Below are 113,865 nucleotides of genomic sequence, written 5' to 3' on the forward strand. Positions count from 1 at the left end.
CCAAGTGGCTGACACCGGTGAAAAGCAATTATGACTTCCCGAACCTTGGGGAAGGTGATGGGCGGAACCAAACCCTGTTCAACTACATACTGACGCTTCAAAGCGATGATTTCACCAAGGAAGAAGCCCGTGAGTGTATCAGGCTGATCAACCGGTATGTGCTGAAGAAGCCCCTTTCGGATAAAGAACTTGATGTGATTCTTCGGGATGATGCCTTCAAGAAAACATCTTTCTTCCGGGATAAAACCTTCCTGTTCGATAAGTTCGCCACCTACCTGAAGAACAACAACCATATTGTGAAGATCAATAACCAGCTTCACATTTACAAGGATGGTATCTATGTTTCCGGGGCCGGTGAGATTGAAGGGGCCATGATCAAGCTGATCAGCAATTTGAAACGGGCGTGGCGTTCGGAAGTGCTGTCCTATCTGGAAATTATGATTGAGGAAAACACAAAGGCCACAAACCCCAACATCATTGCTTTCAGCAACGGCCTTTACAACATTCGGGATGGTTCCTTCAAAGAGTTCACCCCGGATGTGGTGATTACCAATAAAATTCCGTGGCCGTACAATCCCGCCGCCCATGATGATCTGTTGGATCACACCCTGAACCGGCTGGCCTGTGATGATCCTGAAGTTCGGGCCTTGCTGGAAGAAATGGTGGGTTACTGTATGTACCGCCGCAATGAACTTGGTAAAGCCTTCATCCTGATTGGCGATAAGAGCAACGGCAAATCCACCTTCCTTCATGTGGTGAAAAACCTTCTTGGGGATCAGAACATTGCTTCCCTTGACCTGAAGGAATTGGGTGATAGGTTCAAAACCGCTGAACTTTTCGGCAAGCTGGCAAACATCGGTGATGATATTGGTGATGAATTTATTGCCAACGCTTCCGTGTTCAAAAAGCTGGTGACGGGTGATCGGGTGAATGTGGAGCGCAAAGGCCAAGATCCCTTTGAGTTCAACAATTATTCCAAATTCCTGTTCAGCGCCAACAACATTCCCCGTATCAAGGACAAGACCGGAGCCGTTCAACGGCGTTTGGTGATTGTTCCCTTTGATGCCAAGTTTACCCCCAATGATGCTAACTTCCGCCCGTTCATCAAGGATGAACTGTGTGAACAAAGCAGTATGGAATATCTGGCCTTGCTTGGCCTTCAGGGGTTGAAGCGAGTGTTGGGCAATGCACAGTTCACCACTTCCAGCCGGGTTCAGGGGCAGTTGGACGAATATGAGGAAAACAACAATCCCATTATTGGCTTTATCAAAGAAATTGGCTTGGATTCCATCGTGAATGAAGCCACAAAGACGGTTTACCGGAAGTACAAGGAATATTGCATTGCAAATAACTTCCAAGCACTTTCAAATATTGAATTTTCCCGGCAAATCACAAAACGCTGTGGACTGGTGATTGTGGACAAATGGATCAGCCGCCTTGGGAAATGCCGGGTATTTGTGGAAGGTGGTGAAGATGAATGATACAAACTTTTGAAACTATGACAGAACTGTTAGATAGCGTTCCAAAGGAAAATATGACCTTTGAAATGTGTAATGCGTTTGTCAAGGCGTGGGGGAAAATTCATGGATACGGTGGAGGAAAGTCCGAAATTCAGCCATTCACCAAGTATCCTAAAATAATGGTCAGCGTTAGTGGTGGGGCCGATTCCGATATTATGATTGATCTGATTGAAAGGATCGGCCACCCATTAAGTGAAGTTCACTATGTGTTCTTTGATACTGGTATTGAGTTCACAGCAACTAAACGCCACCTTGATTATCTGGAAAACAAGTATGGAATCCAGATAGAACGGTATCGGGCCAAAATACCAGTTCCTCTTGGGTGTCGAAAATACGGTGTTCCATTTTTAAGCAAACAGGTTTCCCAATATATATCCCGCCTTCAAAAACACGGGTTCAAATGGGAAGATAAACCATTTGAAGTGTTATATGCCGAATATCCCCGATGCAAGGCGGCTTTACGCTGGTGGTGTAATCGTTGGGGAGATCACAGCAAAATGAACATTTCAAATAACCCGTGGCTTAAAGAGTTCATGGTACAAAACCCACCACAGTTTCTCATTTCAGATGGATGTTGTTCAGGGGCCAAGAAAAAAACTTCAGCCATGATTGAAAAAATAATCAACCCTGATCTGAATTGTCAGGGTGTGAGGAAAGCTGAAGGCGGGGCAAGATCAACCGCTTATACTTCTTGTTTTGATGAAGTCTTTGGTGGATGTGATAAATTCAGGCCCATTTTCTGGTTCAAGAAGGAAGATAAAGCCGCTTATGAAGCGGCCTTTGAAATAGTTCATTCTGACTGTTATACCGTTTACGGGTTTCAAAGAACTGGATGTGCCTGTTGCCCCTTTGGGCGGCATTGGGAAGATGAACTATGCGCCGCTGAAAAATATGAGCCTAATTTATATAGGGCGGCGGTAAATATTTTTGGAAAATCTTATGAATATACCAAAAAATACCGGGAATTTCAGAAGAAAATGAAAGGATGATGAATGATGGCAGACACAAAAGTTGCAAAACACGCCCTGATCTGTGAGGAAATCAATGATCTGTATGCCCGGAAGAATCAGGACTACGGCGATTCCTTCCACCAGACCTTCACGGAGGAAGGAATGGCAATGGCCCGGATCAGGCTTGGGGATAAGCTGGCCCGGTTCAAGAGCCTGACCAAATCCGGGGTTCAGCAGGTGAAGGATGAATCCATCCGTGATACCCTGATTGACCTTGCCAACTACGCCATTATGACGGTGTTGGAACTGGATGCTATGGAAGAAGGTGATTCTGATGAACGCTAACCGGTATATGCGGGATGCTTTGCGAACCGCTGACCGTTCCAGCGCCGACCGCCTGAAGCTGGAATGTGCCTTGGGCCTTTGCGGTGAAGCTGGTGAAGTGGCCGAACAGGTGAAGAAGCATTTCTTCCACGGCCATGAACTGGACAAGCGCCACATGATTGAAGAACTTGGGGATGTGGCTTGGTATCTGGCCGTTCTGTGCAACGCCATTGGTTCTGACCTTGATACCGTTATGGAAGAAAACCTGAAGAAGCTGGAAAAGCGTTATCCTGAAGGCTTTGATCCTTACCGTTCACAGCACAGGAATGATTTTGGAGGTGTACTATGAAGATTATCAAACCCGATGTGCAGTTCATTACCCCGGTTGATGGGGCAATTATCCTGAAGCGGCTGGAAGAATGTGGCCGTGTCTGCTATAAGTCCGAGGACAAAATCACGGACGGTTCCGCTGAAAAGTTCGTTGCCGGAATCATCAAGCGTGGGCATGAAGCGGTTTTGGAACATTGTTCCTTCACGGTGAAGTTTATCTGTGATCGTGGGGTTTCGCATGAAATTGTACGCCACAGAATGGCTTCCTATTGTCAGGAATCCACCCGCTATTGCAACTACGGCAAGGGAAAGTTCGGTGAGGAAATCACGGTGATTGAACCTTGTTTTTTCAATGATGGTCATTCGGATCAGGATAATGAAAATTACCTGAAATGGGAAGCCGCCATGAAGGATGCTGAAGCGTGGTATATGGAACTACTTCAGAATGGTGCAACCCCGCAGGAAGCCCGTTCCGTGTTGCCCAACAGCCTGAAAACGGAAGTGGTTATGACGGCCAACATTCGGGAGTGGCGGCACTTCCTGAAGTTGCGTTGTTCCCCCGCCGCACATCCGCAGATGCGGGAAGTGGCCTTGATCCTGTTGGACAAGGTTCACGCCCTGATTCCGGTTTGCTTCGATGATATTTGGAGTGAATACCATGCCGATCTTTAAGAAGTCAGGCGGGAAAATCTTTGGGGTGCAGTTCAACAAAGCTGAACAACGGGCCTTGGATCACGCAATCAATGAACAGATTGTGAAAAATGATCTGGCCTTCGATATGGACAAGGAATCTTCCATTCTGTGGATGCTTCACACCCAGTTTGGCTTTGGCCCCAAGCGCCTGAAAAAAGCATGGGATTTGTTCTATGCCGAAACCCGGAAGCTACGGGAATACTACCTGATGGATCAGGCGGATGAAGGGTGGTTGGCCCGTCAAAAGCTGAAGGAAATTGGGTGTGATATTGAAGAATGGTACAGAGAAGAAGGAGGGAAAACCGATGCCTAAACCTTGGGAAAATGCTGAAGGGTATCACGATCCGACAGCCTACCACGGCACAAAGAACATCATCCGGGATGAAGATGAACAGCAGAAGCGGGTGAACACCCTGATCTTCGTTCTGAAGTACATTACCCGGTTGGCGGGGTTTGAACTTCTGAACCGCATTGAAATCAAAGACCGAAAGACCGGGAGGGAATACCGATGAAGAATAAACCCTGTCCGTTTTGTCAGGCGGAATTGGTTCAGGAAAACCGATTGAACCCCCTTGCAAAAAAGTACGGGGATCTTCCGTTCAGGACTTTCTATGTTCATCCGAAAAACGGTTGCTTCTTGGAAGCGTTGGCCTTGCGGGGTGAACAGTTGGAGAAGTGGAACACCCGGAGCGGCTGACCAGTATTTCTTCAGTAGGGGTTGGAACAGCGGCCTTCAATATATGTGGAATGATGTTGAAGGCCCTGAAACCCTTGCAATTACTGACTTTTTCACGAAATCCTTCAACATTCAACATTCAACAGATTACTTCAATTATTTAAGAGAAAAAATATATAGTATATGAAGAATGTAATAATAGTGAAGAAGGCGGTTTTGATCTTGAATGTTGAAGGAATTTCCCAAAACCCTTGATATGACAACGTTTGAAGCCCTTCAACATCTATTCCAGAAAGGATGTGTTACATAGTGAATGACAAAGACCTTGCCCAGCAAGCCAAGGATTTTCTGAATCAGATCAGCCGCCTTGATGCTTTGATCAACCGGCTTTTGAGTACGGTTGAAACGGAGCGTTCCCGGTTGACTTCCATCGGGTGTGAACTGAAACCGGACAAGGTTCAGACTTCAGGCCCAAAGAACAGCCTTGAAATCACGATCTGTAAAATTGATGAACTTGAACGCACCATCAATGACCGGATTGATGAACTTGTTGACCTGAAGAACACTACCATGAAGGCGATTCAGAGCCTTGCAGACTTCGATCAGCAAAATATCCTGATTGCCCGGTACATTGACGGGAAAAAATGGCTTGATATTGCCTTTGACCTTAACTTTTCAATTTCACAGGTTTACAAGATTCACGGGAAGGCCCTGATTGCCTTTGCTGAAAAGAACCCTAACCTTTTATCTTAGCTTGAATTGTAGTGTAAAATCGTATCTTTGAGAAAACAGGATAGGATTTTACAGTATCAAGTGTGAGAAAATAATACTGTAAAAATGCACCCCCTTATAGGGGTGCATTTCACTTTTTCAGGAAAGGCGGTGAATACCTTGACACCAAGACAGCGGAAGTTCTGTGATGAATACTTGATCAGCGGCAATGCTACCGATGCGGCGATTAAGGCCGGGTATTCACCTAAGACAGCAAAACAGACGGGTTCGGAAAACCTTGCAAAACCTGACTTGAAAGCCTACATCGAAACCGAACTTGAAAAACTTCATTCGGCCAAGATCGCTGATGCTGAAGAAGTGATGAAGTATCTTACTTCGGTGATGCGGGGTGAACATACTGAAGAAATCCCGATTCTTTGCGGTGACGGTTGCCAAGAGTTGACACAGAAAGAGGTTGGAGCCAAAGAACGGCTGAAGGCCGCTGAACTGATTGGCAAGCGTTACGGTATGTTCACAGATAAAGTTGGTGTGGAAGGGGCCGTTCCGGTGATTATCACGGGGGATGATCAACTTGAAGATTAGCCCCAATGCCAAGCGGGTTCACCTTCCTGAAGTAGTTGGGAAGGGTTACGGAACCTTCTGGAACTTCAAAGGCCGTTACCGGGTGTGCAAAGGTTCCCGTGCTTCCAAGAAGTCAAAGACCACGGCCCTGAACATCATCAAACGGATGATGCAATACCCGGAAGCCAATACCCTTGTGGTTCGCAAGGTGTTCAGAACCTTGAAGGATTCCTGTTTCACCGAACTGAAATGGGCAATCAACCGCCTTGGCGTTTCGGCCTATTGGGAAATCAAGGAAAGCCCCCTTGAAATGACCTATCTTCCCACCGGTCAGAAGATTTACTTCAGGGGCCTTGATGATCCCCTGAAAGTCACATCAATTACCGTTGAAATCGGTTATCTGTGCTGGTGCTGGATTGAAGAAGCATACGAAATTATGAATGAATCTGATTTCGATATGCTGGATGAATCCATCCGTGGTGCTATCCCGGAAGAAACGGGCCTGTTCAAGCAAATCACGCTGACCTTCAACCCGTGGAACGAAAAGCATTGGATCAGGAAGCGATTCTTCGGAGAAATCACCGGCAAGGATGCCCAAGGGAACCCCACATACAAATTCCATGATAGCTGGATCAGCCCGGATGGGCAGATTTACGCCACAACCACCAATTACCTGTGTAATGAATGGCTGGATGCGGCGGATTTGAAGGTTTTCAACAGCATGAAGGAAAATAACCCCCGCCGTTACAAAGTGGCTGGCCTTGGGGGTTGGGGCATTGTGGATGGCCTGATTTTTGATAATTGGCGGGAAGAAGCCTTTGACATTCAGGCTATTTCCAAAAAGGCTGGTGTGAAAAGCGCCTTCGGCCTTGACTTCGGTTATACCAACGATCCCACGGCCCTGTTCTGTGGGCTGGTGAGCCAAACAGAAAAGACCATTTGGGTTTTCGATGAACTGTATGAAAAGGCCCTGACCAACCGGGTAATCTGTGAACGGATTACCGCCATGGGTTACGCCAAGGAACGGATCAAGGCCGATTGTGCAGAACCCAAAAGCATTGACGAATTGCGGGAAGCTGGCCTTCATCGTATCAGACCGGCCCGGAAGGGTAAGGACAGTATCAACAACGGAATCCAGTACATTCAGGGTTACACCATCATTGTTCATCCCCGGTGTGTGAATTTCATTACCGAAATTTCAAACTACACTTGGGCTGAAGATAAGTTTGGGGCCAAGATCAACACCCCCATTGATGATTTCAACCACTTGATGGATGCCATGCGTTATGGGCTGGAAGATATGCTGGTTGGCCCCGCCTTCAGCTTCGATTAACAACATGATAGTAACAAATTGCCCCGGAAACCTTGTGTTTCCGGGCGCTTGTATTTATTAAGCAATAGAAAGGCGGTGAAGCCCGATGTTTGAGCAACAGCACATTCTGAACAAGATTGAACAATGGGCTGAACGCCTACCTTATAAAACCCTGAAGATTGAAGTGGAACTTCCCAATCAGTCATTTGTTTTGGAGAAGTCAAAGAACAGGCCGGTGGGATTTGCCCCCCCCCCGATGGAGAAAAGAAAGGGTGATTGACTATGTTTCTGAATAACGCTATGGATCGGATCAATCGCCTGATTATTCAGGGTGGGCGAACCGGCATGACAGAACTTCAGTTTTACGCCGCTGAAATCCGTGAATGGAAGAACAGCCCAAAGCGCATGGATCAAATTAAAGGCGCTGATTACTATGAAGGCCGCCATGACATTCTGAACCGGAAGCGCACGATCATTGGCGCTGATGGCAAACTTCAGGAAGTGGACAACCTTCCGAACAACCGCCTGATTGATAACCAATATGCCCTGATGGTGGATCAGAAAACCAACTACCTTGTGGGTAAGCCTTTCACGGTGAACTGTCAAAACAAGGCGTATGCTGATGCCCTGAATGATGTGTTCAATAAGCGTTTTCACCGCCTTCTGAAGTATGTGTGTGAAGATGCCCTGAACGGTGGGCTTGGCTGGTTGTTTCCCTTCTATGACAAAAAGGGAAATTTGGCCTTCAAGCATTTCCCCGCCTATGAAGTCCTTCCGTTTTGGGCGGACGATGATCACACCGTCCTTGATTCTGCTATCCGCCTTTATCCACAGGAAGTATGGGATGGATATACCAAAAGAATCATTGAACGGGTTGAACTGTTCAAGGTGGATGGGCTTTATCGCTATGTTTATGACGGAAGCGAACTGAAGCCTGATACCGAAAACGGGGAACATGAAAATTACTTCACCATTGAAGAAGGTTCTGAATCCACGGAATTGAATTGGGAACGGATTCCGCTGATCCCGTTCAAGTACAACAAACAGGAAATCCCCCTGATCCGCCGTGTGAAAACCCTTCAGGACGGTATCAACACCATGATTTCCGACTTTGAAAATAATATGCAAGAGGACGCACGGAACACCATTTTGATCCTGAAGAACTATGATGGTGAAAACCTTGGTGAGTTCCGCCGCAATCTTGCGACCTTCGGAGCCGTGAAAGTTCGTGATGATGGTGATGTTACCACCCTGACGGTAACAGTCAATTCCGAGAACTACAAGGCCATTTTGGATGTGTTCAAAAAATCCCTGATTGAAAACGCCCGTGGCTATGATGCCAAGGATGATCGGTTGTCCGGCAACCCCAATCAGATGAACATTCAATCCATGTATTCTGACATTGACCTTGATGCAAACGGCATGGAAACCGAGTTCCAAGCGGCCTTTGAAGAACTTCTGTGGTTCGTCAACAGCCACTTCAGCAATACCGGCATTGGGGATTTTTCGGATGATGTAGCGATTGTGTTCAACCGTGACATTCTGATCAATGAATCTGAATCCATTGATAACTGTTCCAAATCGGTTGGTATTCTGTCCAATGAAACCATTGTGGAACAGCACCCGTGGGTTACGGATGTTGAAGCAGAAATGGCCCGGTTGCAGAAAGAGAAGGAAGAAGCCATGGAACAGGCGCAGGAATACGCCGGGGCCTTCCAGACCGGCAACCAGAACAGCGGTGATGATGGTGGGGGCGAATAACCCCCGCCATTTCACAATATATGCCGGGGCAGATATTGAGTGTGGCGGGGTGCTATTACTCCTACCCGCCAAAGGGTGAAATTCCCTTCCCCGGCCCATTATGGCCCGTTGGTCAAGCGGTCAAGACACCGCCCTTTCACGGCGGTAACGCCGGTTCAACTCCGGCACGGGCTACCAGAATAGCGGTTGTATTCTTCGGAGTACAAGCGGGATGAAAACCCCCGCTTTTATGCTGAAGTGATGGAACAGGCAGACAAGGCGGATTCAAAATCCGTTGCCGCAAGGCGTGTGGGTTCAAATCCCACCTTCAGCACCATTATTCAGGATTGGAGGATCAGCCCATGAACAATGCGGATTATTGGCGGGGCCGGTTCTCCATCTTGGAGGACAGCGCCCACAGAGAAGCCCAGCAAACCATTCAGGCCATGGAAGAAATGTATCTGGATGCCCAGCGTTCAGTTCAGAAGGAAATTGAAAGCTGGTATGCCCGGTTTGCGGACAACAACCAAATCAGCCTGACCGATGCCCGGAAATGGCTGACCGCTGGACAGCTTGAAGAATTTCATTGGACAGTTGAACAGTATATCAAGATCGGTGAACAGGCCGGGTTGGATGCGGCGTGGCTGAAGAAGCTGGAAAACGCTTCCGCCCGGTTCCATATTTCCCGCCTTGAATCTGTTCAGATGGGTATTCAGCAACAGCTTGAATTGCTTTACGGCAATCAGGTTGACAGTCTGGATGCCCTGTTGAAGAAGGTTGTGGGCAACGGGTACACCCACACGGCCTTTGAAGTTCAGAAAGGCGTGGGACTTGGGTGGGATATTACCGCCCTGAATCAGAAGAAACTTGAAACCTTGCTTTCAAAACCGTGGACAACTGACGGGCGAACCTTCCGGGATCGCTGTTGGCTGAACAAGAATGATCTGGTGGGTTCCGTCAGCAAGAGCCTAACCCAAGGGCTTCTTCGGGGCGATTCCCCGGCCAAGATTACCACGGCCATTCAGAAGCAGTTTGGGGTTCACCGTTACAAGGCTGGACGGCTGGTGAATACGGAAACCACCTATTTCAACGCCGTTGCCACCAAAGAGAGTTACAAAGATTTGGGCGTGGAAATGGTGGAAATCATTGAAACGCTTGATTCCCATACCTGTTCCATTTGTGGTGGCCTTGATGGGAAGGTGATTCCCATTGCCCAATATGAACCCGGCGTAACTGTGCCGCCCTTCCACCCGAATTGCAGAGGAACAACCGCCCCGGCCATTGATCCCAAGTATGCCGGTGAGAGAGCCGCCCGGAATGAGGATGGCAAGGTTTACTATGTACCCGCCAACATGAAATATGCTGATTGGGTTCAGACCTTCGTGAATGGTGGTTCCAAGGGTGGCTTGACCGCCGCAACCGGGGCCGCTATAATGAAGGCGAAACGGGCGCTTGAAATCCTGAAGCCTGAAATGTTCCCGGAATATTTGACCGATAAGAAGGAACTGAAGAACACCAAAACCCTGATGGATTATATCAATGGGTGTGAAAATGCTGATCCTGATGTAGTGGCCCTTTATGCCAAGATGGGGGATATGGAGAATATCAAGGCAAACGGAATCCCCATGAAGGTTTCCCACGGAAAAGATCATGCTGTCAGTTATCGGTATAGGTTGTCGAATGATCATATCATTGATGCCGAATTGACCATTCCCAAGCTGTCCGGTGAAGATTTGACCGGGCAAGTGGTTACAACGCTCCATGAAGAAATGCACCTGATGGATATGTTCAATCGGGCAGATGCCGCCAAATATTCCAACTGGTTCAGTTCCAGTAATGCAAAATTGAGCGCTTTTTTTCAAAAAACGGATACGGATATTGCTGATGATATTGATGCGCTATTTGAAGCCTTCGATAAAGAGTGTACCTGCATTTCAAGGGAAATCAATTCTGAATTGCGGAAAACAACAGATGCCTTGTATGATCAATACCTTGCGGGTGGCATATCCTACACAGACTATAAAAAAGGGTTCAATAAGCTGAAACGGGAAGCAAGTGAACAAATTGATTATCAATGCCGAAACGCTATGGGCGGCGGTGTCAGTTCACTTGAAGATATTTATGATGCCCTTTCCGGTGGTTCGGCCCGTGATGCTGGCCTTGTGAGATACGGCCATGGAACGCAATACTACCGGAATATTGGGAAGCGTTCTGAAGAAACCCTTGCCAATTACGGAGCCTTGGCGATTGTCCGCCCTGATTTGGTGGATATGCTACGCAAGGATAAACCTGAATTGGTGGATGCCTTGGATGAAGTCATTCAAGAAATGCTGAAGAAAGCTGGTGGTTAAGTGAATCGGGAAGAAAAGCTGATGAAGGTTCATCAACTTCTTACTGAAGTTGATGATGTGCTGGTAGATCGCTTTTTCGATACGGACAGCGAAAAACTTCTTGATGAAAAAATTGAAGTGCTGACCGCCTTGAAGAATGGAAAGAAACCTGAAGAAATTTCCAAGTATTATTCCGTTCTTGAAAAGTTCACACCTGATCAGCATTGGGATTAAAACCTATATTGATGATTTGACCACCCCGGCCCTTGGCCGGTGGTGGTTTTTTCATACCATCGCCGTTTTGGATTTGTGGGCGGTAAACAGAAATCTAAATAAAATCGTGGTTCCTAACCCACGGTAAAAAAGGATTTTGGAGGTTATCACTATGACAAAGGAAAAATTGCTGGAATGGGGTTTGACCGAGGAACAGGCCAACAAGGTTATGGAAGGCTTGAACGGTTCTTTTGTCACCAAAAGCCGTTTCAATGAGGTCAACACCGAACTGACCAACGCAAAGAACACGATCAAAGAGCGTGACACCCAGCTTGAAACGCTGAAGAAGTCCACGGGTGACACCAAGGCGCTTCAGGATCAGATTACCCAGCTTCAGGCCGACAACGCCAATCAGAAAAAGGCCCATGACGCTGAAATGAAGGCGTTGAAGATCGGCAATGCTGTTGATATGGCATTGACCGGAGCCAAAGCAAAGAACAACACCGCAGTTAAAGCGCTGATGGCTGATTTTCTTGCCAAGGCTGAACTGGCCGATGATGGCACGGTGAAGGGCTTGGGTGACGAGATCAAGAAGCTGGTGGAAGGTCAGGACACGGCTTTCCTGTTTGACAGCAAGGCCCCCGATAAGAAGTTCAAGGGAGCCAAACCCGGTGAAAAGAGTGATACGCCCCCAGCTGGTGATGATGTTTCCAAAATGACCTATGATGAACTGTGTCAGTATTTGGAAGCCCACCCTGACGCAAAGTTGGATTAACCGACACCCCTACAAATCTTATTTTTAGAAAGGAAGTTTTGAACTATGCCTAACACTAAGTTTGATTCCAAGAGTTTCAACGCTGAAGCGTTCAAGTACATGGTTGGCCGTGTTCCCAACCTGAACATGAACGAAATCAAGAAATCCCGTGCGCTGGCCGCAAACCCTGACATTCGTGAAGTGTTCAGCGGTCAGAACGGTACCGCCTACGCCCGTATTGCCATGCGTGGCCTGATTGACGGTGATGCTGTGAACTATGACGGTTCTACTGACATTACCGCCACTTCCACCAAGACCTTTGAACAGGGTGTTGTGGTGGTTGGCCGTGCCAAGGCGTGGAAAGAGCGTGATTTTTCTTATGATGTGACCGGTGGCGTTGATTTCATGGCGAATATCAGCGAACAGGTTGCACAGTACAAGGATGAACTGGATGAAGCCACCATCCTTTCCATCCTGAAGGGCATTTTCGCTATGTCCACCGCCGATGCCAAGAACAAGGAATTTGTGGAGAAGCACACCACCATCGTTCCCGGTGCTATGACCGCCACCACCCTGAACACGGCGGCAAACAAGGCTTGTGGTGCGAACAAGAAGAAGTTCACTTTGGTTTTCTGCCATAGTGATGTTTCCACCGGCCTTGAAAACCTGAACCTGATCGAACGCCTGAAGTACACCGACAAGGACGGGATTCAGCGTGATTTGGAACTTGGCACTTGGAACGGCAAGTTGGTGATTGTCACCGATCAGATGCCCGTTACTGAGGGTTACTTTGACGCTGAATCCGGTGGTGAAGGCGCTTTGAAGATTGTTGCTTCCGGTACGCCCGCCGCTGGTGAAATTCTTCTGTCTAAGGTTACGCCGTATTTCGGCACCAAGACGCTTGCGGCGGGTGACTATGTGGCCGCTGGTGTTCAGTACACCACCTATGCCATGGGCAATGGCGCTTTCTCTTATGAGGATATTGGCGTCAAGGTTCCCTATGAAATGGCCCGTGATCCCAAGACCAACGGCGGTGAAGATTTGCTGTATATGCGTCAGCGTAAGGTTTTCGCCCCCTTCGGCCTGTCTTATGAGAAGAAAACGCAGGCAAGCACCAGCCCCACGGCGGCTGAACTGGAAAATGGCGGCAACTGGACGCTGGTTCATTCCGGTGAAGGCACCGCAAGTCAGCGTTCTTACATCAACCACAAGGCCATTCCCATTGCCCGGATTCTTTCCCGTGGCTAAAGGCGGTGAACCCCGTTGCGTGATAAAGCGGTTGCAATGCTGACGGCCCTTGGCGTGGCGGGGGCCGCTGATGATCCGCTGTTGGATATTGTGTTGAACAATGTTCAATGGCGGATCAAAAACCTTTCCAACCTTTCCGAAATCCCGGAAGGGTTGGAAAGTTTGGCCGTTTCTATGGCCGTGGGCGAATACCTGAACATGAAGAAGTGTTCTGGACAGCTTGAAGGGTTTGATCTGGATGCGGCGGCGGTGAAGTCCATTCAGGAAGGCGATACCAATATTACCTTTGCCCTTGGTGAAGGGAGTTCAACCCCTGAACAAAGGTTGAACAGCCTGATTGATTATCTGATCAACGGGCGTATTAGTGAAATCTACCGTTATAGGCGGCTGGTATGGTAAACAAAGCCGTAAGAACCGCCTTGGAACGGTTGTGGCAGGATCGGTGTTCTATCTTCATTCGTGAGGAAGTCACCGATCCTGATACCCACCTGACTGATTTTCAGGATTCGCCGCTTCTGGAAAATCAGCCGTGCAAGCTGTCTTTTGAAACATTAACTTCAACGGGCGGGGATGAAGTGGCAACCATCCAACAGGTGGTGAAGCTGTTCATTTCCCCGGATGTGAAAATCCCCGCTGGTTGCAAAATCATTGTTACCCGGCCAAACGAAACAGAACGAACCTTCACCTATACCCGATCCGGTGAACCGGGGGTATTTTCCAACCATCAAGAAATCATGCTTGAACCCTTCCGGGGGTGGGCCTGATGGGAAGATGGGGCCGGTGTGATTACCGGGAATTGAAGGAATTGGACGAACGCCTTCAACAGCTTTCGGAAGCTGACATGGATCAGCTTTGCAGACAAGCCGCCAATCAGGTTGCCCAAATCCTTCTGAACAAGGTGAAGAAAAGAACCCCGGTTGGCGTAAAGCCTACCTTTGACGAACCCAAGACCGTGAAGGTGAAGGGCGCAAGCGGGAAAAGCAAATCTTTCCTTACCCGTTCCGGTGCCATTCTGGATCGGTATTGGGCCGGTTATCGGGGTGGTTCGTTGCGGGATGCGTGGATGATCCTTCCGGTTGAAAAACACGGTGATGTGTATGAAATCACCGTGGTCAACAACTTGGATTATGCGTCCTATGTGGAGTACGGCCACCGGCAAACGCCGGGGCGATATGTTCCCGCTTTGGGCAAGAGCCTGAAGGTCAGTTGGGTAAAGGGCCGGTTTATGCTGACCATTTCCGAACAGGAAGTGAAGGTGCTGGCCCCGGAAGTTCTGAATGATATGTTGTATAACGCTTTGAAGGGGGTGTTCGGTTGATCAATGAAATCATCAAAGGTGTTTCAATCAAACTGAACACCGCCTTTGAAGGGAAGTACAAAATCTATCAGAACGATGTGGAACAAGGGTTTACCATCCCTTGTTTTTTCATTTCCGCCCTGAAGCCTGACATTTCCCCTTTGCTGAAAAACCGGTATATGAACCGGAACCCGTTGGATGTTCATTATTTCTCCACCAGCGGACGGAACAACGCCGAAATGTTCACAATGGCCGGGGATTTGATGGAATGTTTGGAGTTCATCACCCTTCCCAATGGGGATGTGCTTCACGGAACTTCCATGAGTTATGAAGTGGAAGATGGGGTTCTTCATTTCTTCGTGAACTACAATCTGACACTTCGCAGAGAAACCGAGGAAACCGCAATGGAAACCTTGGAAACTACTGTGGAGCCAAAGAAAGGGTGATTGAATGGCTACCAGAAAGAAAACCACCACGCAGGAACCGACCATCACGGCCCCGGTGGTATTCCCCAAAGAACGGGTGTTGACCTTCAAGCGTTACGCCGAAAGGCGTGATCTTCTGTCTGTCCTGTTGGAAGATGGGAAGGAATACACCTTTGATCAGATTGATGGCCTGATCAATGACTTTATGAAAGGTAAGGTGAACTAATATGGCCCTTGGCGGCGGCACCTTCTTGGTGCAGAACAAGGTTCTGCCCGGTGCGTATATCAACTTCATTTCCGTGGCGCAGGCAAGCGCCACCCTTTCTGACCGTGGCATTGTCACCATCCCCCTTGCCATGAATTGGGGGCCTGAAGGCAAGATTTTCACGGTGGAACAGGCTGACTTCATCAAGAACAGTCAGAAAATCTTCGGCTATGCGTACACGGCGGATGAACTGAAGCCGATGCGTGAAATTTTCCTTCACGCCAAAACGGTTCATTTCTTCCGCCTTGGCACCAGCGGCGTGAAAGCGTCCAACACCTTTGCAACGGCCAAATACCCCGGCACCCGTGGTAATGACCTTCGTACCGTTATCACGGCCAATGAGAACACCACCGAACTGAAGCCCCTGTTCGATGTGGCAACCTTCTTGGGAACCGTTCAGGTTGACCTTCAGGAAGGCGTGGCCGCAATCACCGACCTGAAGGCCAATGATTATGTGGATTGGAAGTCCAGCGGAACCCTTTCCCTGACCGCTTCCTTGCCCCTGACCAACGGCACCAATGGCACGGTGGCGGATTCTGATTACCAGACCTATCTGGATCAGGCGGAAGCCTATACCTTCAACGCTATGGGTTGCACGGAAAGCAAGGCCACCGTTACGGCCCTGTTCGCCGCTTTCGCAAAGCGTATGCGTGATGATGTGGGCAAGAAGTTTCAGGTGGTGCTTTTCCGCAAGCTGGCCGACTATGAAGGCGTTGTGAGCGTGAAGAACGGCCTGACTTCCGACAAGACTTCCACCGCCCTGATCCCTTGGGTTACGGGTGTGATCGGCGGAACGGCGGTCAATAAGAGCGCCACCAACATGACCTATGATGGTGAATACGATGTGGACACCGATTTCACGCAAACCCAGCTTGAAGCCGGTATCAAGGAAGGTTCCTTCATGTTCCATCGTGTGGATGAAGCGGTTTGTGTCCTGACGGATATTAACAGCTTCATTTCCATCACGGATGAAAAGTCCAGCGATTTTTCCAGCAACCAGACCATCCGAGTTCTGGATCAGATTGCCAATGATATTGCCGTCCTGTTCGGCAAGAAGTATCTTGGCAAGGTTCCCAATGATGCCGCTGGCCGGATTTCCCTTTGGAACGATATTGTGAAGCACCACACGGAACTTCAGGATATTCGGGCCATTGAGAACTTCAGCGGCGAAAATGTGACGGTTGAAAAGGGCGATACCAAGAAATCCGTGGTGGTTACGGACTATGTAACCCCCGTGAACGCTATGGAACAGCTTTATATGACCGTCTATGTGCAGTAAGGAGGTAACACAGCATGGATAGAACCATTATGAACGCCAAGGATGCTGTTTCCGCTTCCTTGGCTGAATGTTTCGTGACCATTGAGGACAACCGTTATAACTTCATGCAGGCTATCAACCTTGAAGCCAATTTTGAGAAGAACAAAACGGAAGTTCCCATTTTGGGCAAGACCGGCAAGGGCAATAAGGCCACCGGCTGGAAGGGTACGGGTTCCGCAACCTTCCACTATAACACTTCCATCTTCCGTGAACTGATGAAGCGTTATAAGGACACCGGCGAGGATGTCTATTTTGACATTCAGGTGACAAATGAAGATCCCACTTCTTCTGTGGGCCGTCAGACCGTGATCCTGAAGGATTGCAACATGGATGGTGGCTTGCTTGCCAAGTTTGATGCTGATGCGGAATACTTGGATGAAGATATGGATTTCACCTTTGAAGATTTCGAGTTGCCCGAAACCTTCAGCCTTCTGGCCGGTATGCAGTAAGCACAAGCCCCGGCCTTACTTCGGTATGGGCCGGGGCCTTTTTTCTTATCAAAAATATAGGAGGAAATTTATATGAGCCTGTCCGCTTTTCTGGCTGAAAACGCCATTCCCGTTGAGAACATCAAGTTTGTTGTTTCCAAGCGTTTCTTGGGTGAGGATGGGAACCCCATTCCTTGGGAGATCAAGACCATCACCGGCACCGAGGATGAAGCCCTTCGGAAGTCCTGTGCAAAGCGTGTTCCCGTTCCCGGCAAGAAGAATCAGTATCAGAAGGAAACTGATTATGATCTTTACCTTGGCAAGCTGGCCGTGGCTTGTACCGTGTTCCCCAATCTGAATGATAAGGAACTTCAGGACAGCTACAAGGTCATGGGCGCTGATGCCCTTCTGAAAACCATGCTGACCCCCGGCGAATATGCCGAATACCTGACCAAGATTCAGGAAGTGTGTGGTTTTGATACCACCATGCAGGATGAGGTTGATGAAGCAAAAAACTAATCTGTGAAGGTGATGGTGAAGCGAACATTGCTTACTATTGCCTTCACGAACTTCATTTGACACCTTCCGCCTTTTATGCTTTGCCCCGCCGTGAACGGGCCTTCATCATTGCGGCCATTGATGTTCGGGTGGAAGCTGAAAAGAAGAAGCAGAAGGAAATTGAACGCAAACAGCGCCGGGGCCGACACCATTAAGGCCCCGGCCATTCTCCAAGAAAGGTGGTGATCCCTGTGGGAACTATCCGAACCGCTATTGCCCTTTATGATGGTGTTACCAGCCCCCTTCAGAGTATGCACAAGGCTATGGGTGTTGTGCTGAACACCTTTGAATCCATGCAACAGGCTTCCGGTAGAGCCGTTGACACGGCGGCAATCCGGGAAGCCCGTGAAGAATGGGCGAAAGCGGGAACCGCCTTTGATGCCATTGAAGAAAATATCAGGAACGCCAATAATGAACAGCAAAAGTTCAATAATTCCATTCGTGGGGGTAACAATTCCGCCAATGGACTTCTGTCCACCATCAAGAAAATTGCCGTTGCCGCTGGTGGTATCGTCGGGATCAATAAGGTGCAGAACATTTCGGATAAATTGGCAAGCACCAAGGCCCGGTTGAATCTGCTGGTGGATGATGGCGGTTCCGTGGAAGAACTGGAAAAGAAGATTATGGCTTCCGCCCAGCGTTCCCGATCCGCTTACTTTGATACCGCTTCCGCCGTTGCCAAACTTGGCCTGAACGCCGGTAACGCCTTCGGTGGCAATATGGATCAGGTCATTGCCTTCATGGAACAGGTGAACAAACAGTTCGTTATTGGCGGTGCTACGGCCCAAGAGCAAAGCAACGCCATGATCCAGTTGACACAGGCAATGGCGGCGGGTGCGCTTCGTGGTGAAGAACTAAATTCCATTCTGGACGGTGCGCCGGGTATCGCAAGAGCCATTGAAAAATATATGGGCATTGCGGAAGGTTCCATCAAGTCTGTTGCACAGGAAGGCAAGGTAACGGCTGAAGTGGTGAAGAACGCCATGTTTGCTATGGCGGACGAAACCAACGCAAAGTTCGATTCCATGCCCAAGACTTGGGCGCAGATTTGGGCCGGGATGAAGAATCAGGCCCTTTCCATGTTCGCCCCGATCCTGACTAAAATCAATCAGATTGCCAACAGTTCCAAGTTCCAGCAAGTGACCACGGCCCTGATCAATGGCCTTGCCGGGGTTGCCAATATCGCTTCTTCGGTGCTGGATATTCTGATTTCCATTGCTTCCGTGGTGGTGGATAATTGGAGTTGGATTCAGCCTATTATCATGGGCATTGTGGCTGCTATGCTGATCTATAACGGTGTGGCGCTGGCAACGAATATCATCATGGGTATTCAGGCAACCGCCAAGGCCGTTCATGCGGCGGCAACCGCTATGGAAGCGGGAGCCACTTTCACGGCTACTGTGGCCCAGCAGGGCCTAAATGCGGCGCTTTTGGCTTGCCCCCTTACATGGATCATCCTTCTGATTATCGCCGTGATTGCGGCTATCTATGCGGCTTGTGCGGCGGTTGCAAAGTTCACCGGTGTTGCCAATAGCGGCTTCGGCGTGATTTGCGGCGGAATCATGGTGGTGATCGCCTTCTTCCAAAATCTTGGCCTGTCCGTGGCGAATATCGCCTTGGGTATCTGGAACGCTTTGGGGGCCTGTGCTTCCAACATCGGAACGGCCTTCCACAATGTCATTTCCAATGTTCAGGGATGGTTTTACAACCTTCTTTCCACCGCCCTTACCGTTGTGGCCGGTATCTGTGAAGCCCTGAACAAGTTGCCCTTTGTCGAGTTTGATTATTCCGGTATCACCAGCAAAGCAAGCGAATATGCGGCTAAATCCGCTGAAGCCTATGGCAATGTGGAGGAATACAAGAGTGTTGCCGATGCCTTCAATGAAGGAATGTCCACCTTCGACACCTTCAAGGATGGTTGGGCCGCTGATGCTTTTGCTTCTGGTTCGGCTTGGGGTGATGGCGTGGCGGACAAGGTTTCCGGGATGTTCGATTTTTCCGCCTTGGATTCTATGGGCGCTGATGCCATGGATGCTTTCAACCTTGGCAACAGCCTTGATGATATTTACGGGAACACCGGTGATATTGCAAACAACACAGCGGCCACCGCTGATGCTTTGGATGTTACGGAAGAAGATTTGAAGTATCTTCGTGACATTGCGGAGCGGGAAGCAATCAACCGGTTCACCACCGCTGAAGTTAAGGTTGAACAGACCAACAACAACTATATTTCCGGTGACACCGATCTTGATGGAATCATGGATGCTTGGGCCAATGATTTTGCTGAAAAGCTGGATGTTTCCGAGGAAGGGGTGCATGAGTAATGGCGTACAAGATGTATATTTCCGGTGTGCTTATGCCCATCACCCCTTCCAAGGTGACGGTCAAGATCAACAACCAGAATAAGACCATGACCTTGATCAACGGGGAAGAAATCAACATTCTGAAGGCCGCTGGCCTGTCTGATGTGTCCTTTGAACTGTTGCTTCCCCAAGTGTCCTATCCCTTTACCAATGGCGGAGCGCAGACCGCCGCCTATTACCTTTCCCTGTTTGAAAGGCTGAAGGTGAGCAAATCCCCGTTCCAATTTATCCTGAACCGGCAGAAGCCCGGTGGCGGAATGTATCACTTCACCAACCTGACCGTGGGCCTTGAAACTTACGAAATTGTTGATGATGTGGATGAAGGCTTTGATGTAAAGGTGAAAGTGAACCTGAAGCAGTACAGAGCCTATGGAACAAAAACCGTTACCATCAAACCCGCCGCCACTTCCGGGGCCACTTCCACGGCTACGGTTCAGGCGGCACCGAGGGCAACCACCAGCGCCCCGAAAGCGGCCACCTACACGGTGAAGGCGGGGGATTGCCTTTGGAACATTGCCAAAAAGCAGTTGGGCAACGGAGCCGATTACACGAAAATCTATAATCTGAACAAAGACAAGATCAAGAACCCGAACCTGATTTATCCCGGTCAGGTTCTTACCTTGCCTTCCTGAAAGGGGTGATTCCGTTTGGCAGTTGAATTGTTCATCCAGCATAACAGCACCATTCAATTCCCCGTTGTCGAGGAAGGCGCACGGCTGACCTTGGAACGCAAGGGAACCCCCGGAAAGCTGGAATTTACCGTGGTGAAGGGGCCGGGGCTGAACTTTGCTGAAGGTGATCCGGTGAAGCTGACTGTGAACGGAACCGCCATGTTCTATGGCTTTGTGTTCAAGAAAAAGCGTGACAAAGGCGGCACAATCAGCGTGACCGCCTATGATCAGCTTCGTTACCTGAAGAATAAGGACACCATCACAGAAGAAGGGCTGAAGGCTTCCGACCTTCTGAAGCGGCTTGCAACCGATTTCCGGTTGAACCTTGGCACGGTGGAAGATACCGGATATACCCTTGAAACCATCGTGGAAGAAAACCAAACTCTGTTTGATATGATTCAGAACGCCCTTGATGAAACCCTGATGAATACCAAACAGCTTTATGTTTTGTACGATGATGCCGGGAAGCTGACCTTGAAGAACATCAATTCTATGAAGCTGAACCTTCTGATTGATGAAGAAACCGGTGAAAACTTCAGCTATGAATCCAGTATTGATGAACAGACCTACAACAAAATCAAACTGGCCTATAACAATGAAAAAACCGGCAAGCGGGAATTGTTCATTGCACAGGACGGGGAGAAAATGAACCAATGGGGTGTTCTTCAGTATTTTGAGGAAGTGCAGACACAAACCGGCGCTTCCGCCAAGGCGGATGCCCTGTTGAAACTGTATGATCAGAAAACCCGCAAGCTGACCATTCAGAACGCCTTTGGAGATGTGCGGGTTCGTGCTGGAAGCGCCGTGGTGGTTGCCCTGAACCTTGGCGATATTGTCACCAACAATTACATGGTGGTGAACAAAGTCACCCATACATTCAAGGGTGATGAACACATGATGGAACTTGACCTGATCGGGGGTGAATTTATTGCCTAATCCTGTTGAAGTGGTGAAACGGGCGGCGGTGGAAGCGGTGGAAGCCGGGAAACCGGTGAACATTCTGTTTGGAACCGTCCTTTCCGCTTCACCCCTGAAAATTCAGGTGGATCAGAAATCCATCTACACTTCCAAAATGCTGATCCTGACACGGAATGTGACTGATTTTGAAGTTGATATGACGGTGAACCACAGCACGGAAGAAAAAGGCGGTGGTTCCGGTGCGGCGGCTTATGAAGCCCACAAACACGCCTATGTTGGCAGAAAGACCTTCAAGGTTCACAACGCTTTGAAGGCCGGTGAAAAGGTGCTTCTGGTTCGGGTTCAGCAAGGCAAAAAATTTGTGGTCATTGACCGGGTAAAGGGGGATTGATGATGATTCCACAAGTGCAGGACGATATTAAACAGGATTTCACCATTGAAACCCTTCCAAGCCGAACATTCAGGATGAACCACAACACCCTGACCATCATTGGCACCATTGATGAAATCCAAGCTGTGGAACAGGCGGTGTTCCTGATTCTGAACACAGAACGCTATGAATGGCTGATTCATTCTTGGGATTATGGGGTTGAACTTCATAACCTGATCGGGAAGGATGTGGAATACTGTATTCCCGAAATTGAACGCCGGGTTCGTGAAGCCTTGCTTCAGGATGATAGAATCACGGCAGTTCAAAACTTTGAATTTACGGTGAACAAAAAACAAGTGCTGACTACCTTCACGGTGGTCAGCATTTTTGGTGAAATCAATGCAGAATTGGGGGTTGAAATCTGATGTATGAAGCACAGACCTATGAAGCAATCCTTTCCCGGATGCTTCAGAAGGCGCTTTCCATCAATGGCAATTTGGACACCCGTGAAGGTTCGCTGGTTTGGTGCGGTGATGCCCCCGCCGCCGTGGAATTGCAGAACCTTTATATTGCCCTTGATACGGTGCTGAATGAAACCTTTGCGGACACCGCAACCCGCCCTTATTTGATTTTGAGGGCGGCAGAAAGGGGCCTGACACCGCAACCGGCAAGCCCCGCCGTGTTGCAGTTGTCGATTACGCCAACCAGCTTGCACCTTCCCATGAATACCCGCTTTTCTATCGGGGAACTGAACTATTATGTTTCGGCTGATCGTGGAAGCGGCAACTATGAAATCACCTGTGAAACCGATGGTGAAGCCGGGAACGATTACACCGGAACGGTGATCCCCATTGAGTATGTGGAAGGGCTGGAAACCTGTACCATTTCCGCTGTGGTGATCCCCGGTGAAGATGAAGAAGATACCGAGGTTTTCAGACAGCGGTATATGGACAGCCTGAACGCCCAAGCCTTCGGCGGCAACCGTGCGGACTATCTGGAAAAGGTGAACGCCATTCCCGGCGTTGGCGGCGTGAAGGTTTATCGGGTTTGGAACAGCGATTTGAACCCGTCCAAGCTGATTCCGCCCACGGGAACCGACACTTGGATCAGCGGCCTTTCCGGTGTGTCCGAGGAAATCAAGGCGTGGTTGGATTCCGTGTATGCGGCGGGAGCCAACAACAAACTGACCGTGGGCGGAACCGTCAAGCTGGTTATCATCAACAGTTCCTTCAAGAAGCCTTCGGAAACCCTTGTGGATCAGGTGCAGACCGCAGTTGATCCCCTTCAGAACGCCGGTGAAGGTGTGGGCATTGCGCCCATCGGCCATGTGGTGAGGGTGGAAGGCGTTGGAGAAGATACCATCAACCTTTCCTTCGATTTGTACTATCAGCGGGATTGGAGTTGGGATGATGTTTCCGCCTATGTTACGGAAGCAATCAATGGGTATTTCTTGGAACTGGCCGAAAGTTGGGCGGATCAGGATGAAGCCCTTGTGGTGCGTATCAGTCAGGTTGAAAGTCGCCTGTTGGGTATCACCGGTATTCTGGATATTGCCAATACCAAAATCAACGGTGAAGCGGCCAACTGTACCCTGACGCTGGATCACATTCCGGTTCTTGGCACCCTTGAACCCGGAACCATTGTGATTGGCGGATAAGGGGGCCGGGAGCATGGAACGAAAACTGATTGATTATCTTCCCTATGTGATCCGGGATTACGCAGAATTTCAGGGGATTATGGGAAGTGAACAACCTGAAGTGGAAAAGGCGTGGGATTCCGCTGATGATCTTCTGGATAATCAGTTCATTCCCACCGCTGGAAACATGGGCCTTTCCCGTTGGGAAAAAATTCTGGATATTACCCCCAAGGGAACAGACACCCTTGAAGATCGCCGGTTCCGTATTCTAACCCGTATCAATGAAGAACTTCCGTACACCTTGCCCCAGCTTCGGAACATCCTTGAAACGCTGTGCGGCAAGGACAACTATTCCGCTGATGTGGAGGAAGGCACCTATCAGCTTCTTGTGAAGATCGGGCTGGCCGCAAAGAATAATTTCACCGATGTTGAAGCATTGTTGAACAGAGTGGTTCCCCAAAACATGGTTGTGACTTTGCTTCAGCTTTATAACACCCACGGTGAACTTGGCCGGTTTACCCATGCCCAGCTTGCCGCCTACACCCACGATCAGTTGAGAAATGAGGTTTTGAAGAATGGCGAATAAAACACCCAATTACAATTTGGTCAAACCCCTTGAATCTGAATTTTATGATGTAGGGGTACAGAACGAAAACATGAACAAGATTGATGCCCAAATGAAGGCCAATGCGGATGCAATCAAAGACCTTCAGGACAGTCAATCCGGGAAAGCTGATTTGGTGGGTGGCAAAGTTCCCACCGCCCAGCTTCCCGAAATGGACTATGATCCTTCCGGTACGGCGGAAAGCAAAGTAAGCGCCCACAATCTGGATGAAGCCGCCCACCCCTATCTGTTGGAGCAGATTGGAACCTGTGTGGAAGCGGCACAGAACGCACAGGAAGCCGCAGATGCGGCCTTGGAAGCTGTGTCCGGGATCGTCTATACCATCAACGCCGTTCCTACGCAGAACGGAACCCTGACCTATAACGGACAGGCCCAAAGTCCTTCTTGGAACGCCTATAACCCCGATGCGTTGACCTTGGATGGCACAACCACCGGCACCAATGCGGGAACCTATACGGCCACTTTCACACCCAAGGGGAAATACAAATGGGCTGATGGAACGCAGACCGCCAAGGAGGTGACTTGGACGATCAGCGCCGCCACCATGACGGTTCCCACGCAGAAGAACAGCCTGACCTATACCGGATCGGCACAATCCCCCACATGGAACAACTATGACAGCGGGAAAATGACGCTTGGCGGAACTACCAGCGCCACAGGTGCCGGTTCTTATTCCGCCACCTTCACCCCGAAAACGAACTACAAATGGGCAGACGGAAGCACCGGGGCCAAGTCCGTTGCGTGGAGCATTGCCAAGGCCGCTGGTAGTTTGAGCCTGAACAAGACTTCTATCAAGCTGACCGCCGCAAAGACCACGGACACCATCACGGTAACAAGAGCCGGTGACGGCACGATCAAAGCCGTTTCCAGCGCCCCTTCCGTGGCTTCTGTGACCGTTTCTAATGGGGTGGTAACTGTTACCGCCAAGGCCAAAGGAACCGCCACAATCACCGTCAGCGTGGCCGCTGGCACCAACTACACAGCGCCTTCCAATAAGACCTGTGCCGTTGAAGTGACTTTGCCCACCAATGTTCTGAATGATAACAGTTGGGCAACCATCCGGGAAGTCAGTTCCGCAGGATTGGGGGCCAACTATTGGGCCGTGGGTGATGTGAAGGCCATTGTTCTGAACGGTACGGCTATCAACTGTACCTTCAACAATCTGACCGTGAACGCCTTCATTTTGGGGTTCAATCACAATTCCGCCAAAGAGGGAGCGAACAAGATTCACTTCCAGATCGGAAAGATCGGTTCCACGGCGGTTGCCCTGTGTGATAGCTATTACAACAATACTGGTGGCGGTTTCCGCATGAACACCAGCAACACGAACAGCGGTGGTTGGAACGCTTCGTATATGCGGAAAACCGTGTTGGGCAACACCAACACCCCCACAAGCCCCTTGGCAAATAGCTTGATGGCGGTTCTTCCGTCTGATCTTCGTGCTGTTATGCAACCCGTGACCAAGTACACCGATAACACCGGCAATTCCAGCAATAGTTCCGGTGCTGTTACGGCAACCACCGATTACCTGTTCTTGCTGGCTGAATTTGAAGTGTTTGGTTCCCGTTCTGGTGCAAACCAGTATGAACAAAATTCGCAGGCACAATATGACTACTATAAGGCTGGCAATAGTAGAGTAGCCTATAATCATTCCGCCGTGTCCACGGCGGTGTGGTGGTGGCTTCGTTCCCCTAATTACACCGGCCACAATTCCTTCCGTATTGTCTATACGGACGGCAACACCGGTAACAATTACGCCTATTCCTCTGCTGGTGTGCGGCCCGGCTTTGCCGCCTAATCCCCCGCAGGATTATCCCGGCCCCCATCCCGCCGCCGAAAGGCGGCGGTTCCGGGAGGAACCCCAAAACAAAAATAATAATGGCGGCGTAAGCCGCCCGACGATTTTTGAAAAATGGGGTTTTTCCGGTAAAGTGCTATCATTTGACTGTCTTTTGAGGGCAGACGCAAGGCGATACAAGCCATACAATATCTATGAGCCTGTTTGAAGGGGGTATTGTATGGCAACAAACAAGCGTGTTTTCACCTTGCGTCTGTCCGATGAAGTCTTTGACAAGATCGGAGCGCTTGCAACCCGTGAACACCGATCCATTACCAATTACATTGAATTTGTCCTTCTGAAGCACTTGGAAGAAGTGGAAAAGGCAGAAGGTTCAATCAATGTCGATAATTCACCCAAAGGGGTATAACTGAAAATGTCTGTCCTGAAGCAAAAGAGAACCACAAGCAAGGCCGAGTTCATCAACACGGCCAATCAGATTTATGTGGAAACCCTGAATTTCCTAACCCGTCTTTCGGCCCGGTATTCCCGGCTGATTGCTGAACCGGTTGCAAAGCTGGCCGGTGAAATCATCGACCATGCGGAAAAGGCCAACAGTATCTTTCCTTCGGACAACCAGCGTATTGAATTGCGGAAGGCCCATCTTCTTGAAGCACGGGCTTCCCTGATGGCGCTGGATGTTCGCTTAACCCATGTTTACCTGATTCTGAACCAGAACCCGGAAGGGGCCTTTACCACTTCCAAGGGAAATGCGGTGAAGTCACAGGATGCCATGGAAAAGCTGGATAAGATGGCCCAAAACTTGGGTGAACTGATCGACAAAGAAAATGAACTTCTGAAGGGAGCAATCAAAAATGTAACAGCAAAACAGAAATGATTTTTCATTAGGTGTGCAACTGATAATGAGCCTGTTGGCGGTGTGGTGGTGGCTTCGTTCCCCTAATTACAACAACAACAATAACTTCCGTAATGTCAATACGGACGGCAACAACAATAACAATAACGCCAATTACTCTGCTGGTGTGCGGCCCGGATTTTGCAAATATACACGGTCAAATGTAGTAACAGAAGGCGAACGGCTTTTCAGGTGAAAGACGACCGATGTAAAAGGAGTTGTACTTCCTTGGGTTTCAATCCCTAAAACTGCCCTTTGATGCCCTTACACGGACGCTTCTTGCATGGTGGGTGAATGTGCCTTATCCCATTTCATGTGTGAGGGCAAAGCAATTTAGACGGCACCCTACAAGATATTTGTACGAGGGGCGAATACTTTTATTATGACAAGCCAAGAACGGCATGAAGCAAGGTTCCAGCGCCGCAAAGCAAAGCGGTTGGAACGGAAACAGGCCCGGTGTAATAGCCTTGGGCCGATGAATAAAGTCTTTTCCTACCGGAAGATGTTCTTCTATGGGAAAAAGTGCTGTAACGGGGTACGGTGGAAGCAAAGCGTTCAGAACTTTGAAGGCCACCTGTTTTCCGGTACGGCAACACGGCGGCGAACGGTATTGGAACAGCAATGGAAACCCAAAGCCTGTTCCCATTTCACCCTTCGGGAACGGGGTAAAATCCGCCCGATAGATGCCCCGCACATTACGGATCGACAAATCCACAAAACCCTTTGCAATGAAGTTCTGATCCCGCTATATTCCCCGTCCATGATTTATGACAACGGGGCAAGCCAAAAGGGAAAAGGCCTTCATTGGCAGTTCAAGCGGATCAAACAACAGCTTGGATGGCATTACCGGCGCTATGGCCGGGAAGGTGCCGTGTTGCTGTTGGATTTGAAAGGGTTCTTCCCAAATGCTTCCCACGCCCTGTTATATCAGCGGCACCGGGAATTGATTTTGAATCCTGAACTTCAAAACTTGGCTGATACCATCATCCGGTTTTCCCCATGCCCGACACCGGGCCGGGGCTTGCCTTTGGGTGTGGAGCCTTCCCAACAGGAAATGGTTGCTTTGCCCAGCAAGATTGACCAATGGATCAAGTGTCAGGCCCGTGTTCATTGCGCCGGTCATTACATGGATGATTACTATGCGTTCTTCCCCACGGTGGATGAAGCAAAGCTGATGGGCCATGAAATTGTACGGCGTTTTGAAGCCGCTGGAATCAGAGTGAACAAGCGCAAATGTAAGGTGATCCCGCTTACAAAGCCATTCCGGTTCTGTAAAGCACGGTTCACCCTTACCGAAACCGGCAAGATCAAGGTGAACGGAAGCCGGGATGGAGTGAAACGGGCAAGGCGAAAGCTGAAGCTGTTTCACAAAGAGTTCAAAGAGGGAAAACGATCCTTCTTTGACATAGAACAATACATGGAGTGCCAAAGCGCCTATTACCGGAACTTCAACGATCATGGACGGTTGTTAAGGTTGCGGCGGCTTTACCATGCAATCTTTTTCGGAGGTGGACAATGTTTAGAATCATCAAAGCCGGGGCCGGTATCGGCCTGACCGAGAACCTGAACTACATCAAAAAAGCCGAAAATGGTTGCTATGTCCTTTGCCCGGAGCCTGACGCTTCGGGCATTGTTTTTGAGGGTGTAGCTTACCATTTGTTGGGCCGTGCCGCCATGGACGAACTGGAAACGGTGAGTTTGGAACAGACGGACGCAGGAAGCGAGATCACCAAGGCCACAGAAGCCGGTGGGATCGTCTTTGTAACCTTGGCGGAAGCCGGGAGCATTGACGCTGAAACGGCGGCGGAACACGCTGATTTGTTCGCTGAATGGGCTTTCCCTGTGGCCTACACGGTGGGGCAGATTCGCCGGTATAACGGCACCCTTTACAAGTGTGTTCAGGCCCATACTTCCCAAGAGGGTTGGACACCGGACACGGCTTCCAGCCTGTGGAGCAAAACGAGTGATCCCGCTGAAGAATGGCCCAAATGGAGCCAACCGGTGGGAGCGCATGACGCTTATTCCAAGGGGGCAAAGGTGAGCCATAACGAAAAGCATTGGATTTCCACGGTGGATTCCAATGTGTGGGAACCCGGTGTGTACGGGTGGGAGGAAAGCACGGATGGAGTATAAAACCTATGTTTGCCGCAAACGGGCAAGGTTCAAGGCGATTTGTGGACAAGTGAACATTCCGTATGGAACCACCCTGAACGGTCAGGGTGGTTTTTTGATCCTGAATGATCTTCCGGTGTGTTCGGCCACCAGCCAAAACGCCTATGACTTCTTCACACAGAATGATGATGGCATGGGGCAGGAGCGGGGCGAACTGTTGAACCGGATCATTCCCAAGCTGGAAAAGCGAGATACCGGGTATCAGGCCCGGTGGGGGAAGATTTGGGAAGATGCCCTTTGTCAGAAGTACAAGCGCCCGGATCAGGAAGAACATTGGATTTGGAACTTCGACTTCTACAACGGCCCCGTTGAAGATTTGCGCCACATTGCCGCCCTGATTGGGGCCTGACGGGAGGGAAAAGCCATGACGATTTATCAGGTGTTGTGCTTGATTGGTGTTCCCACCTTGATTTTGGCGGTATTCAAATACCTGTGGAGCCAAATCAAGCATAACACCGAGGATTCCAAGGCTTTGAAGGCCGGTATTCAGGCCCTTCTTCGGGCGCAGATGATCAGCGATTTCAATAAGTATTCCGAAAAAGGCTATGCCCCGATCTATGCACGGGATAATTTTGAAAATTGCTGGAAGCAGTATCATTCTTTGGGGGTGAATGGGGTGATGGACGATCTTCACAGAAAATTCTTGGAGTTGCCCACCGATCCCCCGGAAGAATGAGCAGACGAACCAAAAAGCCAAAGCGTGAGTTTTCCAAACTGATCTTGTATGTGGTGGGGGCCGTGACCGTTGGGGTTACGGCCTTCACCCTTATTATGATTTGGCGCACGGAAAACCTTGAACCGCTGGCCTATCTGATCCCCGCCGTATTCGCAGAATTGGCAACCGCCACCGGGTTTTACTATTCCAAAGCCAAGGCCGAAAACCGGATTAAACTTCGGAAACTGTACGGCCCTGAAATTTATAACGATGCAAAGGAGATTTGAACCATGCTGAACGCTGTTTTGAACAACCTGATCAATATTGGGTGGGCTATGCTGATCTTCCTGTGTGCGTACCTGTCCAATGTGGCTTTTTCCCTTTACTACAACATCAAGGTTTTGCTTCAGCCTTTCGACAAACAGAAGATGATCAATTCCGGGCTGAAGGTTGCCACCTTCGTTGTGGGCCTGACCTTGCTGTGTGTGGCAATCACCACCCTTCCCATTTACGCTGATCAGCTTGGATGGGCAATCCCGGAGGAATACACAGAAATTTTTGCAGACTTGGTTATTGTGGGCGCTGTCCTTATGGTTTCTTGCAAATACATTGCTGAAGCCTTCACCAAGTTCAAAGCCATTCTTCAGGTGAAAGGAGATACCGAAAATGAGTAATTCCAGCCTTGCAACCTATACCCGGATCACGAAAAACAAAACCAGCCCCCGGAACCATGCCATTGACACCATCACGATTCATTGTATCGTTGGGCAATGGACGGCAAAACAGGGGTGTGATTATTTCGCAACCACAGACCGGCAATGTTCCGCCAACTATGTTGTTGGCAAGGATGGTTCCATTGGCCTTTCCGTGGATGAAAAGGATCGTTCTTGGTGTTCCAGCAACGGCACCAATGACAACCGGGCAATCACCATTGAAGTTGCTTCCGACACTTCCCACCCCTACGCCGTGACCGCCAAGGCTTATGCCGCCCTGTTGGATTTGGTAACGGATATTTGCAAGCGCAACGGGATCAAGAAGCTGGTGTGGAGTACGAATAAAGAAGATCGTGTGAATCACCGGAACGGATGCAACCTGACGGTTCATCGTGACTTTGCAAACAAGGCTTGCCCCGGTGAATACCTTTATTCCAGACACGGGGAGATTGCCGCAGAGGTCAACAGGCGGCTTCAGAACGCTTCTTCCGGGGCGGGTGGTGAACTACACCCCCAGCCACAGAAAAGCCCACAGGCGGCACCACAGGGGCCACCGTAGCCCCTTATCTTGTGCGGGTGAAGATTTCCAATCTGAATATCCGCAAAGGCCCCGGCACAAACTATGGTTCCACCGGTTTCATCAAACCCGGCGTTTATACCATCGTGGCCGAAAGCACCGGCACGGGTGCCACCAAATGGGGCAAGCTGAAAAGCGGCGCTGGTTGGATTTCCCTTGACTACGCCGCCAAAACCTAACCATGACAAAGGCCCTTCCGGTTCAAGCTGGAAGGGCCTTTTTTTCGTGTTTCTACTATGTTACTAATAACCCAGATTTCAGGGGATTTCAACGGGTTGAAATGTTCAGTTTTCAGGCGTTGTTGAGCGTTGCAGAGTAGAAATATTTATGCTACACTAAAAAAACTAAGGTCCGGACGGGATACCGGGCAGCGGGTCGGAACTGGCGTGACGGTCCCGATATCAAGAGGAGGATCACGAGATGGAGAGACACTGGATCCATGTGCTGTGCGCGGGCGCGGTGGCGCTGGGCTGTGCCGGGTGCGGCCAGACGGCCGGGACTGCCAGTCCTGCCAAGATCACCGAGATCACCGTGTGGACCTACTACAACGACGACCAGCTGGAGAGCTTCAACCAGATAGTGGACACCTTCAACGAGACGGTGGGGAAGGAGAAGGGCATCCATGTCTCCAGCTACAGTCAGGGCAGCGTCAACGACCTGGAGATCAACGTGGTCAACTCCGCCGAGGGCAAGGTGGGGGCGGATCCCCTGCCCAACATCTTCTCCGGCTATGCCGACACCGCCTATACGCTGGAGCGGATGGGGCTGGTGGTGGACCTGTCCCCCTATTTCACCCAAGAAGAGCGGGACGCCTATTTCGAGAGCTATCTCACAGAGGGCGACTTCGACGGCGACGGGAGCATCAAGATCTTCCCCACCGCCAAGTCTACGGAGGTCCTGTTCCTGAACGACACCGACTGGCAGCCCTTCGCGCAGGCCAACGGCGCGTCCTATGAGGATCTGGCCACCATCGAGGGCGTGGTGGAGACCGCCCAGCGCTACTATGACTGGACCGACGCCCAGACCGATGCCCCCGACGACGGCAAGGCCCTCTTCGGCCGGGACGCCATGGCCAACTATATGCTGATCGGCGCCCGGGAGCTGGGCTGTACCATCTTCGACGTGCGGGACGGGGCCATGACCCTCCACTTCGACGAGGATGTGGCGCGCGCGCTGTGGGACAACTACTATGTGCCCTTCGTCAAGGGCTGGTTCAGCGCGGTGGGCCATTACCGCAGTGACGACGTCAAGACCGGCAATATCCTGGCCTATGTCGGCTCCAGCTCCAGCGGCTCGTTTTTCCCCGACCAAGTCATGACCAGCGACACCGAGAGCCACGACATCGAGCTGAAGGCCCTGCCCTGCCCGGACTTCCGGGACGGGAAGAAGGTGGCCGTCCAGCAGGGCGCGGGCATGGTGGTGACGAAGGGCACCGACGATCAGATCGCCGCCAGCGTGGAGTTCCTCAAGTGGTCCACCGCCCCGGAGAACAACATCTCCTTCTCGGTGAGCTCCGGCTATCTGCCCGTGACCCACGAGGCCGCGGACATGGAGACCATCCGGGCCTCTGCTCCGGAGCTGTCGCCAAAGATCGAGCAGGTCCTGAGCCAGGCCGTCCAGGAGGTGGAGAGCGATGAACTCTATACCACACGGGCCTTTGCCGGCGGCAAGGAGGCCCGCGCGGTGCTGGAGTACGCCATGAGCGATCAGGCCGAGGCGGACCGGGCCGTGGTGACGGAGCGGCTGGCCCAGGGCCAGAGCCTGGACGAGGCCGCGGCGGAGTTCCTCACCGACGCGCATTTCCAGAGCTGGTATCAGGACCTCAAGAGCCGGCTGGAGGCGTATCAGGGATAACTGGCCCATGGGGGCAATGGAAGCGGGGTGGGTCATCATGAAGCGAACGGCGGAACGGAAAGAGCGGCGGAGACCGGAGCGGTCCGTCTTTTCGACCATACTCCTCTCCCTGCTGGCGGTGCTGGTGGTGGAGGTCCTGATGCTGACGGTGTCCATCGTGGTCAGCCAGGTGCCCCAGCAGCTGGACCAGAACGCGGAGGACATCCTGGCCAAGCAGGTGGAGAACCGCTCCGGCTATTTGGAGGACCGACTGGTGGAGTCCGCCAGACTGGGGGATCTGGCCAAGGCCATCGACGGGGAGACCCAGCGGCTCCTCCAGGCTGGGACGATCCACCTCGACAGCCTGGACCGGGACAGCGAGAAGGCCGCTCCGCTCTTCGAGGCGGTCGCGGAGGACCTGATCGCCACCCTGCGGAGCAAGTCCGTCACCGGCATCTTCGTGGCGCTGGATACCCATGACATCGCGGACTGGACGCCGGGCGTGCCTGTCCCGGGCGTGTATCTTCGGGACCTGGACCCAAACGCCCCGCCCTCCCAGCGGAACGAGGACCTGTCCTTCGAGCGGGCTCCGGCGGCCCTGCTCAAGAATATGCGGATCGCCACGTCCACCACCTGGAGGCCCGCTATGAACACGGATCCGCGGAACGACCAGAGCCCCATCATGGAGCCCCTCCGGGCGGCCTGGGAGGATGGGGCCAGCCTGCCCGCCGCCGAGTATGGCCGCTGGACCACCGTGCCCTACCATCTGGCGTGGGATCCCCGCACGGCGGTGGCGTACTCCCAGCCGCTGATCCTGCCGGACGGCACGATCTACGGTGTGGTGGGCATCGAGTTGCTGACCAGCTATCTGGAGACGTTGATGCCCTATCAGGAGCTCCAAAACGATGGGAGCGGCACCTATCTCCTGGCCTCCACCACCACAGACCCGGGGAGCGGGACGTTGGAGCTGACCACAGCGGTGAGCGCCGGACCGGATGGGTCCCTGTCCGCGGACGGGACCGCCGCGCTGCTCTGCCAGACAGATGACGCCGGGCAGGGAGTCATCGAGGCGGATGGCCGGACCTGGCAGGTCAGTCTGGAGAGCCTGACCCTCTATGACCGGAACGCGCCCTTCTCCGGGGAGCGGTGGATGCTGGTGGGAGCGGTGCCCTCCACAAAGCTGTTCGAGTTCTCCAGCATAGTCCAGCGGCTCATGATGGTCACGATCCTGCTGACGCTGGCAGTAGGCTTGGGGTGCAGTCTGCTGGTGAGCAGACAGCTGGCCCGACCGATCGCCCGGCTCTCCGCCGAGGTGGCGGCGGCCCAGAAGGAACACGACTCGATCCCGCGCCTGTCCCACACCGGCGTCCGGGAGCTGGACCGGTTCGCGGGGGCCATCACCCGGCTCAGCCGGGACGTGGTGAACACCTCGACGAAGTTCCTGCGGATCATGGATATGGCCAGCGTAGAGCTGGGCGGCTATGAGCTGAGGATGGACGAGGAGAGCGTCTATGTGACGGCCAACTTCTTCTCCATGCTGGGGATGCCGGAGGTGGACCCGAAGGGGCTGGACCTGACCGGGTTCCGTGCCCGGATGGCGGCGCTGGCCGGGCGGGGCCAGACCGTGATGCTGGCCGAGGGCGGATGCCTTCTCCAGATCGCCCAGCCTGAGGGGGGCGTCCGATACGTCCAGCTCCGGATCACCACGGACGGTGACGCGGAGGTAGGGCTGATCGAGGACGTGACGGCCGCCACGCTGGAGCGGATGCGGATCGAGCATGAGCGGGACTACGATGTGCTCACCGACCTCTACGGCCGGCAGGCGTTCCAGCGGGAGTGCGAGGAGCTCTTCCGCGCGCCGGAGAAGCTGCGCCACGCGGCGGTGCTGATGATGGATCTGGACGGACTGAAACACGTGAACGATTTCTACGGCCATGACTGGGGCGACCGGTACATCCGGCAGACCGGCCGGTGCCTGGCGGAGAACACGCCGGAGCGGACCATCTGCGCCCGCCAGTCCGGCGACGAGTTCCTAGCGTTCTTCTACGGCTATCCGGACCGGGCGTCCCTGCGGAAGGCGCTGGACGAGCTGACCACCGCCTTCCGGGAGAGCGCCGTGGTCCTGCCCGATGGGCAGCGGATGCCGATCAGCGTCTCCGGCGGCATCGCCTGGTACCCGGAGAACGGCTCTGATCTGGCCACACTGAAGCGGTATGCCGACTTCGCCATGTATCAGGTGAAGCGGACCCAGAAGGGCCGGATTGAGGAGTTCGACATCAAGGCCTATGACCAGGAGGCCTATGAGCTCCAGATCCGCCAGGAGTTCCGGCAGATGCTGGAGGAGGAGGCCCTGACCTACCACTTCCAGCCGATCTTCACGGCGGCGGACGGCCGGGTGGCGGCCTATGAGGCCCTCATGCGGCCCACTCTGCCCACGCTTCGGTCCCCGGCGACGGTGATGCGGATCGCACGGGAGCTGGACCGGCTCTATGAGATCGAACACATCACGCTCTTCCATGCGACAAAACGCTTCCATGACCTGCTGGCGCAGGGGATGCTGGAGCCGGAGGCCAAGCTGTTCGTCAACTCCATCGCCAGCGTCAGCCTGAACGATGAGGATGCGGCCGAATACACCGGGCGCTGGCCGGAGCTGATGCGCCATCTGGTGGTGGAGATCACCGAAGAGGAGAAGTGCGACTCGGCGGCGCTGGCGCGCAAGCGGGAGGCCATCCAGGCCGTCGGCGGCGTCTTCGCTCTGGACGACTATGGGAGCGGATACGGCAACAGCGGCAGTCTGCTGGAGCTCTCGCCCCAGTATGTCAAGGCGGATCAGCTGCTTATCCGGAATATCGACCGCGACCCGGACAAGCAGCAGATCGTCTCCAGCCTGGTGGCCTATGCCCATCCCCGCGGGATGAAGATCGTGGCGGAGGGCATCGAGACGGCCGCCGAGCTCCGCAAGGTGATCGAGCTGGGGGTGGATCTGCTCCAGGGCTACTACCTGGCCCGTCCCCGGGAGATCCCGGATCCCATCTCACCAGAGGCGCGGGAGGAGATCCGGAAGATCGCGGAGGAGCGCTGACATCCCATACCGCGGATGATGGCCCCGGGAGGCATTTGCCTCTCGGGGCGTTCGCTTTGGCGGACCGGATCCTCGACGATCCGTCGGCCGGATGGTATGATGATAAAAGAGGAGCCTCCGGCGGAGGCCCCAGACCATATCGACGAGAGGAAACAGACCATGCACTATAACGGACCCATCGTACGGCCTCAGACCGACGCGGACAGCGTGTTCATCGAAGTCACGGTCGGCTGTACCCACAACAGCTGCACCTTCTGCAATTTCTACCAGGACTATCCCTTCCGGGTGGCGCCGCTGGCGCAGGTGGAGGAGGATCTGAAGGAGGCGGCACTGCTGGAGCCCCATGCCAAAAAGGTGTGGGCCTCCGGGGGGAACCCCTACGCCCTGCCCACGGAGCATCTGGCCAAGCTGGCGGCGCTGTTCAAGCGCTATCTGCCCGAGGGGCGGATCTCCACCTACGCCCGGGTGGACGACCTGCTCCGCAAGAGCGTGGAGGAGATGCGCCGCCTGAAGGAACTGGGCTTCGAGGACATCGTGGTGGGCATGGAGAGCGGCGACGACGCGGTCCTGTCCCACACGAAGAAGGGCTATACAGCGGCGGATATCCTGGCGGGCTGCAAAAAACTGGAGGAGGCCGGGGTGGACTACCGGGTGATCTATCTGGGCGGTCTGGCCGGGCGGGGGAAGGTCCACGACAGCGCGCTCAAGACGGCGGCGGTGCTGGACCAGATCCACCCGTACATGATGATCCTGACGACCCTGGCCCTGCTTCCGGGCACGGAGCTCTGGGACGAGTGGCAGACGGGAAAATTCCAGGAGGTCACCGAGCGGGAGCGGCTGGATGAGTTCCGCACGCTCCTGGGGCACATGGAGAACGAGATCTATGTGTTCTCCGCGACCTCCACCAACTCCATGCCCTTCGCGGTCCAGCTCCCGGCCCAGCGGGAGGAGATCGTGGCGGCCCTGACGGCGGAGATCGATGGCATGACGGACGAGTGGGAGGCACAGATGGCCCGGATGCGCCATGCCATGCACAGCGTGTGAGCCGCAAAGGAAATTGCCTGGACGATGCTGTGATCGAAAATTCCTTTGGCCGGCTCAAAAGCGAACGGCTGTATTTGCGGGGCTCTCGATCCATGGAACACTTCGAGCAGGCGCTCTTGGGGTATCTGGATCGTTGCAACGACCGAAAGGGCTTGCCGCCTGTGCTTCACAGACAGCAAGCCCTTTCGGCTGCTCGAACGATTTGTGTTCAAAATAGTTGTCTGACTTTTTGGGGCCACTTCATTTTTGCCGGATGGATCAGTCCTTCTTCTGATACTTGCCGATCTTCTGATCGATGGACAGGATATCCTGGTCGGGACAGCAGACCACCTTGATGTAGGCGGACACCTTCTTGGCGCCGGCCCGGATGGCCACGTGCTGGCACTCCTTGGCGATGTCCATGAGCTGGTCATAGTCATCGCCCTCGATGGTGGTCTCGAAGGGGCCCACCACATAGTGGAGACCGGTGCCGGCGATGTAGGCGATGACCTCGTCCACCATGCGGCAGAGCTCCTGATCGTCCGGGGCGTCGGGAAGGACCTGGATCGCGATGCTTGCTTTCATGAGAAAAGACCTCCTAAAAATAGCACGTTCGATGTGCGGTGGATATCGGGGATGTTCGGGACAGGGGCCCGGCCCGGTCAGGGCCGGCCAAAGACTCGGCGGGCCAGGGCCAGCAGGTCGGCGGTGGCCCGGCCGGGGTCGGGCTGGGCGAAGATAGCGGAGACCACCGCCGCGCCGTCGGCCCCGCCGCCCTCCAGATGGAGGATCGTGCGGGCGTTGATCCCGCCGATGGCCACCACCGGGATCGACACCGCGTCACAGATGGACCGGAGCTCCTCCAGGGACAGGGTCCGCTGGATGGCCTTGGTGCTGGTGTCGAACATGGCGCCTACGCCGATGTAGTCCGCGCCGGAGCGCTCGGCGGCCACAGCCTCCTCCACCGTCCCGGCGGAGATGCCCAGGATCCGGTCGGGACCGATCATGGCTCGCACGTCCTTGCCGGCGATGTCGCTCTGGCCCACATGGACGCCGTCCGCGTCCAGCTCCAGAGCGATGTCGATGGCGTCGTTGACCACGAAGGGCACATGGTGCCGCTTGGCGGCGGCCTGGAGCGCCCGGGCCTCCGCAAGGAAGGCGTCATGGTCCATCTCCTTCTCCCGGATCTGGAGGAAGGTGGCCCCGTTGGCCAGGACGGCCTCCGTCACCTGAGGGAGGGTCTCCCCGGGCTTGAGCCAGCTGCTGTCGGTGACGGCGTAGAGCAGCATGGACTGCCGGATCTCATCCTTCGTAAATCTCATAGCGGACGTTCGCCTCCATCTCTTCTTCCGTCAAATTGAACACAGCGTCGATCAGATCGGTGCGGAAAGTGGCGTTGCCGGTGCCGTTGGCCAGCCGGCGGGCCTCGGCCTTCTCGCCGGCGATGCCCATGGCCGCCACGGCGGCGCAGGCGGCCTCCAGCGGCCGGTCGGGCTGAGCGCCGCAGAAGGCCCCCAGCAGGGCGGTCAGCATACAGCCGCTGCCAGTGATCCGGGACATGGTGGCACAGCCGTTGCGCAGGAGCACCGTCTCATCGGCGGTAGTCACGATGTCGATCGGGCCGGAGACCGCCACTACGGAGCCGGTCCGCTTGGCCAGCGTCCGGGCGATGGAGACCGCCAAAGGCAGGCTCTGCTCGGTGATCTTATCGGACTCGCTCACGTCCACGCCGCTCCCGGCGGCCTGGCCCAGCGCCAGGGCGCGGATCTCGGAAGCGTTGCCCCGGATGACCGTGAAGCGGACCGCATCCAGCAGAGCGGCGGCGGCCCGGCGGCGGAGGGCGGTGTCTCCGGCGGCCACCGGGTCCAGGATCACCGGACGTCCCGCCTTCCCGGCGGCCTGGCCGCCCACGATCATGGAGTCCACCAGATCCACCGCGCCCAGGTTGCACACCAGCGCGGCGGAGGCGGCGGCCGTCTCGCCGATCTCGCGGATGTCGGCGGCCATGGAGGGGGACCCTCCGGCGGCCAGGATGATGTTGGCACAGTCGTTGACCGTGACGAAATTGGTGATGCAGTCCACCAGCGGCGTGTTCTCGCGCACGAGTCTCAAAGAAGCTCCAAAGTCCATATGTTCTTCCTCCTTATCATCCTGCGAGCTGGGCGGTCATCCGCTTCAGCAGGCCGGACCGCTGAAGGATCAGCAGGACGGCCACGCCCATAGCCGCGCCGACGGCGGCGGAGGGCACATAGAAGGGGATGAAATAAAACGGGGACTGAGCGTCCAGCCCGTAGAACATACGGAACAGGGGATAGGAGGCCATGGCCCCTAGCACGCCGGTGCCAAAGACCTCGCCGATATAGACGGACCACCAGGTGCCGAACTTCCGGTAGAGCAGGCCGCCCACGATCGGGCCGATCATGGCGCCGGTGACGGAACCAACGTCCCGGCCGCAGGCCATCCGCATCACGCCGGTCAGGAACCCAGCGGCACTGCCGTACCAGGGCCCCACGAACACGGCGGCCAGCACATTGACGAAGTGCTGGAAGGGGGCCATGGCGGGGAAGTAGACGAAGGTGTTCAGCACGAAGGCCAGGCAGGTGAACATGGCCGTCAGCGCCAGCTTCCGGGTGGCGGAGCGGTGCGTTCGTTCGATCGTATCCATCGATAAAAAACTCCTTTGCAAGTCAGAGGAAACGGGCATCCACAGCGGCGCTTCCCTGCAATGATGCAGTCCTGTCCCCGCTCGTTCGAGGGGACGGAAGGTCGGTCGAGGCTCACTGGCCTCCTCTCACGCCGGAACACGGCTTCCCATCGCTGTGTATGAGCGGATCCAGGGCGCTCCCCCTCGGTCCGCCGCGGCTGTGCCGCGCGCCCGTCTCCACCATCCTTTCAAAGAAGAAGTAGACGAAAAACAGGGGACGCCCATCTGCGGCGCCCCCTGGAAACGGTCATACGAGATGACTTCCTACGGCGGCATTATCCGCATCAGGTAGAGGGTCGAAGGCCACACCTTCCTCTCAGCCTGCTGGCGCAAGCTCCCCTGTTTTTCCGTTCCCGACCATCATACACCCATCCGGGCGGAAGCACAAGCCCCTTTCCATAAAAAGTCCCGTAGGGGCGCTCCAGATCCGGAACGCCCCCACGGGGGAGGGAGTGGGACGGAGATCAGCCGAAATAGGCCTGGATCTCCCTCATGCGGGCGGACTGCGCCACATGGAAGGGACAGCGGCGGTCGCAGTGGCCGCAGCCGATGCACTGGTCCGCCTTCACGGACAGGGTGCGGTAGTGGTCCGCCGCCAGAGCGTCCCCGGCCTTGGACAGGTCGTAGTATTTGTTGATCATGCCCACATCCAGACCGGCGGGGCAGGGCTGGCAGTGGTTGCAGTAGACACAGGCCCCCTCCGCGTCCTTGGGAGTGAGGGTGCTGATGATGGAGTAGTCCTTCTCCTCGGGAGCGGCCTGGAAAAAGCCGAGGACCCGCACCAGATCGGCTCGGTCCCGCACGCCGGGCAGGACGGTCAGCACGCCGGGCTTGTCCAGCGCGTACTGGATGCACTGGTACTCGGTGAGCGCTTTGCCGAAGGGAGAGGTCTTGGCATCCAGGAGCTGGCTGCCGGCGAAGGCCTTCATGACCGAGATGCCAACGCCATCGGCCTCACAGCGGCGGTAGAGGGCCATGCGCTCCGCGGCGGAGCCGTTGGCGTAGTCGCCGTGCTGATAGTCATAGCTGGCGTTGATGCTGAACATCAGAGTATCGATCAGACCGGTGTCCAGCACCATATTGGCCAGGACCGGGCTGTGAGTGGACAGGCCAAGATGCCGGACGATGCCCTTGGACTTCTGCTCCTCCAGATAGGCCAGCACGCCGTCGGCCTGATAGCGCTGCCAGTCCCCGGCCTCATCCAGACAGTGGATGAAGCCGTAGTCGATATAGTCGGTCCGGAGCTGTTCCAGCTGCCAGCCGACCGACCGCCGGATAGTCTCCGGGTCGGTGGTCCAGCTGTAGCTCTTGCCGGGGCCGTAGTTGGCGCCGAAGTGGACCTGATAATAGACCTGATTTCGGACCCCGGCGAACGCCGTGCCGAACAGAGGGAAGCTGGCAGACTCAGCGGTGGCCAGGTCGAAGTAGTCGATGCCGTTCTGAAGGGCCATCTCCAGCGTGGCGATGCCCTCCTTCTCCCCGGCGGAGGCGATGGAGCTGGTGCCGAAGCCCAGGACGCTGATCTTATCGCCGGTACGGCGGTGGATGCGGTATTCCATGGTGTGTGTCCTCCTTCTCCAAACGGATGACGGATGAGGCGGCCTTACAGGCCCAGTCCCTGGGCCCAGGATCGGAGTTCGTCGGCGGACAGGCAGCCGTTGAGGACGCGGCCCTCCACCAGCTTGGTATCGGCGGCCACACTGGGCTTCAGGCGGGCCGCGGTCTGGCCGAAGCGGCTCCCGCCGGAGGTGGCGAAGAGCACGACGGTCTTGCCGCGGAAGTCATAGCGCTCCAGGAAGGTGTTGATGATGGTGGGGGCTACATACCACCAGATGGGGAAGCCCAGGAAGATGGTATCGTAGTCGGCCACGGGGGCGTCTCCGTCCGCCAGAGCGGGGCGGGAGGAGGGATCCGCCATCTCCACCGAGGAACGGGACTTCTTGTCCATCCAGTTCAGGTCGGCGGAGGTGTAGGGGACGGCGGGGCGGATCTCATAGAGATCGCCGCCGATGGCCTGGGCAAGAGCCTCAGCGGCCCTGGCGGTGACGCCGGAGGCGGAGAAATAGGTGACGAGTGCTTTTTTCATGATGGGTATCCTCCTGAAAGATGAGATGGGTCAAGGGAGAGAGCGGATCAGGCCAGGGGCTTGCCGCTGAACACGGGGAACACGTCGAAGTCGCCGTAGCTCTTGATGCGCTCCATGTGGGTCAGGACCTCCATGTCGGCATCGGAGATGACGAAGTCGACAGCGGCGTCATTCTTCATGTGGGCGGGATCGGCGGTCTTGGGCAGGGCCACAGCGCCCAGCTGGATAGCGTAGCGGATGCAGAGCTGAGCGGCGGACACGCCGTATTTCCCGGCCATGTCGGCGATGGCGTCGTTCTTCAGGGCCTCGCCGTGAGCGATGGGGGAATAGGCCTCCACCAGGATGCCGTTGGCCTTGCAGAACTCCACCAGAGGCAGATCGGTGTTGGTGATGTGGAGCAGGATCTGATCCACAGCGGGCTTCACCCGGCAGTCGGAGAGCAGGCTCTCCAGGTCGTCCCGCAGGAAGTTGGAGACGCCGATGGTGCGGACCTTCCCGGCGGACTGGGCGTCCTCCAGAGCCCTCCAGACCGCCTTGTTCTCCTCGAAGCAGCGCTTCTCCAGCCGGAACTCGGTCCAGGGCTGGGGGCTGTGGATGATCATCTGGTCCAGATAGTCCAGGCCCATCTTCTCCAGCGTCTCGTCGATGGAGTGGGCGGCCGCCTCATACGTTTTATGCTCGGCGGCCACTTTGCTGGCCACGAAGAGGGACTCCCGGGGCAGGCCGCAGGTACGGACGCCCTCGCCCACGCCCCGCTCATTGCCGTAGGCCTGGGCGGTATCGATCAGGCGGTAGCCCAGCGCGACCGCGTTCCGGACGGCTTCCGCCGCCTTGTCGTCATCGATGGACCAGGTGCCGAGGCCAAGCTTGGGGATCTGACGGCCGTCGGACAGAGGATATGTCTCGTTAAGGATCATGATAGCTTCCTCCTTGGATGTGTGATCGGAATATAAAAAGTAGAAATGTGAGATGAGAGCATTAGGACTGGGGCTTCCGTTCCCCATAGAAAGAGGCGGACGCGGCACCGCCGTCCTTGACGGCAGGCCGGAGCGCGCGGTATACTGTCCTTAGATTACAAGTCCATCATACAAGTTGAAGTCGAGTTCAAGTCAAGGCTTTTTCACAAAAGCTCGAAAGATGTTTCGGGAGGGTGTTCCATATGGTCTATACGGTAGGCGAGATGGCGAAGCGGCTGGGGATCCCGGCCTCCACACTGCGCTATTACGATAAGGAGGGCCTCCTGCCCTTCGTGGAGCGCTCCTCCGGCGGGATCCGGATGTTCCGGGAAAAGGACTACGGGTGGCTGAAGGTGATCGGCTGTCTGAAGAAGGCAGGGATGTCCCTGAAGGACATCCGGTCCTACATCGCCCTCACCATGCAGGGGGACGAGACGATCGGCCAGCGCCTGGAGCTGTTCCGGAACCAGCGGGAGGTACTTTTGGCCCAGATGGCAGAGCTGGAGCAGACGCTGGAGACCCTGGACTACAAGTGCTGGTACTATGAGACGGCAAAGGCCGCCGGGAGCACCGATGTTCCGGAAAATATGACCATGGAGGAGCTGCCGGAGCGGTTCCGGGCCGTACGTCAGCACCTGCGGGACAGCGAACAGGCCCGGGAGGAGCGCTTCCTGGGAGAAGCGCGGAAGCGGGCGTGACCGCAAAAAAGAACGGACCTGAGACGGCAATGTCATTAAGTTAATCTAAAAGCCCAGCCGTTGAGGGGGGGGAGATGCTTTCCTCTTCTTAACGGCTGGGTGCTTTTTGGGCTGTTGCATTTAATTAACCGCAAATTTTAACAAAATGTAAAGAATTACCCAATCCGCTTGCTTTTTCCGTCGCATGGAGATAGAGTAAACTAAACGCCGTGGTGAACGGTGTTCGCAAGCAGAATTTGAGACAGCCAAAATGTGAGAGTTTAGCCAAAATTGATTGAGTCTTAGAAGTTTTTGATTGCTTTTATTTGAGAGTTAGCCAAAATTAGCGAGAAGAGCCACCATAGCCAAAGTAAAAGTAGCGAGCGTTTTGAACATCAAGCGTACACGCCCTGTTATGGGGGTGCGTTTGGTGTTTTCTTCTTTCATCCGGCGAATTTTCGTTCGGAGGCTAACTCTCATGTCAATACAATCCATTCGCGTGGTACTCAACGCCGCAATTCAAACTGCCGCACGGAGCATCGGTGGCAAGGACTTCTCCCGCAAGAGCGCCCTGACCGCCGAAACCGTCATACGCCTTTTGATTGGCGCGGAGGGCGGTAGTTTAGCTAAGATTTTGCACGACGCGGGCATTCAAGCTACCGCGTCGGCGCTCAGTCAGCGCCGCGCTCAAATCCCGCCTGCTGTGTTCCGCGCGGTATTTGACCAGTCCAATTCCACTTGTACGGATAGCGAATTGTTTCGCGGCTATCGCTTACTTGCAGTAGACGGAACAACTGTCAATCTGCCGCGTAACCCAAATCGCCCTCCTTCGTTCAGAATGACGGTATTCCAAACGGCGTAAATCAACTTCATGTCACGCCGCTCTACAACATTCTAAGCCGCACCTTTGACGATTTGGTTATACAGCCAGAGCCAAAGAAAGATGAAATCGGCGCGTTAGTCACCATGTTGCAACGCAACGACTTCGAAGAAAAGGCGCTGATTATAGCTGACCGAGGTTTTGAAAGCTATAATCTTATAGCGCATATCCTTGAAAAACCCAATGCGGATTTTCTCATTCGCGTCAAGCAAAGCTGCTCCGCCATGCGAGAGGTGGCGAAGCTGCCCTTGTGCGAGCTGGACTGCAACATCAGTTTTACCATCACCACCACGCAGACCAATGAGGACAAGCAAAACGGCTACATTCATCTGCAAGTGCCGAAGAAAAGCAAGGCAAATTCCAAAACGCGGCGCGGACGCTGGGACTTCCCATCGCCCTATCCGATGAAACTCCGCGTTTGCCGTTTTCTGCTGGACAACGGCGAGTTTGAAACGGTTGCCACTTCTCTGCCCCCGTCCTTTACGCTTGCGGATATTCGGGAACTGTATCATCTCCGTTGGGGCGTGGAAACGGCCTTCTGTGACTGGAAATATACGCTTGGCCTTGTCGATCTGCACGGCAAATCGGACGCGTTCGCGGAGCAGGAAATTTACGCCAGCCTGACCGCGTTTAACTTCGCAAGCCGCGTTTGCCGCGAGGTTGTTGTCCGTCAGCCGAAAAACGGCGTTTACGCCTACAAGGTCAATTTCAAAATGGCGGTCATGCTCTGCAAGGAGTTCTTACGGACACCCAATGCGGACGGCGAAACGCTGTTAAAAGAAATCGCGCGGCATACAGTTCCCATTCGTCCCGACCGGCAGGACGAACGCAATTTGAAAGTGAAAGGTTTTGCGGGATTTGTCTACCGCGTAGCCGCGTAAAAAAGAGGGGGTGGTGTTTGCGGACACCGCCCCCTCAACGCGTTTTTTTCAAAAAGCCTGTTTTCCCCCCTCAAAAACGGCGTTTTTCAAAAAAGAAATGCCGCCTTAACTTAACAGCTGTGGCGGAAAGGCTTTCGAGCGACGCATAGGGGCATATCAGAAGAAAAGCTGACCGACAACACAACAAGTCCGCGCAAAGATAGAAAAGTCAGCAGAAACCACCGCGAACCGTGAGAGCAAAATTATTCAAAGAAAATCTCAACAAGTCCCGCCCATGTATCAAAAGTCAGCGGACGGTGTTTTGATGGGGTAGGCATTTTTTGAGAAAAACATGCCCAAAACAGCCGTTAAGTTAAGAAATCGTCAGCATTTCAACAAGTCTGTAAAGCGTTCCCAAAATCAGCTAAAATCCGCAGAAAGCGCGATAGTCCCTAAAATCTCAACATTCGTGCGGAATGTATCAGAAATCAGCCGATTTTCACAAAAAGCGAAATAGTGTTATTTTTGACCGCGCTTAACTTAACAACTTGTGACGGAAAGACTTGTGAGCGACGCATCGGGGCATATCGGAAGAAAAACCGCCCAAGCATACAACAAGTCCGCGCATAGATACCGAAATCAGCGAAAACTACCGCAAACCAGCAGAGCGAAATCATTCCAAGGAAATCTCAACAAGTCCTGCCAATGCTCTGAAAATTCCATCACGGATTTTCTGCGGTCCATCTTTTTTATTGCTCTGTATGGAAACGCATGATATGATGGATTTGGCAACGGTGAAAGAAACCGGCAAATCGGAACTTGAGGAGGGAATTAAGATGAAAGACGGAAAACATCCAAATCCCAATACGATCCATCCAATTGCAGGGTATGACAAAGAAATATATGTGAAGCCGACAATTACAAATCCGAACATTATTGTTGGAGACTTTACATATATTGCCGATTCGGATTTTGAAAGTCATGTTTCACATTTGTACGAGTGGAATGATGATAAACTCATCATCGGGAAGTTCTGTCAAATCGCCGCCGGGGTTGAGTTTGTGATGAACGGCGCAAACCATCAGATGAACGCTGTCTCTACATTTCCGTTCTATACCTTGGAGGGGTGGGAAATGTTACCGCCTGCAAAGACGGATATGCCATTAAAAGGAGATACTGTTATCGAAAATGATGTTTGGATCGGGCAAAATGCGGTGATTCTCCCCGGCGTTTACATTGGAAACGGAGCGATCATTGGTGCAAACAGCGTAGTGGGCAGTGATGTTGCACCATATACAAAGGTCGTTGGAAACCCCGCAAGAGCGATTCAAAAGCGCTTTGATGATGAACTGATTGAATTGCTGCTTAAATTCAAGTGGTGGGATAGGAGCGTTGATGAAATCAACCGGCTAATTCCAATCTTGACTTGCAGTGATTTGGATAAAGTGAAAGCTGAAATCAAGAAGCAATTAGGCTGACAAATTCCAGTTTGATGAAGTACAAGGCCATCTTCGAGCGCAACGCCGACCGTTTTGTGAACGCCAACACCATTTACGAGGGACAGGTCATTGTCCTGCCCGCGAAGTAAGCACAAGCAATCCACATAACGAAAGCATAAAAAATGCCCACCTCGAAAAGTCGAGGTGGGCTTTTTTTCGTGTGCGCGGATTTGCTTAACTTAATGACATTGCCTGAGACGGAGGAGCGATTTTCGTCTCAGGTCCGTTTTTATTTTTAGAACGTCGTCGGATCGGTCAGGGAGCGAGGTCCTGGGGCCCAGTGTCCATCCGCCTGACGGACCATGGGCACGCCGTCCAGGACTGCGCCGGTCAAGGACTCGCCCTCATAGCAGACCTTCAGGGAGAAGAAGGGGACCTCCTGTTCCATGAGCGCCAGAAAGATCCGGTCGCCTTCCCAGTGGGGGAGCGCGAGGAGTTGGTCCTTGGGCACCCACTCCAATACGCCCTCGTCGCAGTCCTGGAGGGGCCCGGTGAAGCGGTCGGCCTGGTAGAGATGCATATATTCGGTGGGCCAGCGGTCGGACACAAAGGTGACGATGCCGCGGTAGCGCCACCGTTCCAGCGTCAGGCCGGTCTCCTCCCGGACCTCCCGCAGGAGGCAGTCCTCGGGACTCTCCTTGTCCTGGAATTTTCCGCCGATGCCGATCCATTTGTCCTGATTGGCGTCATGTTCCTTTTTGACCCGGTGGAGCATCAGATAGCAGTCGTCCCGCCGGAGATAGCAGAGCGTAGTCTGGAGCATGGTGGGGCCTCCTTATGGTGGTGATGACCGGCTCAGTATACCACGGTGGAGAGGGGGGAGACAAGGGAGAAGGTCAGAAAAATAAAAAGGAACACCACGATCCTTCGTTTCGGTGCTCCCGTCCCCGCTTTTTTGCAGATTTGGGGACTGATAAAGAGATGAAAAAATTCACAAAAGACGAAGCCATTAAAATCGTTGTCCAATGCGCGCAGGCATATCAAAAAGAACTGGACGGAAAGAGTTTGCTGTTCCTTTGCACAGACAAACATAAAAGAGTCTTTCACTTTGAATTTTCGTTCTATGGGAATAATTATTTGCATCTGACCGGTTTGAAAGCACCGAAAGGCGCGGATGGTGAGAGTGCTGGACTGTTTGCAAATGACTTCTATCAAAAATGTTTGGACCATAAGCTGAGTCCAGCAGATTTTGAGTTTTTCGAAGATGGTACGACACACATGAAACTTGAAGTGCTGCCGACCGTGATTTCCAAAAATCTGCAAGCAAAAATGATTGGCGATTATAATTCAAGCAAACCTCGCCTTTACACAGAAAAGGTTGCAGGCAGCACCAATGCCTGCGTTGGATTTATTCTGGATCAGACGACGCAGAAGTATGTACCGAATACTGTTTTACAGGAAGATGTCTGGGATATGACGAAAAGTGCACTACGCGTAATTGCGGTCTATCGGAAAGCAATTACAGCGCTGCAATACGAAGAACTGACCTATACGGCAAAAAAATTTGATTTTTCCGAAGTTGAATTTCCAGAGAAATTCAAATATTTAATGCCTGAAACTACACAAAAATATCAAGCGAGAGCATATTCAAGTGGATATGCTCTCATTTTTTCTGTTCACCGCAGATTTTAGTTTCCCTATTGACAAGGTATGTTTCTATCTGTTACACTTCTCGCAATACATTGCACGATTGGAGGTTTTCCCCATGGAGCGAAAATGGCTTTTGACTGGAACAGCGCTCATGCTTGCGGCGGCGCTGACCGGATGCGGTAATGCGCCTGTGGCAGATCAGGCGGCGAAGATCAGCATGGAACAGGCGCAGACAGCGGCGCTGGACGCCGCCAACATCGACGCGGCAGACGCGGATATTTCATCCGCAACGCTCAGCGAGGTGGCGGGCGTGACCTGCTACAAGGTGGAGTTCACCTCTGGCGATCATACCTACGCTTACTCCATCAATGCCGAGAACGGCGAGGTGCTGGAGGCGAGCTACCGGGATAAGAACGCCGCGCCCGCGGACAGCACTCAGTCGGATACCACTGCATCCGGCGCGACCACCACTCCGGCGCAGACCACGCCCAGCACGAACACCAACACCTCTACCGGCGCAGTGGACGAAGCCAAGGCGCAGGAGATCGCCTTGACTCACGCCGGGGTCAAGGCGGCGGATGCCACCATCACCAAATCCAAGCTGGACTATGACGATGGCCGTCAGGTCTATGAGATCGAATGGTATGCGAACGGCGCGAAGTACGACTATGAGATCGCTGTGGCTACCGGCGAGATCGTCAACTCCGGCTACGAGGCAAAGACAGTGGTCGGCACCGGCAACAGCGCCACCGTCACCGAGGCGACAGCAAAGCAGACCGCCCTTGCCCGCGTGTCCGGCGCGACGGAAAAGGACATCTACGAATGGAAGCTGGACTACGACGATGGCCGCCCGGAGTATGAAGGCAAGATCATCTACGGCGGCACGGAGTACGAATTCACCATCGACGCAACCTCTGGCACTGTCACCGAATGGGATGCCGAGAGCCTGGACCGCTAAGGAGGAACCGAACATGAAAAAGAACCGACTCATCCAAACGACTGCCTGCGCGATGGCGCTGTCCGCCGCATTGACGGTGAGCGCCTTTGCCGCCACCAATGTGACCGCGACCCTGCGCCCGGATGTGACCGTCCGCATCGACGGCGTTACCTGTGACTTTTATAATGCGCAAGGAAAGGAAGTCCATCCCATTATCTACAACGGCACGACTTACATTCCGCTCCGCGCCGTGGGCGAGCTGATGGGCAAGAATGTGAACTGGGACGGCACCACCGGAACCGCCTCTCTCAGCGGGACGCGCACCACCGGCAATGTGGCTGGGACGCCGGACACGGCGGCGAAGCGCACGGATGTGACCTTCACCCTGCGCCCGGAGTACCACATCGTCATCGACGGCACCGAGCGCACCTTTGTGAACGCCAACGGCACGAAGGTCGATCCGGCGATCTACAACGGCTCCATCTATCTGCCCCTCCGCGCCATTGGCGAGATCATGGGCAAGAGCGTGAGCTGGGACGGCGCCACCCAGACCGTCCGTCTGGACAGCACGACTTCCGGCGGCGATGTCACCGACTTTGACACCAACGAGCCTTCCCAGTCTACGCCCACCGGCGGCGTGACGCTGGAGCAGGCGAAGCAGACCGCGCTCAAGCACGCGGGCAAGACCGCTTCGCAGGTGCAGTTCGTCAAGACGCAGCAGGACTGGGAGAATGGCCGTCAGGTCTACGAGATCGAGTTCATCGTCAGCGGCGGCACCGGCTATACCGAGTACGACTATGAGATCGACGTGGCCACCGGCAAGATCGTCAGCTACGACTACGATGCCGAGAATTACACTCCGACCCAGAACACGAACACCAACGCCAATGTGAAGATCAGCGAGGCTACGGCAAAGCAGACCGCCCTGTCCCGTGTCCCCGGCGCGACGGCTGCGAATATCTACAAGTTCAAGCTGGACTTTGACGATGGCCGCTGGGAGTACGAAGGCGAGATCCGCTATGGCACGATGGAGTACGACTTCACCATCGACGCGGCTTCCGGCAATATCATCGAATGGGACATGGGATCCATCTACGACTAAACAAAAAACGAACCAACGGCACACGCCCTATGGACGATTTCCCGTCCATAGGGCGTTTTTTCTTTTTCTCCACAAATTCCGGGTAAATTCACTCCGCTGGAGTAAACTGTTGATACCACATCCAGGAGGTATCAACATGGACAACATCATCACGAAGGAACGCATCGACGCCTACTGCCTGTCCCTTTTGGCGGACGAGCGCTCGGCGGGGACGATAGAGAAATACCGCCGCGACCTTGCGGCGTTTGCCCGCTGGATCGGCGGCGCGGAGATCACGAAAGAGGCTGCTGTACACTGGAGATCGCACCTGCTGGAGCGCGGCTGCAAGCCGGAAACCGTCAATTCCAAGCTGTCGGCGATCAACGGCTTTTTCGCCTATATGAACTGGGCTATCCGCGTGAAATTCCTGAAGATCCAGCGGCAGCTGTTCCGCGACCCGGCGCGGGAGCTGTCCCGGCAGGAGTACGACCGTCTGCTGACCACCGCGCGGGAGACCGGGCAGGAACGCCTCGCCCTCATCATGGAGACCCTGTGCGCGACGGGTATCCGCATCAGCGAGCTGCGCTATATCACCGTGGAAGCGGCGAAAGACGGGCGCGCCACCATCGCCCTGAAAGGCAAGATCCGCACCATCTTATTGCCGACCAAGCTGTGCCGCAAGCTGAGCAAATACGCGAAAAAACAAAAAATCGCTTCCGGCGCGATCTTTCGCACCAAAAGCGGAAAAAGTATTACACGGCGGCAGGTCTGGTATGAATTGAAACGGCTGTGTCAAGCGGCGGGGGTGGAGCCGACCAAGGTGTTCCCGCATAACTTCCGGCACCTGTTCGCCACGACCTTTTACAAGGCTTGCCGGGACATTGCACGGCTTGCGGATGTGCTGGGACACAGCAACATCGAAACGACCCGCATCTACCTTGCCGTGAGCGGCGAGGAGCAGACGAAGCAGCTTGACAAGCTGGGATTGGTGTCGTAGGCGAAATCTGCATTTCGCCGGTAAAGCAAAAACGCCGGGAATTCCGACAATTCGCGAAATCTGCATTTCGTGCGTTGATGCCGCAATCGCCTCGACGATAATCTACATATTTTCATCGAAATCATACCATGCAACGCGAAAAAATGCAATACCTGCCATGCGAATAGGCATGAGTTTTAGCCCCACAATAGTAACGAATTTTGTGGGGCTGGTTTTCTGTGCCTTTGTGCAAGACTTTAATTGCTTGAAAAATGCTTTTTTAGAAAAATTTCGGCAGACGGCATATAGGTACGCCGCATCCAAACAACGAAATGCAGATTTCGTTGATTACAGCTATGCAGAATGACACTGACCGTCATAACGCTAACGGCGAATATCTAACATTAAATGCAAAGAGGGAGGGAAAATGTTTGCTATGGCGTGATTCACGGCGGGACTTCACCCGCTGGATGCGATGAGATCCCGTGAGGATCGATCAAGAAAATAGTACAAGGAGAAGAACAGTATGATAAAAAGACTATTATCGATGCTCTTGTCGTTTGCTGTTGTCCTGTCGATCGCGCCGCCGATCACGGCGGCCGCGGCAGACGATGGCATCATGACAGCGGGCAGTCCGCTTGTAATTTCTGAGGACGAGGCATTCCTGTGGGAGTCCAGTTCGGATAGAAAGACGCTTTTCGGTGTCAACCCAGAGTGGTATAAAACGCATGTTACGGATGCCAGTATCCAGAGCATTTCCATCAAGATCCCGGCTTCCACAGAAACGATCCAGAAGGACTTCGGTGGATCGTATGCTACCATCGAAGGCTACTCTACGGCTGGAACGAAATTGGTTCCCCAAAGACTTAACTGTCAACAGGTGCTCATTGATTTTTCTGAGGCGACCAACCTGAAAACGATCGGGCTTCAGGCATTCTTTCAGGTCTCCGGTTTGACCGGCGTCATTGACCTTTCCAATACGCAGGTGGAAGTGATCGAGGGCAATGCATTCAAACAGACAGCCATCACCGGTGTGATCCTGCCGACTACCCTGAAAAGAGTAGGCAATTATGATCCCGGTACAACAGGCTCACACGCGCCGGTATTCATGGATTGCTCTAAGCTGGAGTTTATCCGTGTGGCGGGCGGCAGTTCGACTGCCGTGTTTGAACTGCCTCCGAATCTGGAGGTGATCGGAAATTCCGGTTTCCAGCTTGAAGGGACAAAAATCGAGCAGACGATGAAAACTAGTCCGTTTGTCATCAAAATTCCGAAGTCGCTCAAGGAAATGCAGCATACGGCAATTGGGTTTGATGACCGTACGGCAATGCGGAATGCACAGTATCTCTTTGAAGAAACGGATTTTACCGGCACGAACTTCCAGAACGACTGCTTGTTTGCCCTTCCCTACACGAACAACTGGGGTGTCGCGAGATTTGCCACCAAAGATGCCTATGATAGCTTTGTCACGAAATATCCTGGCAGCAGCAAGTTTTACGGCTATCCCACCTATGAGTTTGACCTGACCTTTAAGGATAAGGAAACGCAGACGAAGCTCTGGGGCCAGAGCATCCAGTATGAGAAAGACAGCGATAACTACTGGAAGCTGAACACAGGCTACGCGCTCCCCGGCAAGCCGGACAGCGCGGCTGAGCCCGCTGCCGGTCAGGTGGGCTATTGGGACCTGAACGGCGATGAGCTGAAAGCAGATTCCAAGCTCCCCGCAACGTCTGCGGCAGCGGAGCTGACTGCTGTGTGGACGGTTGTGGACAAGCTTGCTGAGCCGACGATTTCTTACACGGTCAATGGTGTGGATGTCGGTGAAGTCTATGAAGTCTTTAAGGTGCCCTATGTGAATGGGCAACCGGGCAAAATCGGCGTAAAAGCCAGCCATCCGCTACTGAAATCCGAAAACGGAACGGATGACAACTATGTATATTTCAAATACAGATGGCTGGATTCTAATTATCCCCAGCTTGGTGCTCGCTCTCGAACTATCGAAGACGGATCGGGATTTTACAACAACGCAACACAAACGCCTCCAAGCGAAGATTTTAATGAGATCACGATCCGGAATAGCGATGATGATAGAACGTCTGGATATAACTTCTATAACTGTGAAATCTACGGGTATCATGTGAAGGACGGCGTAGAAAAGCTGTTCTATGCATCCAATCAATTTGCTCCGTATTTGCGGGTATATGTAGATAGCAAATTAGCGAATACAGCAAACGACTACTATTACATCCAAGCAAAATTCGTAGATGTCTGGACGATCACCTTCGAGCTGAACGGCGGCACCGCACCCGCAGGTGTGGATTTAAGTCCTGTGCAGGTCGAGAAAAACAGGGATAAAGGAGTCACGCTGGCGGATGACCTAAAAAAAGAAGGTTACTGGTTCTGTGGCTGGAAGGAAGAAGGCGGAACGAGGCTATATTATCCGACAGAGTATTATGTACCCACTAAGGATGTTACGCTGGTCGCCCAGTATGAGCCCATCGAGTATACCATCAAGTATGAACCGGACCTGACGGGCGCCGCCGGCACGGTCGGTCCCCAGACCTACGAATACGACACGACCGGTACACTGACCACAGATACCTTCACCAGCGCCACCAAGGACTTCCTCGGTTGGAGCCTGACGGCGGGCGCCGCCACGGCGGACTATGTTCCGGGCGCGGCCATCGACGATGCGCTGAAGGCGGCAATGGTGGCTTCGGCAGACGGAACCGTCACGCTCCACGCAGTCTGGAAGGACAAGACGACGCACACGGTCACCTTCAACGCCGGAACGAACGGAAGCTTCACCAACGCGAGCGATCCTCTGATCGGCCAGACGGTCGTTGGAGGCCTCTCTGTCACCGGCGTGCCTGCGGTCACCGCAAGCGGCAGATACCGCTTCGACGGCTGGAAGCTCGACGGCGACACCTCGGGCAAGGTATACACCAATGACGAAGTGAAGACCATGGTCATCAACGGCAATATGACCTTTACCGCCAGCTATACCTATGTCGGAGGCTCTTCCGGCGGCGGAAGTGGAAGCGTCAGCAGCTACATCATCAAAGCAACGGCCGGAGCAAACGGTTCGATCAGTCCCAATGGTACGATCTCGGTGTCCAGAGGCGCGGACAAGACCTTCTCGATCAAGGCTGACGCGGGATATGAGATCGCGGATGTCCGCGTGGATGGCGTGAGCGTTGGAGCGGTACGGACATATGAGTTCAAGAATGTGACAAAGGCGCATGAGATCTATGCCACGTTCCAAAAGGCCGAGCCCGAACACAGACCTGAGCAGGAGGTCGCCGATCCAGAGGAGACCGGCGTCGCGGGCCTGCTGGAAACGGTAGACCATAATGCCTACCTGCACGGCTACGATAATGGGGAATTCGGCCCGAACAATAATATGACCAGAGCAGAAGCCGCGCAGATGTTCTATAACTTGCTGCGGCAGAAAAATGTTGCCGTGACGGTGCGGTTCACGGATGTCCCGGATGACACATGGTATGCGACCGCTGTAAATACGTTAGCATCTCTCGGCATCCTGAAGGGCGTCGGAGAAGATAAGTATGCTCCGACTCGCGCCATTTCCAGAGCAGAGTTTGCCGTGATCGCAACGCGCTTTGCAAAGGTAAATCTTGAAGGAAGCACCTCCTTTGATGATGTGTCGGATGCAGATTGGTATTATGATGCCGTTCTGACGGCGGTCAATTATGGTTGGATCAACGGTTACGTGGATAACACGTTCCGTCCGCACAATACGGTCACCCGCGCAGAGGTGACGGTCATCGTGAACAAGATGCTCGCAAGACGCGCGGACAAGGATTTTGTGGCCGATCATATCCACAACATGAGAACATTCAACGATGTGGACAGCTCCTTCTGGGCATATCATTACATCATGGAAGCCACCAATGGGCACGACTATGACAGGGTCGAACACACAGAGATATGGAAAAGCCATACGGCACAGGAAAGTAAGAACTAACGGTATCGTCCCTCTTACGATAACGCTCTGTAAACGATCGACCCATCGAGCAAGGAGAGAGGGGCCGGAAACGGCCCCTTTCTTCTCTAAGCGCCTATCCCTCCGGGATGGGCATTTAGAGAAGGAGATCATGGATATGGATATTCACAACATATTGGATCAGATCGATGAGATCATCTATATCGCTGATCTGGCGAGCTGTGAATTGCTCTATCTGAACCGGATCGGGCGGGAGCGCTTTGGAACACCTGCACCGGGCGTGAAGTGCTACGAATTTTTGCAGGGCGAAGAAAACCCCTGCGAATTCTGCACGAACGGAGTGCTGCCGCATTTGCGGGACAAGCGCGTCACATGGGTCCGTCAGCACTCCGCGGTGGGCAATATGCTGCTGCATGACAGCGTGATCGACTATGAGGGCAGACCCTGCCGCATGGAGGTGGCCATCGACATAGACCGCTATGTCACCGAGCTGGATACCGTGCAGAGCGATCTGGCGGCGGAGAAAAAGCTGGTCGCCTGCATCGAAGATCTGATCACGAACTCAGATTTTTCATCGGCGATCGATTCCATGCTCAACACCATCATCGAGCACTATCATGCGGACCGCGCCTATATCTTTGAATTCGATTGGGAGAAAAACCTCACCCGTAATACCTATGAAATTTGTAGGGATGGGGTGGCTCCGCAGAAGGAGAATCTGCAAGCGGTCCCCATCGAGGTCGTCGCCCTTTGGGTAGATATCTTCAAAAATCAGGAAAAGAAGATCACCATCATCGAGGATGTGGACGCGCTCAAGGACGATCCCGCCCGCCGCATCGAGTATGACTGCCTGCATCCGCAGGGCATCAAGAGCCTCATCACCGTCCCCATCCTCACCGATGGCAAGCTGCACGGCTTTCTGGGCGTGGATGATCCTCACGCTCACATGGACGCCCCGGAGCTGCTGACGCAGGTAACCTACATTGCCGCGAACGAGCTGCAAAAGCGGCTGCTCACAGAAGCGCTGATGAAAAAAAGCTATCAGGACCCGCTGAGCGGTCTGAACAACCGTCTTGCCTATGCTGAGACGTTGGAGCAGCTGCGCGGGAAGGAGTTTCCGGTCGGCGTAGGATTCTTGGACATCAATGGACTGAAATGGATCAATGATACGCTCGGTCACGATATGGGCGACAAAGTGATTCAAAAGATCTGCGGTATCCTCGAGGAGCACATCGAGCAGCAGTATATCTACCACATCAGCGGCGATGAATTCGTGATCCTCTGGCCGGAGGTGGGCTATCAGACGTTTATGCACGCCGCGGAAGATCTGGGGGCGGCGCTGTCCGACGAGGAAAATATCGCGTCGTTTGGTTTCGTATGGGGAAAAGAGGAAGATACGGGGATCGCCGTCCGCAAGGCCGAGAAAGCAATGCAGACCGCAAAGAATAAATTTTACGCGGCAAATACCGAACGGAAGGATAGCCGCCCCGGCTATCTGGACGCGCTATTGCAGGAGTTCCGGGACAGCATATTCATCCCGTATTTGCAGCCGCTATATAGTATCCGATACGATCGCGTGTATGGAGCGGAAGTCCTCGTCCGCAAGATCGATCCCCATGGAAATATCCACACACCGGTGGAGTTCATCGGTATCATGGAGCGTGAGCACATGATCTCCATGGTGGACTTCACGATGCTGCGGCAAGCCTGCGAGTTGATCCAGAAATGGAAGCCTGCATGGCCGGATATCGTGTTCAATGTGAACTTTTCGCGCAACACTTTGGCGGAGCCGGACTTTCTGGAGCGAATCGATCGGATCCTCTCCGAGACCGGCGCTGATCCGGCACAGCTTATTTTTGAGATCACGGAATCCTCGCAAAACATCCAGTTGGAATCCCTGTACGATCGGCTGGATGAAGTGAAGCAGCGTGGCATTTCGCTGGCGATCGATGACCTCGGTACCGAGGCCGCCTGCCTTGAAATGCTCTATCTGCCACAGATCAGCGTTGCGAAAATCGATAAAAGCCTGATCGATAAGGCGGAACACAGCGACCGGGAACAGCTCGTCATCAGACATCTTGTGGACCTGTGCCACGATTTGGATATGCGCTGTGTGGCAGAGGGCATCGAAACAGACAGCCAGATCGAATTGCTGAAAAAACTCGGCTGCGATCGGCTACAAGGCTATAAGATCGGCAAGCCCATGCCCGCGGAGGATTTCTTTCATCGATTTGGAGAGACTGCTCTCCACAAAAAATAAGGAAAAGGACTTGAGAAATATGAGGGCCTATATAAAACAGTGCGAGCTTGCGGCAAAGGGTTGGCTTTTTGCACGCTGACGCTGACTTTGTGGAACGGATAGGAGCGTGCCATGATCTATGGTTCATATATGCACAGGAGAAAGTTCAAAACCAAAAAGGCTGCACGGATCGTGCGCTACAATTACAATGCGCGACCCGGTAAGTGCATTGTGATGCTGTGGATCGCATTCGCGCTCTGCCTGACTGCGCTGGCAGCCGTGGGCGGCAGGATGCTCTACCTTGGTCATACGACGAAAATGACGCAGGTTGCGTATTTGTGCATCGGTTCCGGAGCTGGCTGCAACGGCTGCACTTGTATGCGCCACATTGTTGCTGCTCTGCCTGATAGCGCGATCGGGCGGTCTGAGAAAGAGAGGCTGATACCATGGTGCTTTCCTTTTCGGAGATCAAAGAGGAGTATGTGCAGCGTCGGGAACAGGAACGAAAGGACCTGATAGCTTACCTGCAAAGACACGACAAGTTTTTGAATTCTGGATTGACGGTCGTGACCAGGGGCGGCAGCGGAAACAGAGATTATAGTTCCGGCAAGAAGATCTCACCATTTGACCTGCGGAACTGGAAATGGGTAGAATGCAAAAGCCCGGATAACAGGTTTCATGCGATCATCTCATTAAATATGCCGGAAACGGATATGGTATCCGGCAATGCTCACGCACTCTACGATAGGATCGGACTGGTCGTTCTCTACCAGAGTGGAAAGGACTACTATAAGACGATGATCCTGACAGACATCGACCTGCCCTTTGGCGAGAATGAGAAAGGCGAGAAAGCGAAAGAAAAAATCGCCAGAATCGTCATAGAGCAGTTTGAAATCTACAATCGGAGAACTCGGTAATGCTGTTTTAGGAAAGAAATCCGGATGAAACAGCTGGAACGGCTATATGATATTCTAAAAAGCTCTAAGAACTAAAGGGGGCGGTGAAAGAGCGTGCCCGTCTGATCTGCCGCAGAAATAAAAACGGCTATGCGCTTACAGCCCACATACAGATAAACTCCCTTGTCCCGCGTGGCGGAGCCGGATGGCTCTGCTGTCTTTACCACGGGGATTTTTGAGATAGGCACTGTTGCGGTCTTTTTGACCTGCAATAGTGCCTTTTGCCATGTTGCGCCGCGTCATTCCCGGTGCAGGGGACCACCGTTGTGAGATTTTCAAAAATCTTACGAAACGGAGGAAATTCTGCATTGGACTGGAAGAAAATTGTCGCAGATGAGGATCGCATCATTCGCAATGCTGACCGGCGTTTTCGTCGACACAGCTATTCGCTGGAAAGCATGAGTGATGAGTTCGTTTACATGAACTGTCGCATGGCTGAGCACAGTGATCCGCTGGAGGAAGTTCTGATTACTGACTTCGTAGATACTGTCCGGAATGAGCAGCTTGCGGTTGCATTGCGTCAGCTCACAGATAGGCAGAGACGGATGATCGAGCTTGCCTATTGGGAGGGATATCCTTTCAAGGACATCGCTGTGATCATGGGCTGCAAGCCCAATACTGTATCTCAGCTTATCAGCCGCGCCAAAAGATATATCTACATCGCACTGACCCAAAAAGTGCCGTAAGTCAAAAGTAATTCAAAAATTTTCCTCGGTATAGATTTTTGACCTTCTGCCATGACCGATGATTAGAGGGGTTTACCCTCAATGAAAATGCAGGAGGTATCTACCTATGGAAAATTTGATTCGTGCCATTCGGCTGCACCCCGGTGAGAGTGTTTTGATCCTCGCACCGGAAAACCCACCTACGCCGCCTGCGGCGCTGCTGTTCACTACTGAACCGTCCCACGATGATGATACAGACAGCATTGCCGTTCTGATGCGAGTAGTGTAAATGGCAGTCTATATTGTGACGGTGCCGGATGCGGATCGCCAGATGCAAGCGGTGGAGGTGTCGCTGGAAGTCTATCAGGTCTTTATTGATGGGCATCGTGCAGAACAGCGGGAACGCTATGAGCGCCGAAAGCATCTGGACAGCCGTCCGCTGGAATGCTGCCTGTACGGAAAAAGCGTATCCGAAACGCTGGAGGAAACCTTTGAACGGATGGAATTGGTGGAAAAGGTGTGGGCAGGGCTATCACGCCTTTCTCCCAAACAGCGTCAGCGGCTTATCCTGCATTTCTGGTCGGGCTATTCCTATGCAGAGATTGCGGCAATGGAAAACTGCAACAAGGCAACGGTGATGCGCTCTGTAAAAACCGGCTTGAAAAAATTTCAAAAATATTTTTTGGAAACATGACAACTTTCGGCCGATTTCCCTCCTATATAGTGAGAGGAACTTTTAGAGCCTTTCATCGTACCTTGAAAAACGGCGGGATTCCGTTCATATCAGCATTCAGGAATTTGAGTGCAATGGTGAGCACGACAAAGTGAAGCGCCAAGACCTCCTGCGGATTGGTCAGAGCAGTCCGTCAAAACGATAGCATCAAAGGAGTAGAGCGACACCTTCATTGCTGATACCCCTCTTGTGGTAAGAGGCGTATTGCCACGACCCATTGCAGGAGATGCCGAACAGATCACCGATCTCGGAGTGTCCGACCAAGACCGACCTGAATGTTCCCGTGTACCGGGGGTGAGCCGAGGACAAGCCAAGTCCGACAATACGGTACCAAGTGTAAGAAAAGAAAATCGGCGGTACGCCGGAGCAGAAATGCTTCGGCGTACTGCCTTGTCATAAAGAAATGGGTGATAAAAATGGATGAACAAAGAGAACCTGATCTCGTCTGCGAACGCAAGATCAAAGGCACGACCTACATCGTTTCCTCATTCTTCAACCCTGATGCCAAAGAAACGGCAGCAGAGAAAATGGGCCGGATCATCGAACGCGAGTTATCTTGTAAAATGAGCGAATAAAAAATTTATCACTTTAGTGCGATAAATCACTTCCAAGAATAGCGGCGATGCGGTATAATAGGGACATGACCCAAAGCCTTTTCGTTCGCAGATTGGAGGAACTTATGTTACAGTCGAATGAAAAGGACAAAATTGAATATGTCGCTCTCTATTGCCGCGTTGAAAACACCGATCCGTTTTCTGATGAAGCAGTGAAAATGCCCATGGAACACTGTGCTGCTCTCCTGAAAGAGGGTGCAGTACGATGATGCCGAACCTCAACGATCTGATGTCCTTTAAGCCGTCTGTGGCTCTTGATGAACCGACCGCGCTGTACGCCAGACTTTCCGTGGATGACGCGAACGATGGTGACAGCAACAGCATCGTACACCAGAAAGAAATGCTGGAACGCTACTGTAAGGACAACGGCTACACCAACGATCCGTTGTGGTGTTCCTGGCAAGCTATACCGGTCTGGACATTTTCTTTTTCGTGATATGTGGTATGTTGCTATCTTCCCGATCGCGCATCTGGCAAGTTCCTCCATGTGAGTTCTCCTTTGCTTTGGCTGCGATAAGTTTTTCCCATTATAGCACTGTAAATGTGCAAATGCGACGATATTATGCAAATAGCAGCGGAATGACGATGCCATCCCGCCACTATTTCGATTTAAGTTTTTTCTTTTACCAGAGGATCTGGTCTGTACCCGTCCATCAGAGTATCGTTCTCCATGATGAAGGGGGGCGTCGTATCCTGGCCCCAAGAGGTGTCGTATTTCTCCATCAGGTAGTCGCTCAGTTCCGTGCGGTTTTGGAGCTTCACCAAGCGGTACGGCTCCTGGAATGCGACCTTTTCGACGAAGTACAGTGTACCATCCTCCGCGGGCAACAGCACACCGACATGACCGATGAAGAGCGTGTTGTCCTCATCCGAGAATTTATCGTGGAAGACAACAGAGATCATGCTTGCCTTGCTGGCTGTAAATGTGATGCCGCGGGCGGCCCAGCCCTCCTGGAGCGCTTTGACCTGCGCTTCGACCTCTGTGCTGTCCGCGGCGTTCACCGGTGCGAACAGCGCACAGAATTTGGCGGTGCTGTCACCGCAGAGCGCGTCAGGATCGGCGTCGATCGTCTCTAGATCGGTAAAGAGCGAGTCCTCGCCCTGCATCTCTGGCTGATCGGCTCCGGCTGTTATGGATCCGCTGAACAGGCCAAATGCCGTGATGCGGCAGTTGTAGCCAGGAAAACTGCCGTTTGCCGCCGTCCATTCGTCCTGCATTTCGTAGGGATCATACTTGGTGTCGGTCGGCGCGGCGCGCTCGAAGCCATCGGTCAGCCACTCGCTCTTGACGCTGGCGTTGAACTGGTTCACTCGATCCAGCAGAGTGGTGATGCGGGATCCTTCGATCCCTGCATCGGTAAGAAGCTGCGAGAGCTGTTTGCGGGAATCGTCATCGGTCAGGTTGGAGTATTCCACCGTTTCCAGCGCAGGCTGATTCGTAGTCGTTTTTTTCTGCTTGCCGCAGCCGGTCGCCGTGGTAAAGAGCATAAGGACGCATAGCGCAAGCGCCGCGGCTCGAAATTGCTTGTTCATAGAGTCACCTTTCTGCAAGTCTTGTAGATATTCATCACATTGCCCGAGTCGAACACTCAGTATGATACCACTCAGGTAGAAAAAGTCTACAGGAACTTGAAGGAAGGTCGTTTCGTACTCGCACCGCAATGACGCTCGTTATCGGCAGCCTCTTCGACCGAATGCCATGATCACGTTCGAGTTCTTCTAAAAGATCTTCGATTTTAGGATCGCCTGCTACATGGCTTTTATATTTCGTTCCTCCTGCAAACAAAAAATAAGCCGGAGCATTTTGAAAATGCTCCGGCCGGTCGACGGATCAGTTTGAGATACCCTCTTTAGCGGTGGAAAATGAAAAGGGCGCTTCTTAGATGTTTGACCTCGGATCTGCAAAAAGAAGAGTTCGGATCCCTTCAAACCGTGGGGAACTCCGAAAATATCCACTGGAAAAATAGTAAGATCTTAGAGATACAAAAAGCCACACCCCTTGGAGTTCTAAGCGTTTTGCCTAAAATATCCAAATCGGTGTGACTTTTTGGTACGGCTGAAGGGATTCGAACCCCCGACCTTTTGGTTCGTAGCCAAACACTCTATCCAGCTGAGCTACAGCCGCATACCGTCTTGCAATAGTCCGTCGCTGACGACTTAACTATGATACCACGATCCGTCGGAGAACGCAAGCCTTTTTTGCGAAAAAAGCGAAAAAATTCAGGAGGCCGCACGCGGCGGCCTCCCCATATCCTATATGGACCTCAGACCAGAGTGATGAAGTCAGCGCTGGCCCAGCCCACGAGGCTTCCAGATCGGACCACGTACCAGCCCTGCCACTGGCCCAGGACAGTCAGGGCCGCTCCGTCGTAGGCCGAGGCGAGGACCGGAGCGGATGGGTCCGGGCGATCCCGGATGTTCAGAGAGCCCCAGTCCACATCCACCACGGCGGCCCGAGCCGGACGGGGCTCCAGGAAGGGGACGCCGAAATAGACCGTCAGGCCAAGGACTACGGCCCGGGCGATGGCGTCCAGACTGCTCCGGATCCAGGCCGCGTCATCGGCGTTGTCGTGGTAGCCCAGCTCCAAAAAGACCGACGGGGCCCGGACCTTTCGGACCTCGCCGATGGCCCGGGTGGGCTCTGCCCGCACTTTGCTGGGGATCGGGTAGACCGCCTCCAGCTCCGCCCGGATCCGTTCCGCGGCCTCCCGGCCCTGGACGCTGCCGGGGAAGTAAAAGACCAGTACGCCCCGGACCTGCCCATACTGCCCCTCCGGGGCGGCGTTGGAGTGGAGCGCCAGATGGAGATCGAAGCTCCCGGCGTTGGAGGCCCGGATGGACGAGGCGGCGGTCATGTCCGGCGTATTGCGGACGTACCGGATGCCGCTGGCTGAGAGGTAGGGCTCCATGGCATCGGCCAGACGGTTCATCCACTCCTCCTCGGTGCCGCCGCCGGCATACCGATTGTTCTCCTGGGTGGAAGGGGACAGATAAAGACTGGGCATAGGATGGACCTCCTTTTTGGTCCATCCTATGCCCAGCGAAACGAGTGGTGTCAACTCTGGAGGTCGATCCGCTCCGGCCAGGTGTAGATGTTCATCCGCTCACCCCGGAGGAAGCCCACCAGCGTGACGTGGTTCTCCTCCGCCAGCCGGATCGACCGGTCGGTAGGGGCGCCCTTGGAGAGCACCACGGGGATCTTGGCCCGGACGGCCTTCTCCATCATATCGGCGGAGAGACGGCCGCTCACCGCCATGACGCTCTGATCCAGCGGACGGTGGTGGAGCAGGGCGTAGCCCACGACCTTGTCCACGGCGTTGTGCCGGGCCAGGTCCTCCAGAGAGAGGATCTCCTGACCGGGGGAGAGCAGGGACACACAGTGGACGCCGCCGGTCCGGCGGAACAGGGCGGAGGCGTTCAGGTCGTGGCGCATGAGCGCATAGGCCTCCGGGAGCCCCACCCGGATCTCCGGGGCGGCCGCCGGCGTCTCAGCGGGGGCAGCATCCGGGAAGAGCCGCACATCGGCGGCGGTCCGGTCCGGGGAAAAGGTGAGAGATGCGATCTTCTCCGCGGAATCGAGATAGCCGCGGCAGTACAGGACTCCTACGACCAGCTCCTGGAGATGAGCTGGGGAGCAGGAGAGGGAGAACACATAGCTGCCGTCCACGGAGATACGGACCACATGCTCCACCACGACTTCCTCCTCGCCGGGCGTGGAGGTGTGGTCCTGCACATGGAGGACAGGACGGAGAGTGGAAAGGGGCGAATCAAGATCTCGATACATAGATGAAATATGCTCCATAAAAACGGCGGGGCGGCCATATGACGTGGCCGCCCCTAGATGTGAGTTTCTTACAGTTTGGCGATCTTCACGGCGCAGACCTTATACTCAGGCGCCCGGGCGATGCGGTCCAGAGCGGCGTTGGTCAGCCAGTTGCAGTTGCCATCCATGTAGTGGAAGGGCATCCAGCACTCGCCGGGAGAGGTCTTGGAACTGACCCGGGCGGTCGTCTCGATGACGCCGCGGCGGGAGGAGACTTGGACAGTCTCACCGTCCGTGATGCCCAGCTTGGCGGCATCCTGGTCGTTGACCTCGATGAAGGAACCGCCGGCCAGCTCCACGATGCCGGGGGTCTTGTCCGTCATGGCGCAGGCGTTGTAGTGGTACAGGATCCGGCCCGTCATCATGATGAGGGGATACTCCTCATCCGGAAGCTCCGCAGAGGGCGTATAGGCCGCCGGACGGAACAGGGCCTTCCCGCGGACACAGTGGCCCACGTGGAGGATGGGGGTACCAGGATGATCTGCCGTGGGGCAGGGCCACTGGAGCCCCTGACCAGCCACCTCATCACTGTCCAGCCGGGCATGGCTCACGCCGCCGTAGCTGGGCGTCAGGGATGCGATCTCGTCCATGATCTGGGCGGGAGTCAGGTGGGGCTGGTCATAGCCCATCCGGCGCATGATCTCGGTGAAGATCCAGGTGTCGGGCTTGGCATTCCCGGGGACGGTGACAGCCTTGCGGACCCGCTGGATCCGGCGCTCCGTATTGGTGAAGGTGCCTTCCTTCTCGGCATAGCTGATGCCGGGCAGGACCACGTCGGCCATCTTGGCGGTCTCAGTGAGGAAGAGCTCGTCTACCACCAGGAAGTCCAGGGAATTCAGGGCCTTCTGTACATGATGGGTGTCGGGGTCGGTCCGCATGGGATCCTCACCGAAGATGAAGAGGCCGCGGATCTTGCCCTCCAGCATGGCGGGGAAGCAGTCGGTGGCATACATACCGGGCTGGTCGCTGAGGGAGACGCCCCAGGCCTTCTCGAACTTGGCGCGGGCCTCCGGATCGGTGACCTTCTGGTAGCCGGGGAAGTCGGTGGGAGAGGCACCCATATCGCAGGCGCCCTGGACGTTGTTCTGACCGCGGATCGGGTTGACGCCGCAACCGGGACGGCCCAGCTTGCCCACCAGCAGGGCCAGGTTGGCCAGGGACATGACGCCCTCGGTGCCGGTGGAATGCTCAGTGACGCCTAGACAGTAGAGGATGGGGGCCTTGTCTGCCTTGGCATACAGCCGGGCGGCGGCCCGTAGCTCCCCGGCATCCACGTGACAGATCTCGGCCACCCGCTCGGGGGTGTAGTCCGCGACCATGTCGCGCAGGGCCTCAAAGCCCTCGGTGTGCTGAGCGATGAAGTCCTTGTCCTCCAGGCCTTCCTCCAGGATGACGTGCATCAGGCCGTTGATGAAGGCGATGTTGGTACCGGGCTTGAGTTTCAGATGGAACGTAGCCTGCTTGGACAGGCCGATATCACGGGGATCGACGACGATCAGCTTGGCGCCGCGCTGGAGCGCCTGGCGGATCTGCATGCCGAGGACGGGATGCGCCTCCTCGGGATTGGAGCCGACGAGCAGGATGACGTCGGACTCATGGGTCACATCGGCGATGGTGTTGGTCATCGCGCCAGACCCCAAAGTGGTTGCCAGACCGGCAACTGTGGGAGCGTGTCACACACGTGCGCAGTTGTCGGTATTGTGGTTACCGAAGCAAGTGCGCACCATTTTTTGAAGCATGTAGATGTCTTCGTTGGTGGAGCGGGAGCAGGCAAAACCGGCCAGCGCGCCGTTGCCATGCTCCTGCTTGATGGCCTTGAACTTCGTGGCCACCAGGTCCAGAGCCTCATCCCAAGAGGCTTTGCGGAACTCGCCGGTGGAACGGTCCTTGATGAGAGGATCCGTGAGCCGGCGGTCAGAGTGGACGAAATCGAAGGAGCCGTAGCGGCCCTTCACACAGAGGGTGTTCCGGTTGGAGGGGCCGTCAGCGGCCTCCACTGCCACCACCTTGTTGTCCTTGACCAGCAGGTCATACTGACAGCCCACCGCACAGTGGGGGCAGGTGGTGCGGACCTTCTTCTGGATCTGCCAGGGACGGAAGGTCTTCTTCCGTTTGGAGGTCAGAGCGCCGGTGGGGCAGACGGCGGTACAGTTGCCGCAGGACTCACAATTGCTCTCCCGCCAGGGCATGCCGAAAGCGGGGCTGATCACGGACTCGAAGCCGCGCTCCATGGTGTCGATGGCGCCGCAGCCCACGATTTTGTGGCAGGTGTTGACGCAGCGGTGGCACAGGATGCACAGCTTGGGATCGTATGTGAAGAAGGGGTTGGAGTCGTCCACAGGAAGGTTCGTCATCTCACCGGGACAGCTGGTCTTTTCGACGCCGTACTGATAGCACAGGTCCTGGAGCTTGCACTCGCCGTTGGAGGGGCAGGTGAAGCAGTTGGTGGGGTGGTTGGAGAGGAGCATATCCAGGATGCCCCGGCGGGCCTTGACCACGCTTTCGCTCTCGGTGAAGATCACATCTCCGTCGGAGCAGTGGGCGGAACAGGCGGTGTCCATCTTGGACCGGCCCCGGCTCTGGATCTCGACCGTGCAGATCCGGCAGGAGCCGTCAGGCATCAGGCCTTTCAGATAGCAGAGAGTAGGGATCTGGATCCCGACCTTTTCCGCTGCCTGAAGGATCGTGGTGCCCTTCTCGACATCGACGGGGATCCCGTCGATGGTGACATGCAGCAAACTCATGATGATAAGATCCCCTTCCTGATTTATTCGATGTGGACCGCACCCACCGGACAGCCGGAGAGGCAGGTGCCACACTTGATGCATTTATTGACGAGGATAGCGTGGGGCTTCTTGACGGAGCCGGTGATCGCGTCCACCGGGCAGTTCCGGGCACACTTGGTACAGCCGATGCACTTCTCCTGGTCGATCTTATAGAGCTTCAGGGCCTCACACACATGGGCGGCGCACTTCTTGATGGTGATGTGCTCCTTGTACTCCTCACGGAAGCGCTTCAGAGTGCTGATGACGGGCAGGGGCGCGCTCTTGCCCAGACCGCAGAGAGAGTTCTTCTGGACGAACTTGGCGATCTCCTCCAGCTTGTCCAGATCCTCCATGGTGCCCTTGCCGGCCACGATGCGCTCCAGGATCTCCAGCATCCGCTTGGTGCCGATCCGGCAGGGGGAACACTTGCCGCAGCTCTCCCGCTGGGTGAAGCTCATGAAGAAGCGGGCCACCTCGACCATGCAGGTGTGCTCGTCCATGACCACCAGTCCGCCGGAGCCCACGATGGCGTCGTACTTCTTCACGGAGTCGAAGTCCAGGCCCACGTCCAGATGCTCCTTGGTCAGACAGCCGCCGGAGGGGCCGCCGATCTGGACGGCCTTGAAGTTGCCGCCGCCCTTGATGCCGCCGCCGATGTCATAGACGATCTCCCGCAGGGTGGTGCCCATGGGGACCTCGATGAGGCCAGTGTTGGCGATGGAGCCGGTGACAGAGAAGGTCTTGGTGCCGGGGCTGTTCTCGGTGCCGATGGTGTGGAACCAGTCGGAGCCCTTGAGCACGATGTCGGGCACGTTGGCATAGGTCTCCACGTTGTTCAGCACGGTGGGACGCTCCCACAGGCCCTGATCCACGGTGCGGGGGGGCTTGGTGCGGGGCATTCCGCGGTTGCCTTCGATGGAGGCGGTCAGGGCGCTGCCCTCGCCGCAGACGAAGGCGCCGGCGCCCCGGTTCACATGGAGGTGGAAGGATACGCCGCTGCCTAGGATGTCGTCGCCCAGCAGTCCGGCCTCTTCCGCCTGAGCGATGGCATAGTGGAGGCGGGCCACGGAGTTGGGGTACTCAGCGCGGACGTAGATGTAGCCCTCGGTGGCGCCCACAGCGTAGCCGGCCAGGGTCATGCCCTCGATGAGCTTGTAGGGATCGCCCTCCATGACGGAGCCGTCCATGAACGCGCCGGGGTCGCCCTCGTCGCCGTTGCAGACCACGTACTTCACATCGGCGTCCTTATGGGCGGCCACCTGCTTCCACTTGGTGCCGGCCTTGAAGCCGCCGCCGCCTCGGCCCCGGAGGCCGGAGCGGTCGATCTCGTCCACCACCTGGTCGGGATCCATCTGGAAGAGGGCCTTGCTCAGGGCCTCGTAGCCGCCCACGGCGATGTACTCGTCCAGAGACACGGCATCGATGTTGCCGCAGTGCTCCAGCACGATCCGGGTCTGCTTGGCCAGGAAGGGGATATCCTCCGGCTTGGGGCAGAGCTGATCCTTCTGGTCCCGGTAGAACAGACGCTCCACAGGCTTGCCCTGGAGGACGGACTGCTCCACGATCTCGGCACAGTCCTCGGGCTTGACCTTCACATACTGATAGTGCCAGGGCTCGATCCGCACCAGGGGACCCAGCTCGCACAGGCCCTGACAGCCGGTCTGGGCCACACCGATGTGGGGGACATGGCCGGAGCACTCCACCGTCACGTTGGGCAGTTCCTTACAGAGCTCCCGCATGGTGTCGGCGATGACCTGAGAGCCGGAGGCGATACAGCCGGTGCCGGCGCAGACCAGGATCCGGCACTCATAGGACTCCAGGGCCTTCCGCGCGTCGGCACGGCGCAGGTCCAGCGCCGCGTTGTCACAGATCTTGATCATGCTTCGTCACCTCTCAGATCCTGGATCAGACCGATGGCCTTCTCCGGCGTCATCTTGGGATGGACCTCGTCGTTGACGGTGAGGGTGGGGGCCAGGCCGCAGGCGCCCAGGCAGGACACGGTCTCCACGGTGAAGAGCATATCGTCACTGGTGTGCTTGCTGCCGTCCAGACCGAGCTCCTTCTGGATCGCGGCCAAGATCGGGGCGGAGTGCCGCACATGGCAGGCCGTACCGTCGCAGACCTTGATGACGTATTTCCCCTTGGGCTCAAAGGAGAAATTCTTATAGAAGGTGGCGATGCTGTAAGCTTTGGACTCTTTGACACCGAGCTGGTCGGCCACATAGGTCAGCAGCTCCCGGGGGATGTATCGATATTCCTCCTGGATGTCTTCGAGGACCGGGATGATCGAACTGGACTTTTTGCCGTATCGGGCGATGAAGCCGTCGGCCGCGGCAAAGTAAGACGGATCTAACATAGGCGCTCCTCCTTGATCAGATTCAGCGGCGCCGATGGGGGAGAGCGGACGCCGGAACTCATATAGTTACTCTACAACATTTTCGATGAGATCGCAACCAAAAATTGACCCGCATAGTTCAAAATGAGCGATTCCAAAAAACTACACGGTATAAAAAGACGGATGCCGCGGTCTCTGTGGCATCCGTCTCATAGGATCTGATGGATATCAGTGGATATGGATCTGTTTTTTGCGGGAAGAGGATCAGGCCTTCAGTCGGGCCTCCAGATCGTCCAGCTCCTGAGCCAGGACCTTGGGGAGCTTGTCGCCGAACTTGCCATAGAACTCCCGGATGGCGGAGACATCCTCCAGCCACAGGTCTTTGTCTACGGACAACAGGCCCTTCAGAGTGTCAGCGCTGACGCCGGACTCATCCAGATCGATGTCCTCGGGCTTGGGCTCATAGCCCAGAGCGGTCTCGTCGGCGCCCACCTCGTCGAAGCAGCGCTTCATGATCCACTCCAGCACACGCAGGTTGTCGCCGAAGCCAGGCCAGATGAAGTGGCCCTCGTCATCGGTGCGGAACCAGTTGACGTTGAAGATCTTGGGAGCCTTTTCGCCCACCTTCTCGCCCATGCTCAGCCAGTGCTGCCAATAGTCGGCCATGTGATAGCCGCAGAAGGGGAGCATGGCCATGGGGTCGCGGCGGACCACGCCCACCGCGCCAGCGGCGGCGGCAGTGGTCTCAGAGGCCATGATGGAGCCGACGAACACGCCATGGGCCCAGTCGCGGGACTGATAGACCAGAGGCGCGGTCTTGGCCCGGCGGCCGCCGAACACGATGGCGGACAGGGGCACGCCGTTGGGATCGTCGAACTTGGGGGAGATGCAGGGGCAGTTCTTGGCGGGAGCGGTGAAGCGGCTGTTGGGATGAGCGCCCTTCTCCGTGGAGGTCTTGCCGTTCCAGGGGTTGCCCTTCCAGTCGATAGCATGCTCAGGGGGATCTTTGTCCAGACCCTCCCACCACACGGTGTTCTTGTCCAGGTCGTGGGCCACGTTGGTGAAGATAGTGCCCTTTTTGGTGGAGTGGAGGGCGTTGGGGTTGGACTTCTCATTGGTGCCGGGGGCCACGCCAAAGAAGCCATTCTCCGGGTTCATGGCCCACAGACGGCCGTCGGCGCCGGGACGGATCCAGGCGATGTCGTCGCCCACGCACCAGACCTTCCAGCCGGCCTTGCGGTAGTGCTCCGGGGGGATGAGCATGGCCAGGTTGGTCTTGCCGCAGGCGGAGGGGAAGGCGGCGGCCAGATACCGGACCTCGCCGGCGGGGTTTTGGAGGCCCAGGATGAGCATATGCTCGGCCATCCAGCCCTGGTCGCGGCCCAGGCAGGAGGCGATGCGGAGGGCGAAGCACTTCTTGCCCAGCAGGACGTTGCCGCCATAGGCGGAGTTCACGGACATGATGGTGTCATCCTGGGGGAAGTGGACGATGTAGCGGTTCTCGGGGTCCAGATCGGCGGTGGCATGGAGGCCCTTCACATAGTCGGGAGAGTCGCCCAGTGCCTCCAGGACCTTGGTGCCCACACGGGTCATGATGGCCATGTTCAGGACCACATAGATGGAGTCGGTGAGCTCGATGCCGTACTTGGCGAAGGGGGAGCCGACCACGCCCATAGAGTAGGGGATGACATACATGGTGCGGCCCTTCATGGAGCCGGCATAGAGCTTCTTCAGCTTGGCGTACATCTCGGCGGGGTCCATCCAGTGGTTGGTGGGACCAGCATCCTCTTCCTTGGGACAGCAGATGAAGGTGCGGTCTTCCACACGGGCCACGTCGTTCACGGCGGTGCGGTGGAGATAGCAGCCGGGGAGGAGCTCTTCGTTCAGCTTCTCCAGCTCGCCGGAGGCGCAGGCCTGAGCCCGGAGCTCCTCCAGCTGGGCCTCGCCGCCGTCGATCCAGACGATCTGGTCGGGCTGAGTCAGAGCGGACATCTCATCGATCCAGTCCAGGACCGCACGGTTCGTGGTAAGTGCCATAATATCCATCCTCCTCTAGGTAGGGCTTTATGCAAAGCGCTTTCAGATACTCTACATTCTACTCGATGGTCTACCAAAACACAAGCTTTTTTCATTGCCTTGTTAAAGAAAGCGCCGGAGCTGGTCAGCTCTGGAGCGCCTGGGCCAGAGCGGCGAATTCCGGGATGCCCAGCCGCTCGCCCCGGATGGTCTCCGGGAGTCCCAGCGCCGCCAGCGCCGCCCGGATCTGATCCTTGGACCAGCCGCCGGCGCCGCTGAGGCTGTTGAGGAGGGTCTTGCGCCGCTGGGCAAAGGAGGCCTTCACCACCCGGAAGAAGGTCCGGTCGTCCACCAGGTCCTGCGGGGGCGCGGACCGGGGCACCAGCCGCACTACGGCGGAGGTCACCTTGGGGGCGGGGAGGAAGCACTCCGGAGGCACGTCGAAGAGGAGCTCCGTCTCCGCGTAGTACTGGCAGAAGAGGGAGAAGGCACCATAGTCCGAGGTGCCGGGGGCGGCGCAGATCCGCCGGGCCACCTCCCGCTGGATCATCACCGTGACGGCGGAGAAGCATCCGGCCTCCAGGAAGGCGGTGATCACCGGGGTGGTGATGTTGTAGGGCAGGTTGGCGCACACCATGGGCGTCAGTCCCGCCAGATGCTCTGCCGCCAGAGCCTTCAGGTCCAGCTTCATCACGTCGCTGGGGACCACCTCGGCGTTGGGGAAGTCCGTCAGCGTCTCCGACAGGATCGGCAGGAGGGACTTGTCCAGCTCGACGGCCGTGACCTTGTCGGCCCGCTGGGCCAGCTGGACGGTGAGGGGGCCGATGCCGGGGCCTACCTCCAGCACGCCCACGCCAGGCCCCGCGCCGGAGGCCTCGGCGATCTGCTGAGGCACCCAGCGCTCGATCAGGAAGTTCTGGCCCATGGACTTGGAGAAGTGGAAGCCGTGCCGGGCCAGCAGGGCCTTGATGTCTTTGATGTCGCAGAGATCCATTCTGTTACCGCCTTTGTCGATTTGAAGATAGTGTCGGGCCCCGCCGTCCGGGCAGGGCGTGCGCCCGTTCCCAGGCCGCCAGGGCCTGGAGCTGGTCCGGCGTGTGGAACCAGTGCTCCCCCGGCTCATAGACCGTGAGAGAGCGTCCGGGATGGGCGGCGAAGGCCGCCGCAGTCTCCCGGTGGAGCATCTGGTCCTGCCCACCGATCAGGACTGAGACGGGACAGCCCCAGTCATGGACCGGATGGCTCCGGACATAGGTGAGGTAGTCCCAGGACAGGGTCTGGCCGAAGCCAGTGGGGATGGTCCCCTCCGCCCGGAGCCGGTCCTCCGTCACGCCGGCCCAGCCCATCATGTCCCGGATCAGGCGCTCCATGTCCAGGACGGGGGAGACCAGCAGGGCCCGCTCCGGCCGGTCCAGAGCCAGCAGGGACAGCCATGCCCCGATGCTGACGGCCAACAGGGAGAAGCCGCCCCAGCGGTCCCGGAGGAAGGTCCCGGCCTGGGCCAGCTCCGGAGCCGCGGTCCAGGGGAGGAGCGCTTCGTCCCGATCCTGCCGCTCCCCGTGTCCGGGAAGATCGATGGCCAGCACCTGACCGCCCGCCGGACAGACGATCTGCGCAAAGGGCTCGGCCTCCTCCTTCCGGCCGCTCTGCCCGTGGACGAACAGCCAGACAGAAGAGGCCTTTGCGCCATAGAGGACGGCGGGAGCGCCGCCGATCGTCAGGGCGCGCGCCGGGAGCCCGCTCATTTCAGGGAGAGACCGTCCCGGAAGGCGTGCCCCACCACGCCGCCCAGCACCCGGTAGGTGCTCTGGCACGGGTCGAAGGTGATGGGACGCAGCTTGTCGGGGTCGATCTTGCCGTTAGCGTCCAGGATGCGCTCGTCGGCGCTGACATTGACGATCTCGCCGATGAGACAGCCGTTCCCGGCGTCGTAGCGGACCAGCCGGCACTCCAGAGCCATGGGCAGCTCTTCGATCAGCGGAGCGTCCACGAACTCAGAACGGATGGCGTGGAAGCCGGCCTTGGCGAACTTGTCCGGCGCGTCAGCACCGGAGACCACGCCCACATAGTCGCAGGCGGCTACATGGTCCGCGTCCGCCATACTGACCGTGAAGGCCTTGCGGGCCAGGATGTCGGCGGTCGTCTTATGACCGGCGCTGATGCACATGGTGATCTGGGCATTGCCGCTGATGCCGCCCCAAGCGGCGTTCATGGCGTTGGGCGTGCCATCCGCGCCATAAGCGGCCAGGATAAACACGGGCTGAGGATAGCTCCAGGGCTTGGCACCGAAATTCGTTCTCATGGAGATGACTTCCTTTCTGGTCTGGATAGGGGTGGTGTGGCCGATGGCTTTTGGGGATGGCTGGCTCACGGATGGGCCAGCCAGTCCAGGGCGCACCAGGTGTGGAGGGCCGCGCCCAGCGGAAGGACGTCCTCGTTGAACACCACCCGCTCGTTGTGCATGGGCTTGCCGTAGCGGGGATCCTCCTGGGCGGTCCCGGCTCCCAGCAGGAGATAGGCACAGGGCAGTTCATAGGTGTAGGAGGCGAAGTCCTCTGAGCCCATGCCGCCCTCGTCCATCCGGAAGACGGCCTTGGAGCCGAACAGCTCCGCGGCCCGGTCGCCCATCCGGTCCACCAGAGCCGGATCGTTGCGCAGAGGAGGCGCGGAGGCCAGTTCCTCTACGGCGGCGCTCCCCCGGAAGGCCCCGGCGATGCCAGAGGCCAGTTCCTCGATGCGGCGGAGGAGCCGGGCGGAGAGGTCCCGGTCGAAGGTGCGGATCGTGCCCTCCAGCACGGCAGTCTGGGGGATGATGTTGGGGGCCTCGCCGCTCTGGAAGCGGCCCACCGTCACCACAGCGGGGGACTTGGCGGGCACCTCCCGGCTGACCAGCTCCTGGAGGGCCAGATAGATTCGGGTGGCGATGTCGATGGGATCCACGCCGGTCTCCGGCATGGCACCGTGACAGCCCACCCCCGCCACCGTGACCCGGAACAGAGTACAGCCAGCCATGAAGGTCCCACGGCCGCAGAGCACCAGCCCAGAGGGGGTGCCGGAGTTCACATGGAGGGCCAGAGCGGCCTGCGGCGCGGGATCGGTCAGGACCCCGGCGGCCAGCATGGCCTTGGCCCCGGTGAAGCCCTCCTCATCCGGCTGGAACACCAGCTTGACGGTCCCCTCCAGCCGGTCCTGATGGTCCCGCAGGAGCTGGGCGGCTCCCAGGAGCATGGCGGTGTGCATATCGTGGCCGCAGGCGTGCATGGCTCCGTTCTCCGAGCGGAAGGGGAGGTCGGTCTTTTCCACCACTTGCAGGGCGTCCATGTCGGCCCGGAGCAGGATGCACCGGCCGGTGTCCCGTCCACGGATCTGGGCGATGAGGCCGCTGTCACAGATCTCCTTCGGCTCATAGCCCATGTTCCGGAGCGCATCGGCCACATAGGCCGTGGTCCGGGGCAGGTGGGGCCCTGTCTCCGGGTCCCGGTGGAGGGCCCGCCGGTGGGCTTGGATCGTGTCCTCCAAAGCCTGCGCCTCGGTCAGGATGGTCTGAGGTGTGAGCGCGTACTTGTCATCCATGTGCGATCTCCTCCTGATGATGGAAAAATAGGCGGGTCAGGTCCGGGCAGAGAGCCCCCGGAAGAACTCGGCCGCCTGCCGCAGGTCCTCCTCATCCGGGTGCCCCTTGGCCAGTCCGCCCACCAGCCGGAACGGGCCGAAGGTGTCCCAGCCCCGGCAGCCGAACTCGCCCAGGACAGGACAGCCCTTGGCCCGGACCACGGCCCGGATGGCGTCCAGATGGTGCCGGCCGGGGGCGCCATAGGTGGAGACCAGGAACACGTCCTTCCCCTGGGGCAGATACTGTTCGGCATACCGGAGGACAGTCTCATGGAACCGGCCGAAATAGATCCCGGAGGCGAAGCCCACCAGATCGTACCGGTCCAGCCGGGGCGCGATGCGGCTGGTCACATCGATCAGATCTGCGTCCCCGGCCGAAGCCATGGCCTCCAGGACCTTACGAGTATTCCCATGGTGCCGGGACTGATAACAGATGGCGGTCGTCATAGGGAGCCCTCCTTTCAGATACTGGTGCTATCATACCACATCCCGGCCGGTTTTGGGAGGGGGTAGACGGACCGGACAGGATCGGCTTATAATGCGGACAGGAATGAACGATGGGGAGGGGACTGCATATGGAAGAGCACATTTACAGGAGAGAGGACTTGGAACGGCGGCTGTCATCCATCCGGGGCAAAACGCTGGAGGAGGTGGACGACCGGGGGATCTTCGACCAGATCCGCGCCTTCGACCGCCAGAAGGGGACCGTCGGGAACATCGTAGAGCAGTGCGTGCTGGGCTATGAGAAGGACTCAAAGCAGAAGGCGGACCTGATCGTCGTGGAGAAGGGGGGACGCCGGGTCCCCACCGAGGTGAAGTCCACCGGCATGGTGATCCCGGCCCAAAAGAAGCGATTCGTTGCCAAGGAGCCCATGAGCATCACCGGCGTGGGGATCTACGACCTGGCGGAGCAGGAGTTCGAGACCTCTCACTTCTGGGGGAAGCTGGAGCATCTGCTGATGGTCTACTATCACTACACGGCGGACCGGCCGGTGGCACCCTATGAGTACCGGAAGTTCCCAGTGAAGGACTATGAGTTCCACACCTTCTCCCCGGAGGAGGTCCAGGGCCTCCGGCGGGACTGGGAGACCGTCCGGGACCTGATGCGGGACATCGTCGGCCGCCACCCGGACCGCCGGGATCGGGACCGCTGGCGGAAGGCGGTGAAGGCGGACTATCTGGCGGAGCACGGGACCCTGCGGCAGAAATTGAGCTGGATCGATCTGGCGCCCCGCTTCCCGCCCCGGTTCCGGCTGAAGAAATCGGTGGTCAGTGCCATGATCGGGGCCCACTTCGACAGCCGGCGCCGCGCAGGGGAGGCGGGCCCCATGAGTCTGGCGGAGCTGGACGCCTGGTGTCATGCCCTGACGGAGCAGTATGCCGGACAGACCGCCGGGGAGCTGGCCGACCGGTTCGGGATCGCCCAGCGGAACAAGAAGGGGAAGGAGCGCAAACAGCTCTGCGCTCTGGTCGTGGCGGCCATGTTCGGAGCCAAGGGGAAGAAGCTGAGGGAGCAGGAGCCGTTCCGCACCTTCGGCATCCTCCCCAAGGCGGTGGTGCGGAACGCCAAGGGAAAGGGCACGGAGGATATGAAGCTCTTCCGGCTGGATCTGGGGGAATTGCTCCGGGAGTATGTGGAGGATGAGGCAGGCCAAAACCGCATGATCCGCTTCGAGGACTCGGACCTATACGCGGATTTCGCCGACCTGCAGATCCTGTGCGCCCTGTTCCAGGAGCCGTCCAAGCACAAGGGACAGAAAGCGGCCCTGTCCGAGACCCGGTTCGAGGGCTTCAAGCGGCTGACGATCCCGGATGCCATCCTGGAAGGCCCAGTCCAGCATCTGTGGGAGGACAGCCGGGAGAAGCTCCTCCATGGGGGCCTGCGGGAGATCCGGGACGGGCGGGGCCGCTCTGCCCCCAACTTCCTGAAAGGCAGTGAGAACGCAGTGTTCCTCCGGGGCTCCGGCAAAGACGGCCGGGACAAGCCCCTGGAGTTCGACGGGATCGCCATGTACGATCAGTGGGCCTGGCTCCGCCGGGACTGCCTGCTGGACATGCTGGAGGACCTGCCGCTCCTGTGAGGACGATAGAGAGGGAACGCCTGCCGGACCGCGAAACGGGCTCCGGCAGGCGTTCTCCTGTTTTTTGTTCCAGGGGGTCAGAAGATCTGCTCCAGTACCCGGGCGAAGGCTTCCAGACCGGCCTGGTCGGCCTCGGTGAAACGACCGGGGAGGGGGCTGTCGAGGTCCAGCACGCCCACGACCCGACCCTCATGCCGGAGGGGGACCACGATCTCCGAGCGGGAGGCGCAGTCACAGGCGATGTGACCGGGGAACTGATGGACGTCGGGGACCAGGAGGGTCTCGTCCCGGGCGGCGGCAGTGCCGCAGACGCCCCGGCCCAGCGGGATCTCGATGCAGGCGGGCCGGCCCTGGAAGGGGCCCAGCACCAGCGTCCCGCCCTCCAGCAGATAGAAGCCCGCCCAGTTGAGGTCCTCCAGCTCCTGCCAGAGCAGGGCGGAGGCGTTGGCCAGGTCGGCGGTCCGGTGGGGGACGTCCCGGATCAGGGCGTCCAGCTGTTCGCACAGCAGGGGATAGTCGGTCATAGTGATGTCGCTCCTCTCGCCTCAGATCAGGATGCCGTCGCAGTGGTCGATCTCATGCTGGATGATCTCCGCCGTCCAGCCGGAGAAGGTCTTGAGGCGGATCTGGCCCCGCTCGTTCCTCCAGCGGACCTTGATGTGCTTCCAGCGCTTGGTCCGGCGGGTGCCGGCGAGGGAGAGACAGCCCTCCTCGGCCTCATAGGGCTCGGAACGGCGGACGATCTCCGGGTCGAACATGGTCCGGTAGGTGCCCTCGTCCTCGAAGGCGATGATGCGCTTGTTCACGCCGATCATATTGGCGGCCATGCCCACGCAGCCGTCCCTGTGGGCGGCCAGCGTGTCCAGCAGGTCCTGCGCCACGGACTGGTCCTCCGGTCCGGCGAGCTCGGCCTTCTGCGCCAGGAAGGTCTCGTCTTTGCAGATGTCACGGATCATAGATGGGTCCTCGCTTCCTTGAGCGGAGCGCCCCGGCAGAAGACCTGCCGGGGCACTCCAGACTGTTGAAAAAGTCATTTCTCCCGTTGAGCGATGCAGGAGCCTCGCAGAGTTCCGTCACCCGCAGGGGACGGAATGAGATGTAAGGCGTTTTTTCTGAGGACATGTGCCTCAGAAAAAACTCTTCTCAGGCCACTAGTGTGCGAGCGCAGCGAGTGCGCGCGGCGGCCTGCATCCTATCGAAGAAATGGCTTTGCCATTTCTGAGAAGCGTGTCGAACTGGTTCGACACGCTGGGAGCGCCCCGGCAGAAGACCTGCCGGGGCGCTCGCGCGTTCGTTCGATGGGGGATCAGCCCGGAGGCCAGGTCATGTCGCGGCCAGCCAGCACATGGAAGTGCAGGTGGGGCACGGACTGCTGGCCCGCCTCGCCGATGTTGGACACCACGCGGTATCCGGCCTCAGCGAAGCCGAGCTCCTTCGCCAGCTTGGCGATGACCTCGAAGATGTGAGCCACCACGGCGCTGTTCTCGGGAGAGATGGCGGAGACGGACTGGATGTGGGCCTTGGGGACCACCAGGAAGTGGGTCGGGGCCTGCGGGTCGATGTCGTAGAAGGCATAGACCTGCTCGTCCTCATAGACCTTCTTGGATGGGATCTCGCCCCCCACGATCTTACAGAACAGACAATCGCTCATTATGATAGGACCTCCTTTCAGAGTAGGATACGGATGGATGGGCCGCTCACAGCCCCAGCTTGCCGGCCACGAAGTCGTCCACCGCGGCCAGCGCGTCGTCCAGCTTGAGGACGTCGGTGCCGCCGCCCATGGCGGAGTCGGGCTTGCCGCCGCCCTTGCCGCCGCAGATGGGGGCGATGGCCTTGATGATGTCGCCGGCCTTCACGCCCTTGGCCACGGCGTCCTTGCCGCAGACCGCCAGCAGAGCCACCTTGCCCTCGTTGACGGAGGCGAGCACGCCCACCACGCCGGGCTCCTTGTCACGGAGGAAGTCGCCCTGCTTCCGCATGGCGTTGGCATCCAGGCCGCTGAGCTGGGTGGTGATGACCTTCAGGCCGCCCACGTCCTTGGCGGAGGCCAGGAAGCTCCGGGCCTGGCCCAGAGAGGCTTGCTCCTTGAACTTGTCCAGCGCGTGGCGCAGCTCCTTGGTCTCGGTCATCATCTGCTCCAGACGGTTCTCCAGCTCACCGGGGTTGGTCTTGAGCATCTGGGCGATGTGGAACAGCACCTGCTGGTTGCGGTTCACAGTGTCCAGAGTCAGCTTGCCGACAGTGGCCTCGATACGGCGGACGCCGGAGGCCACGGAGGCCTCGCTCTTGATGCGGAAGGGGCCCACCTTGGCGGTGTTGTCCACATGGGTGCCGCCGCAGAACTCCATGGAGAAGCCGTCCATCTCCACCACGCGGACCACGTCGCCGTACTTCTCGCCGAACATGGCCACGGCGCCCTTCTTCTTGGCCTCCTCGATGGGCAGGACCTCAGTGACCACGGGGATGCCGGCCAGGATCACGTCGTTGACCAGCCGGTCCACCTCGGAGAGCTGCTCCGGGGTGATGGCCTCGAAGTGGGTGAAGTCGAAGCGCAGACGGTCGGGCTCCACCAGAGAGCCGGCCTGATGCACATGATCGCCTAGGACCTTCCGGAGAGCGGCGTCCAGCAGATGGGTGGCGCTGTGGCCCCGGCGGATGGCGGCCCGGCGGCCGCTGTCGATGGCGGCGGTGACGGTCTGGCCCAGCTTGAAGGGACCGGAGACGACCTTGCCGTAGTGCATGAACTTGCCGCCCTTGTTCTTCTGGACGTTGTCCACCTGGAACTGGGCATTGCCGCAGGAGATCACGCCGTGGTCGGCCACCTGACCGCCCATCTCCGCGTAGAAGGGGGTCTTGTCCAGGACCATGATGCCCTCCACGCCGCTCATGAGCGCCTCGGCCTGCTCGTTCTCCACCACCAGCGCCACGATCTTGGCGTCGTCGATGGTGTCGTGGTCATAGCCCACGAACTCGGTGGAGGGGATGTCCTTGCCGAACTCCACGCCGGCCCAGCCCAGGTCGCCCAGGGCCTTCCGGGCCTCGCGGGCGCGGACCTTCTGGGCCTGCATCTCCTTGTCGAAGGCGGCGCGGTCCAGAGTTATGCCCTCGTCCTCCACCATCTCGATGGTCAGGTCGATGGGGAAGCCGTAGGTGTCGTACAGCTTGAAGGCGTCGGCGCCGGAGAAGACCTGCTCGCCCTTCTCCTTGTGGCCGGCGAGCAGTTCGCTGAAGATCTTCATGCCGCCGTCGATGGTCTTGGCGAAGTTCTCCTCTTCCACGCGGATGACCTTGGTGATATAGTCCTGCCGCTCCCGGAGCTCGGGGTAGTGGCCCTCGTTCTCATGGATGACGGTGTCGCAGACGGTGTACAGGAAGGGGTCGTTGACGCCCAGCAGCTTGCCATGGCGGGCGGCCCGGCGGAGCAGGCGGCGGAGCACATAGCCCCGGCCCTCGTTGGAGGGGAGCACGCCATCGCAGATCATGAAGGTGGCGGAGCGGATGTGGTCGGTGATGACCCGCAGGGACACGTCCTTCTCGTGGCTCTGGCCGTAGCGGGCACCGGTGATCTCCGTGACCTTGTTGGTGATGTTCATGACGGTGTCCACATCGAAGAGGGAGTCCACGTCCTGACACACCACGGCCAGACGCTCCAGACCCATGCCGGTGTCGATGTTCTTCTGCTTCAGCTCGGTGTAGTGGTTTTCCCCGTCGTTGTCGAACTGGGAGAACACCACGTTCCAGACCTCCATGTAGCGGTCGCAGTCACAGCCCACGGTACAGCCGGGCTTGCCGCAGCCGTACTTCTCGCCCCGGTCGTAATAGATCTCAGAGCAGGGGCCGCAGGGACCGGAGCCGTGCTCCCAGAAGTTGTCCTCCTTGCCGAACTTGAAGATCCGGTCCTCGGGGATGCCGATCTCCTCATGCCAGATGCGGAAGGCCTCGTCATCGGCGGGAGTGGTCTCGTTGCCGGCGAACACGGAGGGGTACAGGCGCTGGGGATCCAGGCCCACCCACTCAGGGGAGGTCAGGAACTCCCAGGCCCAGTGGATCGCCTCGTTCTTGAAGTAGTCGCCGAAGGAGAAGTTGCCCAGCATCTCGAAGTAGGTGCCGTGGCGGGCGGTGTGGCCGATGTTCTCGATGTCGCCGGTGCGGATGCACTTCTGGCAGGTGGTGACCCGGTGACGGGGCGGCTCCTGCTCGCCGGTGAACCAGGGCTTCATGGGCGCCATGCCGGAGTTGATCAGCAGGAGGCTGGCGTCGTTCTGGGGGATGAGGGAAAAGCTGGGCAGACGGAGATGGCCCTTGGTCTCGAAGAACTTCAGGAACATCTCGCGGAGTTCATTGACTCCATACTTCTTCATGGGAAAGACCTCCAAACAAGAAATCGCGGCGGACCATGAAAAAACCGCCCCCGGCCAAAGCCAGGGGCGGAAAAACATTTCCACGGTACCACCCTGATGATCCCCCTTGAGGGGGACCTCTCTCTTCGCCCGGTAACGGGGGCGGGACGTTCCGCTCGTCGCGGACGGCTCAGGAGTGGCGCGCGAGGTCCGGTCCGCCGAGGGCTTGCACTCTCCCCTCTCGCTCAGGACGGCGGTATCCCGCTTGGCTCCGTCAAAGCCTTATCACTTGATCACGGAGTAATTCTATCACACTTTTCCGCAATGTCAACCGTAAAAGCAAGCGGTCTGCTCCTGAACTGAGGTCCAGCCTTGGATCAGGCGGAAGAGACCGTCGCCAAAGCAGGTGCGGTAGACCGCCCGGCCGCAGACCAGCTCGTCCCGGTCGGAGAGGATCATGCTGTAAGAGGTGTCCTTCGCGGCGACGACCAGATGGTACGCGTACTCGTCATAGGCGCGGAAGCCGCCGGTCCAGGGAGAGATCCAGCGGACCCAGGTTTGGGGAAGCGCTTCCTCCAGGGCCTGGATCTGCTCGGGAGAACAGGTCATTTCACCGATCTCGGGGGAGCCGGACAGGATGAGGACCTTGCAGAAGCTGATCTCCCGTCCTCGGCCCGACAGCACATCGGACAGCCGCCTGGGGCGCAGAAGGAGGACCAGCATCAGGACGGCCAGGACGGTCAGAACGAGGATAAGAGGGCGCCGGTATTTTTTCATACAGTTACCCTCCAAAGATAGATCGATCCCATTCGATGCGAGACCCTGACTCATATTTGGATCGACAGACATCTTTACCGAGGAAGCACTATCTAAGTATACAGCATGACCGGTAAACAGGGCGGAACGGCCCACATTTTCCACCGTTGCCGACTGAAAAAGACCGCTCAGGGAGCATGGGGACGGGGCTGGCGGTCCCAGACCCAGCTCCGGAGCAGCTCCAGCAGTCCGGTATCGGTGGTGACCCGGTAGACCTGATCCTTATACGTGAACACGCCCTGGTCGGTGAGGATCAGCGTATAGGATCCGCTGTCCCCCCAGGGGAGGATCATATAGGCATCCTTATCGGAGGGCTGGAAGACCACGTCGTTCGAGGAGCCCCAGCGGACCTCCATACTGGAGAACTGCTCCCGCAGGGCGTCCAGCTGTTCCGGCGTACACTCCGCGTCGCCGCACTCCCTGGTGGAGAGCAGCACCACCTGACATCCGGTGATGTCGTTCCCGCCGTTGGGTAGGAGCTCTGCGATGGAGCGGACGCGGAAGCGGCACCAGAGACTGCCCAGAAGGAGGAGGAGGAACGCCGCGGCCAGGACGGTATAGAAGAGACGTTTGTTCTGGAACGCGGGGACGACCATGATCGGCACCTGCCTTTCCTAGATCGGTGGGGAAGTAGGATCGGTACGGGATGGTGCATGGGGACCACATCCTTCCGCAAACACGTGTGTCGATGAAAAACAGTTCCCTTCGACTCCATCCTAGCATGACCGGCGGAAGGATGTCAAGCGTCTCTTACAGTCCGGAAGCCCTCCGGCGCAGGAGGGACAGGGGCGGGGCGGCGTGGGGGAGCCGGAGGTGGAACTTCATCTGGGGGATCCGGGGCTCCTCCAGGGGGAAGCCGTCGGCGTCGGTCATGGCCGGGACCCGGAAGGCCGCCGGCTCCAGACCGGGACCGATCAGCTCCAACTCGTCCCCCTCCCGGAACTTGTTCCGCAGGGCGCACACCGCCTGACCGTCCGGACCGCAGGACTCCACCACCGCGCAGACCTGATAGTCCCGGATGTACCGGGCGTCCTCGGTGAACTGGCCCGGCTGGCCGAACCAGAAGCCGGTGGAGTAGTGCCGGTGGCTGACCTTCTCCACCTCGTCCCGCCACACCGGGGAGAGGGGGAGGCCCGCTTCCGCCGCGTCCACCGCGTGGCGATAGGCTCCGGTGATCACGGCGGCGTAGTAGGCGGACTTGGCCCGGCCCTCGATCTTCAGGGAGTCCAGACCCGCCTCCTTCAGCTCGGCGATGTGGTCGATCATGCACATATCGCGGCTGTTCATGATGAAGGTCTCGCCGTTCTCCTCGAACACGGGGAAGTACTCGCCGGGGCGCTTCTCCTCCATGAGCGCGTACTTGTAGCGGCAGGGCTGGGCGCAGGCTCCCCGCTGGGCGTCCCGGCCCGTCATGTAGTTGGACAGCAGGCACCGGCCGGAGTAGCTCACGCACATGGCCCCGTGGACGAAGGCCTCGACCTCCAGCTCCTTCGGGGTCTTGGCCCGGAGCTCGGCCACCTCCCGGAGGGAGAGCTCCCGGGCCAGGATGACCCGGTCGGCCCCCAGTTCGTGCCAGGCACGGGCCGCCTCATAGTTGGTGACGCCCGCCTGCGTGGAGACGTGGCGCTTCACATGGGGGGCGTACTTCTCCGCCATGCGGAACACGCCCAGGTCGGCCATGATCGCAGCGTCCACGCCCAGGCTGTCGATGGTCTCCAGCCACTGGGGGAGCTTCGCCACCTCGTCGCTGCGGGGCATGGTGTTGCAGGTGACGTGGACCTTCACGCCGTGGCGGTGGCAGAGGTCCACGGCCTCCCGGAGCTGGTCGGCGGTGAAGTTCCCGGCGAAGGCCCGCATCCCGAAGGCGGTGCCCGCCAGATAGACGGCGTCGGCCCCGTAGGCCACCGCCATGCGCAGGCGTTCCATATCCCCGGCGGGGGCCAGTAGTTCCATAGACATAGGGGATCCCTCGTTTCTCATGAGTGTAGTAGGACAGAACGCGGCGGGCACGGCGCTGTCACCGTGCCCGCCGCAGATCAGGCGCTGGATCAGGTCCCGCTGTTCCGATAGCGGTCCTGCTGGGCGATGAAGCGCTGCTGTTCCTTCAGGGTGCGGAAGAAGGAGTGGGTGCCGTCATCGCCCAGAGCATAGTAATAATAGTTGGTGCTGGCCGGCTCCAGAGCGGCCCGGAGGGCGTCGATGCCCGGGTTGGAGATCGCCGTGGGGGGCAGGCCGGTGTGGGTGTAGGTGTTGTAGGGAGTGTCCGCGTTGGTGTCTACCTGAGTGCCGCCGGTGGCGTAGAGGATCGTGGCGTCGATGTTCAGGAAGCCGGCGGTCTCCCGGGTGTTGGAGAGGCGGTTGTAGATGACCGACGCGATCTTGGACTGGTCCGTGCCGTCGGTCTCCTTTTCGATCATGGACGCGATCGTCACGATGTCCCCCACAGAATAGCCCCGGTCGGCGGCCTTCTGGCGCATCTCGTCGGAGAACATCTCGTCGAAGCGGAGGATCATCTTGTTCAGGATCTGGAGCGGGTCGCCGCCCATGTAGAAGGTATAGGTATCCGGGAAGAGATACCCCTCCAGCCGGTGATAGTCCCCGGTGGGCAGGTCCTGGAGGAAGCTGTACTTGAACTGGTGGTCGGAGGCCTCAGCCTGGAGCTTGCTGACCGTGGACACGCCCTCCTTCTCCAGCAGGGCGAAGATCTGGTCCAGCGTCATGCCCTCGGTGATGGTCACCGTGACCTCCTTGCGGTTGGCGGAGGACTTGCCCATGCCGTTGATCAGGGCATGGTAGTCCATATCGGTGTCCAGCTCATAGGTACCTGGGGTGATCTTCTTGTCCCGCTCCACATGGGTGGCGGAGGCGAAGAGCTTGAAGAGGGACTTGTACTCGATGAGGCCGTTCTCCTTCAGCACATCGGCTACGTCAGAGAGGTCGGAGCCCTCCTCGATGGTGACGGTGGCGGTGTGCTCCGGCTTGTTCAGGGCCAGCACGTCTCCGGCGGCGATCCAGCAGACCGCCGCCAGCAGGGCGGACAGACCGATCACGAAGATCGTGTAGAACATGGCACCGAAGCCGCCGGACTGGCGGGGACGCCGGCGTCCCGTGGGCGGACGGGAAGTCCGCCGGGGAGGCTCGGAGGGGGCAGAGGGGTCGGAGGACCGGCGGGCGCCGCCGTCCCGGCCATTCTGGAGGCGGGAGGGGGAATAGCCTCTGTGGCCCTGGACCCGCCGGCCGGGGGATCGTTCATATTCCTGAGACATAGGGGTTCAACTCCTAACTGGTCCCGCCCCGGTCAGGGGCGGTCGGGCGCGTAGGTGCCGGACTCGGTGATCACCAGGTCCACCGGGCGGTCATGGGCCTCCCGGGGGACGGATTCCAGCAGGAAGCAGTCCCGGCACAGGGCGATGGTGACGGCATGACACCGGGGGAGATAGCGGTCATAGTATCCCCCGCCCTGGCCCAGACGATAACAGGACTTGTCGAAGGCCAGTCCGGGGACCAGGATCAGGTCGATCTCCTCCGGGCCTGCCACAGGACGGTCGGGACCGGGCTCCAGCATCCCATAGCGATGCCGGATGAGAGGGGCGTCGGGATCATAGACCCGGGCGTCCATGATGCCGGGCTCCTCGGCACAGCGGGGGAGGACCACCCGCTTGCCCATGGCGGTGAGAGAGGGCAGGAGCCGGGAAGTGTCCAGCTCGGCCCCCATGCCGTAGTAGACGAAGATGGTGTGGGCCGCCTCCAGCTCCGGGCGTTCCAGGAGCTTGGCGAAGAGGGCGCGGTCGCTGGTCTGCCGCTCCTCAGGCGTGAGGGCCTTCATGCGGGCTCGGATGTCCCTGCGGAGCGCGGCCTTGACCTCAGTGATGGCAGTGGACGGCATGGTACACCTCCTGAGCGGCGGCAGGGCCCTTCAGGGCCTCCACCAGAGCGAGGCCGAAGGGGAAGGCGGAGCCGGCCGCCTCGGCGGTGATGATGGAGCCGTCCACGACCACGGGAGTGCCGGGCCGCACATCGGCGGAGGCCATCTCGCCCTCCATGCCGGGGTAGCACACGGCGGAGCGGTCGTCCAGCAGGCCCAGACCGGCCAGGATCGTGGGCGCGGCGCAGATCGCCGCCAGCTTCACGCCCCTGGCGTGGGCCGTCCGGATCAGCTCCAGGGCGGGAGCGCAGGCCCGGATGGCGTTGACGCCGCCCATGCCGCCGGGAAGCACCAGCATATCGGCCCGCGCCAGATCCACCTGAGACAGGACGCAGTCGGCGGTGACGGTGATGCCGTGGCCGCCGGGGACAGCAAGGGCCTCCACGCCCACCAGCGCCGTCTCGACGCGGGCCCGGCGGAGCAGATCGGCGGGGACCAGAGCCTCGGCTTCCTCGAAGCCGGGGGCGAGCAGGATATAGACCATGTTCGATCGACCTCCTAAATATCATCCATAGAGCGGGACGGAGCCGGACGGCTCACAGCCCCAGGAACGGAGATGCCTTCTGCCAGATCTCCTGATGGATGTCGTCCACGGAGCGGACGGCGCCGCCGGCGTCCACACAGGAGATCCTCTGCCAGTCCAGGACCGGGACGGCGGCCAGCGCGGTGCGGCGGCAGAGGGCCAGATAATCGGTGTCCACTTCATGGATATCGCCGGTGGTGTGGGTGGCGGCCTCCCGGCTGCGGAGGAGCTCCACGGCCCGGTCGGTGGGCATATCCAGATAGAACACCAGATCGGCCCGGGGGAGCCCCAGCTTCTCGTGCTCCAGGTCGTCCAGCCAGTGGAAGAACCCCTCCCACTCCTCGGGCGGGAGCTTGCAGGCCTGATGGACAGCGTTGGAGGTGCTGTACCGGTCGGAGAGGACCAGACCGCCCTCCCGGTACCAATGCCCCCAGACCTTCTTCCAGGAGGCGTACCGGTCCACGGCATAGAAGGTGGAGGCGGCGTAGGCGTTCACATCAGAGGGGTGGGAGCCGAACTCGCCGCCCAGATACATCCGGATCAGGGCGGAAGAGGGCTCGCTGTACTGAGGAAAGACCAGCTTTTGGAATGGGACGCCGGCCTCCTTCACATGCTGGCAGAGGCGGCGGAACTGGGTGGACTTGCCGGACCCATCCGTCCCCTCGAAAACGATCAGTTTACCGGACAAGGAATGGACCTCCCATGCTGCTTACTTTCCACGGACCCGGGCTCCGGCGGCCTGGAACAGGACCAGCGGGAGCTTGGCCATGCGGCCGATGCGTTTGGGCTCCTTGATGAGCCGGTAGAGCCACTCCATGCCGGCCTTCTGCCAGGCCTCGGGGGCCCGCTCCACATGGCCGGCGAACACGTCCAGCGCGCCGCCCAGGCCCACCATGAACTTGGCGCCGGTGGCGGGTCCGTTCTGGGCCATCCACAGCTCCTGCTTGGGGGCGCCCAGACAGACCAAGACCACATCGGCCTGGGCCTCCTTCACGGCGGCGATCACGGGGGCGTCCTCCTTGAAATAGCCGTCGTGGGTGCCGCAGACCAGCAGCCCGGGATGGCGCTCCTTCAGGTTGACGGCAGCCAGATCGGCCACGCCGGGCTTGGAGCCCAGCAGGAAGAGCCGCTTGCCGTTCTGGACCATCCAGTCCATGAGACCGTCGGCAAAGTCGATGCCGGGGACCCGGCCCGCCAGCGGGCGGCCCAGGATCTTGGAGGCGTAGACCACGCCGATGCCGTCGGGCATGGACAGGTCCGCGCCGTTCAGGGCGGCCCGGAAGGCCTCGTTTTTCTCCGCGGTGAGCAGGAATTCGGGATTGGGCGTCACAGCGTAGTGGAATCCGCCCTGTTCGATCAGCGAGGCGGCGGCGCGGACCATCTCCTCAGGGGAGAGCGTGTCGAAGCCGACGCCCAGGATATCAGTTTTCAACGTATCAGGACCTCCTGGTCGATGTGGTGCATCATCTGCATAAGTCATCCCATTTTAGCACGATCTTCCGGGGAAGTCCATGAAAAAACCAGAAAGGGGCCCGTCAGGACGGAAAAAAGCCCGGCACCCACTGGGAAAAGGGGTGCCGGGCTCCTCCGCGGAGGACGGGTCAGACGGTCTTCTCGGAGGCGTGCTTGGCCTGGAAATAGGCCCGCATGGAGTCGATCACGATGATCACGCCCAGGATCATCAAGAGCAGGGCGATGATCAGCTGGAGGCCCTCCACCAGGAACACGGCGGAGCCGGCGGCGATCGCCTTCACCAGCGCGATGGTCCGCTCCACCAGCGCGGTGCCGGTGACGCAGAGCATGATGATCATGGGCGGGAAGAGCATCTTGTTGCTCCGGCCGGTGACCTTCATGAACACGCACAGGGTCACCAGCACCAGCGCGGACAGGAGCTGGTTGGCGGAGCCGAACAGGGGCCAGATGTTGGCGTAGCCGATCCGGGTCAGCACGAAGGCGCAGGCCAGCGTGATGATCGTGGAGAAATAGGAGTTGCACAGGAGCCTCCGCCAGCCCTCGGCGTGCTCCATGTCGTCCACGCTGAACAGCTCCTGGAAGCACATCCGGCCGATGCGGGGCACCGCGTCCAGCGTGGTCAGGGCCAGAGCGGAGACGCACATGGTCATGAAGCACTGGGCCACGTACACGGGGATACCGAACATCTCGAAGAAGCCGGCCACGCCGCTGGAGAAGATCTGGAAGGGCGTGCCGGCGGCGGGGGTGCCGTCCGCGGCAGCCGCCGCTCCGGCCACACACAGGGCCAGCACGGCCAGCAGGCTCTCCAGCACCATGGCGCCGTAGCCGACCTTGAGCATATCCCGCTCGTTGGCCACCGTCTTGGAGGAGGTGCCGGAGGAGACCAGGCTGTGGAAGCCGGACACCGCGCCGCAGGCCACCGTCACGAAGAGGATGGGGAACAGGTCGCCCAGCGTGTCGTTGTGGAAGCCGCTGAACACGGGCAGGTTCATGGAGGGATGGGCCACCAGCAGGCCCAGGGCCGCGCCGGCGATCATGCCGACGAACATGAAGGTGGACATGATGTCACGGGGCTGCTTGAGGAGCCACATGGGGAGCACTGCGGCAAAGAAGATATAGAGGAAGGTCACATAGGTCCAGGTCTCCTTCCCGGCGGTGATGGGGAAGCACATGCCGATGGCCAGAGCGGCCACGGTGCAGACCAGACCGAGGACGGTCTCCTTCCAGCCGGTCAGCTTCAGCCGCTTCTGGATCAGGCCGAAGACCATGGCGAACACGATGAAGAGCAGGGAGATCGTGCCCGCCGCGCCGTTGGGCTTGGCGGACTCGGAGAGCTGGCTCACGCCGTCCACCACGGTATAGGCATTGAAGGTGCCCGCCACCATGTCGGCGAAGGCGGCGATGACGATCAGAGTGAAGAGCCAGCTGAAGGCCAGGAAGATCTTCCGGCCGAACTTGCCGATGTACTTCTCGATCAGCAGGCCCATGGACTTGCCGTCGTTCTTCACGCTGGCGTAGAGGGCGCCGAAGTCCGTGACCGCGCCAAAGAAGATACCGCCGATCAGGATCCACAGCAGGACCGGGAGCCAGCCGAACACGGCGGCCTGGATCGCGCCGGTGACGGGGCCCGCGCCGGCGATGGAGGAGAACTGGTGGCTGAACACGGTCCAGCCATTGGTGGGTACGAAGTCCACGCCGTCCTCCAGACGGCAGGCAGGGGTCTTGGCCTTGGGGTCGATGCCCCATTTGTTCGCCAGCCAGCGTCCGTAGAACGCATACGCCGCGGCCAGAAGTATAGCCGCGATCAGTACGATGACGAGCGTGTTCATGATACGGTCCCTCCTCAATATTTCGCGATGGGTCAGTTTATGGAGGATGTTTTATCCCTCTCGGAGCGGTTTGTCAAGAGGTGTCCGGAGATATCGGCACTTTGCCTTATCATTTTGGTGAAGTGACCGGGGTCGATCGTGCGATATGGCGGAATAAAGACGTCTGGAGTGGCGGAAACGGATGGATGTGGGCAAAAAACTGGATGGTACAGTGCGGGAAAGTGAACAGAACGACGAGTGTCCTCCTAAAAAAGACAGTCCGCCGATGGCGTATAGATGCGAAAAAGCCCCGTGCCGTGCCAGATCCAGTCAGATCCGGCACGGCGCGGGAGACACAGATATCATTTTTTCGCGGTCCGGCCGGAATACTGGGCCAGGACCTGGAGGAGCTTGGCGGGCTCCAGCGGCTTGGTCAGATGCTCGTCCATACCGGCGTCGATGGCCTTCTGCCGGTCGTCCGCGAAGGCATTGGCGGTCATGGCGATGATGGGGACGGTCTTGGCGTCGGGCCGGTCCATGGCTCGGATGGCCCGGGTGGCCTCGTAGCCGTCCATGATGGGCATCATCACATCCATCAGGACCGCGTCGAACCCACCGACTGGCGCGGCGGCGAAGCAGTCTACGGCCTCCTGACCGTTGACGGTGGTGGTGAGCCTGGCCCCGGCATTCTCCAGCAGGAATTGAGCGATCTCCAGGTTCAGGGCGTTGTCCTCGGCGACCAGGATGCACAGGCCGTCCAGAGATACGCCGGAGGGCGGTCCCGCCGCGGGCCGGGGAGCCGGCTCCGACGCGATCTGGAAGGGGATGGTGATGCGGTAGGTGGTGCCAACGCCCAGCTTGCTCTCGAAGACGATCGTGCCGCCCATCTGGTCCACCAGGCTCTTGGCGATGGCCATGCCCAGACCGGTGCCGTTGTAGGTGGAGCGGGCATCGCTGTGCTCTTGGGTGAAGGGCTCGAAGAGGTGCTTCTGGAACTCCTCACTCATGCCGATCCCGGTGTCGGCACAGATGAACTCCACCGTCACCCGGTCCCCCTCGGCGGGGAGCTCCCGGCAGGACAGAGAGATGTGCCCGCCGTCCTTGTTGTACTTGACGGCGTTGCTCAGGATGTTCATGAGCAGACGCTTCACGTGGAGGGGACTGCCGATCAGGTCTGGGTGGATCAGGTCCCAGTCCTGCCGCTCGATCGTGATGCCCCGCTGGGCGGCGGTCCGGTCCAGCGTGTCGCCGATCTCGTCCACGAGAGAGACCAGATGGAAGGGCCTGGACTCCAGCACCACATTGCCGGACTCCAGCTTGCCCATGTCTAGGACCTCGTTCACCAAGTCCAGCAGGAGGCTGGAGGCGTTCCAGATCTTCTCCCGGCACTCATCCTGCTTCGCCATATCATCGCGGTAATGCTCGCTGATCTCCACCATGCCGCGGATGCCGTTGATGGGGGTGCGGATGTCGTGGCTCATGCGCTGGAGGAACTCCGTTTTGGCCATGTTGGCGCGCTCGGCCCTCCGGGCGGCCTCCAGCAGCTTCTCCTGATACATCCGCTCCTGCTGGAGCTGGTCCTCATGATGCTGCTGAGCGGTGCGCCAGCTCAGGAACTGGATCAGCAGGAACACGGCGGCATAGAGGAGCAAGGCGAACAGGACGTTCCGGGGCGTGGAGGGGAAGGCGTCCCGACCGTGGAGATAGGCGTAGACGTAGTAGTTGCGCCCCCGCTCGATCATACCGAAATTACGGCTGAAGCCGGTATCGCCGGGGAGCATGACCAGCTCACCGGCCCAGACCTCGTCCATGAGGGCCCGGAGCGTAGGATCGTCCTCCATGTTGGTCCCCACGAGGCTGATGTCGTTGGAGGCCACGATGGAGCTCCCGCTGGCCACCACCACCACGCCGTCGCTGTCGATCTGATAGCCGGACAGGAGTTTTGGGATGGACAGGCTGTAAGCCTCGATATACGCCAGCGGCGTGTGGTAGTAGGCCGCGATGACGCCCTCCCCGTCCGTCCGCCCGCAGGCGGCCAGGTCCAGATAGGAGCCGTCCGCGCAGAGGAGCCGGGTGGAGTAGGTCTTTTCCGGATGGACCGCCGCATCCAGCAGAGTCTCCTTGTGGAACTCGCTGTCCAGCACCCCGAGGACCTCCGCCCGGTCGGGCAGATAGCAGGCCTGACAGACCCCGTTCAGGTCCAGGAGCAGGATCCCGGTGAGATGGGTGTCCTCGGCGTAGGTCTGGAGTGCCTCCTCGCCGGGGAGGACACCGCTCTCATGGATGGCCCGCTCCACGTGCCGGGTCTCCTGGATGACCCGCATGAGGCTCTTGGTCTCAGAGGCCAGCTCGGTGATATCATAGATGGAGCACTGACTGTCCACATAGCTGAGGATGCCGGAGAGATGTTCCTCAGCGGCGGTCAGGTCGCTCCGGACGGAGATCCACAGGATCCCGCCGATCAGCATGAGGGCGGTGAGGACCGCCACGGCCCGGAAGGACAGGCGGTCCAGCCGCTTCTTCCATTCAGCCATCATAGCCGTCCACCTCCAGATAGCGCTCCGGGTCCTCCAGCCAGCGGCCGACGATCCGCGCGGAGGTGCCGTCCTCCCGCATTTGGTCCAGGGTGTCAGACAGCGCCTGGGCCAGCCCCCGGTCATCCTCCAGGGAGAAGGCTACACCCAGTCCCACTGTGAGCAGGGGCTCGTCCAGGATGCGGTACTCCACATCGTAGTCCTTCATGTACTGGAGGATGGCAGTCTCGTGGGCGGCGATGGCGTCCACATAGCCCTTGCTGAGGAAGGGGTACATGAGCTCCCGGTCCTTGAGGGAGAAGAGCTCCCCCAACTGGGGCAGGCGGCTGTTCCCGCCGCGGAGGAAGAGCTCCTCGGGCTTGGTGGTGGCCTGGACGGCCATGTCCCGGCCCGCCAGGTCGGAGAGGAAGACGATATCGCTGTCGGGCATGACGGCCACCACCTGACGGCTGATCATATAGGGCCCCGCCCACTGATACTCATCCTCCCGGCCGTCCATACTGAAGCAGCCCCAGGCGCAGTCGATCGTGCCGCTCTCCAGCAGGTCCTTTTTGCTGGACCAGTCGATGGTGCGGAACTCCGCCTCATAGCCCATGCGGCGGAAGGCCTCCCCGGCCAGGGCCACGTCGATGCCTGTGGGCTGGCCGTCGGCGCCGATATAATTGAAGGGCGGATAAGTGTCGCTGCCTACCACGATCGTGGGGAGAGGCTCCGGCGTCGAAGCGGCGTTCCCCTGGCAGCCGCCGCACAGCAGAGCCAGCAGGCAGGCGGTCAGAGGGATGATATATGTGATCGGATGCTTCATTCTCTCAAATGCTCCTCATCTGTGTCTCGGGGGTGTGGATGGTGCGGCGCGGGGTCCCGGGGACGGTCATGCCGGCGTGCTCCAGCAGGAACTGGGCGATCTCCATGTTCAGCTCATCGTCCTCGGCCAGCAGGACCCGGATACCCCGCAGAGAGGGCTCCGGTCCACCCGCTGGGGCGGGGAGAGGCGCCTCGGCCCGGCGGTCGGTCTGGAAGGGGAGGCGCAGGGGGAAGCGGGTGCTCTGGCCCAGCAGCATCTCATTCCTCGGAGGTCAAAAATATGGATGATCGGGGATGTTATCCCTGAAAATGGTAAAACAAAGCTGAAATGACATTTTAGTAGTATACGATACTGAGATTATAGCTTTGCTCGGAGCGATTTGCAACTGGATAGGATAAAATATCTTTTTCGACACGGAGAAGCGGAGAAAACATATCTAAAAGTGTGCGAAAGTACCCATGGACCATTGACGAATGGATGCCGTACGAGTCGAAACGATGAGACGCGTCGAGACCATCTGAATATGCGGGCCCTTCTATATCGGCGGGGCAGCAGATCCAAGAAGATCCAGACCGGCCCTGACCGCTTCCATCCTGAGGGCGGACACGCCGGACTCAAGAACACCCTCGGCGCCTGCATCCGGAGATGAGACATAGGTCTCCTTGACAGCAGGATAGAGCACACAAGGCCGCCGCGGCATCTGCCGCGGCGGCTCCGTTGTGTCTGATATCAGATCGGTGCGCCCTCGACCGCCTCCCGGAGCTTCTCCGCAAAGCGGGCGTGGGCAGCCTCCGAGAGATGGATCCCATCGAACAGGAGGGGGAGCCCCCAGCCGGCGGCATCAGCGAAGCAGACGCCATGCCGTTCCGCCAGAGCGCGGTATGCATCGCCCAGCCGATGGGAAGCCTCCGCCGCATCCGTGGACGGGACAGCTGCCGCCGGTCCCAGCGTTGGCGGCGCGATCAGCAGAGTGGGGACGCTGCGCTCCGTCAGATGGATCAGGAGGCGGTCCATCCGCCCGGCCACGATGGAGAGCAGTTCCGCAGCCGTTCCAGCGGGACAGTCCAGCAGATCGTTGGTGCCCAGCATCACGAAGAACAGGCCGACCGGAGCCGCCTTTGTGAGCAGAGCGTCCAGATCAGCCATCTGTCCGGCCGTGTGGGGGATCTCACGGCCGTTCATGCCCTGTTCCAGCACGGTCCAGTCCGGACACATGGCGGCCAGACGGCCGGTCCAGCGGACCTCCGGCCCGAAGCGGCCGCCCAGGAAGCCGCGGGGATCGAAGCCGTAGGTGTTGGAGTCCCCAAAGCATACCAGCCGGAGCACGCTCACAGGGCGGTCCCCCGGACAGGCACAGTCAGACCGCTCATATCTACGCCCTCCAGCCGGAGCAGTTCCAGCTTCTTTTGGATGCCGCCGGCATACCCGGTCAGGCTCCCGCTGGTCCCCACCACCCGGTGGCAGGGGATGACGATGGAGATCATGTTGTGCCCCACCGCGCCGCCTATGGCCTGGGCGGACATATGCGCCAGCCCCTGCTGGGCGGCGATCGCCCGGGCCAGGTCACCATAGGAAGTGACCTGCCCGTATGGGATCTCCAGCAGGAGCTTCCAGACGGCCTGCCGGAAGGGGGAGCCGATGGGGTGGAGGGGCGGCAGGAAGTCCGGCTCCCGGCCGGAGAAGTAGATCTCCAGCCAGCGTTTCGTCTCAGCAAGGATGGGCGTCTCCCGTTCCTCGTGTTGGGGGTCCAGACCGTGGGCGAAGTATTTCTCACCATCGAACCAGAGGCCGGTCAGGCCCTCGTCATCAGCAGACAGCAGGATGCCGCCCAGCGGAGAGGCATAATGGGTGGTGTACATCATGATAGGCCCTCCTTTTTGCCCTTTTTGGGCATCGAACGCTTTGCCCTGAGCGCCGGATCGGTCAGACCGGGGACGGCCCCGCCCGCCGCGGCCCAGAGGTAGAGGCTGGCGGTGCTCCCATAGGGGGACCAGCGCCGCCGATAGCGCTCGAACCGCGCCCGGTCGATGGACCGGTGACGGTAGACCATCCGCAGGCCCCGCTGGATCGCCAGGTCATCATAGCTGAGTACGTCCGGCCGCTGGAGGCAGAACAGCAGGATCATCTCGGCAGTCCAGACGCCCACGCCCTTCAGTCCACACAGGGCCTCGACCGCCTCCTGGTCAGAGCTGTGCCGGATCTGTTCCAGGTCGAAGGCTCCGCTCTGGACCTTGGCGGCGAAGTCGGTGATGTAGTCGGCCTTCCGGAAGGTCAAGCCGAAGCTCTGGAGCCAGGGCACACCGGCGGCCAGGACAGAGGCGGCATCCAGCGGGACCAGGGCCTCCCGCATCCGGCCCCAGATCGTGGCCTGCGCCTTGGTGGAGATCTGCTGGCCCACGATGTGGTGGACCACCGCGGAGAAGAGGTCCGGGTCCACCTCCCGGCGGACCGGACCGATCTGGTCGATGAGAGCGCCCAGGATCTTGTCCTTCTGCTTCAGATATGCTACGGCCTCTGGACCATACTGGAACCAATGGGCCCCGTCTCTCTGCGCATCCATCGTCTGCACCGCCTTCTGGTCGATCATTTGTTCTATCTCAGCATAGCACGATCCGGGAAGGAGCGCAAGAGGAAAGCCGCCCCTCTCCGACATTCGGAGAGGGGCGGCTCAGTGGGACCAGCAAAGGGGAGGGAGGGTCATCCCACAGCGGCGGGGGCGTCGTCCCGGCGCTGGCCGCCCATCATGAGGCCCATCTCTTCCACGGTGACTTTCTTGGGATCGACGATGCCCATGATCTCGCCCTCATACATGACGGCTACCCGGTCGGAGAGCTTCATGACCTCATCCAGCTCGGTGGACACCAGCAGGACGGCACGGCCCTCGTCCCGCTCCTGCATGATGCGGCGGTGGATGTACTCGATCGCGCCCACGTCTACGCCGCGGGTGGGGTGCATGGCGATGAGCAGACCGGGCTGGCGGCTGATCTCCCGGGCGATGATGACCTTCTGCTGGTTGCCACCGGAGAGGTTCTGCGCCAGCTCATAGCGGCTGGGGGCCTTCACCTGGAAGTCCTTCAGGAGCCGGTCGCTGTACTCATTGATGTACTTCCAGTCCAGCATCATGCCCTTGCCGAATTCAGGCTGATAGTAGTCCTGGAGGATCAGGTTCTCCGACAGGTTCATGCTCAGGACCAGGCCGCTCTTCTGGCGGTCCTGAGGAACATGGGAGACGCCCTTCTTCATGATCTCGCGGGTGGAGCTCCTGGCCAGATCCAGGTCCTTGTAGACGGCGGTGCCGGCGGTGGCCTTGCGCAGACCGGTGAGGCACTCGACCAGCTCGCTCTGTCCGTTGCCATCCACGCCGGCGATGCCGAAGATCTCGCCCTTGTGGACCTCGAAGCTGATGTCGTTGAGGAGCCGGCTGCCGGAGGGGGTGCCCAGGGTCAGATGGGACACGGTGAGCATGGCCTTGGACTGGTCGGTCTCATGGCGGGTGACGGTCATGTCCACATCACGGCCCACCATGAGGCGGGCCAGCTCGTTGACAGTGATGGACTCGTCATTGGCCACGGTCTGGACGCTCCGGCCGGAGCGGAGGACCGTGATCCGGTCGCTGATTTCCTTGACCTCGTTGAGCTTGTGGCTGATGAAGATGACGGTGTAGCCGCTTCCGGTGAGCTTGCGGACCATGTGGAAGAGCTCTTCCGTCTCCTGCGGGGTGAGGACGGCGGTGGGCTCGTCCAGGATCAAGATCTTGGCGCCCCGGAACAGAGCCTTGATGATCTCGGCCCGCTGGCAGGCGCCCACAGACAGGTCCTCTACCTTGGCCATGGGGTCCAGGTCCATGTTGTACTCCTTGGCCAGGGCGGAGAGCTGCTTGGCCGCGCCGTCCAGGTCCAGCTTCAGAGGGCTCTTGGACTCGGCGCCGATCAGGCAGTTCTCCACCACCGTCAGGGTGGGGATCAGCATGAAGTGCTGATGGACCATGCCGATGCCGTGGGCCATGGCGTCCTTGGCGGAGGAGAAGCGGACCTGCTTTCCCTCCAGCCAGATCTCGCCGGAGGTGGGGTGATAGAGGCCGCAGAGGATGTTCATCAGGGTGGACTTGCCGGCGCCGTTCTCGCCCAGGAGGGTGTGGACTTCACCTTTGGCCACGGAGAGGTCCACGTCGCTGTTGGCCAGCACACCGGGGAACTGCTTGGTGATGTGCTTCATTTCCAGGATCATAGACATACTGCGCGCCTCCTTAGCCTTTCTTGTAGGGCTTGCCGGCGGCCGCGGGAGGAGTGACCTTGCCGACAAAGCCAGCCAGCGCCACGATGGTCAGCAGATAGGGGATCATGGTGACGATGTTGTAGGGGATGGTGGAGCCGATGGAGGGCAGCAGGTTGGCCACAGCCAGGCCCAGCGCGAAGAGCATGGTCGCCAGCATGACGCCGGTGGGCTTGTACTTGCCGAAGATGACGGCGGCCAGAGCGATGAAGCCGCGGTTGGCCGTCATGCTCTCCTGGAAGGAGTTCAGCAGGCCGGTGGAGAGGAACGCGCCGCCCATGCCCATGAGCATACAGCCCACGATCGCGGCCCCGTAGCGCATCTTGTAGACGTCGATGCCCAGAGTGTCTGCGGCACGGGGGTTCTCGCCCACGGAGCGCAGGTCCAGGCCGATGGGGGTGCGGAACAGGAAGTAGGAGACCACCGGCACCAGCAGGAAGGCGATGTATACCACCGGCATCTGGGCGAACAGGGCCTGCCCGATCACGGGGATGTCCTGGAGGCCGGGGATGGAGATCTTGGCGAAGGCGTACTCCTTCACGGAGATGAAGTCCATGCCGAAGAGCATCCGGTTCAGCACGGTGCTGATGCCGGTGCCCAGAGTGTTGAGGGCCACGCCGACCACGATCTGGTTGGCCCGGAGGGAGACGGTCAGGAAGGCGAAGAACGCGCCCAGCAGACCGGCCACCGCCATGGCGCACAGCATGCCCAGCCACACATTGTGGGTGTAGTAGGTGCCGGCTACGGCGATGAAGGTGGAGATGAGCATGATGCCTTCACAGCCGATGTTGATGAGGCCGGAACGGTTCATGATGAGTAGCCCCAGCGCGGAGAGCAGGATGGGAGTTGCCATGCGGAGATCGGAGGTGAGCAGGCCCCCGAGGATATCGATCGCATTCATTGAGAGACCCCTCCTTCTTGCACGTTCTGCCGCTTGGCGGCCTTTTTGCGCTTGAAGCCGCCCTCACGCAGGAAGCCAGTGGCGACCACCATGAGGATGACGACAGCCTGGATCACAGAGATGATGGCCACGGGCACGCCGGTGGCACGCTGCATGGAGTTGCCGCCCGCCCGGAGGATGCCGAACAGGAAGGCGCCGGCCACGATGCCGGGGGCGGTATTAGCGCCGATCAGAGAGACGGCGATGCCGTCGAAGCCGTAGCCCGGGGAGACGCTGGGGAAGAGCCGGCCCTGGACGCCCATGACCTCGGTGGCGCCCGCCAGACCGGACAGACCGCCGGCGATCAGCATGACCAGGATGATGTTGCGGCCGGTATTGATGCCGGAGTAGATGGCGGCGTTGGGGTTCTGGCCGGACACCCGGATCTCATAGCCCTTCTTGCTCTTCCACAGGAAGAGGTAGAACAGGACCACGAAGAGCAGGGCGATGAGGATGCCCAGATGGGCCCGGGTCCCTTTCAGGATGATGGGGAGGGACGCGCTGTCCAGCAGGGGGGAGCTCTGGGCGTCGTCTCCCGGGGGCTCGGTGATGGGGCCGTTGACCATGTACTGGACCAGGTTGGTGGCCACGGTGTTGAGCATGACGGTGGTGATGATCTCGTTGGCGCCGAAGCGGACCTTCAGAACGCCCACGATGCCGCCCCAGATGGCGCCACCCAAGAAGCCGGCCAGCATGGTCAGGGGCAGATGGACGATCATGGGGAGGCCGGGGATGTACACGCCGGCGATGGTGGCGGTGAGGGCGCCCACGTAGAGCTGGCCCTCCATGCCGATGTTGGTCAGGCCGCAACGGTTGGCCAGCGCATAGCTCATACCGGTGAAGAGCAGGGGAGTCATCTTGACCAGCGTCTCAGCGATGGCGTTCTTGCTGCCCAGAGCGCCGGAGAGCATCTTGCTCATGGCCTTCATGGGATCCACGCCCATGGCGGCGATGACCAGCATGCTGATGATCAGGGCCACGACCACGGCCATCAGAGAGACCGAGATCTGCCGGGCGGCGGAAGACATATTGCTGCGGAATTTGATCCTGTCAAATTTCTGCATGATATTACCTCTCTCGTCTGATAAAAGGGGGCTGCCGCACCGAGAAGATCCGGCGCATGTTGCGGCGAAGGCCGCCTTGGCCTCCATCGGCCATGCGCGATGATGTTCCGAGTGCGGCAGCCCGCGTTTGTCCTTGCTTTAGTAGTCCAGCTCGCCCTTGTCCAGAGCGGCGAACAGGTCGTCCATCTTCTGCTTCACATCGGGCAGCTTCTCGTCCCAGCCGTGCCAGTCGGAGAACTTGGTGCCGCCGTCTTTCAGGCCGTAGGAGTAGACCCTGGCCTCGAAGGTGCCGTTGGCGATCTCCTGGAACACGTTGTCGAACATGCTCTGGAAGTCGCGCAGGACGCTGACGATCACGGCGTCAGGGGCCTGACTGTACTGGTCGGCGTTGTAGCCGATGGCGTAGACGCCGGCCTCTTCCGCGGCCTGGATGACGCCCAGACCGGCGTTGTTGGCGCTGGCGCACAGGACGTCGAAGCCCTGATTGGTGTAGCCGAGGGCCACTTCCTTGGCCTTGTCCGCATCCGTCGTGGTGCCGATATAGGCGGTCTCCACAGTGATGTCGGGATCGATGTACTTGGCGCCGGGCTCGAACATATCGACCAGCTCCGCGATGGAGGGGGTGTCCTCGCCGCCCAGCATGACGATCTTCTTCGTCTTGGAGGCGGCCGCCGCCACAGCTCCGGCCAGGAAGCCGGAGTTCACCGGGCCGACGCCGGCCACGTTGGGCTCCTGGGGGCTGTCGGCGCCCGCGTAGGAGATGACGAACTTGGAGTCGGGATAGTCAGGGGCCACCGCGTGGACGGCGTCCACGAACTGGGAGCCGTGGCCCACGATCATGTCGTAGCCGTCCTGGGCATAGCCCCGGAGGAACTCCTCCATATCGGAGGCGGCCACGCTCTCGGAGTAGGCCAGATCTTCCTTCAGACCGTATTTGTCATGGATGGCGGTCAGAGCGTTGTACGCGGTGGCGTTCCAGCCGTTGTCGTTGGCCGGGCCCGCCAGGAGCACCGCGATCTTCATGTCGGAATAGTCCTTGCCGCCGCTCTCGCTGGTCCCGCTGGCCGCGGGGGCATCGGAACTGCCGCCGGAACTGCCGGAACCGCCGCCGCAGGCAGAGAGTCCCAGAGACAGGGTCATGGAAGTTGCCAATGCCAGAGCCAACCATTTCTTTTTCATCGTTACGATCCTCCTGATTCTGATTTAACGTCGGGTGGGGATGCTCTTTCGACGCCGGATATTGCCGGGATGTACGACCCCGACTGGGGCCGTATCGAGGAGTGGGAGACAGGGGGCCAGTCCTGCCTGCCGCGCTCCGCTGTGTGCGGGTCCGCCCCGGTGAGGCGACTCCTAAGATCGGACCGGTCGTTAGGTCTTATATTGATTATAGCTCTCCTTATGCCGATGTCAAGAGAGAGTTGTACAAAATAGATAGTTTTAAAAAACGATACAGGGAGATATTGGGACATTGTGACATATCACTTTCTTGTGTTAAATCGTGAATGATGGAGGGACATCTGAGTTGAAATGGTGGAAAAAGCACAGAAAAAGTTCTGGAAAAAGTATTTATAACAATTTTAGACATACGATATGGCGAAAAATGTTCATCATTCAGAAACGGGACAGAAGAGAGAGAAAATAGACTGGATCCACAGAATGTGGATGAGCTGGACAGAAAGACCATCTGTAAAAAATAATGATCCAGGGCTCGATATCCGCACGCGATCATGCTATTATGACGATAGACGGATCGGAAAACGACCAGCCGCAACGGCTGGAGAACGATGGAGGAGGATAACTATGCTGGGAAATTTTTCATACCATACGCCTACGAAGCTCTATTTCGGAGCGGGCTCTGTGGATGGCCTGGAGGAAGAGCTGTCCCGCTATGGGAAGAACGTGGTCCTGATCTACGGCGGCGGTTCCATCAAAAAGAACGGGATCTACGACAGTGTGATAGAGCGGCTGGAGAAGAGCGGCAAGGCCGTGGCAGAGATCTCCGGCGTGATGCCGAATCCGACCAAGGACAAGCTCTATGAGGGCCTGGAGACCGCGCGGGCTCATCAGGCCGACCTTCTGCTGGCTGTGGGCGGCGGCTCGGTGTGTGACTACGCGAAGGCCCTGTCGGTGTCGGTCCACTGCGGGGAGGACCCTTGGGAGAAGTACTATGTCCGATTCGAGGAGCCCGACGTGCCAGTGGTCCCGGTGGGCTGTGTGCTGACCATGGTGGGCACCGGGTCCGAGATGAACGCCGGCGCCGTCATGACGGACACGGAGCACAGGCAGAAGCTGTGCCACGTGTTCGCCAGCTCCGACGTGATGCCCAAGTTCACGGTGCTGGACCCCACCTATACGCTGACTCTGCCCCGGTATCAGATGGTGTCCGGCATCTATGACATCTTCAACCACATCTGCGAGCAGTATTTCTCCGGCACGGACGACAACACCAGCGACTACATCAGCGAGGGGCTCATGCGCTCGGTGATCCACTCCAGCCGGATCGCGGTGGCGGATCCGCAGGACTATGAGGCCCGGAGCAATCTCATGTGGACGGCCACCTGGGCGCTGAACACCCTGATCTCCCGGGGAAAGAGCGGCGACTGGTCGGTCCATATGCTGGGCCACGCGGTGGGCGGATACACCGGAGCGACTCACGGCATGGCACTGGCCGCTGTATCGCTGGCCTACTACCGGCATATCCTGCCCTATGGACTGGAGAAGTTCAAGCGCTTCGCCGTCAACGTCTGGGACGTGGACCCGGCGGGAAAGACCGAGGAGCAGACCGCGCTGGCAGGCCTCTCTGCCATGGAACACTGGATGCGTGAGATCGGCGTGGTGATGCACCTGACCGATCTGGGCGTCACTGGGGAGATGCTGGAGGGCATCGCCGACGTGGCGGTCCCCACTCCCGGCGGCTATAAGACCCTGAGCCGGGATGAGATCATCACGGTGCTTCGGGAGAGCTTGTGAGCAAAGTCCCGCGGAGATGAGGCCGCGCATGGATACTTCCGGATTGCCATCTGGAGCGGACTATGTTATGATGATATCGACATAAAAACAGAAGGACGCTCATCTGCCGCCCGTGGCCAGGTGAGCGTCCCTCTGACGTTTGAGCCGGTCCTGGGACCGGCCGGGAGGGATATCATGAGCACAGAGACGGCCGGGAGGCCCAAGACCGCCCTCATGACCGAGGGGAACATCTGGAAGACCCTGTTCTTCTTCTCAGTGCCGCTGATCCTGGGCAATCTGCTCCAGCAGATGTACAACACGGCGGACTCCATCATCGTGGGCAACTGCGTAGGGAGCATCGCCCTGGCGGCGGTGGGGTCCGGCACCTCGCTGATCTACCTGCTGATCGCGTTCAGCCAGGGCGCCGCCGTGGGCGCGGGCGTGATCGTGGCCCAGCATCTGGGCTCCGGGGACCGGAAGGGGGTCCAGTCGGCGGTCCATACGGCGCTGGCGCTGGCGGCGGTGCTGGGCCTGCTCCTGACGGCGGGCGGCATCGCGTTCAGCCGGCCCCTGTTGGAGAAGATGGGGTCTCCGGACGAGGTGCTCCCTCAGGCGGCCCGGTACCTCCAGCTTTATTCCGGCGGGATGCTCTTCAACGTGGTCTACAACATGGCGGCCGGCATCCTGAACGCGGCGGGGAACTCCCGGCGGTCCCTGCTCTATCTGGCCGCGGCGGCGGTGACCAACATCGTGCTGGACCTGATCCTGATCGCTGGACTGGGCATGGGCGTGGAGGGTGCGGCCATCGCCACTGATGTGAGCCAGGCGGTGTCCTGTGTGCTGGCCCTGCGGTTCCTGACGCGGGTCGATGCGGATTACCGGGTGGAGCTCCGGCAGCTCCGGCTGGAGCGGCGGATGGCTCTGCGGATCATCACGATCGGACTGCCCACCGGCATCCAGAACATGGTCATCTCCTTCTCCAATATCCTGGTGCAGGCCAGTGTGAACGGCTACGGGGCCTCGGCGATCGCCGGGTTCAGCGCCTATCTGAAAGTAGACGGCTTCAACATCCTGCCTATCATGAGCTTCAGCATGGCGGCCACCACCTTCGTAGGCCAGAACTACGGCGCGGGCCGTCTGGACCGGGTGAAGAAGGGAATGTGGGTGACGCTGGCCATGGGCATCCTCTACACGGCCTGCACCGGTGTCCTGCTGGTCCTTTTCGACCGGCAGATCATCGGGCTCTTCGTCCATGACGAGGCCGTCATCGACTGCGGCGCCCTGGCGATCCACTATTTCTGCCCGTTCTACTTCATCCTGAGCATCCTCCACGGACTGGCCGGCACGGTCCGGGGGACGGGGCGGACCATCCCGCCTATGCTGGTCCTGCTGTTCTCCCTGTGCCTGTTCCGGGTGGCCTGGATCGAATTGGTCCTGCCCCGTTCCTTCCAGACCATCGACGGGATCTTCCTGCTCTATCCGGTGTCCTGGGCCGTGGGCGCGGTGCTCATGGTCCTGTACGCTTGGAAAGGGAAGTGGCTGGACGACCTCCATGCCGCGGCGGGAGCGAACTGAACATTCGGCCCGATGAGCCGCCAGAGACTGTTCGGTCTCCGGCGGCTTTCGTTGTTTTTCCAACTGACAGACGGAGGAGAGGGCAGTATACTGATGACACACGCAGGGGAGACTACTGCTGAGATGACTGTTTGGAAAAGGAGCGTCCACACCATGGAAAACAAGATGTTCTGCTATCAGTGTCAGGAGACCGCCGGCTGTACCGGCTGTACGCAAGGGGGCGTCTGCGGCAAGCATCCCCATACCGCCAAGCTTCAGGATCTGCTGATGTACACGGCCCGGGGCTTGAGCGAGATCACCACCCGCCTGCGGGCGGAGGGGAGGCCGGTAGACCACGCGGTGGACCAGCTCATCACGGACGATCTGTTCACCACCATCACCAACGCCAATTTCGACGACGCCTCCATCACGGACCGGATCGTCCAGACGGCTGAGACTGCCCGTCGTCTGCGGGCAGAGCTGTCCTGTCAGGAAGGACTGTCTGAGGCGGCTCTTTGGGAGCCCTCCGGCGATCTGGAGGAGAAGGCGGCTCAGGTGGGCGTTCTGGCCACAGCGGACGAGGACATCCGGAGCCTGCGGGAGCTCATCACCTACGGCCTGAAGGGGATGGCGGCCTATGCCCATCATGTGGACGCCTACGGCAAGTCCGTGCCCGAGGTGGATGCCTTCCTCCAGTCCGCTCTGGCCAGGACCCGGGACGACCGGCTGAGCTTCGACGATCTGGCAGCTCTGACGCTGGAGACGGGCAGATATGGCGTGCGGGTCATGGCGGCTCTGGACGAGGCCAACACCTCCGCTTATGGACAGCCGGAGATCACCAAAGTGGACATCGGTGTCCGGGAAGCCCCCGGCATCCTGGTATCCGGCCACGATCTCCACGACCTGGAGATGCTGCTGGAGCAGACTCAGGGCACCGGCGTAGACGTGTATACCCACTCGGAGATGCTGCCCGCCCACTCCTATCCAGGCCTGAAGAAATATCCGAACCTGGTGGGCAACTATGGCGGAGCCTGGTGGGAGCAGAAGGAGCAGTTCGAGGCGTTCCACGGTCCCATCCTGCTGACCACCAACTGTCTGGTGCCGCCGAAGCAGAGCTATAAGGACCGGGTGTACACCACCGGAGCGGTAGGTTTCACCGGCTGTCCCCACATCGAGGAGGATGCGCGTGGCCATAAGGACTTTTCCGCTCTGATCGCCCACGCCAAGCGGTGCGCGCCGCCTGCGGAGCTGGAGCGGGGGAGCATCGTGGGTGGCTTCGCCCACGGTCAGGTCATGGCGCTGGCCGGCCAGATCGTAGAGGCCGTCAAGTCCGGCGCGATCCGCAAATTCGTAGTCATGGCGGGCTGCGACGGCCGGGCCAGGAGCCGGGAGTACTACACGCGCTTCGCAGAGGCCCTTCCCAAGGATACGGTGATCTTGACGGCGGGCTGTGCCAAGTACCGCTACAATAAGCTGGATCTGGGGGACATCGGCGGCATCCCCCGGGTGCTGGACGCGGGCCAGTGCAACGACTCCTACTCCCTGGCGGTGATCGCCATGGAGCTCCAGAAGGCCTTTGGCCTGGAGGATATCAACGACCTGCCCATCGTCTACAACATCGCGTGGTATGAGCAGAAGGCGGTGATCGTCCTGCTGGCCCTGCTGTCTTTGGGAGTCAAAAACATCCATCTGGGCCCCACGCTCCCAGCGTTCCTGAGCCCTAACGCAGCCAAGCTGCTGACAGACACCTTCGGCATCGCCGGGATCTCCACGGTAGAGGAGGACTTGGAGGCGCTGATCGGCTGATTTGGGTCTGTAAAAATAGGATAGAGCGATATCAGTTTTGAAAGTGCGCTGACAACATCAGAGGCGGACTTTTTATGGAGCCTCGCGACGATGTGATAGCGGGTCTTTCGCTCGACGAGGGCAAGGATGGTCTCATCCTTGCCCTTTCGTTTTCCTATCACACAGTCCATCTCCCGATGTCCTGGCTCAGAGCGATCGGCAATATACTGTATGATAGGAGGGCTGTTAAGGACACAGAGCAGCGTCCAGAGTAGTCATTTGGGCAGCCTGGTCCTCGACACCATATGCCTTGCCGAGATGATGAAGCTCGGTGAAGTCATACGGATCGCCGCTCTTCTTGGAGATCCCCTGCTTGTGGGCGTTCGGAAAATTTTGAAAAAGAGATTGACAAACGGGAAAAGAACTGTTACAATACCTCTTGTCGATTTGCTGGCGAGTGAGAACAGCGGCTCGATAGATAAGAAGATATCGTTTGACTGGGAGTCTGGCCCATCCAGTCACGCACCCCGTTAAGCAACAACTTAATAGTGTGTATCCTGTAAATTTCCTCTTTTGGAAGTATATGGGGGTATAGCTCAGCTGGGAGAGCGCTTGAATGGCATTCAAGAGGTCAGCGGTTCGATCCCGCTTATCTCCACCAAACCGTCAAGGATACACGGGAAAAACTTGCTTTCGATCGAAAGCAAGTTTTTTTCTGCCTTGCGATAGGACCCGCATATTCCTCCCTGCCATTCGATCGCGTCTCCCGAAGGGCGTTCCTTGTGAACGCCCTTTTTTTATGCCCGGAACGAGGTGAAAAATTTGGAACAAGAAATTACTTTCGACTATTTCTATGGCAGTGCATCTGAACGATCCAGTTATTATCGCATCCCCCGGCTACGTGTCACGGGTCCGCAATTCCGCAAATCATCTACGGATGCCAAACTGCTGTACGGACTGATGTTAGACCGCATGGGCCTTTCTGCGAAGAATAGATAACCTCCGATTATAAGAGAATTGGGCGCTTTTAGGAAAAATATAAAACGAAAGGTCCTGTAACCATTACGGCTACAGGACCTTTCGATGGTCCGAGTGTAATTATAGGATTTCAGAAAACACAGATATATCAACGGTTTTCTGGCAGTCGGCAAGAGGTATTTATTCTAAATTGAACGGTCAAGCACAGTGACCTGCGTAATCACATCACGCAGACGATCGGAACCGACCATGTACTCAAGTGCATCATCAGCGGTGTTAAAGCAGCATTCCGTCTCGGGACAATTCCAAACATAAATTGTGATTTTGTCATCTGTTCCATATCGAATAATGCCATAATGAATGCCGTTCCATTTAATTTCTACTTCTCCGCCGCATTTCATACACCACTTAAAATCGCTGATCGATTTAAAACGGTTATCTTCCAATGAGTTTTTGGATTTTAAAATGCGATAGGGCATGCCACACCTCCAATATGACTTGAAATCAGGAATATCTCCGCCCCAATAGTTTTCTGCTTTGCCCCAGTTTGGTCGGTTACCTTCCCATACAATGTTATGATCGTGAGGAATAGAGTGCTGTTTGGGATTGCCGTGATTTGAGTAATGCCGTTCCTTGACTGCCCTACCGTCTGCGCCAATCTTAGTTTCTCTTAAATCCCCGTTACGATCAGCTGTGCGGTTGATGCTGCCGGGTTCACCTAAAAAACGTTCATCATCCGGCTTAGAGGGCTTCCACTTTCCACCATAAGCGCTGCCGCCGCCCTTATAAGCGCCGCCGATCAAGTATGGCTCTATTGTATCACATTCAGGTCGATATGTCTCGCCGATTTTGAAAGCGTCGAGATCTTCTGACTTGTAATTTCTCTCATAGCTCATAGTCATACAGGAAGAAATGAACCATACGGTCAAGATGATTCTGATCCTCCGGATGAGTTTTGTCAAAACCGATCAACAAGAGATCATCAAAGTCTCCGGGGTTCTCTTGAAACTTGGGAATGACAGGGATTTTTAACTTTCCTTTTCCGGGAAATTGATTGCGAAGCAGGGTTTGACTCGTTCGGTAGATGTAGTTTTCTTCAGTCATATGGAACCTCCTGTACATAGTAAGGAGCAAGTCTTTCTATATGCAGGCTCTAAAATAGAGAATATTGCATATTCTTGTGCAACAAAAGTCTAAAAAATTGGAAATATAAATAAAGATGGGAGAGCTCTTTGTAGAACTCTCCCATGGTCGGAGTGTAATTATAGGATCTCAGAAAATACAGATATATCAATGGTTTGCTGGCAGTCGGCAAGAGGTATTCATCCTAAATTGAACGGTCAAGCACAGTGACCTGCGTAATCACATCACGCAGGCGGTCAGAGCCAACCATATATTCAAGGACTTCATCAGAGGTATCACAGAGTTTTTCAGTATCTTCGCGGTATGCCATGGAAATACTGATTCTTCCGTTGCTGCGAGGCGTAATGCTATATAGATTTTCGTTCCACATGAATTCGACCTCTCCATGCCATTTCATACATGTTTTGAAGTCGCTGATGCTGACAAAACGATTCTGCTCTGAAGGGATATCTGGAGAAACTGTGTTTTTCATCATATTGCAGGCCTCCCGCCATTGCTTAAACTCTGGTGCTCCATTCGGATAATTGATTGCAGGCTGTGGGTCGGGATATCCCGCAGGATTATTCCAATGAATTGGATGATCGTGCGGATTGGTATGTGCCCATGGTTGCTTATGATCTGTATAGTGCCGTTCTGTTACTGCACGCCCATCCTCACCGATCTTGGTGTCAACACGGTACCCGTTCTTATATGTTGTCTTTATTTCTCCCGGTTTACCTAAAAATCGCTGATCTTGCGGTTTGTTTGGGTTTGGACGCCACTTTCCACCATAAGCGCTGCCGCCGCCCTTATAAGCGCCGCCGATCAGGTATGGCTCTATTGTATCACGTTCGGGACGATATGTCTCGCTGATTTTGAAAGCGTCGAGATCTTCTGACTTGTAATTTCTCTCATAGCTCATATATCTCCACGAGCTGCGCTCATAGTCCACATACACAATGTTCCCCTGCATTTCAGGAAAGGGCGTGTTGTAGCAAATAATTTTCTCCGGCTCAATACGCCGAAGCATTTCATTGTAGCCAGCCATGAACCATTCTTTCTGGTCGCAGCGGTTATCATGCTCAGATGCCATATAGGTGGAGACCGCAACAACGCTGCCTTTTTCGATCCCCTCAAAACAGAAATCAAAGGTGGATTCATCACCCCAGTTTACCGTGGGAATAACACGGATTCCTTTGGAGGCCCAATAGGCGCCGCACCAGCGGTTGCGGAACACATTGTAAAGCTGCATAACAGGCGCCATTTCCAGATACATGCTGAAATCCGGAGACAGCACCGCGCGGTATCGGGAGAGTTTTTCGATGTCGCTGTCCGGATTCTTCCAGACTCGTTCAAAGCGATAGTCATACAGGAAGAAATGAACCATACGGTCAAGATGATTCTGATCCTCCGGATGAGTTTTGTCAAAACCAATCAACAAGAGATCATCAAAGTCTCCGGGGTTCTCTTGAAACTTGGGAATGACAGGGATTTTTAACTTTCCTTTTCCGGGAAATTGATTGCGAAGCAGGGTTTGACTAGTGCGATAATTGTAGTTTTCTTCGGTCATATTGGAACCTCCTGTACATAGTAAGGAGCAAGTCTTTCTATATGCAGGCTCTAAAATAGAGAATATTGCATATTCTTGTGCAACAAAAATCTAAAAAATTGGAAATATAAATAAAAATGGGAGAGCTCTTTGTAGAACTCTCCCATGGTCCGAGTGTAATTATAGGATTTCAGAAAACGCAGATATATCAACGGTTTGCTGGCAGTCAGCAAGAGGTATTTATTCTAAATTGTGCGAGAAATAACATTAACTTTTGTAATTACATCCCTCAAACGATCATCACCAAGCATATATTCAAGAGCATCGTCAGCCGTATCGCATACTTTTTCTGTCTCCGGTCTGTTTGCTTGATAAATCGTTATTTTATTATTGGTTCCATAGCGGATAACTCCGTAAGTGATGTTGTTCCAAACAAACTCAATTTCCGCTCCCCAGTTCAGACTACGCTTGAATTCGCTGATGGTTTCAAAATTCATGCTGCCGTCTGGGACGATAATATAGTTGTCCATAGAGAATGTCCTCACATATTGCTTAAACTCAGGTGCGCCACTGGGGTAATTGATAGGTGGCCCCGGCATGGGATGCTCATCAGGCGTATTCCAATCGATTTTGTGATCATGGGGATTCGTATGTTTATCTCCGCGGTTGTGATCTGTTTCATGCCTCTCGATTTCCGCACGACCATCACTTCCAATTTTTGTTCTGAATATCTCGCCGTTGCGCATTATGGTCGTTTTAATTTCTCCGGGTTTACCCCAGTAACGCTGATCTTGCGGCTTATTCGGATTTGGCCGCCATTTCCCGCCATACGCGCTGCCGCCGCCCTTATAAGCGCCGCCGATCAGGTATGGCTCTATTGTATCACGTTCGGGACGATATGTCTCGCCGATTTTGAAAGCGTCGAGATCTTCTGACTTGTAATTTCTCTCATAGCTCATATATCTCCACGAGCTGCGCTCATAGTCCACATACACAATGTTCCCCTGCATTTCAGGAAAGGGCGTGTTGTAGCAAATAATTTTCTCCGGCTCAATACGCCGAAGCATTTCATTGTAGCCGGCCATGAACCATTCTTTCTGGTCGCAGCGGTTATCATGCTCAGATGCCATATAGGTGGAGACCGCAATAACGCTGCCTTTTTCGATCCCCTCAAAACAGAAATCAAAGGTGGATTCATCACCCCAGTTTACCGTGGGAATAACACGGATTCCTTTGGAGGCCCAATAGGCGCCGCACCAGCGGTTGCGGAACACATTGTAAAGCTGCATAACAGGCGCCATTTCCAGATACATGCTGAAATCCGGAGACAGCACCGCGCGGCATCGGGAGAGTTTTTCGATGTCGCTGTCCGGATTCTTCCAGACTCGTTCAAAGCGATAGTCATACAGAAAGAAATGAACCATACGGTCAAGATGATTCTGATCCTCCGGATGAGTTTTGTCAAAACCGATCAACAGAAGATCATCAAAGTCTCCGGAGTTCTCTTGAAACTTGGGAATGACAGGGATTTTTAACTTTCCTTTTCCGGGGAATTGATTGCGAAGCAGGGGTTGACTCGTTCGGTAGATGTAGTTTTCTTCAGTCATATGGAACCTCCTGCAATGTAGTAAGGAATAAGTCCTTCTGCGAGTAGGAGGAAAGGATAGCGGAAGATGCACAGTTCCGTGCAACGGAAAGACTCCGGCAATAAAAAAAGGCAAGTCCTATAAGGACTTGCCCTTTGGTCGGAGTGTAATTATAGGATCTCAAAAAACACAGATATATCAACGGTTTGCTGGTAGTCGGCAAGAGGTATTCATCCTGAGAAAACAATTTTAACGCTACCACCCAATTTTGAGTGGTGACTTATTCTTTTACAAACTTTTCAAAAGCAAATTTACGTATATTAGGGTAAGCTGACTTGTCAACCTGTCTGGCAGCAGTAACAAGGCCACGTAGACGCTGACGACTTTTTTTATCAGTGGGATTATTGCGAAGATATTCATGCTCAAACATAATCTTTTTCCTAAGTGAGTTCTTGACGGTGGCTTTGCCCTCACTATTGATAATAACACCCGTCACCAATTTAGGATATGTTCTGGAATACCCTTTCACTTTTTTTCGGGAAACTTGGTAATTATATTTTCGGATAAGTGACAATACCGTTTTTCTAAACTCCGAGGATATGTTATGTTCGCTCGAAAATACCACATCATCTACATAGACAGTCATTATCACATCGTTATTATCTGACAACGCCTGTAATTCATCAAACATTTTGTGATTAACCAGATATGAAAGGATTTGACTTGTTGGAGCTCCAGAGATCAGATGATTATAGCATTTAACTCCTTTAGCTGCCAGAAAATCGTAAACTTCCGAAAGGAACTTTTGATCGAGCTTTTTAAGATCGATTGTTGTTAAGTTAGTCAGTACCTCGGCAACATCAGGAGAACAGCACAAATCTTCAAAGAAAAAGCGATAAACTGTTTCTCTGCTAATCGAAGGGAAAAATGCAGTCAAATCAATCTTATATAGATTCCGAGTGCCCTCGCCCAAATGCTGGCGAGCATTATCGGAGTATGATTTTCCCTTAATACCGGAAAAAACATTATCGGGCACTTCAATTTTTCCCAATAATGTTTTTATGCGTTTTTGTACAGTTTTCAATTCGGCCTGTGGAGGTTCAATAAGCCGAGGCTTTTTAGACATATCTACATAGGGACTAATCATCGAAACAACATAGTCTTGTTTTAACAAATCCCCATCTTTAATATGTAGAACATATTTTAGCATTTTCTTAGATTGAATTCCGTATAGTGGGCAATCAGTATATTTCAAAAGGCATTACACCTCAATTCTTAAAATGTGCTGGTGTTAGCTGTTGACTACTTTACCGATTATCCAACGGACAAAATCGGGAAGTAGTTCAGGGCAGCAAAAGGATACAGCCAGTACGGCTACTGCAATCAGTACAATGATGATCACAGCAGCAGGAACATGAGAGCGAGTCTCATTCGTGGAAACCTTGTTATTGTCACCGTAAACATTGATATTGATGACAATACTGGGCTTGTCCGCTTTCTTCACGGAATTCACCTCCTTGTTATTATTGGCCCTCAAAATTGAGGGGACTTCCCATCCGCCAACAACAAGGAGATATTGCAGCCTTATATCCTAAATTCACACCAGCACAAATCCGACTTCCCAAACAGTTTGTTCTGCTCGGTCCAACACCAAATCACTTGACACGGTCACAACGAAACACACATACATACTGACTACAAGTGCAGTCACAGTGTTACCGTGTTCGTGTGTCACTGTGTCGGGGTGACGAGGTGCTGATGGCACTTCTGCCGGAGAAAAATGCATCCTTACCCATAGGTACGATGCCGCCCGCGTTTTGATCACGAGCCAAACGAAGTCTGATCTGACCGCTCGTACTGACGATGTGATTATATCACAATAGGTCGAAAAAGAAAATAATAAATTGTAAATTCCACCCAGAGAGACTATGGGTGGCGTTTTCATATATAACACCATGAAGGGAGGTCACTTTCACCCGGCCAGTCTGCGGACTGGCTTTTTTCATGCCACGAAAAGGAGGTTTGCAAATGGCAGATGATAAGAAAAATGTTCCCGAGGCAGCCCCGCCCGCCGAGGCTCCTGCTCCTACGGTAGAAAATGCCGCCTTGCCGGAGCAGCCCGCTCCCGAGCCTGAACTGACCGACGCAGAGAAGGTCATGCTGGAGCATGAGGGGCAGGCGGCGCTCTTTGAAATGGGCGAGGCCGTACCTGATCCCGCTGACGCTGTTACTCACGCCGAGGCGGAGGAGCCTGCCGCTCCCGAAGTCCCCAAGGCTGAAAAGGAACAGGAGCAGCCGCCTAATCCCGGCAAGGACGATCCCGCCCCGGCACATTCCGGCAAGGTGGTGGATTTTGCCGCTGCCCGTGACGAGGCGGCCAAGGAGGAGAAAAAGGCGGTCAAGCAGAAGCCGCCCACGGAAAAGGACAAGGCCGCCAAGCCCGGCAGAGGTCGCCCGTCCAAGGAGGGCAAGGCCGCTCCCGATAAGGCAAAGCCGCCCAAACCTCGGGACAAAAAGTCCCAAAGTAAGCCTGCCCCGGAGAAGCCTGTCGTGGATAAGGGCGGCGCTCCCGCTGGTGCGGAGGTCACGCCAGAGCCGTCTGCGCCCCGTGACGCCACCCGTGCCGAAAAAGAGGAGATCGTCTATCTCAACCTGTCTGACCTGCACCCGTTCAAAAATCATCCCTTTGGAGTCCGGGACGATGCAGAGATGCAGGGGCTTGTGGAGTCTGTCAAGGCGGCGGGCGTCAATCAGCCTGCGCTGGTGCGTCCCCGTGAGGATGGCGGCT

General features: G+C 56.8%; 122 protein-coding genes, 4 tRNA genes and 1 riboswitch (2 of these 127 only partly in view). Of the genes, 75 read left to right on the forward strand and 51 right to left on the reverse strand.

Annotation, left to right across the window (positions count from 1 at the left end):
- From KQI12_RS08085 to KQI12_RS08315, 49 genes are all read left to right on the forward strand, one after another.
- On the forward strand, window positions 1-1,481 hold the 3' portion of the coding sequence (locus KQI12_RS08085; RefSeq protein ID WP_216572458.1) for a phage/plasmid primase, P4 family. Its footprint begins 412 nt before the window's first position; only the last 1,481 of its 1,893 coding nucleotides appear in the window; its start codon lies off the left edge, out of view; it ends in the stop codon at window positions 1,479-1,481.
- Window positions 1,482-1,498: 17 nt separating this feature from the next.
- The gene (locus KQI12_RS08090; protein WP_253290915.1) at window positions 1,499-2,509 is read left to right on the forward strand and encodes a phosphoadenosine phosphosulfate reductase family protein; all 1,011 of its coding nucleotides are present in this window, start codon (window positions 1,499-1,501) and stop codon (window positions 2,507-2,509) included.
- 6 nt (window positions 2,510-2,515) lie between these two features.
- Window positions 2,516-2,815 (forward strand): nucleotide modification associated domain-containing protein, encoded by a 300-nt coding sequence (locus tag KQI12_RS08095; RefSeq protein ID WP_216572460.1) that lies wholly within the window; start codon window positions 2,516-2,518, stop codon window positions 2,813-2,815.
- The gene (locus tag KQI12_RS08100) at window positions 2,805-3,143 is read left to right on the forward strand and encodes a nucleoside triphosphate pyrophosphohydrolase family protein (protein WP_216572461.1); all 339 of its coding nucleotides are present in this window, start codon (window positions 2,805-2,807) and stop codon (window positions 3,141-3,143) included. The genes KQI12_RS08095 and KQI12_RS08100 overlap by 11 nt, the downstream gene beginning before the upstream one ends.
- Window positions 3,140-3,796, forward strand: coding sequence for an FAD-dependent thymidylate synthase (gene thyX / locus KQI12_RS08105; RefSeq protein WP_216572462.1), 657 nt, complete (start codon window positions 3,140-3,142; stop codon window positions 3,794-3,796). The genes KQI12_RS08100 and thyX overlap by 4 nt, the downstream gene beginning before the upstream one ends.
- Window positions 3,783-4,130 (forward strand): hypothetical protein, encoded by a 348-nt coding sequence (locus tag KQI12_RS08110; protein WP_216572463.1) that lies wholly within the window; start codon window positions 3,783-3,785, stop codon window positions 4,128-4,130. The genes thyX and KQI12_RS08110 overlap by 14 nt, the downstream gene beginning before the upstream one ends.
- Entirely contained in the window at window positions 4,123-4,329 is a 207-nt protein-coding gene (locus tag KQI12_RS08115; protein WP_216572464.1) for a hypothetical protein, read from the forward strand. Before KQI12_RS08110 ends, KQI12_RS08115 begins: the two co-directional genes overlap by 8 nt.
- Entirely contained in the window at window positions 4,326-4,514 is a 189-nt protein-coding gene (locus KQI12_RS08120) for a hypothetical protein (protein WP_216572465.1), read from the forward strand. The genes KQI12_RS08115 and KQI12_RS08120 overlap by 4 nt, the downstream gene beginning before the upstream one ends.
- 288 nt (window positions 4,515-4,802) lie before the next feature.
- The gene (locus tag KQI12_RS08125) at window positions 4,803-5,246 is read left to right on the forward strand and encodes a hypothetical protein (protein WP_216572466.1); all 444 of its coding nucleotides are present in this window, start codon (window positions 4,803-4,805) and stop codon (window positions 5,244-5,246) included.
- Window positions 5,247-5,330: 84 nt separating this feature from the next.
- Entirely contained in the window at window positions 5,331-5,807 is a 477-nt protein-coding gene (locus tag KQI12_RS08130) for a terminase small subunit (protein ID WP_371817993.1), read from the forward strand.
- Window positions 5,788-7,119: a PBSX family phage terminase large subunit gene (locus tag KQI12_RS08135; RefSeq protein WP_216572468.1), complete on the forward strand. Its 1,332-nt coding sequence runs from the start codon at window positions 5,788-5,790 to the stop codon at window positions 7,117-7,119. Before KQI12_RS08130 ends, KQI12_RS08135 begins: the two co-directional genes overlap by 20 nt.
- Before the next feature lie 85 nt (window positions 7,120-7,204).
- Window positions 7,205-7,378, forward strand: coding sequence for a hypothetical protein (locus KQI12_RS08140; protein WP_216572469.1), 174 nt, complete (start codon window positions 7,205-7,207; stop codon window positions 7,376-7,378).
- Between the two features lie 20 nt (window positions 7,379-7,398).
- A complete protein-coding gene (locus KQI12_RS08145; protein ID WP_253290916.1) occupies window positions 7,399-8,859 on the forward strand; it encodes a phage portal protein in 1,461 nt (486 codons plus the stop codon).
- Window positions 8,860-8,961: 102 nt separating this feature from the next.
- A tRNA-Glu gene (locus KQI12_RS08150) sits at window positions 8,962-9,036 on the forward strand.
- Window positions 9,037-9,090: 54 nt separating this feature from the next.
- Window positions 9,091-9,175: transfer RNA gene (locus KQI12_RS08155), tRNA-Leu, on the forward strand.
- Between the two features lie 25 nt (window positions 9,176-9,200).
- Window positions 9,201-11,189 (forward strand): minor capsid protein, encoded by a 1,989-nt coding sequence (locus tag KQI12_RS08160; protein WP_216572470.1) that lies wholly within the window; start codon window positions 9,201-9,203, stop codon window positions 11,187-11,189.
- Complete coding sequence (locus tag KQI12_RS08165) at window positions 11,190-11,402, forward strand: hypothetical protein (RefSeq protein ID WP_216572471.1); 213 nt, start codon at window positions 11,190-11,192, stop codon at window positions 11,400-11,402.
- 151 nt (window positions 11,403-11,553) lie between these two features.
- Window positions 11,554-12,156, forward strand: a complete 603-nt coding sequence (locus tag KQI12_RS08170; RefSeq protein WP_216572472.1) for a phage scaffolding protein — start codon at window positions 11,554-11,556, stop codon at window positions 12,154-12,156.
- 45 nt (window positions 12,157-12,201) lie between these two features.
- On the forward strand, window positions 12,202-13,383 hold the full coding sequence (locus KQI12_RS08175) for a phage coat protein (RefSeq protein WP_216572473.1): 1,182 nt from the start codon (window positions 12,202-12,204) through the stop codon (window positions 13,381-13,383).
- Between the two features lie 15 nt (window positions 13,384-13,398).
- The gene (locus KQI12_RS08180) at window positions 13,399-13,782 is read left to right on the forward strand and encodes a hypothetical protein (RefSeq protein WP_253290917.1); all 384 of its coding nucleotides are present in this window, start codon (window positions 13,399-13,401) and stop codon (window positions 13,780-13,782) included.
- Complete coding sequence (locus KQI12_RS08185; protein ID WP_216572474.1) at window positions 13,776-14,147, forward strand: hypothetical protein; 372 nt, start codon at window positions 13,776-13,778, stop codon at window positions 14,145-14,147. Before KQI12_RS08180 ends, KQI12_RS08185 begins: the two co-directional genes overlap by 7 nt.
- A 32-nt stretch (window positions 14,148-14,179) precedes the next feature.
- On the forward strand, window positions 14,180-14,701 hold the full coding sequence (locus KQI12_RS08190) for an HK97 gp10 family phage protein (RefSeq protein WP_253290918.1): 522 nt from the start codon (window positions 14,180-14,182) through the stop codon (window positions 14,699-14,701).
- Window positions 14,698-15,126 (forward strand): DUF6838 family protein, encoded by a 429-nt coding sequence (locus tag KQI12_RS08195; protein ID WP_216572475.1) that lies wholly within the window; start codon window positions 14,698-14,700, stop codon window positions 15,124-15,126. Before KQI12_RS08190 ends, KQI12_RS08195 begins: the two co-directional genes overlap by 4 nt.
- Before the next feature lie 4 nt (window positions 15,127-15,130).
- Window positions 15,131-15,331: a hypothetical protein gene (locus KQI12_RS08200; protein ID WP_216572476.1), complete on the forward strand. Its 201-nt coding sequence runs from the start codon at window positions 15,131-15,133 to the stop codon at window positions 15,329-15,331.
- 1 nt (window position 15,332) lies between these two features.
- Window positions 15,333-16,649 (forward strand): phage tail sheath C-terminal domain-containing protein, encoded by a 1,317-nt coding sequence (locus KQI12_RS08205; RefSeq protein WP_216572477.1) that lies wholly within the window; start codon window positions 15,333-15,335, stop codon window positions 16,647-16,649.
- A 14-nt stretch (window positions 16,650-16,663) separates the two neighbouring features.
- Window positions 16,664-17,137, forward strand: a complete 474-nt coding sequence (locus KQI12_RS08210) for a phage tail tube protein (protein WP_216572478.1) — start codon at window positions 16,664-16,666, stop codon at window positions 17,135-17,137.
- Between the two features lie 72 nt (window positions 17,138-17,209).
- A complete protein-coding gene (locus tag KQI12_RS08215) occupies window positions 17,210-17,635 on the forward strand; it encodes a phage portal protein (RefSeq protein WP_216572479.1) in 426 nt (141 codons plus the stop codon).
- 302 nt (window positions 17,636-17,937) lie between these two features.
- On the forward strand, window positions 17,938-19,998 hold the full coding sequence (locus KQI12_RS08220; protein WP_253290919.1) for a tape measure protein: 2,061 nt from the start codon (window positions 17,938-17,940) through the stop codon (window positions 19,996-19,998).
- The gene (locus KQI12_RS08225; protein WP_216572481.1) at window positions 19,998-20,669 is read left to right on the forward strand and encodes a LysM peptidoglycan-binding domain-containing protein; all 672 of its coding nucleotides are present in this window, start codon (window positions 19,998-20,000) and stop codon (window positions 20,667-20,669) included. Before KQI12_RS08220 ends, KQI12_RS08225 begins: the two co-directional genes overlap by 1 nt.
- Before the next feature lie 15 nt (window positions 20,670-20,684).
- Window positions 20,685-21,644, forward strand: a complete 960-nt coding sequence (locus tag KQI12_RS08230) for a hydrolase (RefSeq protein ID WP_216572482.1) — start codon at window positions 20,685-20,687, stop codon at window positions 21,642-21,644.
- Complete coding sequence (locus KQI12_RS08235; RefSeq protein ID WP_371817995.1) at window positions 21,628-22,017, forward strand: DUF2577 domain-containing protein; 390 nt, start codon at window positions 21,628-21,630, stop codon at window positions 22,015-22,017. Before KQI12_RS08230 ends, KQI12_RS08235 begins: the two co-directional genes overlap by 17 nt.
- Entirely contained in the window at window positions 22,017-22,421 is a 405-nt protein-coding gene (locus tag KQI12_RS08240) for a DUF2634 domain-containing protein (RefSeq protein ID WP_253290920.1), read from the forward strand. The genes KQI12_RS08235 and KQI12_RS08240 overlap by 1 nt, the downstream gene beginning before the upstream one ends.
- Window positions 22,421-23,653 carry a baseplate J/gp47 family protein gene (locus KQI12_RS08245; protein ID WP_216572483.1) on the forward strand — a complete coding sequence of 411 codons (1,233 nt, stop codon included), beginning with the start codon at window positions 22,421-22,423 and terminating at the stop codon, window positions 23,651-23,653. The genes KQI12_RS08240 and KQI12_RS08245 overlap by 1 nt, the downstream gene beginning before the upstream one ends.
- A gap of 13 nt (window positions 23,654-23,666) precedes the next feature.
- A complete protein-coding gene (locus KQI12_RS08250; protein ID WP_216572484.1) occupies window positions 23,667-24,218 on the forward strand; it encodes a putative phage tail protein in 552 nt (183 codons plus the stop codon).
- Window positions 24,208-26,055 carry a DUF6273 domain-containing protein gene (locus KQI12_RS08255; protein WP_216572485.1) on the forward strand — a complete coding sequence of 616 codons (1,848 nt, stop codon included), beginning with the start codon at window positions 24,208-24,210 and terminating at the stop codon, window positions 26,053-26,055. The genes KQI12_RS08250 and KQI12_RS08255 overlap by 11 nt, the downstream gene beginning before the upstream one ends.
- A 220-nt stretch (window positions 26,056-26,275) precedes the next feature.
- On the forward strand, window positions 26,276-26,464 hold the full coding sequence (locus KQI12_RS08260) for a ribbon-helix-helix domain-containing protein (protein ID WP_216572486.1): 189 nt from the start codon (window positions 26,276-26,278) through the stop codon (window positions 26,462-26,464).
- 6 nt (window positions 26,465-26,470) lie between these two features.
- A complete protein-coding gene (locus KQI12_RS08265) occupies window positions 26,471-26,932 on the forward strand; it encodes a hypothetical protein (protein WP_216572487.1) in 462 nt (153 codons plus the stop codon).
- A 25-nt stretch (window positions 26,933-26,957) separates the two neighbouring features.
- Window positions 26,958-27,146, forward strand: a complete 189-nt coding sequence (locus KQI12_RS12795) for a DUF6273 domain-containing protein (RefSeq protein WP_371817996.1) — start codon at window positions 26,958-26,960, stop codon at window positions 27,144-27,146.
- Window positions 27,147-27,425: 279 nt separating this feature from the next.
- Entirely contained in the window at window positions 27,426-28,505 is a 1,080-nt protein-coding gene (locus KQI12_RS08270; protein WP_253290921.1) for a reverse transcriptase domain-containing protein, read from the forward strand.
- Window positions 28,466-29,083, forward strand: coding sequence for a carbohydrate-binding protein (locus KQI12_RS08275; protein WP_216572489.1), 618 nt, complete (start codon window positions 28,466-28,468; stop codon window positions 29,081-29,083). Before KQI12_RS08270 ends, KQI12_RS08275 begins: the two co-directional genes overlap by 40 nt.
- Entirely contained in the window at window positions 29,073-29,471 is a 399-nt protein-coding gene (locus KQI12_RS08280; protein ID WP_216572490.1) for an isoaspartyl peptidase, read from the forward strand. The genes KQI12_RS08275 and KQI12_RS08280 overlap by 11 nt, the downstream gene beginning before the upstream one ends.
- A 15-nt stretch (window positions 29,472-29,486) precedes the next feature.
- Complete coding sequence (locus tag KQI12_RS08285; RefSeq protein WP_216572491.1) at window positions 29,487-29,798, forward strand: hypothetical protein; 312 nt, start codon at window positions 29,487-29,489, stop codon at window positions 29,796-29,798.
- Window positions 29,795-30,064, forward strand: coding sequence for a hypothetical protein (locus KQI12_RS08290; protein ID WP_187031875.1), 270 nt, complete (start codon window positions 29,795-29,797; stop codon window positions 30,062-30,064). Before KQI12_RS08285 ends, KQI12_RS08290 begins: the two co-directional genes overlap by 4 nt.
- A 3-nt stretch (window positions 30,065-30,067) precedes the next feature.
- Window positions 30,068-30,451 (forward strand): hypothetical protein, encoded by a 384-nt coding sequence (locus KQI12_RS08295; protein WP_216572492.1) that lies wholly within the window; start codon window positions 30,068-30,070, stop codon window positions 30,449-30,451.
- Window positions 30,444-31,049 (forward strand): peptidoglycan recognition family protein, encoded by a 606-nt coding sequence (locus tag KQI12_RS08300; protein WP_253290922.1) that lies wholly within the window; start codon window positions 30,444-30,446, stop codon window positions 31,047-31,049. The genes KQI12_RS08295 and KQI12_RS08300 overlap by 8 nt, the downstream gene beginning before the upstream one ends.
- A gap of 17 nt (window positions 31,050-31,066) precedes the next feature.
- Window positions 31,067-31,246, forward strand: coding sequence for an SH3 domain-containing protein (locus KQI12_RS12710; protein WP_371817997.1), 180 nt, complete (start codon window positions 31,067-31,069; stop codon window positions 31,244-31,246).
- A gap of 241 nt (window positions 31,247-31,487) precedes the next feature.
- The gene (locus tag KQI12_RS08305) at window positions 31,488-32,921 is read left to right on the forward strand and encodes an extracellular solute-binding protein (RefSeq protein WP_216572493.1); all 1,434 of its coding nucleotides are present in this window, start codon (window positions 31,488-31,490) and stop codon (window positions 32,919-32,921) included.
- Window positions 32,922-32,958: 37 nt separating this feature from the next.
- Window positions 32,959-35,982 carry a GGDEF and EAL domain-containing protein gene (locus KQI12_RS08310; RefSeq protein ID WP_216572494.1) on the forward strand — a complete coding sequence of 1,008 codons (3,024 nt, stop codon included), beginning with the start codon at window positions 32,959-32,961 and terminating at the stop codon, window positions 35,980-35,982.
- 159 nt (window positions 35,983-36,141) lie between these two features.
- A complete protein-coding gene (locus tag KQI12_RS08315; protein WP_253290938.1) occupies window positions 36,142-37,026 on the forward strand; it encodes a radical SAM protein in 885 nt (294 codons plus the stop codon).
- A gap of 258 nt (window positions 37,027-37,284) precedes the next feature.
- Here the strand turns inward: KQI12_RS08315 and KQI12_RS08320 are convergent, their stop codons facing one another.
- The 7 genes from KQI12_RS08320 to KQI12_RS08350 all read right to left on the reverse strand — a co-directional run bounded on the left by KQI12_RS08320 (window position 37,285) and on the right by KQI12_RS08350 (window position 42,712).
- Window positions 37,285-37,590: a thiamine-binding protein gene (locus KQI12_RS08320; protein ID WP_216572496.1), complete on the reverse strand. Its 306-nt coding sequence runs from the start codon at window positions 37,588-37,590 to the stop codon at window positions 37,285-37,287.
- Between the two features lie 77 nt (window positions 37,591-37,667).
- Window positions 37,668-38,327, reverse strand: coding sequence for a thiamine phosphate synthase (thiE, locus tag KQI12_RS08325; protein ID WP_216572497.1), 660 nt, complete (start codon window positions 38,325-38,327; stop codon window positions 37,668-37,670).
- On the reverse strand, window positions 38,308-39,108 hold the full coding sequence (gene thiM / locus KQI12_RS08330) for a hydroxyethylthiazole kinase (RefSeq protein WP_371817999.1): 801 nt from the start codon (window positions 39,106-39,108) through the stop codon (window positions 38,308-38,310). The genes thiE and thiM overlap by 20 nt, the downstream gene beginning before the upstream one ends.
- Window positions 39,109-39,151: 43 nt before the next feature.
- On the reverse strand, window positions 39,152-39,670 hold the full coding sequence (gene thiW, locus KQI12_RS08335) for an energy coupling factor transporter S component ThiW (protein ID WP_216572499.1): 519 nt from the start codon (window positions 39,668-39,670) through the stop codon (window positions 39,152-39,154).
- Window positions 39,671-39,953: 283 nt separating this feature from the next.
- Window positions 39,954-40,060, reverse strand: a riboswitch (TPP riboswitch).
- A gap of 113 nt (window positions 40,061-40,173) precedes the next feature.
- Window positions 40,174-41,268, reverse strand: a complete 1,095-nt coding sequence (locus KQI12_RS08340) for an aldo/keto reductase (RefSeq protein WP_216572500.1) — start codon at window positions 41,266-41,268, stop codon at window positions 40,174-40,176.
- Window positions 41,269-41,312: 44 nt separating this feature from the next.
- A complete protein-coding gene (locus tag KQI12_RS08345; RefSeq protein ID WP_216572501.1) occupies window positions 41,313-41,795 on the reverse strand; it encodes a flavodoxin in 483 nt (160 codons plus the stop codon).
- Between the two features lie 47 nt (window positions 41,796-41,842).
- Complete coding sequence (locus KQI12_RS08350) at window positions 41,843-42,712, reverse strand: aldo/keto reductase (protein WP_216572502.1); 870 nt, start codon at window positions 42,710-42,712, stop codon at window positions 41,843-41,845.
- A 242-nt stretch (window positions 42,713-42,954) separates the two neighbouring features.
- On the opposite strand from KQI12_RS08350, the gene KQI12_RS08355 reads away from it, so the two are divergent.
- From KQI12_RS08355 to KQI12_RS08370, 4 genes are all read left to right on the forward strand, one after another.
- A complete protein-coding gene (locus KQI12_RS08355; protein ID WP_216572503.1) occupies window positions 42,955-43,449 on the forward strand; it encodes a MerR family transcriptional regulator in 495 nt (164 codons plus the stop codon).
- Between the two features lie 367 nt (window positions 43,450-43,816).
- Window positions 43,817-44,290 carry a hypothetical protein gene (locus KQI12_RS08360; protein ID WP_216572504.1) on the forward strand — a complete coding sequence of 158 codons (474 nt, stop codon included), beginning with the start codon at window positions 43,817-43,819 and terminating at the stop codon, window positions 44,288-44,290.
- A gap of 53 nt (window positions 44,291-44,343) precedes the next feature.
- A complete protein-coding gene (locus KQI12_RS08365; RefSeq protein WP_256445862.1) occupies window positions 44,344-45,189 on the forward strand; it encodes a transposase in 846 nt (281 codons plus the stop codon).
- 815 nt (window positions 45,190-46,004) lie between these two features.
- On the forward strand, window positions 46,005-46,646 hold the full coding sequence (locus KQI12_RS08370) for a CatB-related O-acetyltransferase (RefSeq protein ID WP_216572581.1): 642 nt from the start codon (window positions 46,005-46,007) through the stop codon (window positions 46,644-46,646).
- A 256-nt stretch (window positions 46,647-46,902) separates the two neighbouring features.
- Here KQI12_RS08370 and KQI12_RS08375 read toward each other — a convergent pair whose 3' ends face one another.
- A complete protein-coding gene (locus tag KQI12_RS08375; protein ID WP_216572506.1) occupies window positions 46,903-47,430 on the reverse strand; it encodes an 8-oxo-dGTP diphosphatase in 528 nt (175 codons plus the stop codon).
- Between the two features lie 14 nt (window positions 47,431-47,444).
- Between KQI12_RS08375 and KQI12_RS08380 the strand changes: the two genes are divergently transcribed.
- The 13 genes from KQI12_RS08380 (at window position 47,445) to KQI12_RS08440 (ending at window position 60,858) form a co-directional block, all read left to right on the forward strand.
- Entirely contained in the window at window positions 47,445-48,299 is an 855-nt protein-coding gene (locus tag KQI12_RS08380) for a PBECR4 domain-containing protein (RefSeq protein WP_253290923.1), read from the forward strand.
- 73 nt (window positions 48,300-48,372) lie between these two features.
- Window positions 48,373-49,215: a PepSY domain-containing protein gene (locus KQI12_RS08385; RefSeq protein WP_216572507.1), complete on the forward strand. Its 843-nt coding sequence runs from the start codon at window positions 48,373-48,375 to the stop codon at window positions 49,213-49,215.
- Window positions 49,216-49,228: 13 nt separating this feature from the next.
- Window positions 49,229-50,296: a stalk domain-containing protein gene (locus KQI12_RS08390; protein ID WP_216572508.1), complete on the forward strand. Its 1,068-nt coding sequence runs from the start codon at window positions 49,229-49,231 to the stop codon at window positions 50,294-50,296.
- A 136-nt stretch (window positions 50,297-50,432) separates the two neighbouring features.
- A complete protein-coding gene (locus KQI12_RS08395; RefSeq protein WP_216572509.1) occupies window positions 50,433-51,272 on the forward strand; it encodes a tyrosine-type recombinase/integrase in 840 nt (279 codons plus the stop codon).
- Window positions 51,273-51,777: 505 nt separating this feature from the next.
- Entirely contained in the window at window positions 51,778-55,236 is a 3,459-nt protein-coding gene (locus KQI12_RS08400) for an S-layer homology domain-containing protein (protein ID WP_216572510.1), read from the forward strand.
- 136 nt (window positions 55,237-55,372) lie between these two features.
- Window positions 55,373-57,475: a GGDEF domain-containing protein gene (locus KQI12_RS08405; protein ID WP_216572511.1), complete on the forward strand. Its 2,103-nt coding sequence runs from the start codon at window positions 55,373-55,375 to the stop codon at window positions 57,473-57,475.
- Between the two features lie 425 nt (window positions 57,476-57,900).
- Window positions 57,901-58,371: a hypothetical protein gene (locus tag KQI12_RS08410; protein WP_216572512.1), complete on the forward strand. Its 471-nt coding sequence runs from the start codon at window positions 57,901-57,903 to the stop codon at window positions 58,369-58,371.
- A gap of 347 nt (window positions 58,372-58,718) precedes the next feature.
- On the forward strand, window positions 58,719-59,096 hold the full coding sequence (locus KQI12_RS08415; protein ID WP_216572513.1) for a sigma-70 family RNA polymerase sigma factor: 378 nt from the start codon (window positions 58,719-58,721) through the stop codon (window positions 59,094-59,096).
- A 106-nt stretch (window positions 59,097-59,202) separates the two neighbouring features.
- On the forward strand, window positions 59,203-59,364 hold the full coding sequence (locus KQI12_RS08420; protein ID WP_216572514.1) for a hypothetical protein: 162 nt from the start codon (window positions 59,203-59,205) through the stop codon (window positions 59,362-59,364).
- A complete protein-coding gene (locus KQI12_RS08425; RefSeq protein WP_216572515.1) occupies window positions 59,365-59,769 on the forward strand; it encodes an RNA polymerase sigma factor in 405 nt (134 codons plus the stop codon). It abuts the gene before it with no gap.
- Window positions 59,770-60,224: 455 nt separating this feature from the next.
- A complete protein-coding gene (locus KQI12_RS08430; protein WP_216572516.1) occupies window positions 60,225-60,383 on the forward strand; it encodes a transposon-encoded TnpW family protein in 159 nt (52 codons plus the stop codon).
- 104 nt (window positions 60,384-60,487) lie between these two features.
- Complete coding sequence (locus KQI12_RS08435) at window positions 60,488-60,631, forward strand: hypothetical protein (RefSeq protein WP_216572517.1); 144 nt, start codon at window positions 60,488-60,490, stop codon at window positions 60,629-60,631.
- Entirely contained in the window at window positions 60,628-60,858 is a 231-nt protein-coding gene (locus tag KQI12_RS08440; RefSeq protein WP_216572588.1) for a hypothetical protein, read from the forward strand. The genes KQI12_RS08435 and KQI12_RS08440 overlap by 4 nt, the downstream gene beginning before the upstream one ends.
- 173 nt (window positions 60,859-61,031) lie before the next feature.
- Here the strand turns inward: KQI12_RS08440 and KQI12_RS08445 are convergent, their stop codons facing one another.
- The 13 genes from KQI12_RS08445 to KQI12_RS08505 form a co-directional block, all read right to left on the reverse strand.
- On the reverse strand, window positions 61,032-61,955 hold the full coding sequence (locus KQI12_RS08445) for a DUF4300 family protein (protein WP_253290924.1): 924 nt from the start codon (window positions 61,953-61,955) through the stop codon (window positions 61,032-61,034).
- A gap of 515 nt (window positions 61,956-62,470) precedes the next feature.
- Window positions 62,471-62,547 (reverse strand) — tRNA-Arg (locus KQI12_RS08450).
- A 139-nt stretch (window positions 62,548-62,686) separates the two neighbouring features.
- Complete coding sequence (locus KQI12_RS08455; RefSeq protein WP_216572518.1) at window positions 62,687-63,427, reverse strand: N-acetylmuramoyl-L-alanine amidase; 741 nt, start codon at window positions 63,425-63,427, stop codon at window positions 62,687-62,689.
- Between the two features lie 50 nt (window positions 63,428-63,477).
- A complete protein-coding gene (locus KQI12_RS08460; protein WP_216572519.1) occupies window positions 63,478-64,206 on the reverse strand; it encodes a formate dehydrogenase accessory sulfurtransferase FdhD in 729 nt (242 codons plus the stop codon).
- Window positions 64,207-64,274: 68 nt separating this feature from the next.
- Complete coding sequence (gene fdhF / locus KQI12_RS08465; RefSeq protein WP_216572520.1) at window positions 64,275-66,989, reverse strand: formate dehydrogenase subunit alpha; 2,715 nt, start codon at window positions 66,987-66,989, stop codon at window positions 64,275-64,277.
- A gap of 23 nt (window positions 66,990-67,012) precedes the next feature.
- On the reverse strand, window positions 67,013-68,890 hold the full coding sequence (locus tag KQI12_RS08470; protein WP_216572521.1) for an NADH-ubiquinone oxidoreductase-F iron-sulfur binding region domain-containing protein: 1,878 nt from the start codon (window positions 68,888-68,890) through the stop codon (window positions 67,013-67,015).
- Complete coding sequence (locus KQI12_RS08475; protein WP_216572522.1) at window positions 68,887-69,366, reverse strand: NAD(P)H-dependent oxidoreductase subunit E; 480 nt, start codon at window positions 69,364-69,366, stop codon at window positions 68,887-68,889. Before KQI12_RS08475 ends, KQI12_RS08470 begins: the two co-directional genes overlap by 4 nt.
- A 243-nt stretch (window positions 69,367-69,609) precedes the next feature.
- Window positions 69,610-71,382 (reverse strand): phosphoenolpyruvate carboxykinase (GTP), encoded by a 1,773-nt coding sequence (locus KQI12_RS08480; protein WP_216572523.1) that lies wholly within the window; start codon window positions 71,380-71,382, stop codon window positions 69,610-69,612.
- A 124-nt stretch (window positions 71,383-71,506) separates the two neighbouring features.
- Window positions 71,507-72,355 (reverse strand): 16S rRNA (adenine(1518)-N(6)/adenine(1519)-N(6))-dimethyltransferase RsmA, encoded by an 849-nt coding sequence (gene rsmA, locus KQI12_RS08485; protein ID WP_216572524.1) that lies wholly within the window; start codon window positions 72,353-72,355, stop codon window positions 71,507-71,509.
- Between the two features lie 4 nt (window positions 72,356-72,359).
- Window positions 72,360-73,106, reverse strand: coding sequence for a carboxylesterase (locus tag KQI12_RS08490; protein WP_216572525.1), 747 nt, complete (start codon window positions 73,104-73,106; stop codon window positions 72,360-72,362).
- Complete coding sequence (locus tag KQI12_RS08495; RefSeq protein WP_216572526.1) at window positions 73,103-73,663, reverse strand: flavin reductase family protein; 561 nt, start codon at window positions 73,661-73,663, stop codon at window positions 73,103-73,105. The genes KQI12_RS08490 and KQI12_RS08495 overlap by 4 nt, the downstream gene beginning before the upstream one ends.
- Before the next feature lie 65 nt (window positions 73,664-73,728).
- The gene (locus KQI12_RS08500) at window positions 73,729-74,934 is read right to left on the reverse strand and encodes a M20 family metallopeptidase (protein ID WP_216572527.1); all 1,206 of its coding nucleotides are present in this window, start codon (window positions 74,932-74,934) and stop codon (window positions 73,729-73,731) included.
- Between the two features lie 36 nt (window positions 74,935-74,970).
- Window positions 74,971-75,420, reverse strand: coding sequence for a flavodoxin family protein (locus KQI12_RS08505; RefSeq protein WP_216572528.1), 450 nt, complete (start codon window positions 75,418-75,420; stop codon window positions 74,971-74,973).
- A gap of 128 nt (window positions 75,421-75,548) precedes the next feature.
- On the opposite strand from KQI12_RS08505, the gene KQI12_RS08510 reads away from it, so the two are divergent.
- Window positions 75,549-77,054 (forward strand): MutH/Sau3AI family endonuclease, encoded by a 1,506-nt coding sequence (locus tag KQI12_RS08510; RefSeq protein ID WP_216572529.1) that lies wholly within the window; start codon window positions 75,549-75,551, stop codon window positions 77,052-77,054.
- A 77-nt stretch (window positions 77,055-77,131) separates the two neighbouring features.
- Here the strand turns inward: KQI12_RS08510 and KQI12_RS08515 are convergent, their stop codons facing one another.
- The 16 genes from KQI12_RS08515 to KQI12_RS08590 form a co-directional block, all read right to left on the reverse strand.
- Window positions 77,132-77,578 carry a GAF domain-containing protein gene (locus tag KQI12_RS08515; protein ID WP_216572530.1) on the reverse strand — a complete coding sequence of 149 codons (447 nt, stop codon included), beginning with the start codon at window positions 77,576-77,578 and terminating at the stop codon, window positions 77,132-77,134.
- 21 nt (window positions 77,579-77,599) lie between these two features.
- Window positions 77,600-78,010, reverse strand: a complete 411-nt coding sequence (locus tag KQI12_RS08520) for a peptide deformylase (protein WP_216572531.1) — start codon at window positions 78,008-78,010, stop codon at window positions 77,600-77,602.
- 350 nt (window positions 78,011-78,360) lie between these two features.
- Window positions 78,361-78,705, reverse strand: a complete 345-nt coding sequence (locus KQI12_RS08525; protein ID WP_216572532.1) for a histidine triad nucleotide-binding protein — start codon at window positions 78,703-78,705, stop codon at window positions 78,361-78,363.
- A gap of 46 nt (window positions 78,706-78,751) precedes the next feature.
- Window positions 78,752-81,415, reverse strand: a complete 2,664-nt coding sequence (gene alaS, locus KQI12_RS08530; protein ID WP_216572533.1) for an alanine--tRNA ligase — start codon at window positions 81,413-81,415, stop codon at window positions 78,752-78,754.
- A 306-nt stretch (window positions 81,416-81,721) separates the two neighbouring features.
- Complete coding sequence (locus KQI12_RS08535) at window positions 81,722-82,171, reverse strand: hypothetical protein (RefSeq protein WP_216572534.1); 450 nt, start codon at window positions 82,169-82,171, stop codon at window positions 81,722-81,724.
- A 167-nt stretch (window positions 82,172-82,338) separates the two neighbouring features.
- Window positions 82,339-82,815: a hypothetical protein gene (locus KQI12_RS08540; RefSeq protein ID WP_216572535.1), complete on the reverse strand. Its 477-nt coding sequence runs from the start codon at window positions 82,813-82,815 to the stop codon at window positions 82,339-82,341.
- 145 nt (window positions 82,816-82,960) lie between these two features.
- Window positions 82,961-84,169, reverse strand: a complete 1,209-nt coding sequence (locus tag KQI12_RS08545; protein WP_216572536.1) for a U32 family peptidase — start codon at window positions 84,167-84,169, stop codon at window positions 82,961-82,963.
- A gap of 89 nt (window positions 84,170-84,258) precedes the next feature.
- Window positions 84,259-85,476, reverse strand: a complete 1,218-nt coding sequence (gene mltG / locus KQI12_RS08550) for an endolytic transglycosylase MltG (protein WP_216572537.1) — start codon at window positions 85,474-85,476, stop codon at window positions 84,259-84,261.
- A gap of 32 nt (window positions 85,477-85,508) precedes the next feature.
- Window positions 85,509-86,096, reverse strand: coding sequence for a 5-formyltetrahydrofolate cyclo-ligase (locus KQI12_RS08555; protein ID WP_216572538.1), 588 nt, complete (start codon window positions 86,094-86,096; stop codon window positions 85,509-85,511).
- Window positions 86,074-86,619 carry a DJ-1 family glyoxalase III gene (locus KQI12_RS08560; protein WP_216572539.1) on the reverse strand — a complete coding sequence of 182 codons (546 nt, stop codon included), beginning with the start codon at window positions 86,617-86,619 and terminating at the stop codon, window positions 86,074-86,076. The genes KQI12_RS08555 and KQI12_RS08560 overlap by 23 nt, the downstream gene beginning before the upstream one ends.
- A gap of 52 nt (window positions 86,620-86,671) precedes the next feature.
- Window positions 86,672-87,346, reverse strand: a complete 675-nt coding sequence (locus KQI12_RS08565; RefSeq protein WP_216572540.1) for a thymidylate kinase — start codon at window positions 87,344-87,346, stop codon at window positions 86,672-86,674.
- A gap of 21 nt (window positions 87,347-87,367) precedes the next feature.
- Window positions 87,368-88,090, reverse strand: coding sequence for a WecB/TagA/CpsF family glycosyltransferase (locus KQI12_RS08570; RefSeq protein ID WP_216572541.1), 723 nt, complete (start codon window positions 88,088-88,090; stop codon window positions 87,368-87,370).
- A 169-nt stretch (window positions 88,091-88,259) separates the two neighbouring features.
- Window positions 88,260-89,960 (reverse strand): carbon starvation protein A, encoded by a 1,701-nt coding sequence (locus KQI12_RS08575; protein ID WP_216572542.1) that lies wholly within the window; start codon window positions 89,958-89,960, stop codon window positions 88,260-88,262.
- Between the two features lie 341 nt (window positions 89,961-90,301).
- Complete coding sequence (locus KQI12_RS08580; RefSeq protein WP_216572543.1) at window positions 90,302-92,476, reverse strand: ATP-binding protein; 2,175 nt, start codon at window positions 92,474-92,476, stop codon at window positions 90,302-90,304.
- A complete protein-coding gene (locus tag KQI12_RS08585; protein ID WP_216572544.1) occupies window positions 92,466-93,278 on the reverse strand; it encodes an ABC transporter substrate-binding protein in 813 nt (270 codons plus the stop codon). The genes KQI12_RS08580 and KQI12_RS08585 overlap by 11 nt, the downstream gene beginning before the upstream one ends.
- 4 nt (window positions 93,279-93,282) lie before the next feature.
- Window positions 93,283-93,534, reverse strand: a complete 252-nt coding sequence (locus KQI12_RS08590; protein WP_216572545.1) for a hypothetical protein — start codon at window positions 93,532-93,534, stop codon at window positions 93,283-93,285.
- 267 nt (window positions 93,535-93,801) lie between these two features.
- Here KQI12_RS08590 and KQI12_RS12645 point away from each other — a divergent pair, with 267 nt between their 5' ends.
- Window positions 93,802-93,927, forward strand: a complete 126-nt coding sequence (locus tag KQI12_RS12645; protein WP_256445863.1) for a hypothetical protein — start codon at window positions 93,802-93,804, stop codon at window positions 93,925-93,927.
- Between the two features lie 80 nt (window positions 93,928-94,007).
- On the opposite strand, the gene KQI12_RS08595 is transcribed toward KQI12_RS12645, so the two are convergent.
- The 7 genes from KQI12_RS08595 to KQI12_RS08625 form a co-directional block, all read right to left on the reverse strand.
- A complete protein-coding gene (locus KQI12_RS08595) occupies window positions 94,008-94,610 on the reverse strand; it encodes a GDSL-type esterase/lipase family protein (protein ID WP_216572546.1) in 603 nt (200 codons plus the stop codon).
- A complete protein-coding gene (locus KQI12_RS08600; protein WP_216572547.1) occupies window positions 94,607-95,140 on the reverse strand; it encodes a methylated-DNA--[protein]-cysteine S-methyltransferase in 534 nt (177 codons plus the stop codon). Before KQI12_RS08600 ends, KQI12_RS08595 begins: the two co-directional genes overlap by 4 nt.
- Window positions 95,137-95,865: a DNA-3-methyladenine glycosylase gene (locus KQI12_RS08605; protein ID WP_253290925.1), complete on the reverse strand. Its 729-nt coding sequence runs from the start codon at window positions 95,863-95,865 to the stop codon at window positions 95,137-95,139. The genes KQI12_RS08600 and KQI12_RS08605 overlap by 4 nt, the downstream gene beginning before the upstream one ends.
- A gap of 110 nt (window positions 95,866-95,975) precedes the next feature.
- On the reverse strand, window positions 95,976-97,511 hold the full coding sequence (locus KQI12_RS08610; protein WP_216572548.1) for an ABC transporter ATP-binding protein: 1,536 nt from the start codon (window positions 97,509-97,511) through the stop codon (window positions 95,976-95,978).
- A 13-nt stretch (window positions 97,512-97,524) separates the two neighbouring features.
- Window positions 97,525-98,451 (reverse strand): ABC transporter permease, encoded by a 927-nt coding sequence (locus KQI12_RS08615; protein WP_216572549.1) that lies wholly within the window; start codon window positions 98,449-98,451, stop codon window positions 97,525-97,527.
- Window positions 98,448-99,554: an ABC transporter permease gene (locus KQI12_RS08620; protein ID WP_253290926.1), complete on the reverse strand. Its 1,107-nt coding sequence runs from the start codon at window positions 99,552-99,554 to the stop codon at window positions 98,448-98,450. Before KQI12_RS08620 ends, KQI12_RS08615 begins: the two co-directional genes overlap by 4 nt.
- Window positions 99,555-99,692: 138 nt before the next feature.
- Entirely contained in the window at window positions 99,693-100,733 is a 1,041-nt protein-coding gene (locus KQI12_RS08625; RefSeq protein WP_216572550.1) for a BMP family protein, read from the reverse strand.
- 621 nt (window positions 100,734-101,354) lie between these two features.
- On the opposite strand from KQI12_RS08625, the gene KQI12_RS08630 reads away from it, so the two are divergent.
- From KQI12_RS08630 to KQI12_RS08655, 6 genes are all read left to right on the forward strand, one after another.
- The gene (locus KQI12_RS08630) at window positions 101,355-102,524 is read left to right on the forward strand and encodes an iron-containing alcohol dehydrogenase (RefSeq protein WP_216572551.1); all 1,170 of its coding nucleotides are present in this window, start codon (window positions 101,355-101,357) and stop codon (window positions 102,522-102,524) included.
- Window positions 102,525-102,698: 174 nt separating this feature from the next.
- Entirely contained in the window at window positions 102,699-104,078 is a 1,380-nt protein-coding gene (locus KQI12_RS08635; RefSeq protein ID WP_216572552.1) for an MATE family efflux transporter, read from the forward strand.
- 153 nt (window positions 104,079-104,231) lie between these two features.
- A complete protein-coding gene (hcp, locus tag KQI12_RS08640) occupies window positions 104,232-105,863 on the forward strand; it encodes a hydroxylamine reductase (protein ID WP_216572553.1) in 1,632 nt (543 codons plus the stop codon).
- Window positions 105,864-106,073: 210 nt separating this feature from the next.
- Window positions 106,074-106,376 carry a hypothetical protein gene (locus tag KQI12_RS08645; RefSeq protein ID WP_216572554.1) on the forward strand — a complete coding sequence of 101 codons (303 nt, stop codon included), beginning with the start codon at window positions 106,074-106,076 and terminating at the stop codon, window positions 106,374-106,376.
- A gap of 51 nt (window positions 106,377-106,427) precedes the next feature.
- Window positions 106,428-106,503: transfer RNA gene (locus tag KQI12_RS08650), tRNA-Ala, on the forward strand.
- Between the two features lie 152 nt (window positions 106,504-106,655).
- Window positions 106,656-106,841 (forward strand): replication initiator protein A, encoded by a 186-nt coding sequence (locus tag KQI12_RS08655; RefSeq protein ID WP_371817998.1) that lies wholly within the window; start codon window positions 106,656-106,658, stop codon window positions 106,839-106,841.
- Window positions 106,842-107,005: 164 nt separating this feature from the next.
- Here KQI12_RS08655 and KQI12_RS08660 read toward each other — a convergent pair whose 3' ends face one another.
- The 7 genes from KQI12_RS08660 to KQI12_RS12500 all read right to left on the reverse strand — a co-directional run bounded on the left by KQI12_RS08660 (window position 107,006) and on the right by KQI12_RS12500 (window position 113,236).
- Window positions 107,006-107,716, reverse strand: coding sequence for a hypothetical protein (locus tag KQI12_RS08660; protein WP_216572555.1), 711 nt, complete (start codon window positions 107,714-107,716; stop codon window positions 107,006-107,008).
- Window positions 107,706-107,924, reverse strand: a complete 219-nt coding sequence (locus tag KQI12_RS08665) for a hypothetical protein (protein WP_216572556.1) — start codon at window positions 107,922-107,924, stop codon at window positions 107,706-107,708. Before KQI12_RS08665 ends, KQI12_RS08660 begins: the two co-directional genes overlap by 11 nt.
- A 223-nt stretch (window positions 107,925-108,147) precedes the next feature.
- Window positions 108,148-109,512: a DUF4417 domain-containing protein gene (locus KQI12_RS08670; RefSeq protein ID WP_216572557.1), complete on the reverse strand. Its 1,365-nt coding sequence runs from the start codon at window positions 109,510-109,512 to the stop codon at window positions 108,148-108,150.
- A 224-nt stretch (window positions 109,513-109,736) separates the two neighbouring features.
- Window positions 109,737-111,098: a DUF4417 domain-containing protein gene (locus tag KQI12_RS08675; RefSeq protein ID WP_216572558.1), complete on the reverse strand. Its 1,362-nt coding sequence runs from the start codon at window positions 111,096-111,098 to the stop codon at window positions 109,737-109,739.
- Window positions 111,099-111,357: 259 nt separating this feature from the next.
- Entirely contained in the window at window positions 111,358-112,332 is a 975-nt protein-coding gene (locus KQI12_RS08680) for a reverse transcriptase family protein (RefSeq protein ID WP_253290928.1), read from the reverse strand.
- A gap of 36 nt (window positions 112,333-112,368) precedes the next feature.
- The gene (locus tag KQI12_RS08685) at window positions 112,369-112,581 is read right to left on the reverse strand and encodes a hypothetical protein (RefSeq protein WP_242852854.1); all 213 of its coding nucleotides are present in this window, start codon (window positions 112,579-112,581) and stop codon (window positions 112,369-112,371) included.
- Between the two features lie 370 nt (window positions 112,582-112,951).
- Complete coding sequence (locus KQI12_RS12500; protein ID WP_253290929.1) at window positions 112,952-113,236, reverse strand: hypothetical protein; 285 nt, start codon at window positions 113,234-113,236, stop codon at window positions 112,952-112,954.
- On the opposite strand from KQI12_RS12500, the gene KQI12_RS08690 reads away from it, so the two are divergent.
- Window positions 113,235-113,865 carry the 5' end (the start) of a ParB/RepB/Spo0J family partition protein gene (locus tag KQI12_RS08690; RefSeq protein ID WP_253290930.1) on the forward strand. 707 nt of this gene lie beyond the right edge of the window, so 631 of the gene's 1,338 nt are visible here — the first part of the coding sequence; its start codon is at window positions 113,235-113,237; its stop codon lies off the right edge, out of view. The genes KQI12_RS12500 and KQI12_RS08690 overlap by 2 nt on opposite strands.

It is taken from the genome of Pseudoflavonifractor sp. MSJ-37 (genome assembly GCF_018917965.1).
Classification (GTDB): domain Bacteria; phylum Bacillota; class Clostridia; order Oscillospirales; family Oscillospiraceae; genus Pseudoflavonifractor_A.

Bases quoted from the DNA above. Each gene is read 5' to 3' on its own strand.
- KQI12_RS08470 (WP_216572521.1), bottom strand. From the start codon at position 68,890: ATGATCAAGATCTGTGACAACGCGGCGCTGGACCTGCGCCGTGCCGAC.
- KQI12_RS08305 (WP_216572493.1), top strand. From the start codon at position 31,488: ATGGAGAGACACTGGATCCATGTGCTGTGCGCGGGCGCGGTGGCGCTG.
- KQI12_RS08585 (WP_216572544.1), bottom strand. From the start codon at position 93,278: ATGAAGCATCCGATCACATATATCATCCCTCTGACCGCCTGCCTGCTG.
- KQI12_RS08210 (WP_216572478.1), top strand. From the start codon at position 16,664: ATGGATAGAACCATTATGAACGCCAAGGATGCTGTTTCCGCTTCCTTG.
- KQI12_RS08115 (WP_216572464.1), top strand. From the start codon at position 4,123: ATGCCTAAACCTTGGGAAAATGCTGAAGGGTATCACGATCCGACAGCC.
- KQI12_RS08095 (WP_216572460.1), top strand. From the start codon at position 2,516: ATGGCAGACACAAAAGTTGCAAAACACGCCCTGATCTGTGAGGAAATC.
- KQI12_RS08665 (WP_216572556.1), bottom strand. From the start codon at position 107,924: ATGACTGAAGAAAACTACATCTACCGAACGAGTCAAACCCTGCTTCGC.
- KQI12_RS12645 (WP_256445863.1), top strand. From the start codon at position 93,802: ATGCGGGCCCTTCTATATCGGCGGGGCAGCAGATCCAAGAAGATCCAG.
- KQI12_RS08420 (WP_216572514.1), top strand. From the start codon at position 59,203: ATGGAAAATTTGATTCGTGCCATTCGGCTGCACCCCGGTGAGAGTGTT.
- KQI12_RS08170 (WP_216572472.1), top strand. From the start codon at position 11,554: ATGACAAAGGAAAAATTGCTGGAATGGGGTTTGACCGAGGAACAGGCC.
- KQI12_RS08250 (WP_216572484.1), top strand. From the start codon at position 23,667: ATGGAACGAAAACTGATTGATTATCTTCCCTATGTGATCCGGGATTAC.
- KQI12_RS08555 (WP_216572538.1), bottom strand. From the start codon at position 86,096: ATGCCGTCCACTGCCATCACTGAGGTCAAGGCCGCGCTCCGCAGGGAC.
- KQI12_RS08660 (WP_216572555.1), bottom strand. From the start codon at position 107,716: ATGAGCTATGAGAGAAATTACAAGTCAGAAGATCTCGACGCTTTCAAA.
- KQI12_RS08160 (WP_216572470.1), top strand. From the start codon at position 9,201: ATGAACAATGCGGATTATTGGCGGGGCCGGTTCTCCATCTTGGAGGAC.
- KQI12_RS08240 (WP_253290920.1), top strand. From the start codon at position 22,017: ATGATGATTCCACAAGTGCAGGACGATATTAAACAGGATTTCACCATT.
- KQI12_RS08590 (WP_216572545.1), bottom strand. From the start codon at position 93,534: ATGCTGCTGGGCCAGAGCACCCGCTTCCCCCTGCGCCTCCCCTTCCAG.
- KQI12_RS08265 (WP_216572487.1), top strand. From the start codon at position 26,471: ATGTCTGTCCTGAAGCAAAAGAGAACCACAAGCAAGGCCGAGTTCATC.
- KQI12_RS08205 (WP_216572477.1), top strand. From the start codon at position 15,333: ATGGCCCTTGGCGGCGGCACCTTCTTGGTGCAGAACAAGGTTCTGCCC.
- KQI12_RS08620 (WP_253290926.1), bottom strand. From the start codon at position 99,554: ATGCAGAAATTTGACAGGATCAAATTCCGCAGCAATATGTCTTCCGCC.
- KQI12_RS08290 (WP_187031875.1), top strand. From the start codon at position 29,795: ATGAGCAGACGAACCAAAAAGCCAAAGCGTGAGTTTTCCAAACTGATC.
- KQI12_RS08285 (WP_216572491.1), top strand. From the start codon at position 29,487: ATGACGATTTATCAGGTGTTGTGCTTGATTGGTGTTCCCACCTTGATT.
- KQI12_RS08110 (WP_216572463.1), top strand. From the start codon at position 3,783: ATGCCGATCTTTAAGAAGTCAGGCGGGAAAATCTTTGGGGTGCAGTTC.
- KQI12_RS08580 (WP_216572543.1), bottom strand. From the start codon at position 92,476: ATGATGGCTGAATGGAAGAAGCGGCTGGACCGCCTGTCCTTCCGGGCC.
- KQI12_RS08100 (WP_216572461.1), top strand. From the start codon at position 2,805: ATGAACGCTAACCGGTATATGCGGGATGCTTTGCGAACCGCTGACCGT.
- KQI12_RS08355 (WP_216572503.1), top strand. From the start codon at position 42,955: ATGGTCTATACGGTAGGCGAGATGGCGAAGCGGCTGGGGATCCCGGCC.
- KQI12_RS08245 (WP_216572483.1), top strand. From the start codon at position 22,421: ATGTATGAAGCACAGACCTATGAAGCAATCCTTTCCCGGATGCTTCAG.
- KQI12_RS08310 (WP_216572494.1), top strand. From the start codon at position 32,959: ATGAAGCGAACGGCGGAACGGAAAGAGCGGCGGAGACCGGAGCGGTCC.
- KQI12_RS08375 (WP_216572506.1), bottom strand. From the start codon at position 47,430: ATGCTCCAGACTACGCTCTGCTATCTCCGGCGGGACGACTGCTATCTG.
- KQI12_RS08515 (WP_216572530.1), bottom strand. From the start codon at position 77,578: ATGACCGACTATCCCCTGCTGTGCGAACAGCTGGACGCCCTGATCCGG.
- KQI12_RS08380 (WP_253290923.1), top strand. From the start codon at position 47,445: ATGGTGGTGATGACCGGCTCAGTATACCACGGTGGAGAGGGGGGAGAC.
- KQI12_RS08455 (WP_216572518.1), bottom strand. From the start codon at position 63,427: ATGCCCAGTCTTTATCTGTCCCCTTCCACCCAGGAGAACAATCGGTAT.
- KQI12_RS08225 (WP_216572481.1), top strand. From the start codon at position 19,998: ATGGCGTACAAGATGTATATTTCCGGTGTGCTTATGCCCATCACCCCT.
- KQI12_RS08670 (WP_216572557.1), bottom strand. From the start codon at position 109,512: ATGACCGAAGAAAACTACAATTATCGCACTAGTCAAACCCTGCTTCGC.
- KQI12_RS08600 (WP_216572547.1), bottom strand. From the start codon at position 95,140: ATGATGTACACCACCCATTATGCCTCTCCGCTGGGCGGCATCCTGCTG.
- KQI12_RS08395 (WP_216572509.1), top strand. From the start codon at position 50,433: ATGGACAACATCATCACGAAGGAACGCATCGACGCCTACTGCCTGTCC.
- KQI12_RS08140 (WP_216572469.1), top strand. From the start codon at position 7,205: ATGTTTGAGCAACAGCACATTCTGAACAAGATTGAACAATGGGCTGAA.
- KQI12_RS08525 (WP_216572532.1), bottom strand. From the start codon at position 78,705: ATGAGCGATTGTCTGTTCTGTAAGATCGTGGGGGGCGAGATCCCATCC.
- KQI12_RS08255 (WP_216572485.1), top strand. From the start codon at position 24,208: ATGGCGAATAAAACACCCAATTACAATTTGGTCAAACCCCTTGAATCT.
- KQI12_RS08345 (WP_216572501.1), bottom strand. From the start codon at position 41,795: ATGAAAAAAGCACTCGTCACCTATTTCTCCGCCTCCGGCGTCACCGCC.
- KQI12_RS08675 (WP_216572558.1), bottom strand. From the start codon at position 111,098: ATGACTGAAGAAAACTACATCTACCGAACGAGTCAACCCCTGCTTCGC.
- KQI12_RS08350 (WP_216572502.1), bottom strand. From the start codon at position 42,712: ATGATCCTTAACGAGACATATCCTCTGTCCGACGGCCGTCAGATCCCC.
- KQI12_RS08390 (WP_216572508.1), top strand. From the start codon at position 49,229: ATGAAAAAGAACCGACTCATCCAAACGACTGCCTGCGCGATGGCGCTG.
- KQI12_RS08370 (WP_216572581.1), top strand. From the start codon at position 46,005: ATGAAAGACGGAAAACATCCAAATCCCAATACGATCCATCCAATTGCA.
- KQI12_RS08315 (WP_253290938.1), top strand. From the start codon at position 36,142: ATGCACTATAACGGACCCATCGTACGGCCTCAGACCGACGCGGACAGC.
- KQI12_RS08275 (WP_216572489.1), top strand. From the start codon at position 28,466: ATGTTTAGAATCATCAAAGCCGGGGCCGGTATCGGCCTGACCGAGAAC.
- KQI12_RS08625 (WP_216572550.1), bottom strand. From the start codon at position 100,733: ATGAAAAAGAAATGGTTGGCTCTGGCATTGGCAACTTCCATGACCCTG.
- thiW (WP_216572499.1), bottom strand. From the start codon at position 39,670: ATGGATACGATCGAACGAACGCACCGCTCCGCCACCCGGAAGCTGGCG.
- KQI12_RS08130 (WP_371817993.1), top strand. From the start codon at position 5,331: ATGCACCCCCTTATAGGGGTGCATTTCACTTTTTCAGGAAAGGCGGTG.
- mltG (WP_216572537.1), bottom strand. From the start codon at position 85,476: ATGTCTCAGGAATATGAACGATCCCCCGGCCGGCGGGTCCAGGGCCAC.
- KQI12_RS08280 (WP_216572490.1), top strand. From the start codon at position 29,073: ATGGAGTATAAAACCTATGTTTGCCGCAAACGGGCAAGGTTCAAGGCG.
- KQI12_RS12500 (WP_253290929.1), bottom strand. From the start codon at position 113,236: ATGACCTTCTCTGCGTCGGTCAGTTCAGGCTCGGGAGCGGGCTGCTCC.
- KQI12_RS08295 (WP_216572492.1), top strand. From the start codon at position 30,068: ATGCTGAACGCTGTTTTGAACAACCTGATCAATATTGGGTGGGCTATG.
- KQI12_RS08495 (WP_216572526.1), bottom strand. From the start codon at position 73,663: ATGAGAACGAATTTCGGTGCCAAGCCCTGGAGCTATCCTCAGCCCGTG.
- KQI12_RS08340 (WP_216572500.1), bottom strand. From the start codon at position 41,268: ATGGAATACCGCATCCACCGCCGTACCGGCGATAAGATCAGCGTCCTG.
- alaS (WP_216572533.1), bottom strand. From the start codon at position 81,415: ATGAAGAAGTATGGAGTCAATGAACTCCGCGAGATGTTCCTGAAGTTC.
- KQI12_RS08535 (WP_216572534.1), bottom strand. From the start codon at position 82,171: ATGAAAAAATACCGGCGCCCTCTTATCCTCGTTCTGACCGTCCTGGCC.
- KQI12_RS08185 (WP_216572474.1), top strand. From the start codon at position 13,776: ATGGTAAACAAAGCCGTAAGAACCGCCTTGGAACGGTTGTGGCAGGAT.
- KQI12_RS08445 (WP_253290924.1), bottom strand. From the start codon at position 61,955: ATGAACAAGCAATTTCGAGCCGCGGCGCTTGCGCTATGCGTCCTTATG.
- KQI12_RS08435 (WP_216572517.1), top strand. From the start codon at position 60,488: ATGTTACAGTCGAATGAAAAGGACAAAATTGAATATGTCGCTCTCTAT.
- KQI12_RS08510 (WP_216572529.1), top strand. From the start codon at position 75,549: ATGGAAGAGCACATTTACAGGAGAGAGGACTTGGAACGGCGGCTGTCA.
- KQI12_RS12795 (WP_371817996.1), top strand. From the start codon at position 26,958: ATGAGCCTGTTGGCGGTGTGGTGGTGGCTTCGTTCCCCTAATTACAAC.
- hcp (WP_216572553.1), top strand. From the start codon at position 104,232: ATGGAAAACAAGATGTTCTGCTATCAGTGTCAGGAGACCGCCGGCTGT.
- KQI12_RS08475 (WP_216572522.1), bottom strand. From the start codon at position 69,366: ATGTTAGATCCGTCTTACTTTGCCGCGGCCGACGGCTTCATCGCCCGA.
- KQI12_RS08215 (WP_216572479.1), top strand. From the start codon at position 17,210: ATGAGCCTGTCCGCTTTTCTGGCTGAAAACGCCATTCCCGTTGAGAAC.
- KQI12_RS08520 (WP_216572531.1), bottom strand. From the start codon at position 78,010: ATGATCCGTGACATCTGCAAAGACGAGACCTTCCTGGCGCAGAAGGCC.
- KQI12_RS08425 (WP_216572515.1), top strand. From the start codon at position 59,365: ATGGCAGTCTATATTGTGACGGTGCCGGATGCGGATCGCCAGATGCAA.
- KQI12_RS08320 (WP_216572496.1), bottom strand. From the start codon at position 37,590: ATGAAAGCAAGCATCGCGATCCAGGTCCTTCCCGACGCCCCGGACGAT.
- KQI12_RS08300 (WP_253290922.1), top strand. From the start codon at position 30,444: ATGAGTAATTCCAGCCTTGCAACCTATACCCGGATCACGAAAAACAAA.
- KQI12_RS08385 (WP_216572507.1), top strand. From the start codon at position 48,373: ATGGAGCGAAAATGGCTTTTGACTGGAACAGCGCTCATGCTTGCGGCG.
- KQI12_RS08430 (WP_216572516.1), top strand. From the start codon at position 60,225: ATGGATGAACAAAGAGAACCTGATCTCGTCTGCGAACGCAAGATCAAA.
- KQI12_RS08500 (WP_216572527.1), bottom strand. From the start codon at position 74,934: ATGGATGACAAGTACGCGCTCACACCTCAGACCATCCTGACCGAGGCG.
- KQI12_RS08505 (WP_216572528.1), bottom strand. From the start codon at position 75,420: ATGACGACCGCCATCTGTTATCAGTCCCGGCACCATGGGAATACTCGT.
- KQI12_RS08635 (WP_216572552.1), top strand. From the start codon at position 102,699: ATGAGCACAGAGACGGCCGGGAGGCCCAAGACCGCCCTCATGACCGAG.
- KQI12_RS08605 (WP_253290925.1), bottom strand. From the start codon at position 95,865: ATGATCGACCAGAAGGCGGTGCAGACGATGGATGCGCAGAGAGACGGG.
- KQI12_RS08200 (WP_216572476.1), top strand. From the start codon at position 15,131: ATGGCTACCAGAAAGAAAACCACCACGCAGGAACCGACCATCACGGCC.
- KQI12_RS08610 (WP_216572548.1), bottom strand. From the start codon at position 97,511: ATGTCTATGATCCTGGAAATGAAGCACATCACCAAGCAGTTCCCCGGT.
- KQI12_RS08545 (WP_216572536.1), bottom strand. From the start codon at position 84,169: ATGTCTATGGAACTACTGGCCCCCGCCGGGGATATGGAACGCCTGCGC.
- rsmA (WP_216572524.1), bottom strand. From the start codon at position 72,355: ATGGATCTCTGCGACATCAAAGACATCAAGGCCCTGCTGGCCCGGCAC.
- KQI12_RS08645 (WP_216572554.1), top strand. From the start codon at position 106,074: ATGATAGGAGGGCTGTTAAGGACACAGAGCAGCGTCCAGAGTAGTCAT.
- KQI12_RS08175 (WP_216572473.1), top strand. From the start codon at position 12,202: ATGCCTAACACTAAGTTTGATTCCAAGAGTTTCAACGCTGAAGCGTTC.
- KQI12_RS08260 (WP_216572486.1), top strand. From the start codon at position 26,276: ATGGCAACAAACAAGCGTGTTTTCACCTTGCGTCTGTCCGATGAAGTC.
- KQI12_RS08400 (WP_216572510.1), top strand. From the start codon at position 51,778: ATGATAAAAAGACTATTATCGATGCTCTTGTCGTTTGCTGTTGTCCTG.
- KQI12_RS08090 (WP_253290915.1), top strand. From the start codon at position 1,499: ATGACAGAACTGTTAGATAGCGTTCCAAAGGAAAATATGACCTTTGAA.
- KQI12_RS08630 (WP_216572551.1), top strand. From the start codon at position 101,355: ATGCTGGGAAATTTTTCATACCATACGCCTACGAAGCTCTATTTCGGA.
- KQI12_RS08135 (WP_216572468.1), top strand. From the start codon at position 5,788: ATGATCAACTTGAAGATTAGCCCCAATGCCAAGCGGGTTCACCTTCCT.
- KQI12_RS08490 (WP_216572525.1), bottom strand. From the start codon at position 73,106: ATGAGCGGGCTCCCGGCGCGCGCCCTGACGATCGGCGGCGCTCCCGCC.
- KQI12_RS08440 (WP_216572588.1), top strand. From the start codon at position 60,628: ATGATGCCGAACCTCAACGATCTGATGTCCTTTAAGCCGTCTGTGGCT.
- KQI12_RS08575 (WP_216572542.1), bottom strand. From the start codon at position 89,960: ATGAACACGCTCGTCATCGTACTGATCGCGGCTATACTTCTGGCCGCG.
- KQI12_RS08145 (WP_253290916.1), top strand. From the start codon at position 7,399: ATGGATCGGATCAATCGCCTGATTATTCAGGGTGGGCGAACCGGCATG.
- KQI12_RS08410 (WP_216572512.1), top strand. From the start codon at position 57,901: ATGGTGCTTTCCTTTTCGGAGATCAAAGAGGAGTATGTGCAGCGTCGG.
- KQI12_RS08480 (WP_216572523.1), bottom strand. From the start codon at position 71,382: ATGGCACTTACCACGAACCGTGCGGTCCTGGACTGGATCGATGAGATG.
- KQI12_RS08220 (WP_253290919.1), top strand. From the start codon at position 17,938: ATGGGTGTTGTGCTGAACACCTTTGAATCCATGCAACAGGCTTCCGGT.
- KQI12_RS08270 (WP_253290921.1), top strand. From the start codon at position 27,426: ATGAATAAAGTCTTTTCCTACCGGAAGATGTTCTTCTATGGGAAAAAG.
- KQI12_RS08460 (WP_216572519.1), bottom strand. From the start codon at position 64,206: ATGTATCGAGATCTTGATTCGCCCCTTTCCACTCTCCGTCCTGTCCTC.
- KQI12_RS08560 (WP_216572539.1), bottom strand. From the start codon at position 86,619: ATGGTCTATATCCTGCTCGCCCCCGGCTTCGAGGAAGCCGAGGCTCTG.
- KQI12_RS08120 (WP_216572465.1), top strand. From the start codon at position 4,326: ATGAAGAATAAACCCTGTCCGTTTTGTCAGGCGGAATTGGTTCAGGAA.
- KQI12_RS08615 (WP_216572549.1), bottom strand. From the start codon at position 98,451: ATGAATGCGATCGATATCCTCGGGGGCCTGCTCACCTCCGATCTCCGC.
- thyX (WP_216572462.1), top strand. From the start codon at position 3,140: ATGAAGATTATCAAACCCGATGTGCAGTTCATTACCCCGGTTGATGGG.
- thiE (WP_216572497.1), bottom strand. From the start codon at position 38,327: ATGAGATTTACGAAGGATGAGATCCGGCAGTCCATGCTGCTCTACGCC.
- KQI12_RS08405 (WP_216572511.1), top strand. From the start codon at position 55,373: ATGGATATTCACAACATATTGGATCAGATCGATGAGATCATCTATATC.